Source organism: Vibrio aestuarianus, from assembly GCF_028858425.1.
In the GTDB taxonomy this organism is placed as follows: domain Bacteria; phylum Pseudomonadota; class Gammaproteobacteria; order Enterobacterales; family Vibrionaceae; genus Vibrio; species Vibrio aestuarianus.
This window is the reverse complement of record NZ_JAKNYQ010000001.1, coordinates 1,322,932-1,438,274: the sequence shown is the minus strand read 5'-3', so window position 1 is coordinate 1,438,274 and position 115,343 is coordinate 1,322,932. Positions and strand designations below refer to the sequence as shown.

At 43.1% G+C, this 115,343-nt stretch carries 93 protein-coding genes and 8 pseudogenes (2 of these 101 only partly in view); 42 read left to right on the top strand and 59 right to left on the bottom strand.

Features of this window, described 5'->3' with window-relative positions; all coding sequences use genetic code 11:
- From MCT08_RS06835 to htpX, 7 genes are all read right to left on the bottom strand, one after another.
- Positions 1-78, bottom strand: the start of a protein-coding gene (locus tag MCT08_RS06835) for a DUF2878 domain-containing protein (RefSeq protein WP_274678096.1). It extends 468 nt beyond the left edge of the window; only the first 78 of its 546 coding nucleotides appear in the window; its start codon is at positions 76-78; the stop codon falls past the left edge of the window.
- Positions 75-1,322, bottom strand: coding sequence for an SAM-dependent methyltransferase (locus tag MCT08_RS06830; protein ID WP_274673188.1), 1,248 nt, complete (start codon positions 1,320-1,322; stop codon positions 75-77). The genes MCT08_RS06835 and MCT08_RS06830 overlap by 4 nt, the downstream gene beginning before the upstream one ends.
- 12 nt (positions 1,323-1,334) lie before the next feature.
- Entirely contained in the window at positions 1,335-2,117 is a 783-nt protein-coding gene (locus tag MCT08_RS06825; protein ID WP_274678660.1) for a DUF1365 domain-containing protein, read from the bottom strand.
- 23 nt (positions 2,118-2,140) lie between these two features.
- Positions 2,141-3,415 (bottom strand): NAD(P)/FAD-dependent oxidoreductase, encoded by a 1,275-nt coding sequence (locus MCT08_RS06820; protein WP_274678095.1) that lies wholly within the window; start codon positions 3,413-3,415, stop codon positions 2,141-2,143.
- Between the two features lie 25 nt (positions 3,416-3,440).
- The gene (locus MCT08_RS06815) at positions 3,441-4,172 is read right to left on the bottom strand and encodes an SDR family oxidoreductase (protein WP_171980989.1); all 732 of its coding nucleotides are present in this window, start codon (positions 4,170-4,172) and stop codon (positions 3,441-3,443) included.
- Positions 4,169-4,588 carry a nuclear transport factor 2 family protein gene (locus tag MCT08_RS06810; RefSeq protein ID WP_172533083.1) on the bottom strand — a complete coding sequence of 140 codons (420 nt, stop codon included), beginning with the start codon at positions 4,586-4,588 and terminating at the stop codon, positions 4,169-4,171. The genes MCT08_RS06815 and MCT08_RS06810 overlap by 4 nt, the downstream gene beginning before the upstream one ends.
- A 247-nt stretch (positions 4,589-4,835) precedes the next feature.
- On the bottom strand, positions 4,836-5,702 hold the full coding sequence (gene htpX, locus MCT08_RS06805; RefSeq protein WP_053309293.1) for a protease HtpX: 867 nt from the start codon (positions 5,700-5,702) through the stop codon (positions 4,836-4,838).
- Between the two features lie 316 nt (positions 5,703-6,018).
- Here htpX and MCT08_RS06800 point away from each other — a divergent pair, with 316 nt between their 5' ends.
- Positions 6,019-6,186, top strand: coding sequence for a hypothetical protein (locus tag MCT08_RS06800; protein WP_168521717.1), 168 nt, complete (start codon positions 6,019-6,021; stop codon positions 6,184-6,186).
- A gap of 54 nt (positions 6,187-6,240) precedes the next feature.
- Here MCT08_RS06800 and bioD read toward each other — a convergent pair whose 3' ends face one another.
- The 4 genes from bioD to bioB all read right to left on the bottom strand — a co-directional run bounded on the left by bioD (position 6,241) and on the right by bioB (position 9,968).
- A complete protein-coding gene (bioD, locus tag MCT08_RS06795) occupies positions 6,241-6,924 on the bottom strand; it encodes a dethiobiotin synthase (RefSeq protein ID WP_274678094.1) in 684 nt (227 codons plus the stop codon).
- Positions 6,921-7,679 carry a malonyl-ACP O-methyltransferase BioC gene (gene bioC / locus MCT08_RS06790; protein ID WP_255091658.1) on the bottom strand — a complete coding sequence of 253 codons (759 nt, stop codon included), beginning with the start codon at positions 7,677-7,679 and terminating at the stop codon, positions 6,921-6,923. The genes bioD and bioC overlap by 4 nt, the downstream gene beginning before the upstream one ends.
- A gap of 98 nt (positions 7,680-7,777) precedes the next feature.
- Entirely contained in the window at positions 7,778-8,929 is a 1,152-nt protein-coding gene (gene bioF, locus MCT08_RS06785; protein ID WP_274678659.1) for an 8-amino-7-oxononanoate synthase, read from the bottom strand.
- Positions 8,916-9,968, bottom strand: a complete 1,053-nt coding sequence (bioB, locus tag MCT08_RS06780) for a biotin synthase BioB (RefSeq protein WP_053309290.1) — start codon at positions 9,966-9,968, stop codon at positions 8,916-8,918. Before bioB ends, bioF begins: the two co-directional genes overlap by 14 nt.
- Before the next feature lie 133 nt (positions 9,969-10,101).
- Between bioB and bioA the strand changes: the two genes are divergently transcribed.
- Positions 10,102-11,391: an adenosylmethionine--8-amino-7-oxononanoate transaminase gene (bioA, locus tag MCT08_RS06775; RefSeq protein ID WP_176246498.1), complete on the top strand. Its 1,290-nt coding sequence runs from the start codon at positions 10,102-10,104 to the stop codon at positions 11,389-11,391.
- Between the two features lie 65 nt (positions 11,392-11,456).
- On the opposite strand, the gene serS is transcribed toward bioA, so the two are convergent.
- From serS to MCT08_RS06755, 4 genes are all read right to left on the bottom strand, one after another.
- The gene (serS, locus tag MCT08_RS06770; RefSeq protein WP_168786648.1) at positions 11,457-12,764 is read right to left on the bottom strand and encodes a serine--tRNA ligase; all 1,308 of its coding nucleotides are present in this window, start codon (positions 12,762-12,764) and stop codon (positions 11,457-11,459) included.
- Positions 12,765-12,867: 103 nt separating this feature from the next.
- A complete protein-coding gene (locus MCT08_RS06765; RefSeq protein ID WP_171980984.1) occupies positions 12,868-14,217 on the bottom strand; it encodes a replication-associated recombination protein A in 1,350 nt (449 codons plus the stop codon).
- A gap of 19 nt (positions 14,218-14,236) precedes the next feature.
- A complete protein-coding gene (gene lolA / locus MCT08_RS06760) occupies positions 14,237-14,839 on the bottom strand; it encodes an outer membrane lipoprotein periplasmic chaperone LolA (protein ID WP_053309286.1) in 603 nt (200 codons plus the stop codon).
- Between the two features lie 98 nt (positions 14,840-14,937).
- Complete coding sequence (locus MCT08_RS06755; RefSeq protein WP_274678093.1) at positions 14,938-15,543, bottom strand: YecA family protein; 606 nt, start codon at positions 15,541-15,543, stop codon at positions 14,938-14,940.
- Between the two features lie 115 nt (positions 15,544-15,658).
- On the opposite strand from MCT08_RS06755, the gene dusC reads away from it, so the two are divergent.
- Complete coding sequence (gene dusC, locus MCT08_RS06750; RefSeq protein ID WP_053309284.1) at positions 15,659-16,609, top strand: tRNA dihydrouridine(16) synthase DusC; 951 nt, start codon at positions 15,659-15,661, stop codon at positions 16,607-16,609.
- Positions 16,610-16,624: 15 nt separating this feature from the next.
- On the opposite strand, the gene MCT08_RS06745 is transcribed toward dusC, so the two are convergent.
- The 5 genes from MCT08_RS06745 to yfbV all read right to left on the bottom strand — a co-directional run bounded on the left by MCT08_RS06745 (position 16,625) and on the right by yfbV (position 21,726).
- Positions 16,625-18,082 (bottom strand): GGDEF domain-containing protein, encoded by a 1,458-nt coding sequence (locus tag MCT08_RS06745; RefSeq protein WP_274678092.1) that lies wholly within the window; start codon positions 18,080-18,082, stop codon positions 16,625-16,627.
- A 181-nt stretch (positions 18,083-18,263) separates the two neighbouring features.
- Entirely contained in the window at positions 18,264-19,058 is a 795-nt protein-coding gene (locus tag MCT08_RS06740; RefSeq protein WP_168521697.1) for an ABC transporter ATP-binding protein, read from the bottom strand.
- Positions 19,055-19,999, bottom strand: coding sequence for an ABC transporter permease (locus MCT08_RS06735; protein WP_168521695.1), 945 nt, complete (start codon positions 19,997-19,999; stop codon positions 19,055-19,057). The genes MCT08_RS06740 and MCT08_RS06735 overlap by 4 nt, the downstream gene beginning before the upstream one ends.
- A 59-nt stretch (positions 20,000-20,058) precedes the next feature.
- Entirely contained in the window at positions 20,059-21,024 is a 966-nt protein-coding gene (locus MCT08_RS06730; RefSeq protein ID WP_053309280.1) for an ABC transporter substrate-binding protein, read from the bottom strand.
- Between the two features lie 249 nt (positions 21,025-21,273).
- Positions 21,274-21,726, bottom strand: a complete 453-nt coding sequence (gene yfbV, locus MCT08_RS06725; RefSeq protein WP_053309279.1) for a terminus macrodomain insulation protein YfbV — start codon at positions 21,724-21,726, stop codon at positions 21,274-21,276.
- A gap of 349 nt (positions 21,727-22,075) precedes the next feature.
- Between yfbV and MCT08_RS06720 the strand changes: the two genes are divergently transcribed.
- Together MCT08_RS06720 and pta are read left to right on the top strand one after the other, a co-directional pair.
- Positions 22,076-23,272, top strand: coding sequence for an acetate kinase (locus MCT08_RS06720; protein WP_274675200.1), 1,197 nt, complete (start codon positions 22,076-22,078; stop codon positions 23,270-23,272).
- A 144-nt stretch (positions 23,273-23,416) separates the two neighbouring features.
- Positions 23,417-25,561: a phosphate acetyltransferase gene (gene pta, locus MCT08_RS06715; protein WP_192074721.1), complete on the top strand. Its 2,145-nt coding sequence runs from the start codon at positions 23,417-23,419 to the stop codon at positions 25,559-25,561.
- A gap of 104 nt (positions 25,562-25,665) precedes the next feature.
- Here the strand turns inward: pta and MCT08_RS06710 are convergent, their stop codons facing one another.
- The 8 genes from MCT08_RS06710 to MCT08_RS06675 form a co-directional block, all read right to left on the bottom strand.
- Positions 25,666-26,616, bottom strand: coding sequence for a glutathione S-transferase family protein (locus MCT08_RS06710; RefSeq protein WP_274678091.1), 951 nt, complete (start codon positions 26,614-26,616; stop codon positions 25,666-25,668).
- 176 nt (positions 26,617-26,792) lie between these two features.
- Positions 26,793-27,785 (bottom strand): murein tripeptide/oligopeptide ABC transporter ATP binding protein OppF, encoded by a 993-nt coding sequence (oppF, locus tag MCT08_RS06705; RefSeq protein ID WP_053309275.1) that lies wholly within the window; start codon positions 27,783-27,785, stop codon positions 26,793-26,795.
- Positions 27,782-28,753 (bottom strand): ABC transporter ATP-binding protein, encoded by a 972-nt coding sequence (gene oppD, locus MCT08_RS06700; RefSeq protein WP_053309274.1) that lies wholly within the window; start codon positions 28,751-28,753, stop codon positions 27,782-27,784. Before oppD ends, oppF begins: the two co-directional genes overlap by 4 nt.
- 23 nt (positions 28,754-28,776) lie before the next feature.
- On the bottom strand, positions 28,777-29,679 hold the full coding sequence (oppC, locus tag MCT08_RS06695; protein WP_053309273.1) for an oligopeptide ABC transporter permease OppC: 903 nt from the start codon (positions 29,677-29,679) through the stop codon (positions 28,777-28,779).
- A gap of 15 nt (positions 29,680-29,694) precedes the next feature.
- Entirely contained in the window at positions 29,695-30,615 is a 921-nt protein-coding gene (gene oppB / locus MCT08_RS06690; protein ID WP_053309272.1) for an oligopeptide ABC transporter permease OppB, read from the bottom strand.
- A 119-nt stretch (positions 30,616-30,734) separates the two neighbouring features.
- Positions 30,735-32,366 carry an ABC transporter substrate-binding protein gene (locus MCT08_RS06685; RefSeq protein ID WP_053309271.1) on the bottom strand — a complete coding sequence of 544 codons (1,632 nt, stop codon included), beginning with the start codon at positions 32,364-32,366 and terminating at the stop codon, positions 30,735-30,737.
- A 728-nt stretch (positions 32,367-33,094) separates the two neighbouring features.
- Positions 33,095-34,333: an NAD(P)/FAD-dependent oxidoreductase gene (locus tag MCT08_RS06680; RefSeq protein WP_274678090.1), complete on the bottom strand. Its 1,239-nt coding sequence runs from the start codon at positions 34,331-34,333 to the stop codon at positions 33,095-33,097.
- Positions 34,334-34,355: 22 nt separating this feature from the next.
- The gene (locus MCT08_RS06675; RefSeq protein WP_168521686.1) at positions 34,356-35,426 is read right to left on the bottom strand and encodes a methyltransferase; all 1,071 of its coding nucleotides are present in this window, start codon (positions 35,424-35,426) and stop codon (positions 34,356-34,358) included.
- A gap of 164 nt (positions 35,427-35,590) precedes the next feature.
- On the opposite strand from MCT08_RS06675, the gene MCT08_RS06670 reads away from it, so the two are divergent.
- From MCT08_RS06670 to MCT08_RS06580, 19 genes are all read left to right on the top strand, one after another.
- Positions 35,591-36,319: a beta-ketoacyl synthase chain length factor gene (locus tag MCT08_RS06670; RefSeq protein ID WP_168521684.1), complete on the top strand. Its 729-nt coding sequence runs from the start codon at positions 35,591-35,593 to the stop codon at positions 36,317-36,319.
- Positions 36,313-37,080 carry a lysophospholipid acyltransferase family protein gene (locus MCT08_RS06665; protein WP_053309268.1) on the top strand — a complete coding sequence of 256 codons (768 nt, stop codon included), beginning with the start codon at positions 36,313-36,315 and terminating at the stop codon, positions 37,078-37,080. Before MCT08_RS06670 ends, MCT08_RS06665 begins: the two co-directional genes overlap by 7 nt.
- A 60-nt stretch (positions 37,081-37,140) precedes the next feature.
- The gene (locus MCT08_RS06660; RefSeq protein ID WP_053309267.1) at positions 37,141-37,404 is read left to right on the top strand and encodes a phosphopantetheine-binding protein; all 264 of its coding nucleotides are present in this window, start codon (positions 37,141-37,143) and stop codon (positions 37,402-37,404) included.
- A 12-nt stretch (positions 37,405-37,416) separates the two neighbouring features.
- Positions 37,417-37,671 carry an acyl carrier protein gene (locus MCT08_RS06655; RefSeq protein WP_053309266.1) on the top strand — a complete coding sequence of 85 codons (255 nt, stop codon included), beginning with the start codon at positions 37,417-37,419 and terminating at the stop codon, positions 37,669-37,671.
- Positions 37,671-38,228, top strand: a complete 558-nt coding sequence (locus MCT08_RS06650) for a COG4648 family protein (RefSeq protein WP_172533098.1) — start codon at positions 37,671-37,673, stop codon at positions 38,226-38,228. Before MCT08_RS06655 ends, MCT08_RS06650 begins: the two co-directional genes overlap by 1 nt.
- A 7-nt stretch (positions 38,229-38,235) precedes the next feature.
- On the top strand, positions 38,236-39,612 hold the full coding sequence (locus MCT08_RS06645; RefSeq protein WP_274678089.1) for an AMP-binding protein: 1,377 nt from the start codon (positions 38,236-38,238) through the stop codon (positions 39,610-39,612).
- A gap of 17 nt (positions 39,613-39,629) precedes the next feature.
- Positions 39,630-39,998, top strand: coding sequence for an ApeI family dehydratase (locus MCT08_RS06640; RefSeq protein ID WP_274678088.1), 369 nt, complete (start codon positions 39,630-39,632; stop codon positions 39,996-39,998).
- Complete coding sequence (locus tag MCT08_RS06635; protein ID WP_171980826.1) at positions 39,991-41,697, top strand: glycosyltransferase family 2 protein; 1,707 nt, start codon at positions 39,991-39,993, stop codon at positions 41,695-41,697. Before MCT08_RS06640 ends, MCT08_RS06635 begins: the two co-directional genes overlap by 8 nt.
- Entirely contained in the window at positions 41,678-43,222 is a 1,545-nt protein-coding gene (locus MCT08_RS06630) for an HAL/PAL/TAL family ammonia-lyase (RefSeq protein WP_274678087.1), read from the top strand. The genes MCT08_RS06635 and MCT08_RS06630 overlap by 20 nt, the downstream gene beginning before the upstream one ends.
- Before the next feature lie 8 nt (positions 43,223-43,230).
- Positions 43,231-43,671 carry an acyl-CoA thioesterase gene (locus MCT08_RS06625; protein WP_053309261.1) on the top strand — a complete coding sequence of 147 codons (441 nt, stop codon included), beginning with the start codon at positions 43,231-43,233 and terminating at the stop codon, positions 43,669-43,671.
- Entirely contained in the window at positions 43,668-44,279 is a 612-nt protein-coding gene (locus tag MCT08_RS06620) for a LolA family protein (RefSeq protein ID WP_274678658.1), read from the top strand. The genes MCT08_RS06625 and MCT08_RS06620 overlap by 4 nt, the downstream gene beginning before the upstream one ends.
- Positions 44,251-46,599 carry an MMPL family transporter gene (locus MCT08_RS06615; protein WP_274678086.1) on the top strand — a complete coding sequence of 783 codons (2,349 nt, stop codon included), beginning with the start codon at positions 44,251-44,253 and terminating at the stop codon, positions 46,597-46,599. Before MCT08_RS06620 ends, MCT08_RS06615 begins: the two co-directional genes overlap by 29 nt.
- Entirely contained in the window at positions 46,599-47,219 is a 621-nt protein-coding gene (locus tag MCT08_RS06610; RefSeq protein ID WP_274678657.1) for a DUF3261 domain-containing protein, read from the top strand. The genes MCT08_RS06615 and MCT08_RS06610 overlap by 1 nt, the downstream gene beginning before the upstream one ends.
- Positions 47,220-47,228: 9 nt before the next feature.
- Positions 47,229-48,464 (top strand): beta-ketoacyl-[acyl-carrier-protein] synthase family protein, encoded by a 1,236-nt coding sequence (locus tag MCT08_RS06605; RefSeq protein ID WP_274673204.1) that lies wholly within the window; start codon positions 47,229-47,231, stop codon positions 48,462-48,464.
- On the top strand, positions 48,442-48,906 hold the full coding sequence (locus tag MCT08_RS06600) for a hotdog family protein (protein WP_172533106.1): 465 nt from the start codon (positions 48,442-48,444) through the stop codon (positions 48,904-48,906). The genes MCT08_RS06605 and MCT08_RS06600 overlap by 23 nt, the downstream gene beginning before the upstream one ends.
- On the top strand, positions 48,903-49,628 hold the full coding sequence (locus MCT08_RS06595; protein WP_274678085.1) for a 3-ketoacyl-ACP reductase FabG2: 726 nt from the start codon (positions 48,903-48,905) through the stop codon (positions 49,626-49,628). Before MCT08_RS06600 ends, MCT08_RS06595 begins: the two co-directional genes overlap by 4 nt.
- Positions 49,625-50,854 carry a beta-ketoacyl-ACP synthase gene (locus MCT08_RS06590; RefSeq protein ID WP_274678084.1) on the top strand — a complete coding sequence of 410 codons (1,230 nt, stop codon included), beginning with the start codon at positions 49,625-49,627 and terminating at the stop codon, positions 50,852-50,854. The genes MCT08_RS06595 and MCT08_RS06590 overlap by 4 nt, the downstream gene beginning before the upstream one ends.
- 298 nt (positions 50,855-51,152) lie before the next feature.
- Entirely contained in the window at positions 51,153-51,890 is a 738-nt protein-coding gene (locus MCT08_RS06585; protein WP_274678655.1) for a MipA/OmpV family protein, read from the top strand.
- A gap of 198 nt (positions 51,891-52,088) precedes the next feature.
- Positions 52,089-53,099, top strand: a complete 1,011-nt coding sequence (locus MCT08_RS06580; RefSeq protein ID WP_274678083.1) for an IS110 family RNA-guided transposase — start codon at positions 52,089-52,091, stop codon at positions 53,097-53,099.
- A 532-nt stretch (positions 53,100-53,631) separates the two neighbouring features.
- Here the strand turns inward: MCT08_RS06580 and MCT08_RS06575 are convergent.
- The 4 genes from MCT08_RS06575 to MCT08_RS06560 form a co-directional block, all read right to left on the bottom strand.
- Positions 53,632-54,621 (bottom strand): calcium/sodium antiporter, encoded by a 990-nt coding sequence (locus MCT08_RS06575; protein ID WP_071233017.1) that lies wholly within the window; start codon positions 54,619-54,621, stop codon positions 53,632-53,634.
- Positions 54,622-55,234: 613 nt separating this feature from the next.
- On the bottom strand, positions 55,235-56,098 hold the full coding sequence (locus tag MCT08_RS06570; RefSeq protein ID WP_274678082.1) for a DMT family transporter: 864 nt from the start codon (positions 56,096-56,098) through the stop codon (positions 55,235-55,237).
- Positions 56,099-56,359: 261 nt separating this feature from the next.
- The gene (locus MCT08_RS06565) at positions 56,360-56,968 is read right to left on the bottom strand and encodes a bifunctional 4-hydroxy-2-oxoglutarate aldolase/2-dehydro-3-deoxy-phosphogluconate aldolase (RefSeq protein WP_274675249.1); all 609 of its coding nucleotides are present in this window, start codon (positions 56,966-56,968) and stop codon (positions 56,360-56,362) included.
- Between the two features lie 26 nt (positions 56,969-56,994).
- The gene (locus tag MCT08_RS06560; protein ID WP_274678081.1) at positions 56,995-58,371 is read right to left on the bottom strand and encodes a GntP family permease; all 1,377 of its coding nucleotides are present in this window, start codon (positions 58,369-58,371) and stop codon (positions 56,995-56,997) included.
- A 160-nt stretch (positions 58,372-58,531) separates the two neighbouring features.
- Here MCT08_RS06560 and MCT08_RS06555 point away from each other — a divergent pair, with 160 nt between their 5' ends.
- Together MCT08_RS06555 and edd are read left to right on the top strand one after the other, a co-directional pair.
- Positions 58,532-59,068: a gluconokinase gene (locus tag MCT08_RS06555; RefSeq protein ID WP_172532667.1), complete on the top strand. Its 537-nt coding sequence runs from the start codon at positions 58,532-58,534 to the stop codon at positions 59,066-59,068.
- Positions 59,065-60,873, top strand: a complete 1,809-nt coding sequence (gene edd, locus MCT08_RS06550) for a phosphogluconate dehydratase (protein ID WP_274678080.1) — start codon at positions 59,065-59,067, stop codon at positions 60,871-60,873. Before MCT08_RS06555 ends, edd begins: the two co-directional genes overlap by 4 nt.
- 66 nt (positions 60,874-60,939) lie before the next feature.
- Here the strand turns inward: edd and MCT08_RS06545 are convergent, their stop codons facing one another.
- A complete protein-coding gene (locus MCT08_RS06545) occupies positions 60,940-61,947 on the bottom strand; it encodes a substrate-binding domain-containing protein (protein ID WP_053309249.1) in 1,008 nt (335 codons plus the stop codon).
- A 317-nt stretch (positions 61,948-62,264) separates the two neighbouring features.
- Between MCT08_RS06545 and MCT08_RS06540 the strand changes: the two genes are divergently transcribed.
- From MCT08_RS06540 to MCT08_RS06525, 4 genes are all read left to right on the top strand, one after another.
- Positions 62,265-62,753, top strand: a complete 489-nt coding sequence (locus MCT08_RS06540; RefSeq protein WP_053309248.1) for a hypothetical protein — start codon at positions 62,265-62,267, stop codon at positions 62,751-62,753.
- Between the two features lie 265 nt (positions 62,754-63,018).
- On the top strand, positions 63,019-66,852 hold the full coding sequence (locus MCT08_RS06535) for a PAS domain-containing hybrid sensor histidine kinase/response regulator (protein WP_274678079.1): 3,834 nt from the start codon (positions 63,019-63,021) through the stop codon (positions 66,850-66,852).
- Positions 66,842-67,786 carry a diguanylate cyclase domain-containing protein gene (locus tag MCT08_RS06530; RefSeq protein ID WP_274678078.1) on the top strand — a complete coding sequence of 315 codons (945 nt, stop codon included), beginning with the start codon at positions 66,842-66,844 and terminating at the stop codon, positions 67,784-67,786. The genes MCT08_RS06535 and MCT08_RS06530 overlap by 11 nt, the downstream gene beginning before the upstream one ends.
- Positions 67,787-68,144: 358 nt before the next feature.
- Positions 68,145-69,803, top strand: coding sequence for a putative transporter (locus MCT08_RS06525; RefSeq protein ID WP_053309245.1), 1,659 nt, complete (start codon positions 68,145-68,147; stop codon positions 69,801-69,803).
- Between the two features lie 114 nt (positions 69,804-69,917).
- Here the strand turns inward: MCT08_RS06525 and MCT08_RS06520 are convergent, their stop codons facing one another.
- A complete protein-coding gene (locus MCT08_RS06520) occupies positions 69,918-70,403 on the bottom strand; it encodes a VOC family protein (RefSeq protein WP_168521653.1) in 486 nt (161 codons plus the stop codon).
- 270 nt (positions 70,404-70,673) lie between these two features.
- Between MCT08_RS06520 and MCT08_RS06515 the strand changes: the two are divergent.
- A pseudogene (locus tag MCT08_RS06515) lies at positions 70,674-71,178 on the top strand (transposase family protein); the annotation flags it as partial.
- 19 nt (positions 71,179-71,197) lie between these two features.
- Here the strand turns inward: MCT08_RS06515 and MCT08_RS06510 are convergent.
- Positions 71,198-73,186, bottom strand: a complete 1,989-nt coding sequence (locus MCT08_RS06510) for an Ig-like domain-containing protein (RefSeq protein WP_274678077.1) — start codon at positions 73,184-73,186, stop codon at positions 71,198-71,200.
- Positions 73,187-73,347: 161 nt separating this feature from the next.
- Complete coding sequence (locus MCT08_RS06505) at positions 73,348-73,566, bottom strand: hypothetical protein (RefSeq protein WP_274678076.1); 219 nt, start codon at positions 73,564-73,566, stop codon at positions 73,348-73,350.
- Positions 73,567-73,633: 67 nt separating this feature from the next.
- On the opposite strand from MCT08_RS06505, the pseudogene tnpA (MCT08_RS06500) reads away from it, so the two are divergent.
- From tnpA (MCT08_RS06500) to MCT08_RS06490, 3 genes and pseudogenes are all read left to right on the top strand, one after another.
- Positions 73,634-73,949, top strand: a pseudogene (tnpA, locus tag MCT08_RS06500) (IS66 family insertion sequence element accessory protein TnpA).
- Entirely contained in the window at positions 73,946-74,272 is a 327-nt protein-coding gene (gene tnpB, locus MCT08_RS06495) for an IS66 family insertion sequence element accessory protein TnpB (RefSeq protein ID WP_168780387.1), read from the top strand. The pseudogene tnpA (MCT08_RS06500) and the gene tnpB overlap by 4 nt, the downstream one beginning before the upstream one ends.
- 134 nt (positions 74,273-74,406) lie before the next feature.
- Positions 74,407-74,787, top strand: a pseudogene (locus tag MCT08_RS06490) (transposase domain-containing protein); the annotation flags it as partial.
- Positions 74,788-74,914: 127 nt separating this feature from the next.
- Here MCT08_RS06490 and tnpA (MCT08_RS06485) read toward each other — a convergent pair.
- From tnpA (MCT08_RS06485) to MCT08_RS06440, 11 genes and pseudogenes are all read right to left on the bottom strand, one after another.
- Positions 74,915-75,208, bottom strand: a complete 294-nt coding sequence (tnpA, locus tag MCT08_RS06485; protein ID WP_274675688.1) for an IS66 family insertion sequence element accessory protein TnpA — start codon at positions 75,206-75,208, stop codon at positions 74,915-74,917.
- Between the two features lie 113 nt (positions 75,209-75,321).
- A pseudogene (locus MCT08_RS06480) lies at positions 75,322-75,752 on the bottom strand (ISAs1 family transposase); the annotation flags it as partial.
- A 116-nt stretch (positions 75,753-75,868) separates the two neighbouring features.
- Positions 75,869-77,374: a phospholipase D family protein gene (locus MCT08_RS06475; RefSeq protein ID WP_274678075.1), complete on the bottom strand. Its 1,506-nt coding sequence runs from the start codon at positions 77,372-77,374 to the stop codon at positions 75,869-75,871.
- A gap of 104 nt (positions 77,375-77,478) precedes the next feature.
- Positions 77,479-77,694, bottom strand: a pseudogene (locus tag MCT08_RS18665) (hypothetical protein); the annotation flags it as partial.
- Between the two features lie 191 nt (positions 77,695-77,885).
- Positions 77,886-79,568, bottom strand: a complete 1,683-nt coding sequence (locus MCT08_RS06470; protein ID WP_274675685.1) for a cation:proton antiporter domain-containing protein — start codon at positions 79,566-79,568, stop codon at positions 77,886-77,888.
- Positions 79,569-80,128: 560 nt separating this feature from the next.
- A complete protein-coding gene (locus MCT08_RS06465; RefSeq protein ID WP_274675659.1) occupies positions 80,129-81,706 on the bottom strand; it encodes an aspartate:alanine exchanger family transporter in 1,578 nt (525 codons plus the stop codon).
- Positions 81,707-82,001: 295 nt separating this feature from the next.
- The gene (locus tag MCT08_RS06460; RefSeq protein WP_168521016.1) at positions 82,002-82,889 is read right to left on the bottom strand and encodes an IS982 family transposase; all 888 of its coding nucleotides are present in this window, start codon (positions 82,887-82,889) and stop codon (positions 82,002-82,004) included.
- Positions 82,890-83,220: 331 nt separating this feature from the next.
- Positions 83,221-83,829 carry a hypothetical protein gene (locus tag MCT08_RS06455; protein WP_274678074.1) on the bottom strand — a complete coding sequence of 203 codons (609 nt, stop codon included), beginning with the start codon at positions 83,827-83,829 and terminating at the stop codon, positions 83,221-83,223.
- Between the two features lie 722 nt (positions 83,830-84,551).
- Complete coding sequence (locus MCT08_RS06450; protein ID WP_274678073.1) at positions 84,552-84,803, bottom strand: hypothetical protein; 252 nt, start codon at positions 84,801-84,803, stop codon at positions 84,552-84,554.
- Between the two features lie 186 nt (positions 84,804-84,989).
- Positions 84,990-85,421, bottom strand: coding sequence for a GNAT family N-acetyltransferase (locus MCT08_RS06445; protein ID WP_274678072.1), 432 nt, complete (start codon positions 85,419-85,421; stop codon positions 84,990-84,992).
- Positions 85,422-85,659: 238 nt separating this feature from the next.
- Positions 85,660-87,186: pseudogene (locus tag MCT08_RS06440) on the bottom strand (ATP-binding cassette domain-containing protein); the annotation flags it as partial.
- A gap of 436 nt (positions 87,187-87,622) precedes the next feature.
- Here MCT08_RS06440 and MCT08_RS06435 point away from each other — a divergent pair.
- Positions 87,623-87,862, top strand: a complete 240-nt coding sequence (locus MCT08_RS06435; protein ID WP_053309224.1) for a hypothetical protein — start codon at positions 87,623-87,625, stop codon at positions 87,860-87,862.
- Positions 87,863-87,948: 86 nt separating this feature from the next.
- Complete coding sequence (locus MCT08_RS06430; protein ID WP_274675657.1) at positions 87,949-88,554, top strand: hypothetical protein; 606 nt, start codon at positions 87,949-87,951, stop codon at positions 88,552-88,554.
- 158 nt (positions 88,555-88,712) lie between these two features.
- Here the strand turns inward: MCT08_RS06430 and MCT08_RS06425 are convergent, their stop codons facing one another.
- Positions 88,713-90,116 (bottom strand): Tle-like phospholipase domain-containing protein, encoded by a 1,404-nt coding sequence (locus MCT08_RS06425; protein ID WP_274678070.1) that lies wholly within the window; start codon positions 90,114-90,116, stop codon positions 88,713-88,715.
- Positions 90,117-90,333: 217 nt separating this feature from the next.
- Between MCT08_RS06425 and MCT08_RS06420 the strand changes: the two genes are divergently transcribed.
- Positions 90,334-90,702 carry a hypothetical protein gene (locus MCT08_RS06420; RefSeq protein ID WP_274678069.1) on the top strand — a complete coding sequence of 123 codons (369 nt, stop codon included), beginning with the start codon at positions 90,334-90,336 and terminating at the stop codon, positions 90,700-90,702.
- An 803-nt stretch (positions 90,703-91,505) separates the two neighbouring features.
- Here the strand turns inward: MCT08_RS06420 and MCT08_RS06415 are convergent.
- From MCT08_RS06415 to MCT08_RS18660, 4 genes are all read right to left on the bottom strand, one after another.
- Positions 91,506-93,377, bottom strand: a complete 1,872-nt coding sequence (locus MCT08_RS06415; RefSeq protein WP_274678068.1) for an Ig-like domain-containing protein — start codon at positions 93,375-93,377, stop codon at positions 91,506-91,508.
- Between the two features lie 11 nt (positions 93,378-93,388).
- Positions 93,389-94,384: an OmpA family protein gene (locus MCT08_RS06410; protein ID WP_274678067.1), complete on the bottom strand. Its 996-nt coding sequence runs from the start codon at positions 94,382-94,384 to the stop codon at positions 93,389-93,391.
- Positions 94,385-94,531: 147 nt separating this feature from the next.
- Positions 94,532-94,870 carry a hypothetical protein gene (locus tag MCT08_RS06405; protein WP_274678066.1) on the bottom strand — a complete coding sequence of 113 codons (339 nt, stop codon included), beginning with the start codon at positions 94,868-94,870 and terminating at the stop codon, positions 94,532-94,534.
- Positions 94,871-95,614: 744 nt separating this feature from the next.
- On the bottom strand, positions 95,615-95,737 hold the full coding sequence (locus MCT08_RS18660; protein ID WP_356649013.1) for a DUF6538 domain-containing protein: 123 nt from the start codon (positions 95,735-95,737) through the stop codon (positions 95,615-95,617).
- A 282-nt stretch (positions 95,738-96,019) separates the two neighbouring features.
- Between MCT08_RS18660 and MCT08_RS06400 the strand changes: the two genes are divergently transcribed.
- A complete protein-coding gene (locus MCT08_RS06400; RefSeq protein WP_274678065.1) occupies positions 96,020-103,048 on the top strand; it encodes a VCBS domain-containing protein in 7,029 nt (2,342 codons plus the stop codon).
- Between the two features lie 90 nt (positions 103,049-103,138).
- Here MCT08_RS06400 and MCT08_RS06395 read toward each other — a convergent pair whose 3' ends face one another.
- From MCT08_RS06395 to MCT08_RS18615, 4 genes and pseudogenes are all read right to left on the bottom strand, one after another.
- Complete coding sequence (locus MCT08_RS06395) at positions 103,139-104,452, bottom strand: HlyD family type I secretion periplasmic adaptor subunit (RefSeq protein WP_053312152.1); 1,314 nt, start codon at positions 104,450-104,452, stop codon at positions 103,139-103,141.
- Positions 104,445-106,571 carry an ABC transporter transmembrane domain-containing protein gene (locus tag MCT08_RS06390; RefSeq protein ID WP_274678064.1) on the bottom strand — a complete coding sequence of 709 codons (2,127 nt, stop codon included), beginning with the start codon at positions 106,569-106,571 and terminating at the stop codon, positions 104,445-104,447. Before MCT08_RS06390 ends, MCT08_RS06395 begins: the two co-directional genes overlap by 8 nt.
- The gene (locus tag MCT08_RS06385; RefSeq protein WP_053312154.1) at positions 106,568-108,214 is read right to left on the bottom strand and encodes an ABC transporter transmembrane domain-containing protein; all 1,647 of its coding nucleotides are present in this window, start codon (positions 108,212-108,214) and stop codon (positions 106,568-106,570) included. Before MCT08_RS06385 ends, MCT08_RS06390 begins: the two co-directional genes overlap by 4 nt.
- A 350-nt stretch (positions 108,215-108,564) precedes the next feature.
- Positions 108,565-108,746, bottom strand: a pseudogene (locus MCT08_RS18615) (TnsA endonuclease N-terminal domain-containing protein); the annotation flags it as partial.
- 531 nt (positions 108,747-109,277) lie between these two features.
- On the opposite strand from MCT08_RS18615, the gene MCT08_RS06380 reads away from it, so the two are divergent.
- Together MCT08_RS06380 and MCT08_RS06375 are read left to right on the top strand one after the other, a co-directional pair.
- Complete coding sequence (locus tag MCT08_RS06380; protein WP_274678063.1) at positions 109,278-110,084, top strand: hypothetical protein; 807 nt, start codon at positions 109,278-109,280, stop codon at positions 110,082-110,084.
- Positions 110,036-110,653, top strand: coding sequence for a hypothetical protein (locus MCT08_RS06375; protein WP_274678062.1), 618 nt, complete (start codon positions 110,036-110,038; stop codon positions 110,651-110,653). Before MCT08_RS06380 ends, MCT08_RS06375 begins: the two co-directional genes overlap by 49 nt.
- Positions 110,654-110,823: 170 nt before the next feature.
- Here MCT08_RS06375 and MCT08_RS06370 read toward each other — a convergent pair.
- Together MCT08_RS06370 and MCT08_RS06365 are read right to left on the bottom strand one after the other, a co-directional pair.
- Positions 110,824-111,070: pseudogene (locus MCT08_RS06370) on the bottom strand (transposase domain-containing protein); the annotation flags it as partial.
- Positions 111,058-111,807 carry a DUF6538 domain-containing protein gene (locus tag MCT08_RS06365; protein WP_141652929.1) on the bottom strand — a complete coding sequence of 250 codons (750 nt, stop codon included), beginning with the start codon at positions 111,805-111,807 and terminating at the stop codon, positions 111,058-111,060. The pseudogene MCT08_RS06370 and the gene MCT08_RS06365, both read right to left, overlap by 13 nt.
- Positions 111,808-112,622: 815 nt before the next feature.
- Here MCT08_RS06365 and MCT08_RS06360 point away from each other — a divergent pair.
- Positions 112,623-113,282, top strand: coding sequence for an NAD(P)H-dependent oxidoreductase (locus MCT08_RS06360; RefSeq protein ID WP_274678061.1), 660 nt, complete (start codon positions 112,623-112,625; stop codon positions 113,280-113,282).
- 36 nt (positions 113,283-113,318) lie between these two features.
- Here MCT08_RS06360 and MCT08_RS06355 read toward each other — a convergent pair whose 3' ends face one another.
- Positions 113,319-114,290 (bottom strand): LysR family transcriptional regulator, encoded by a 972-nt coding sequence (locus tag MCT08_RS06355; RefSeq protein WP_274678060.1) that lies wholly within the window; start codon positions 114,288-114,290, stop codon positions 113,319-113,321.
- A 300-nt stretch (positions 114,291-114,590) separates the two neighbouring features.
- Here MCT08_RS06355 and MCT08_RS06350 point away from each other — a divergent pair, with 300 nt between their 5' ends.
- Positions 114,591-115,343 carry the 5' portion of a hypothetical protein gene (locus tag MCT08_RS06350; RefSeq protein ID WP_274678059.1) on the top strand. The gene runs 66 nt beyond the window's last position, so only the first 753 of its 819 coding nucleotides appear in the window; the start codon lies at positions 114,591-114,593; the stop codon falls past the right edge of the window.

Below are 115,343 nucleotides of genomic sequence, written 5' to 3'. Positions count from 1 at the left end.
CCATGCGTCTGTTCCTAACACAGCGACCAGCCAAATAATTTGAAACCAAACCGATACTAACCACAGTTTTTTCATCATAGCGGCCTTTGTAATGTCATATGCACCGTACTAATACTCTTAGCCAGAAAACCACCTTCGCAGTAGCAAAAATAGTAGCGCCACATACGAATAAATTTTTCATCGTAACCCAGTTGTCGAACTTGTTGCTCCGCTGCGTCAAATCGCTTACGCCATTCTTCTAAGGTTCTTGCGTAATCTAAACCAATATCGAACAGATCACGCATCACCAAGTCACTGTGTTTGGTCGCCGCTTGAGCAAGCACGGTTACCGATGGCAAAAATCCTCCTGGGAAAATGTATTTTTGGATAAAGTCGACGTTATTGCTGTAATAGTCATAACGCTGATCAGTGATGGTTATCGCTTGAATTGCCATTAAACCTTGTGGTTTGAGTAACGACTGACATTTTTTAATATAAGACGGTAAATACTCTTTACCGACCGCTTCAATCATTTCGATAGAGACCAACTTATCGTATTGACCTTCTAGTAGGCGGTAGTCTTGTTTGAGTAAAGTAATTTGATTCTCTAAACCATTCAAAGCAACCTGCTGTGCAGCATATTGGTATTGTTCTTCGGAAATAGTCGTCGTTGTCACGCGGCAACCGTAGGTCTTAGCCATGTAAATAGCCATAGCACCCCATCCGGTGCCAATTTCAATTACATGATCACGGCTAGTGAGTTGCAATTGCTGGCAAAGTCGTTCCATTTTATTGACCTGAGCTTGCTCTAAGCTCTCATCCTTAGATAAAAATAACGCGCTTGAATAAAGCATCTTTTCATCAAGAAAGGTGTGATAAAGCGCATTTCCCAAGTCGTAGTGGGCGTGGATATTTTCCCTCGCTTTATCAATCGAGTTGCGGTTAAACCAATGGGTTATTTTATAAAGCAACTTTGTGAAGATGCTGCTTTTCGCTTCAATGCCATCTAACGCGGAAAGGTTTCGCGCCATTAATTCCATCAGCGTGGTCAAGTTTGGACTTTCCCACCAACCATCCATATACGCTTCACCAGCAGCAATGCTGCCCCCCTTTAGAAGACGGGCATAAAAATGAGGATCTCGAACTTCAATACTAGCATTAGGTTCACCCTCTCTTGGCGTACCGAATGTTTCTCTTGATGTCGCAGAACCATCAGTAAACGATTCAATGATGGTCAGTGTTCCAACTTCTAAACGTTGCAGACATTTTAAAGTGATACTGCGTGCACTCTTTTGCAAACTCGTTAGTTGCTTGGGCAACTCTAAAGATTCTGAATTCTGCATTGAGCGTTCTCCTTATTGTTCTTTCTGTTTTGACGACGATTCAGATGCTGATGATTGATTCGCTTCAACTGACGGTGGGTGAGAATAAAAAGGTGCACCTTTCAGCCAAAGTTTTAAAGCATGCCAATAAATACCTATAGTCACTTTTACTGCCATTACCGGTGTTTTGATCAATAACTTAAGTAAATTTTTTGAATTAAAACTTTGCTCTTTCATCGCCAGCGTTGCATCGAATTCTTTATCATTACGATGACACTCTAAATGCACCATTAGTGAAGAAGTTAACGGCTTCAGTTTCCATACATATTGTTGCTCAATCGGGTTAAATGGAGAGACATGGAAGGCTTTGTCATGCTGCCAATTACAACCTTGCTCACCGGCTTCTGCTTGAATTGCGTAGTAATGACGTTCATTCCATGGGGTATTACTCACTTCGGCCAATAAGTAGCGCCACTGGCCGTCATTATCATAAAGATAGTAGAAATTGACCGGGCTGAAATAAATGCCTAGATAACGAAGATGACAAACCGCCAGCACTTTACCGCAGACTCTTTCACCGGTGAGCTCAAAGACTTTATCTTGCACGCTTTGCTTTAACTCACCGCTTCCCAAATAGTCTTGACGATAAAATCGTGCCCAATGCCACCACTTATCACCAAAACCCCAGACGTTTTTAGTCAGTTGTGGCAACTCATCGAGATCAATACAAGGCATAAATAACGGGTAATTGAGCGCATGCTCCACAGGGGTAAAGCGTCGATGGCGAACCGTTCCTACCATTAAGCGACTTTGCATAGCTTCATCTTCCATCACCATCGTTATGCGGCACCCTTGATTTGAGCGATTTGCGATTCAAGCTTAGTTACAACATCTAACGCACTTTTCACGCCATCTTCATGGAATCCGTTATGCCAATAGGCCCCACAGTACCACGTGTTATTGACACCGCTTACTTCGGCTTTTCTCTGTTGTGCTGCTATCGACTCGGTAGTGAAAACGGGGTGATGATACGTAAATTGGCGCAGTATTTTGCTCGGCTCAATCCGATTAGTGCTATTCAATGAAACACAGAAAGTCTTTTTACTATCAATATGTTGTAAGATGTTCATGTTGTACGTTAGTGCCGGCAAACGAGATTCTTCACCTTCACTGCCATCCAACCAGTAATTCCAAGAAGCCCATGCGGCCTTGCGCTTCGGCAATAGGTTTGCATCGGTATGTAAAACAACCTCATTAGCTTGGTACTGCATTGCCCCTAGCACTGACAGTTCGGCTTCAGATGGCTGCGCCAACAGACGCAATGCTTGATCACTGTGACAAGCAAAAATAACGTGGTCGAACAGTTCAACGCTGCCATTAACCGTAATCTCAACACCTGATGGCGTGCGCTTTACCAAAGTGACTGGACTATCAAGGCGAATTTTATCTTTAAAACCTTGGGTAAGCGGATCAATATAAGCACGAGATCCGCCTGCAATCACATACCACTGTGGGCGATTGGTGATGTCCAATAAACCATGATTAAGGAAGAAACGTAAGAAGAAGCTCAATGGAAATGCACGCATATCCGCTAATGACGACGACCAAATTGCCGCGCCCATAGGCAGGATATAGTTCTCACAAAAATAGTCAGAAAACTGATATTGATTAAGAAAATCGCCCAAGGTCTGCATCGATTGGTGCGCATGTTCAGCTTGCTCTTTAGCCAGACCATTGAAGCGGATTATCTCAAAAATAAAGCGATAGAACTTAGGATTAACCCAATTACGCTTTTGCGCGAATAAGCTTGTTGCCGTATGCCCATTATATTCCAGACCATTATCATCATTGCGCACACTAAAACTCATTTGAGTCGGTAGGCCTTGCACTCCAATGTCGTTCATCATCTGAATAAAATTAGGATAGGTTCTGTCATTGTAAACAATAAAACCAGTGTCTATCGCGTAATGCTGACCTTCTACCTCAACGTCAACCGTTGCGGTATGGCCACCAATATAGTGGTTTGCCTCAAACAAGGTGACATCGTGTTGTTGATATAAATGGTAGCCGCAGGTTAATCCTGAAATTCCTGTACCAATAATGGCTATTTTCATAACTAAACTCCTTTGTTACGGCCCATTACGAATGATTCAATAATGCCGAGACTAACTTACCTTGCCATGCATATGGCAATGAACCGATGACGCGCAAAATTGACGTAAAACGCGCCGGAAAATAGATGTTGGATTTGCCTTTCGCTAAACCTTGGCGAATCGCCTGAGACGCATATTCAGTGGAAACCATCATCGGCATAGAAAATGTGTTTTTATCGGTCAATGGGGTTGAAACGAAACCGGGAAATATTGTGCTGACAGCGATACCTTTAGCCTGCCAATCTAGTGCTAAAGTTCGAGCTAAATAACTCACAGCGGCTTTGGAAGCACCATACGCCTCTGCTCTCGGTAGCGCGATTTCACTCGCGATAGAACCGACAATGGCAAGGCGGTGACCTTGGACTAAGTGATGCTGAAGACCTTCAATACAGTTAGCTAAACCAATAACATTGATGTTAATGACTCTAGCAAACAATGCTGCATCCATCTTGCCATCGTCTATATACTCACAGTCTCCGGCGTTTAACACCCATAGCGAAGGTACAAAGGGTAAGTCATCCAATACTGTTTTGGTCTGAGCTGCATCGGTAATATCAAACGCTAATGGGAAAATTTGTTGCGGATGAGCATGTTGTAGCGCTTGTAATGTTTGGTGATTGCGTCCACAAGCAATGACCTGCCACCCATCTTTGGCATAATCAACGGCAAGTTGATAACCAATTCCTGACGTCGCCCCTGTAATCAATACCGCGTTCATTGCCCTAGCCTCTGTTTTACCGCACGAATAACACTTCCGAGTAGTGGTAAGTTTTCGTAAAGCATTTCTCCAAGATCAAAATAGTCTCGATGGTAAATCACTTTGCCATCTTGAAATTTTAGATGACTCATTCCTTGAACATGAATAAGAGAGCCTTTTCCTAACTTGGGGTGCTGCAAGGCCATAGTCCATGTGAGAAAACCAGAATTTCCCATTTGTTGCTGCTCATGGATGATAAAATCACAACGAGTCACATTTTGGTAAAGGTTATTGAAATATTCGGAAAGCGAAACCTTACCTTCAAGGCGATGAGCAGCATCTTCAAACACAACATCATTGTGATAGACCTCATCAAGTAAATGAAGATTCGCTTTATTGAGTTTCTGATAAACCTCACTGACCGACTGAACATCCATTTGTCTTACACCTCAAAAGTTATACAAAAAGATAACATGTACAAAATAGTACAACCTGCAAAGTTATACAAAAAATACTTTGTATAACTGAGCTTCTGTTCGGTAAATACGTAAACAGTTGCGAATTAGATCAAAAATATCATTTAAAAACCAAACTGTTACTTATCGGTAATGCTTTGGGATAGGCATAAAAAAGGCCAATGTCGAAACATTGGCCTTGGTCATTATTCATTGATTACATTAACTATTAAGAGTTTCGTAGCGCTGCAATACGCTTATCAAGCGGTGGGTGGCTCATCAACAACTCGGTCATTGAACGCTTACCGTTAATTCCAAATGCCATCATTGAGCCTTCTAACTGCGACTCCTGACCCATTTTCAAACGCTCCAACGCCGCGATCATTTTGTGCTTACCCACGAGGCTTGCAGCACCAGCATCAGCATGAAACTCACGATGACGGCTGTACCACATGGTAATAAAGCTTGCTAGGAAACCAAAGACTAGCTCTAAAACCATCGATACCCCGAAATAAATCATCATATTGCTGCCACCTTCGCCTTCCTCTGAATCACGAGAAGCAACAATATTAGCAATAAAACGTGACAAGAAAATCACAAAGGTATTCACGACACCTTGCATTAGCGTCATGGTTACCATGTCACCATTAGCAATGTGGCTAACTTCATGGGCCAGTACCGCTTCAGCTTCATCTCGCGTCATGCTATGCAATAAACCTGTTGAAACCGCCACCAGCGAGTCATCACGCTTTGCCCCCGTTGCAAAAGCGTTAATATCTGGTGAGTCATAAATCGCAACCGTCGGCATACCAATACCCGCTTGTGAGGCTTGGCGACTTACGGTTGCAAGCAACCAATGTTCTGTTTCATTACGTGGGCTCTCAATCACCATTCCGCCAACAGAACGTAATGCCATGCTCTTTGACATCAATAATGAAATGAATGAACCACCGAAACCAAACACGGCCGCCATGATGAGTAAGCCAGATAGGCTTCCAGGCTGCATACCTGTGACAGCATAAACAATATTTAACACAACGCTAAGAACCAGCACCACCGCAAGGTTGGTCGCTAGAAATAACATGACTCGCTTCATTACTTTTCTCCGAATGGAACGCTTATTATGTGGCTCAGACAGTCAGCGACGCTAACATTCACCTCAGCCGTTTTTCATACATATATAGTCTAGGATTTGGAAAACAAGGTTAAGTGATAAATTGAAACATTTAATGTCTAACTCATTCGCCCGATAAATACTACCAACTTTATTGATATCAAGTATAGAAATAAGAGTGGGCAAGTTACGACAAAGATTTTGTTTTCATTAAGACTTTGGTCGTATTGAGCGCAGAGATTAAAACGACTACATTGCTGGCAGAATCTTGATTTCCCCCATGCATAAGGAATTCATCATGGCTGAAACTAACAACTATCAAATGGCGATTGATTTACTGTGCTGCCACCTAGGTATTTCAGAAGAAGAAGCTAAGCAACAATTGGGACTTGGCAGTGCTTCAACTGTGCAGCAACACATTACCGACACTTACCAGGCTTTGATGGGATTGTCGCAAGAAAAATAATAAGAAGATTAAAAACAAAGGGCTGCGAATCTGCAGCCCTTTTGTATTACCTGCTTATTTAGATAGCAACGGCTCAACATTAATGTACTTACCAAGATCTTGACGTTTAGCACTTGGTACATAAGGAATTTCACCCAGCTTAGGAGCGTCGATACGCCCTTGCAACATCTCAATAATATCAGCGTAATGCTCTGTCCCTGGGTTGACTCGGTTTGCTATCCATCCGACTAAATTCAAACCGTCAGCTTTGATACTTTCAACCGTGAGCAATGCGTGACTCAAGCAACCAAGTTTAATACCAACCACCAATACGACGGGTAGTTGTTCTTGCTTAACCCATGTCGAGAGGCAGTCAGTGTCTGACACTGGCACTCGCCAGCCACCCGCACCTTCAACCAAAACGATATCCGCATGTGCTTTGTGCTTGGCTAGTTTTTCACTCAGAAGCGCATAGTCAATCTCGACGTTTTCATGCTTTGCCGCGATATGCGGTGATGCAGGTAACTCAAGAGCATATGGGTTCACATCCCCATATGCCATTTCTTTAGTCGCCGCTTTCATCAAATGCAATGCATCTGAATTACGAAAACCAAATTCTGTTTTATCGCTGCCTGCGGCAACCGGTTTGTAACCAATAGTCGCTAAGTCCTTGGCGGCTAATGCTTGTAATACCGCTTTTGAAGCGACTGTTTTTCCAACGTCGGTGTCCGTACCCGCAATAAAAAATGCATCAATCATCGATGTATAACCCCTAAACAAACCTGATAAGTTGCAGGTAGAAGACCTTGATGGTTTTGAAATGCTTGGTATGCCTGTTCCACTTGGAGCAAAATGTATCGACTCTTTAGGCCTGGTGAGCGTCCACTTACGTGATTCGCACCAATACCTTTGAGATCTTTCATTAAAGAAAATGCTTTGTCATACCAAACTGTGATCGAGGGCAAGTCTAATTGATACTGATGACAGTGAGATTGCGCTAACGCAATTTTTACCTGATTGAAGGTAATGAAATCATTGACGTGTTGATATGTATCAATTTTCATCCAAGCTTGTTTAAGCTCAAACAGCGAGCCATCAAGCAACGTAGAAAAATACGCCACTCCTGACGTCTTAAGCACACGGCGTATTTCATCTAACGGCTTTGATAAGTCATCACACCACTGCAAGGCTAAACTTGAGAAAACATAATCAATACTATGGGCTTTAAAAGGCAAGCATTCAGCGTCAGCTTGAAAATATACCACCCCGTCATCACCACATCGTTTTTTGGCTTGAGCCAACATCTCTACCGAAAGATCAGCGCAAATAAGGTTTGCCCCTCTTTGGCGTAATAGCTCAGAAAAATAGCCAGTACCACAGCCCAAGTCTAAGACCGTTTTGCCCATTAAGTCTTGAGGCATTTTATCCAATAAGCGCTGCCCAACATCACGTTGAAACGCGGCATGCACATCGTAGCGTTTAGCGGCTTTACCAAACGCCTGAGCGACTGCCATTTTGTCTGTTGTCTGATGGTTTTCTGGTTTTGAACCGGCTTCCAATTGTAGATAGCTTTCCAGTTGCACATCGTTTGCTAGGTAATTGACTTGTGACATTACCGATGTTCCTCTAACGAGCGCTGAAGCTGAGTTGTTAATTGTTCAACCTGTTGTATTGAGTGGTTAGCGGTTAATGTAATCCGTAGCCTTGCACTTCCTTGCGGCACTGTCGGTGGGCGAATGGCAGTTAACCAACACCCTGCATGGCGCAATTGTTCTGCGACATTAACCGCTTTAAGCGCATCACCAATCACAAACGGCTTAATCGGTGTTGGTGTATCAACATAACCACTAAAACTCTTCATACGGCTCGCATAATGCGCTTGCAGCTCTGATAATTTTTCTCGGCGCCACTGCTGTTGCCTAACCATCGAAATAGCATAGGAAAGAGCATAAGCTTGCGCAGGTGGCATCGCGGTAGAATAAACATGATGACGAGCAAACTGGGTAAGAAAATCTCCCACCGCATGGCTACACAAAACAGCCGCCCCCGACAAACCAAATGCTTTACCAAAAGTGATCACTAATAACTGTGGCTTAATGCCAGCCGCATTACAACTGCCCGACCCGCCATCACCAAGTACCCCGATTCCATGCGCATCATCGACTGCCAACCAAGCTTTGCCTTTTAAAGCGCTATCAATGTCACCAAGCGGTGCACGATCACCATCCATACTAAACACCCCCTCAGTAACAACTAAAGTGTTGCTATCGTTATCAAGTAATTGGCATAGATGATTAGCATCATTGTGTTTAAAGCGCTTCATCGTGGCATCACAAAGCCTACCCGCTTCCATTAAGGACGCATGGTTAAGCTTATCTTGCAACAGCAAGTCGCCTTTTTCGAGTAAGCTGAATAACATGGCTTGGTTGGCACTAAAACCAGAACCAAGCAAAATGGCGCGTTCATAACCGAGCCATTCACACAGTTTGGCTTCAAGATTTTGATGGGCAGGGCTAAACCCCGTCACCAGCGGAGAAGCTGCACTTCCGCAACCATATAAAGTCAGCCCATGCTGCCAGGCTTGAATCAGCTCAGCATCGCTCGCAAGACCAAGATAATCATTACTGGAAAAATTGAGGAAATTCACTCCATCTTTGATTAATTGCGCTTGGTTACCCGCCTCAACAGTAACGAGACTTCGAGAAAGTCCCATTTCACGACGCTGACTAAGAGCGGCTGAAACGCGAGAGTTAAACGCTAGCATCGTAAAAAAGGTCATCTTTGCTTGGACGAGAGGCAACACGCTCTACCACGCGATCAAGTAATTCACTTGCTTCGATTTCATCCGGTTTTTGACTGACTTGTTGGCTATTGATACCGAGCTTGTTGAACAACTGCATATCACTGTCTTCATCCGGATTTGGCGTAGTTAGCAGCTTACAACCATAGAAAATAGAGTTAGCGCCGGCCATAAAACACAGAGCTTGCATCTGTTCATTCATATTTTCTCGACCCGCAGAAAGGCGCACTGCCGATTGAGGCATCATAATACGAGCCACAGCGATCAAACGGATAAAATCAAACGCTTCCACATCTTCGGCTTGTTCAAGCGGTGTGCCTTTAACTTTCACCAACATATTGATCGGCACACTTTCAGGTTGAGTCGGTAAGTTCGCTAATTCCACCAATAATCCAGCGCGATCATTAGCACTTTCACCCATGCCAATAATGCCACCAGAGCAAATTTTCATGCCTGCATCACGAACGTGTGACAAGGTATCTAAACGGTCTTGGTAAGTACGCGTGGTAATAATGTTGCCGTAATATTCTGGCGAGGTATCAAGATTGTGGTTGTAGTAGTCAAGCCCTGCACTTGCCAATTCTTGTGCTTGATCTGGCGTTAACATTCCCAAAGTCATACACGTCTCTAAACCCATCTCTTTTACGCCACCAATCATCTCTTTTAGCAAAGGCATGTCACGTGCTTTCGGGTTTTTCCACGCCGCTCCCATGCAAAAACGGGTAGAGCCAGAATTCTTTGCTTTTTGTGCGGCATCTAACACGCGCTCAACTTCCATCAAACGTTCTTTGTCGACATCCGTACGGTAGTGGGCACTTTGCGGACAATACTTACAGTCTTCAGGGCATGCGCCAGTTTTAATCGAAAGCAGCGTACTGACTTGAACATAATTATGCGGGTGGTATTGACGATGAACGAGCTGCGCTTCAAACAGCAAATCCATAAAAGGTTTTTTGAGCAGTTCGTTGACTTCAGCAACTGTCCAGTTATGACGAGCTTCCACGTGTATTCCTTAATCAGTTTTATTATTTTGATGCTTGGCTAGTTTAGCTACAAGCGATAGACTGTCAACAATAAGAAAACACGATGATTTACATCTGGTTATTTTATAACCATCAATATCATATGGATTTGCAATGGATTTAGCCTTCGACCGCCAGCATATCTGGCATCCGTATACTTCGACCCTAACACCTCTGACCTGCTACCCGGTGACCCATGCCCAAGGTGTAAACCTCTATTTGGAAGATGGCAGATGCTTAATTGATGGCATGTCGTCTTGGTGGTCAACGATTCATGGTTACAACCACCCATACCTTAATCAAGCCGCACATCAACAAATAGATAAGATGTCGCATGTGATGTTTGGCGGTATTACTCATCAACCCGCCATTGATGTGTGTAAAAAATTGCTCGCATTGGCACCCAGTAACCTAGCGCAAGTTTTTTTGGCTGATTCTGGTTCTGTGGCAGTAGAAGTGAGTTTAAAAATGGCACTGCAATATTGGCATGCTAAGGGAGAGCAGCGACCAAAATTTCTCACACTACGTCATGGCTATCACGGTGACACTTTTGCGGCAATGTCAGTCACCGACCCTGATAATTCAATGCATAGCCTTTATAAAGGATTTTTGCCAGAACATATTTTCGCTCAGTCACCCACTTCAGGTTATTGGCAAGAGTGGGATGAGAATGACATTGCCGACTTTAAACATAAGCTTTTGGATAATCATCAGCAAATTGCCGCTGTGATCCTAGAACCAATAGTCCAAGGCGCCGGAGGAATGCGAATTTATCATCCTGAATTTCTACGCCAAGTTCGCCAATTGTGCGATGAAACGGGCGTGCTTTTAATTCTCGATGAAATTGCTACTGGTTTTGGCCGTACGGGGAAATTGTTTGCTTGTGAACACGCCGCCATTAAGCCCGATATCTTATGTGTCGGTAAAGCCTTAACGGGTGGATATATGACGCTTTCCGCAACGCTGACCACACAAGTAGTTGCAGACACGGTATGCGGCGGTGAGGCAGGCTGCTTTATGCATGGCCCTACTTTTATGGGCAACCCACTTGCTTGTGCTGTCGCAACCGCCAGTTTAGAGCTGATTGAACGAGGAGATTGGCAACAGCAAACCCGACGCATTGAAGCGCAATTTGCTAATTTGCTACCAAAGCTGAACGATTTTGACCTAGTAAAAGAAACTCGCTGGCTGGGCGCTATTGGTGTGGTTGAAACTCACCACCCTGTCAATATGGAAGCGATTCAAAAACTATTTGTTGAACACGGGGTCTGGATTCGACCCTTTGGTCGCTTAATTTACATGATGCCGCCATTTATATCTCAGCCTGATGAGATTGAAAAATTAGTTAAAGCTGTTGAAGCCGCGCTAAAAAATTGGCAATGCTTTCAATTTGATAACCTTTAAACGTTACGATTATGCATAAAAAAACCGACTCGAAAGTCGGTTTTTGCATTGAATCAACAGCATCATTAACCGATGTGTGTTGCGCCACCCATGTAAGATTGCAGCGCAGTAGGGATAGCAATACGACCATCCGCTTGTTGGTTGTTTTCCAAGATAGCAACCATAGTACGACCAACCGCAAGACCAGAACCGTTAAGGGTGTGCACCAACTCAGGTTTGCTCGCGCCTTTACGACGAAAACGAGCTTGCATACGACGTGCTTGGAAATCCCACATATTTGAACAAGATGAGATCTCACGGTAAGTCCCCTGTGCTGGAACCCACACTTCCAAGTCATAGGTTTTACGTGCACCAAAGCCCATATCGCCAGTACAAAGTACGACTTTACGGTATGGAAGCTCAAGCAATTGCAGTACTTTTTCAGCGTGACCGGTTAACTCTTCTAGTGCAGCCATTGAATCTTCTGGGCGCGTGATTTGTACCAACTCAACTTTATCAAATTGGTGCATACGAATAAGACCACGAGTATCACGACCATAAGAACCCGCTTCAGAACGGAAACATGGTGTGTGCGCCGTCATTTTAAGTGGCAGATCCGCTTCATCTGAAATGGTGTCACGCACTAAGTTCGTTACTGGTACTTCAGCTGTTGGGATAAGAGACAGTTTACGTGGCTCTTCATCATTCACTTTTTCAGTTAGTGGCTCAGTGTGGAATAGGTCTTGACCAAATTTAGGTAGCTGACCAGTACCGAATAGGCTGTCTGAGTTCACAAGGTAAGGCACGTACATTTCTGTGTAGCCATGTTCTTGAGTGTGAAGATCCAACATAAATTGTGCAATAGCGCGGTGTAGACGAGCAAATTGCCCCTTCATCACGATAAAACGTGCACCAGTGATTTTAGTAGCACTTGCGAAATCTAGGCCATCAGCCATCTCGCCTAAATCAACGTGATCTTTCAATTCGAAATCGTAACTTTTTGGCTCACCCCAACGAGAAATTTCTACGTTGTCATTTTCGTCTTTACCATCTGGTACAGAGTCATCTGGTAGGTTTGGTACCGACAGAGTCACCATATCTAATTTTGCTTGGACATCAGCCAACTCAATTTTTTTCGCGTCAAGATCACTCCCTAGAGAACCAATTTGTTTTTTGATCTCTTCTGCGCCAGCTTTATCACCAGCTGCCATTTTTTGGCCAATTTCTTTGGAGATGGAGTTGCGCGTGGATTGTAAATTTTCAACTTCTACTTGAATGGATTTACGTTGTTCTTCAAGTTGACGAATTGTCTCAACGTCGAGTTTGAAACCGCGACGCGCTAATTTTGCAGCTGTTTCATCCAGCTCAGTGCGAAGTAATTTAGAATCCAGCATTGCTAATCCTATGCTTTTAGTTATGAAAAAACGCGCCTGCATCCCTTTTTAGTAAGAGCAGCACGTATAGAAAATTGAACCAGACAAAGATAACGAAAAGACACTATTTTTCATAGCGCTTTTGTGGGCTTTTTGCGTCTAAACTAGCCAAGTAATCTAACTTTTCGCCAATTTTGGTTTCTAAACCTCGATTTGTTGGCAAATAGTAGCGAGTTTCGATCATCTCAGGAGGCAGATAACGCTCCCCCGCCGCATAAGCACCGAGTTCATCATGGGCATAACGATATTCAGCACCATAACCAAGATCTTTCATCAAACTGGTCGGGGCATTACGCAAATGAGGCGGCACCTCGTATTCTGGTAAATTATGAGCGTCAGCTAAAGCTTGCTTCCATGCGGTATAAACTGCATTACTTTTTGGTGCGCAAGCTAGATAGACTATTGCTTGTGCAATAGCGCGCTCGCCTTCAGCAGGACCAACACGGGTAAAGCAATCCCAAGCCGCTAATGCCACTTGCATCGCGCGCGGGTCAGCATTACCAACATCTTCTGAAGCGATAGCTAGCAAACGGCGAGCAATGTAAAGCGGGTCACACCCGGCGGCAATCATTCTCGCGGACCAATACAGCGCTGCGTCAGGGTTTGAACCACGAATCGATTTATGCACGGCAGAAATCAAGTCGTACCAAATGTCCCCTTTATTATCAAAACGAGAAACTTTTTCACCAGCTACTTCCGCTAGCAGCTTCAACGTAATTAACTTTTCTCCTTGCGCATTTTCATCCGCCATATCGAACAAAAGTTCAAGATAATTCAGTGACATACGTGCATCACCATTGACTAATTCAGCCAAGCGTTCGAGCACGTTATCCATAAACTGCGCGGCAATCTTGCCCAAACCTCGATCTTGATCTGCAATGGCTTGATTGAGTGCAAGTAAGATTTCGTCTCTATTAAGTGAAGTAAGCTTATAAACACGAGCACGAGAAAGCAGTGCGTTATTGAGTTCAAATGAAGGGTTTTCGGTCGTGGCACCGATAAAAGTAACCGTGCCATCCTCGATATGCGGTAAAAAAGCATCTTGCTGAGATTTATTAAAACGGTGCACTTCGTCCACAAATAAAATAGTGCGACGCCCAGCCATTTTGTTTTCACGTGCTTTCTCTATCGCGGCGCGAATTTCTTTGACACCGGATGTGACCGCTGAAACCCGCTCAACCTCAGCATTGGCATAATTCGCCGCAACTTCAGCTAGTGTGGTTTTTCCTGTGCCAGGAGGCCCCCACAGAATCATCGAGTGAATATGGCCCGCTTCTAATGCTCGGCGCAATGGTTTCCCCACCCCGAGAATGTGTTGCTGACCAATATATTGTTCGACAGTTTGTGGGCGCATTCGCGCTGCCAGTGGACGAAAATCTTCATCCCCTGAGAAATCTAAGCTGTAGTTACTCACTCTAACCCTTCTTGCTCAATTAATTACGCTGGTCGTCGACCTCAACCCCTTGTGGGATCTTAAAGGTGAATGAAGCTGCATTGGGTTTATCTAATTTAACATTGCTAAACGTAAACATACTTTTTTGGCCATCTTGCTCAATGACGTTAAACCCTTTGACGATACCTTTACTGCCAATATCAATTTGAAATTGGCCTTGATTGGAATCGGCAGCTGTCGGCGTTAATGTGAAACGATCATCCGCTTGGTCAACCTGGTAGTTATCCCAATCGCTTGCGCGGTTACGTGTGAGTAATACAAAAGGAGTTTGTTCGGTAGCTTGATCTTGATTGTAAATACTGACCTGTTCAATAAACGGACTGTAATACCAAAGGCTTTTGCCATCTGACACCAAAAGGTTTTCATCAGGCGCGGTGGTTTCCCAACGGAAAAGGCTTGGACGAGCAATATCAACTTTACCCTGGCCTTCCATTACAATATCACCATCAGGGCTAACAACTTGTTGTGTAAAAGTCGCACTAAATCCTTCGTTAAGTGCAAGGCGATGGCTAAGCTCATCTTTTGGGGCAGCCAAAACAGATACAGAAAAGCCGCATAGCAATAAGGCCAATACTTTATTCATGGATATCACTCCGATTAGACAATAATTACGTTCTTTATAGGTGTTTATTCACCTTGATTTGTCAGCGTTTTGTGGAGATTTTAACGCTACATTGACCACTATTTCCCACAGCATTGCTTAAATTTTTTGCCGCTATCACATGGACAAGTATCATTGCGGCCCACATTTTTGAATGGGTTAACACTTTGTGTTTTGGCACCAAGCATTAATTCATCAGCCATCAAAGCCACTTCAGTGATCATCAAATCCAGTTGCTCGGCAAAATCACTTAAACTGGGTGGTATCTCAAATCCAGATTCTTTCATCTGTTGTTGGGTTTGCTCTTCATCAATAGCAAGCATAAAAGTGGTAAGCAACGCTTGAAGCATGCGTAAACTACCATCCCCAATTTGGTGTTCGACCCAATGCTCTTCAACTACAGGCCAAACATTCATGAAGCCTTGTGCGTAATCTGCCCATTGCTCACGAGTATCTAACAAAGCAAGGGCAGAATATTCACTGCGCTTGAGTAAATGATATTGCTGATTTATCTGCTCAACAACCAAAGGCTCAATAGTATTGACCTTTTCACCAACCAAAGGTTCTAACCATGTACTCGGTTCAAGCGGTTGAGTAGCGAAGTTGGAAGCAAGTATCGCACCTTCTAGAAACAGGGGGGAATGTTGGCATTCAGCCTCAGAAATATTAATAAGATGGTAGGTCATTGAATTCAGTCTTTACGTGCATTTGGCCGCTAATTATATACTAACTCTTGCGGTTAGTGACTTTTGATTCCTCAACCACTACAATCTCGCCTCAAATTTCTAAGGCGATATGATAATGCGAGTAATTTTGGGCCCAATGGAGGGTGTGTTAGATCATTTAATGCGTGAACTACTCACTCAGATCAATGATTACGATCTGTGTGTTACCGAATTCGTGCGTGTTATCGACCAACTGCTGCCTGATCATGTTTTTTATCGCCTTTGTCCTGAGTTAGAAAATGATTCTTGTACCCAGTCCGGTGTACCTGTTCATGTGCAATTACTCGGTCAAGAAGCAAATTGGATGGCAGAAAATGCCGTCCGAGCCGCAAGCTTAGGCGCTCGAGGAATTGACCTCAACTTTGGCTGCCCAGCAAGGCTTGTAAACCGCAGTAAAGGCGGCGCAGCATTATTACAACACCCCGAGTTAATCTACCAAGTGGTCAAGGCGTGTCGAGATGCCGTGCCCGACCATATTCCTGTTTCAGCTAAAATTCGTCTGGGGTGGGAAGACCCTAATGATTGCTTTGAAATTGTAGATGCGATTGAACAAGCCGGTGCTAATGAGTTAACGGTGCACGCCAGAACTAAAGCCGGTGGCTACAAAGCCAGTGAAATCAAGTGGGATTACATTAATCAAATTCGTCAAAAAACGTCGATTCCTTTAATCGCCAATGGTGAAATATGGAATTACGCAGACGGACAAGCTTGTATTGAAACTACGGGCGTTGATTCATTGATGGTATGTCGCGGTGCATTTAATGTCCCCAATTTAGGCAATGTGGTCAAACATAACCATAAAGTGATGCCTTGGTATGATGTCGTTGATCTGATGCTGCGCTATTCTCAGTATGAAATAAAAGGTGACAAAGGGCTTTATTACCCGAATCGCGTCAAACAGTGGTTCGCTTACCTGCGTCAACAATATCCTCAAGCTAACGAGCTATTCAGAGAAATACGTACTTTCAATACCGCAGCTCCTATCGTTGAACACATAGAACGATACCGCGCTAGCTTACATGCCTAAGCTTTGAGCTCAAGGCTAAAATACGAGTTTATTCTTGCCTGTTTTTTTAGCTTGATACAGTTTCTCATCGGCGGCTTTAAACCAAGTTTCGAAGTCGCCAGAGCTTTTTTTAACCACTTCTACGCCACCTGAAATAGTAAATCCAGAGTCAATAACTCGACTTGAATCAGTCACTATTGCATCTTTTACCCGTTGCATGATCTGTTTCATTCTTTCCACATTATGCCCCGTCAGGTACACCACAAACTCTTCGCCACCAAACCTTGCAACTGCATCACTATCACGTGTATTCGTTTCTAGCTGATCAGCAACGTAACAAATTACGTTATCCCCCACGTCATGCCCATAAGTATCATTAATTACTTTAAAGTCATCTATATCCAACACCGCAATTACGGCATATTCACCGTACTTTATTTTACTCAAGAAAGTCTCTAAACCTCGGCGATTAAGTAGACCTGTCATTGGGTCTCGAGCCGCTAAGTCTTTTAAATGGGCTTGTTCAACACGCGAATTAAAATAAAACAATGTGACAACAGAAAATAGATAAACAATGAATACGACGGTTAAGTTGAATTTTTTCACCTCGAGGAAATTTTTAAATTCATCATGCCAATTTAATTCATAGTAAAGTAAGTGATGGAAGTCGAGCCCATCAATATTAAGCAATTTTTCCCGGTAAGCATTATCGGGAACAGGGGTGGTTTTATTGTCAATCAAATGTATTAAATTGGTCAGTTTACTCTGCTTATTGAGCAGTTTATCGACCTCGATATTTAAAGCGATAGCTCCTTGGAATTTGTCTTTGTACATTACCGGTAATGTCATGGATAAAACCGGTTCGCTTAAGGAGAACTCCCCCAAAATTGCGGGGCCTGACACTGTAACTTGGTTATGATTTGCAGCTGTTTTTTGCCAATAAGGACGTGATTTTACAATAGCAAGTGTATCTTTATTAATATTTTTGGAAACCGTATCTGGCGATGACATCACATAACCAAAATTATCGACATAATGAATACCGTAAATAAAATCATCTAAATCATGTAAAAATGACAATATTGGTGCTAATGCAATTTTTCTTGCTGCGCGTTTAAATAATGCACTACTCTCATCACACAGCGACTCCTTTCCCACCAGCATATAACTGATCTCAACAGTTGGAATGTCATGGCTTTTATTGTCAGCTAAAATTGATGATTCAAAAGGCCACATGCGACACAGCTCACCCGATACCTCTCGGTTAAGATCAACTAACTGCACATCCCTATTTTTGAAATAACTAGTAAAGCTATAATCTAGCGAGGTTATAACTTTTGCTGAGCGTATAAGCGATGCATCAATATACGCGTACTGGTTATCAATATCCTCATTTACGATATTCATATAATTGTGTACAACAAGCATCACCATAATCAGAGCAAAAACAATAGGCCCCAAAATAATCGATTTTAGACTTACGTTGTTGTTCATTCAGCATCCTAGTTCAGATAGAGATATTAAAGCCCATCAAAAGTTTAATACAATTGATGGGCTTTCGACATAAATTCAGTAAAACAAAACCAAACTAATCAGCAGACGGTCCGTAGCAGCTTATATTATAAAATCATAGCGTTATATACCCAAACCACTTGAAGGGCATGCAACACCTAGACTAATTGAGCAATAGGCTATCGTCAGCCAATTCCTCACCACGGACCTTGGAAAACATTTCTAGTAGATCAGGCACTTTCATATTGGCACGCTGCTCACCAGACACATCAAGAACAATTTCACCTTGGTGAAGCATGACAGTTCGATCACCACATGCTAGGGCATCTTTCATTGAATGCGTTACCATCATTACCGTCAAATTGAATTCTTTGACGATAGTTTTGGTTAAATCGATAATGAAAGCCGCCATACGAGGATCAAGAGCTGCAGTGTGCTCATCAAGCAGCAGAAGTTTGCTATCTGACAAAGTCGCCATCACTAAACTCACGGCTTGACGCTGTCCACCAGACAGCAAACCGATATTATCACCGAGGCGATCTTCTAAACCTAACCCTAGAATCGAAATACGCTCTTGGAATAGCTTTCGGCGAGACGCAGAAAGTGATAAACCCCACCCTCTTCGCTTACCACGCATAAACGCTAGCGCCATATTTTCTTCAATCGTTAAATCACCACATGTACCTGCTAATGGGTCCTGAAAAACGCGCGCACAGACTTTGGCTCGCTGATCAACTGTCTGACGAGTGACATCAATCTCATCAACCAATACTTTTCCACCTACCATCGGTGTCTCACCAGTTACGGCCCCTAATAAGGTCGATTTACCAGCTCCATTTGACCCAATCACAGTCAAAAATTGATGTTCTGGCACTTCCAAATTGATACTTCTTAACGCTCGATTTTCTAAAATAGTGCCAGGATTAAAAGTAACTTGAATATCTTCTAAACGGATCATAATGTTTCTCCTGACGCTTTATCCTGCTTAGCAACAACGGACTTCTGAGCAGGATTACTCCCCTTTTTTGCCTTGAAATTCCTTTTAAGTTTTGGAGCAATGAGTGCAATCGCGACCAGTACAGCCGTTACTAAGTTGAGATCCGACGCTTGCAAGCCAAACATTCCAGAACTCAGCGCAAAAGCTACCGCTAAGCGATAAAGCACAGATCCTACAATAACCGCTACCACGGCTACCCATATTTTGCGTCCTGGAATTAATGTCTGGCCTAAAATCACAGCAGCAAGGCCAACAACGATAGTTCCTACACCAGAAGTTACATCGGCAAAACTGTTCGTTTGTGCAAACAAGGCACCAGCAAAACCGACAAAGCCATTAGATAAGGCCAGCCCAAAATAGGTATAGAATGCGGTGCTACCACCCTGTGCTGAAACCATACGCGCGTTAACACCAGTGGCACGTAAACCAAGGCCAAAATCACTATTAAGCAAGCGTACTACTGCCCATGCAGATATAAGCACCAGTACACCGACCACAATTGGGCGGATGTAAACAGGATCACCTAAAGCTTCAAATGGGGTCAGGATCGTGTCTTCACCCAACAACGCAATGTTAGGACGTCCCATGATACGGATATTAATAGAGAAGGCGGCAATCATTGTTAAAATTGAGGCGAGCAAGTGTAAGATGCCGCAACGGACAGCTAGAAAGGCAGTAACCCAACCAGTGAAGGCCCCCGCTAAGATAGCCATGCCAGTCGCAACCCAAGGATTTATACCAGCAACAATAGCTGTAGCAGCTACAGCTGCTCCCATTGGGAAGCTACCATCAACACTCAGATCGGGAAAATCAAGGACACGGAAAGTCAGGTAAACACCCAGTGCCACCAGCCCGTAAAGCAACCCTATTTCTAGAGCGCCAAAAAAAGCAAAAGCAGACATAACAACTCCTTTCTCTGCTTAAACAGAGTTGGGGTACTGACCCCAACTCTGAATTTTCTTTATTTTACGCTCGTCGCACGATCTAGAACGGATTGAGGAATGGCCAAACCGAGTTTGTCTGCAGCGGTTTTATTGACAAAAAGGTCTGATCCTTTCGCCACTTTAACATCCAGTTTCCCAGGCTCTTGCCCTTCTAAAATAGCGGCAACATAATCGGCCGTTTGAACACCAATTTGATAATAATCAAAACCAAGGCTTGCTATTGCGCCACGTTCAACATATGAAGTCGCCGCACCAAATACTGGCGTTTTAGCTTGGTTGGCTGACACAATCATGCCTTCAATAGCACTAGCAACCGTGTTATCAATCAAGGCATAAATAATGTCAGATTTGGCCGCGATAGCTTGAGTTGCGGTTTGAACATCCGCGCTTTTTAACGCCGTCGCTTCTACTAATTCGATGCCATGCTTTTTGGTGCTTGATTTTAATAGTTCCATCAAACTAACGGCATTAGCCTCTCCAGGGTTGAAAACCACACCGATCGTTTTCACATTCGGCATAATTTCTTTAATCAATTCAACATGCTGTTCTACCGGTGATAGGTCAGAAAGACCGGTGACATTTTTACCTGGCTGCTCTAGCTTCTTAACAAGTTTTGCCCCTACTGGGTCAGTAACTGCGGTAAACACAATAGGAATATTCTTAGTAGCAGACACTAGCGCTTGCGCTGTTGGTGTTGCAATACCAACTAATACATCTGGATTTTCACCGACAAATTGACGAGCGATCTGTACAGCAATGGCAGGGTTACCTTGAGCAGTTTTAAAATCAAACTCTAAGTTTTTGCCCTCTTCATAGCCCTTTGCTTTGAGGCCATCAAGAAGACCTTGACGAGTGGCGTCTAAGGCCGGGTGTTCAACAATTTGTGATACTGCAACTTTGGCAGTTTTTGCCATGATACTCGTTGAAGATAGTAATGCGGCTCCAGCGAGAACGGCGGTAGCAATGACTTTGCCTGCTTTCATCTTAACTCCTTGATTTAAGCACTTGGTATTGGATGTTGTGTTTTATATTTTTATAAGTGTGCACTTCATGCGCAACTAACAACATTATTACCAGTAACTTAGAATAAAGGGAAGTGAGATTTAACAGTAAAATAACAAAAAGAGAGGTGAGAATACGGTCTTACGGTATTAAAGAGGAAATCCAAGAGGACTCCACCTGGAAGTCCTACAACGGTTAATTTCAGAGTACAACTAACTGGCTAGCACGATTTAAAACCAACGCTCTAATGCTGCTTTGTCTAAATGACGAAACGCACGATTGAGAATCACGGCTAACTCTTTGTAGCGCGGCTTTGCTTTCATCGGATCTAAAGCAAATCCATTTTCAACAATTTTTTGGTGCAGTTCACGATACCACCCCGCTAATGACGGAGGAAGTTGTGTGTTGGCACGATTACCTAACCACCACATACCTTGTAGCGGTAGACTGATCGCAAAAAGTGCAATCACGATGGCCTGTGGCATCGCTTGTGCATTATGAAACACCATTTGAGTCAGCACGCTGATCGCTGCGATAGCCGGCATAACTTTAACGCCGAATCGCGTTGCTTTAATAATACGCTGCTCTGGGAAAATAAATCCCAACTCTTTACGGATAGGCCAAGTATCCATGTACTTCTGGCCATCTTTCAAGCTGTGAACGATTCCAACTTTATTATTCATAGCGCTCTCTCACTCTAGATGCCGCTCATTTAACTAAAAAATAGTTTAATGATTCAACTAATCGCGTAAAAATTTGATGAAAGTTAATATTCTTTCAAAATTTTTTTGTTATATTGGCCCAATATCGCTATCCTTTGCAGACCCTCAATCTCATTGTTGCTGTTATTTAGCATTTAGGCAACTCCGAGATGAATTCTGCAAGGAATGCACCGACTGATTTTACTCAAAAAGTCACGTCTCATTATACGGAAATTCAAGTTTTATTGACCAAGATTAGTAGCACTCCGTAAAGGTTGGACTATTCTTGAGAATGATTTTTATCTTAACCGATTATTACAGGTAGTCACACATGTCTAAGCTAGTTTTAGTTTTAAACTGCGGTAGTTCTTCTCTTAAATTTGCTGTTGTTGATGCAGAATCAGGTGCAGAGCACCTATCAGGCCTTGCTGAATGTCTTCACCTTCCTGAAGCACGCATCAAGTGGAAACTTGATGGTAAACATGAAGCTCAATTGGGCGAAGGTGCAGCACACGAAGAAGCACTAGCGTTCATGGTTGAAACTATTCTTGCTTCTAAGCCTGAACTTGCAGCCAATATTGCAGCCGTTGGTCACCGTGTTGTTCACGGTGGTGAACAATTTACTGCTTCAGCACTGATCTCTGATGAAGTACTGCAAGGTATTGAAGATGCAGCGAACTTCGCACCACTTCATAACCCAGCGCACATCATCGGCATTAAAGCGGCTCAAAAATCATTTCCAAATCTAAAAAATGTTGCCGTTTTTGACACAGCATTCCACACAACAATGCCTGAAGAAGCATACCTATACGCGTTACCGTACAACCTATACAAAGATCACGGTATTCGTCGCTATGGCGCACACGGTACTTCTCACCTATTCATTGCTCGTGAAGCGGCTGAGCGTTTAGGTAAACCAGCTAATGAAGTAAACATCATTAACTGCCACCTAGGTAACGGTGCGTCTGTTTGTGCTATTAAAAATGGTCAATCAGTTGATACGTCTATGGGCCTAACTCCACTAGAAGGTCTTGTAATGGGTACTCGTTGTGGCGATCTTGACCCTGCGGTAATGTTCCATTTACATGACAAATTAGGTATGAGTGTTGCTGAAATCAACACAATGTTCACTAAAGAGTCTGGCCTTTTAGGTCTTACTGGTGTGACTTCTGATTGCCGTTTCGTTGAAGATAACTACGGTACTAAAGAAGAAGCTACACGTGCGATGGACGTATTCTGTCACCGCCTAGCTAAGTACGTAGCTGGCTACACGGCTTCTATGGAAGGTCGTCTAGATGCTATCGTCTTCACTGGTGGTATCGGTGAAAACTCTGCACCAATTCGCGAAATGGTTCTAAACCGTTTAGCTATCTTCGGTATCGAAGTGGATGGTGAAGCTAACCTTAAAGCTCGTTTCGGCGGCGAAGGTGTTATCACAACAGAGAACAGCCGCATCCCTGCAATGGTTATCTCTACTAATGAAGAGCTAGTCATCGCTGAAGATACAGCTCGTCTAACAGGTCTTTAATTGACTTTCTGGCTAACTCCTCGAGTTAGCCAGTTTTTTACCGAGGCTCAACAAATAATTCCTACTACTGGTAATGTTGAGCTTTGTTCCTTTTGTAATCTAATCTCGATTAGATTGATTTCAATAGTTTGAGGTACTCTACTCATGTCCCGTACTATTATGCTTATCCCTATTAGCGCTGGTGTTGGTCTTACTAGCGTAAGCATGGGTGTCCTTCGCGCAATGGAGCGTAAAGGCGTTAGCGTTTCTTTTTATAAACCAATTGCACAACCACGTTCTGGTGGCGATCAACCTGATCTTACCTCTACCATTATCGGCCGTAACAGCGATATCAAAATTGCTGAACCAATGATGATGTCAGCCGCTGAAGCCTTAATCGGTAGCGAGAAGATGGATGTGTTGCTTGAAACGGTCGTTGAACGTTACAACCACATTAATAAAGTTTCAGAAGTAACGCTGATTGAAGGTCTAGTACCAACTCGTAAACACCCATTTGCTAACCAAGTAAACGCTGAAATTGCGAAAACTCTGGGTGCTGAAATTGTGTTTGTGGCCACCCCAGGTACGAATAATCCAACTCAGTTGAAAGAACGCATTGAAGTGGCGTGCTCAAACTTTGGTGGAACAAAGAATAAGAATATTTCTGGCGTTATCATTAACAAGCTCAATGCACCTGTTGATGATGCAGGTCGTACTCGTCCTGATCTATCAGAAATCTTTGATGATGCAGACAGCGCCAAGCAAGCTAACCTTGAAGTGATGCAAATCTTCAACTCTAGCCCAATTCGTGTGCTAGGTTGCGTGCCTTGGAGCATCGACTTAATCGCGACTCGCGCTATCGATATGGCCAAGCACCTTAATGCAGAAATCATTAATGAAGGTGAAATCAAAACACGTCGTATTAAGAGCATCACATTCTGTGCGCGCTCTCTACCGCACATGATTGAGCACTTCAAACCAGGCTCTCTGCTAGTCACTTCAGCTGACCGTCCTGATGTTATCGTTGCGGCCTCTCTAGCGGCTATGAACGGCGTAGAAATCGGTGCGGTATTGCTAACCGGTGGCTATGATATTCCAAAAGAAATCGCTGACCTGTGCAAACCTGCATTTGAAAGTGGCTTGCCAATTTTCAAAGCACAAGGCAACACATGGCAAACTTCACTAAACCTACAAAGCTTTAGTCTAGAAGTTCCAGCTGATGATAAAGAGCGTATTGAGTTCATCAACGATCACGTTGCAAGCCACATTGATGGTCCTTGGATTAACTCTTTATCAGAAGGTACGCAAGGCATTCGTCGCCTAAGCCCACCCGCATTCCGTTACCAATTAACAGAATACGCTCGTCGTGCAGGCAAGCGCATTGTTCTTCCTGAAGGTGATGAGCCACGTACAGTGAAAGCTGCAGCTATCTGTGCTGAGCGCGGTATTGCTACTTGTGTACTTCTTGGTAACCCAGACGAAATCCGCCGCGTTGCGGCTCAGCAAGGTGTTGAGCTAGGCGCTGGTGTTGAGATTATCGATGCCGATTCAGTACGCGAAAATTACGTAGCACGCTTAGTTGAACTTCGCGGCGCGAAAGGCATGACTGAAGTCGTTGCTCGTGAAAAACTGCAAGATTCAGTATTCCTTGGCACAATGATGCTTGAAGCGAATGAAGTTGATGGCCTAGTTTCTGGTGCAGTACATACCACTGCAAATACCATTGTACCGCCATTCCAAATCATCAAGACGGCACCGAATGCATCGATCGTATCTTCGATCTTCTTCATGCTACTGCCTGATCAAGTATTGGTTTACGGCGACTGTGCAATCAACCCAGATCCAAATGCTGAGCAATTGGCTGAAATCGCGATTCAATCTGCAGATTCAGCAGCAGCATTCGGTATCGACCCACGTGTTGCGATGATTTCATACTCAACTGGTGAGTCTGGTAAAGGCGCAGATGTTGATAAAGTACGTGAAGCTACTCGCATTGCTCAAGAGAAACGTCCTGATCTTATCATTGACGGTCCTCTACAATACGACGCCGCAATCATGGAAAACGTGGCAGCTTCTAAAGCACCAAATTCTCCAGTAGCAGGTAAAGCAACGGTATTCGTATTCCCAGACCTAAACACGGGTAATACAACCTACAAAGCGGTACAACGTTCAGCAGACCTTGTTTCTATTGGTCCAATGCTGCAAGGTATGCGCAAACCTGTCAATGACTTGTCTCGTGGCGCATTGGTTGACGATATTGTTTACACTATCGCCCTAACTGCTATTCAGGCTGGCCAAGAAACTAAATAATTTTTAGATTTTGGTTTAACCAATGACAAAAGCCCTCAAGGTTAACCTTGAGGGCTTTTTTTCAAGCTGATCACTTAATTACTGTGAGTGGTATAACATGATATTTATATCGCGATACTCTCGCGACCATGCGGACTTTCTAAATCCAATTCAGGGCCTGCGGGCACCACTTGAGTTGGGTTGATCCCGCTGTGACTGAAATAATAGTGACGTTTAATATGGTAAAAATCGGTACTTTCTTTCACTCCAGAAACTTGGTACAGCTCTTTTAAGTAACCATTGAGGTACTTATAATCAGCAATGCGCTTTTTATTGCATTTAAAGTGACCAACATAAACTGCATCAAAGCGTATCAATGTAGTGAATAAACGCCAATCCGCTTCTGTGATCTGCCCTCCCACCAAATAACGATGAGTCGCTAGGTGGCTATCCACCTTATCAAGAGCAGCAAAAAGCGATTGATACGCTTCTTCATAAGCCTCTTGTGTGGTTGCGAAGCCACAACGATATACCCCATTATTGATATTAGGATAAATATAATCATTCCATTCATCGATAGCCGCACGCAAAGCGTCAGGGTAATAGTCCTGTTGATTCCCCGTCAGTTGATCAAATGCACTGTTAAACATACGAATAATTTCAGACGATTCGTTACTCACAATCGTGTTGGTTTTTTTATCCCATAAAACGGGAACGGTTACCCTACCTGTATAATCCACTTTTGCTTGGGTATAAATTTGGTGTAAACGAGTATAGCCATATAACGGCTCTGGAATACCAAAGCACCAGCCCTCGCTAAGCATGTCTGGGCATACAATGGTGACATCGATATGTTGTGTTAATCCTTTTAGCTTACGAAGAATCAGCGTGCGGTGTGCCCATGGACAGGCAAGAGAAACATAGAGATGATAGCGACCTGATTCTGGCTGATATAGCGCATCCGGTTTATTTTCTATCCAGCTACGAAAACCTGCATCTTCACGGATAAATTTACCGTTGCTCGCCTTGGTATCGTACCAAACATCATGCCACACACCTTGCACTAACTTTCCCATGATTCACCCTCTTAATATCGCTGCTTTATCATCCCATTATAGAGACCACAGTACAGGGCAAAACCCGACTCGATTGATCTTGTCATTCAAAAAATTCGAACAGATCTTTGGTCGACTAGAATAAAAAAAGCGCGACCCAAACAAGGAGCCGCGCTTATGCCCGTCACAGGCTGAATTTACATGTCAACATGCAAGCATGAAACAGCATGGACATCACTGCCTTTAATCTGAGGCTTTTGTTGCGCACAAAGGTCCGTTGCTTGAGGACAGCGAGTTCTGAATACACAACCAGATGGTGGGTTAATTGGCGACGGTAAATCGCCTTCCAACATTTGGATTTTCTTCGAACGCTCTAGTTTTGGATCAGGAATCGGTACCGCCGACATCAACGCCTTGGTGTAAGGGTGTGATGGGTTAGCAAACAACGCCTCTGAAGTACCGAGTTCAACTGCATTACCTAAGTACATCACCAATACACGGTCTGAAATATGTTTCACTACCGATAAATCATGAGCGATGAAAACTAAACTCAGGCCGAGCTCTTTTTGTAGCTCTTTAAGCAAGTTAACCACCTGCGCCTGAATCGATACATCAAGCGCCGAGACTGGTTCATCACAAATGATCATTTTCGGGTTCAGGATAAGTGCACGCGCGATACCAATGCGCTGGCATTGACCACCTGAAAATTCATGCGGATAACGGTTAATCACATTAGGTAACAGACCAACTTTAGCCATCATCTCTTTAACGCGATCTTTCACCTCTTGCTTAGAAAGCTCTGGGTAAAACGTTTGTAGCGGTTCAGCGATAATATCACCAACCGTCATTCGCGGGTTTAATGAGGCAAGTGGATCTTGGAAAATCATCTGAATTTGCTTACGTGTCTGACGACGTTCAACTTCTTTCATTTTAGTCAGGTCATCACCCAACCAAACGACTTCGCCTTCTGTCGCTTCAACTAAACCGATAATGGCACGAGCAAACGTGGATTTACCACAGCCTGACTCACCAACTACGCCTAATGTTTCGCCTTCGTATAGTCGGACATTAACACCATCCACCGCTTTTAAGTTTGACGGTTTAGACCAAGGCCAAGCTGATTTTGAGGCAATATTAAAGTGAACTTTGAGATTCTTTACATCGAGTAATAATGGTTTTTGTACGCTCATTTTGTCCAAGCCTCCCAATCAGAAAAACAAGCACGCTGGCGGCCATCTGCAAATGGCAGCAACACGGGTGCTTCACGCTTACAACGGTCCGTTACACGGTGGCAACGTTCTTGGTAAGGGCAACCTGGTGGTAAGCGCAGTAGGTTTGGTGGGTTACCTGGAATAGTTGGTAAGATTTCACCTTCCGTATCTAAACGAGGAATGGCTTTTAATAGGCCTTCAGCGTAAGGGTGACTTGGGTTATAGAATATTTCATCAACAGAACCGTACTCCATCGTACGTCCTGCATACATCACCAACACTTTGTCACAAGAGCCAGCAACAACGCCTAAATCATGAGTGATCATAATAATGGCAGTATTGAATTCACTCTTAAGTTCGTTCAACAGATCCATGATCTGTGCTTGAACTGTTACGTCCAGTGCCGTTGTAGGCTCATCAGCAATCAGTAGTTTTGGACGACATAACAGCGCCATTGCAATCATCACACGTTGGCGCATACCACCTGAAAATTCATGTGGATACATAGTAATACGCTTGCGAGCTTCGGGGATCTTCACCGCTTCTAGCATGCGAACCGATTCTTCAAACGCTTCAGCTTTACCCATGCCTTTATGCAGCATGAGTACTTCCATCAATTGGTCACTTACCTTCATATAAGGGTTCAGTGACGTCATTGGGTCTTGGAAAATCATCGCAATTTGCTGAGCACGAACTTTGTTCAGTTCTTTTTCTGGCAAATTAAGAATCTCATTTCCTTCAAATTTTGCACTACCGCTAATAATACCGTTCTTCGCCAACAGCCCCATAATAGCAAATACTGTTTGCGATTTACCGGAACCTGACTCACCTACGATACCTAAGGTTTCACCTTGATTCAGCGAGAAGTTTAAGTCGTTTACTGCGGTAACAATACCATCTTGAGTGGTAAATTCGACACGCAGATCTTTGACATCTAATAAGCTCATATTGCTTTCCTTAATACTTTTAATTATCTGTCTTTAGGATCCAGCGCATCGCGCAGACCATCACCAACATAGTTAAAGCAGAACAGGGTGACCACCATGAATGCTGCTGGAAACGACAGTTGCCAAATTGCAACCTCCATCGTATTTGCGCCTTCTTGTAGCAACGCCCCCCAGCTTGTCATTGGCTCTTGCACACCAAGACCAAGGAAAGATAAGAATGATTCAGTCAAAATCATACTTGGAACCAGTAGTGTTGAATAAACCGCAACAATACCCAAAACGTTTGGCACTATATGACGAGTAATAATTTTCCATTTACTCACACCACAGACATGTGCCGCTTCAATGAACTCTTTACTACGTAAGCTCAACGTTTGACCACGCACAATACGCGCCATATCGAGCCAAGCGATGGCACCAATAGCGACGAAGATCAGAACAATATTGCGCCCGAAGAAAGTCACTAAGACAATCACCAAGAACATGAACGGGATCGCGTACAGAATTTCAAGAATACGCATCATGATACGGTCAACACGGCCACCAATAAAACCGGAAGCGGCGCCATATAAAGTACCAATCAGTACCGCAACCAATGCACCCATTACCCCAACTAGTAACGAAATACGTCCACCAACCAAAGTACGCACATACAAGTCGCGCCCGAGCGCATCTGTACCAAATAAGTGCTCCATAGAAGGCGCTGCGTGCATTGAATACCAGTCGGTATCTTCATAGGTATAAGCTGAGAACATTGGCAGGAAGAATACCGCCAAGGTAATTAATAATAAGATGAACAAACTCACCATCGCCGCTTTATTACGCATAAAACGGATACGAGCATCTTGCCATAAACTGCGACCCTCAATTTCCAGGCTTGCTGAAAATTTCTCAATCGCTTCTAAATTTTCTTTTTTCGTTAACATAACCATACGTCCCTGTTAGTAGCGAATTTTAGGATCGATATAAGCGAGCAAAATATCCACAATCGCATTGAATATGATAAATAAGAAACCAATGAGAATAGTGACACCCATGACCAACGAATAGTCACGGTTAAATGCAGCATTAACGAATAACTTACCGATACCAGGCAAGCCAAAAATCGTTTCGATAACAACAGAACCGGTAATGATGCCGACAAATGCAGGTCCCATATAAGAAACCACAGGTAACATGGCTGGCTTTAAGGCGTGTTTGATGATGATATAGCCGTAACTCAGACCTTTAGCGCGCGCGGTACGGATAAAGTTACTGTTGAGCGTTTCAATCATCGAGCCACGAGTAATACGCGCAAAAGTCGCAACGTATAACATCGACATACCAATGACGGGCAGTGCCATATAGGCAAAGGAGCCATCCTTCCATCCCCCTGCAGGGAACCAACCTAGATTGATCGAAAATATGTAGATAAGGACTGGCGCCAGCACAAAGGAAGGCATCACCACCCCGAGCATAGCGGTCGCCATGATCGAATAGTCAAGCCAGGTATTTTGCTTCAACGCAGCAATCGTACCGACCGACACCCCCATAATGACGGTAAAAATAAACGCAGCAAAACCGACCTTGGCTGACACAGGAAGTGCATCAGCAACCAGTTCATTTACTGTAAAATCTTTATATTTAAAAGAAGGTCCAAAATCGCCTTGCAATATATTGGTCAAGTACGTGAGGTACTGTTCTGACACTGGCTTATCTAAGCCATATTTTGCGTTGATGTTAGCGACAACTTCAGGTGGCAATGTACGTTCGCTTGAAAACGGGCTACCCGGAGCAAAACGCATGAGAAAGAAAGATACCGTGATCAATACCAACAGGGTTGGGATCGCTTCAAATATCCTTTTTGCGATGAATTTAAGCATAAACTCACTCTTTCAGTCTGTGACAATTAAAATTAAAAAGACGCTGCATGTACATTCTTATCAGTTGATAAATACATGCAGTGTCTGTAGTCATTATATTTTTATAAGCTTAAGTTGAATTACTTAGCTTTAATGTAAAGATCTTTTGAGTAGATCTTATCTTCCGCGTTGTTTGATGGATAGCCACCAACTTGTGGAGAGACTAGACGAGATTTAACGTATTGATAAATCGGTGCTATAGGCATATCGCGCGCTAGCAATTTCTCAGCTTCAACATACAATGCCGATGTTTCTGCATCTGACGTTGCGGCCATGGCTTTATCCATCACCGCATCGTATTCAGCGCTATGATACTTAGGATCGTTCGAGCTGTTGTTCGATTGCATTAAAGAAAGGAATGCCGATGCTTCATTGTAGTCACCACACCAACCAGCGCGAGTCACATCAAAGTTACCTTGGCGACGCGTATCTAAGTACGTTTTCCACTCTTGGTTTTCTAGTGCAACTTGCACACCCAGTGATGATTTCCACATAGATTGAATTGCTGTAGCAATTTTCTTGTGGTTTTCAGATGTGTTGTATAGAAGCGTAAAAGAGAGTGGATTCGACTTATCGTAACCCGCTTCTGCTAGTAGCTTTTTAGCTTCAGCAATGCGCTCTTTTTGGTTCAATTTACCGTAAGCCGGCATTTCAGGGTTGAATCCAGCTGTAATTTCAGGCGTCAAGAAATAAGCAGGTTTTTGGCCTTGGCCAAGAATAGCATCAGAGATGATGTCACGGTCAATCGCGTACGATAGTGCTTTACGGATACGAACGTCATCAAACGGCGCTTTTTGGTTGTTGAAACCATAGTAGTATGAACACAAGTTACCTTGAACTTGAACAGACTCTGGGTATTCTTTTTTCAAGCGTTTGAAGTGCTCAATAGGCAGTTCGTTGGTGATGTCAATTTCACCAGAAAGGAAGCGGTTCATTTCCGCCACTTGGTTTTCGATTGGTAGGTAAGTAACCTTATCAATAACCGTGTGTTCGTTATCCCAGTAATTAGGGTTACGCTTTAGCTCTAAACGCTCGTTCACTACCCAGTTTTCAAGAACGTATGCACCGTTACCAACAAAATGTTCTGGCTTAGTCCATTTATCACCATATTGTTCAACCGTCGCACGATGAACAGGCTTCACTGTTGTGTGCCCCATCATTTTTACGAAATATGGCAGTGCTGACTCTAGTTTAATTTCAAGCGTGTTAGCATCCAGTGCTTTCACACCTAGAGTTTCTTTGTCTTTTTTCCCTGCGATAATATCTGCCGCATTTTCCATGGTAGTCATTTCTAAGTACCAAGAGTATGGAGATGCGGTCACTGGATCTACTGAACGCTTGAAGCTATAAACAAAGTCTTCAGCCGTTACAGGATCGCCATTTGACCATTTTGCATTTTTGCGCAGATGGAAAATGAACGTTTTGTTGTCTGTCGTTTCCCAACTTTCCGCGGCACCTGGGATAGTGTTGCCGTCGGCATCTTGGTTGACCAAACCTTCCAGCAGGTCACGAATTACGTTTGACTCTGGCACACCTTCAGTTTTGTGTGGGTCAAGAGAAGCAACCTCAGTACCGTTACCACGAACGAGTTCCTGAACTTTTGCCAATTGAGTACCAGCTGGAACGTCAGCTGCAAGAGTAATTGTAGAAGTGGCAGCCACTGCCAAACCAGCACCTAGAAGAAGGGCTTGGGTGATTTTATTTTTATACATGCATAAACTCCAAGTTTTTATTTTGCATCCATGACTTCCTCACAAGGTATCTAGAACGGCTAGATATTTAGATTTATTTAGCGCAAAAACTAAGCAGAAAAATCTAAAACCTTACAAGGAGTGCGGCACACATTATCAATCATTGAAATAATTTGCCATAAAAACGTCGTAAAAAATCGCATAATCCTCCGACCAGACACTTAAATCAGTGGAAAAAAATGTCTAATAACCAAAAGTCAGTTCATTAAAGCAAATAATACATTTTGATTGTGATCACGGTACCAAATCATCTACCACAACACGATTTTACAACATCTTATGCTAGAGATTTGCTGAAAAATCTAGCACTAGCGGTATCGTAGATCTAGCGTTAACTAACGATTAACTTTCCTAATTACATGTTCTGTGAAGAAAGTTACCCTTTCAGAAAAATAACACCACGACAACCTGTAAAGTAATATTTACAAATTAATGAGTAATAAATGATATACCCAAACAACTTGAAGTTGCAGGTAGGCGGCAAGTGAGTTCATCCCCATGAGCATAGATAAACTATATGATTGGAGTGAGCGAATGTAGCCAACACCGCTGCAACTTCAAGTAGGAAGGGTATAGAGCTAGCTGTAAACGGCCCGGTTGTCGCATTAAAACGACAATGAGGATTGAATAACGCCATTCTCACTACTTTATAAAATAGCGAGAATGACACTCAGAGATGAAAGACGCGACTAAGAAGAGTGGATAAATTCAGCAAGGTTGATTAAACGGCGTTGATGCTCTGATACATAAGGGTTACTCACATCCCAAGCATATCCCGCAAGGATTGAACAAATCATTTGTTTAATGCGTGAATTCGGATTTTCATAAAAGATCACATCTTGCAATGTGCCGTTATACCACCCTTCCACATAGGTTCTAAACACATCAACGCCGACCATTAATGGTTGTGAATAATCTTGATGCCAGTCAACCCGTTGACCTTTTAACTGATTAACGACACACGATGTAGCCAATTGCGCGGACTTCATCGCGATGGTGACACCAGAAGAGAATACGGGATCTAAAAATTCACCAGCATTACCTAACAAAGCATAATGACGAGTCGCTAATTGCTTTACGTTCGCCGAATACCCGCCCAACTCTCCTGCAGGATTAGGGAATTGTGCGTTATTTAGAATTGCAGCAAGCTCTGGAACTTCACTCACTAATTGTTGAATGGTATCAATTTTTTCACTCGGATATTGAGCGAAAAAATCAGGCTCTCCGACAACACCTAACGAGCAGACACCATTTGAAAATGGGATAAGCCAATACCACACATCTGGGTTAACCGGGTGAACCGAAATTAATATTTTATTCCTATCATATTGCTCTTGAGGTGAATCGATATTATCAACAATATGAGTAAAAATAGCCTTACGCGGTGGTAAACAAGAAGGTTCTTCCAGTTCAAGTAGCCTTGGCAACACACGACCAAATCCACTCGCATCAAGTACATATTCTGCTTCAATCTGATATTCGACACCCTCTGAATCCTTAACAAGCAACAGTGATTGATCATCTTGGAACTGGATATCAAGTAATTCATGCTGATAGCGAATTTCAACCCCCTGTTCAGCCGCAGAATCGGCAAGGACTTTATCAAAGTGACTTCGCTGCACTTGAAAGGTCGTTCCTGGGCCCGATGAAAATTTATCGGTGAAGTCAAATTGGGTATAGACGCCATTTTTGCGAAAAGCTGCACCATCTTTATATTGAAAGCCAGCGTCGACAACCGATTGCAGCATCCCTGCTTCTTCAATCACTTCCATACAAGCCGGAAGTAAGCTTTCGCCAATAGAGAAACGAGGAAACTGAGCTTTTTCTAGAACAATAACGTCAATCTGCTGAGCATGGAGCAACGCAGCTGCCGTCGAACCTGAAGGACCCGCACCAATAATGACGACTTGTGTATTCTCTTTATTCATAATAGGACTCATATTTCTGGAGTTAATCTTGGGCTTTTAGTTGTAATAAAGTATGGCCAAGACCAATGTTATCCGTTCTTTTTACAATTCCCAGCCCCGCTTCAGCCACAATTTCTAAGAAATCCTCACTACGGTAAAAACGACTGTTCCCGTTAGCTAAGCAAGTGAAATAAAGAGAGGTAGCATTGAGACTAAAAGACGCAGCATCATATTTCTGTGCGTCCCAAAACAGTTCAAGAATATACACGGTGGAATCAGGTGTAAGGTTAGCGCGTACTCGCTTTAAAATGCTCAATATTTCCATCGGTGAGAAACAATCTAAAAATTGACTCATCCACCACACATCTGCCTTTTCAGGAAGTGGTTGTGATTTATCAAGCATATTGGCTGGAAACGGATGAATGCGATCCGCAAAACCTTGTTGATCTGCATTGCGCATTGCCATCTCAAGTTGCTGAGGTAAATCAACAATGGTCACTTCAACATCAGCATCATAGCCACAGCATTGCAACGCCCATTTACCCGTATTGCCACCAATATCCACCAAGCGCTTAGGTTTGTTAGCAAAAACCTCGGCTAACAATACGGGAAATGAGCGATCAGAATAAAAATGGTCAAACTTAAACCAGCTCTCTTTGGCTTTCTGTGGTAATCGCGATAAACCTTGGTAAATAGTTTCCCAATCCCCCAACTCTTTTAAACCCGCAGGTTTGCCCTCAGTAATGGATTCCGTTAGATGCATCATCGCCGCGTAGCAAACGTCAGCAGTAAAATCCATATTCGCTTGCGTCATCCCATCATGAAGCAAAAAGATACCAAGGTTAGCGAGTGAATAATTAGGCTTATCCCATAAAACGATATGAGCGCTAATGGCCATATCTAGTAGCACTTTCACACCGTATTCAGACACACCAGTACACAGCGCTATTTTTTCTGCATCTAATCCTTCCGCTCCTGCCTCATCTAAAACCGCTAAAATACCGAGATCACGCAGTGTGCGAGCTGTATGAAAAACAATGGGAGCAAAAGAAAGCTTTTGTGCTTCCGTTTTCGCTTCTAAAGCGTTGTAAGGATCTATTTTTTGATTTAACACGTAAAAACCTAATTTAAAATTTTCGAACAATATCCCAACACTTAATCCAACTTCCGCTCAATTCATTAAAAACATTATTTAAGTCAATGATACAAACAGTTATAGTTGTAAGGATTCATCATGTGCCATAGTATTTAACCCCAGCGAAAACAATTCAATATCTTATGTCAAATCAACAGCAATTAATCACACTAAATATTGACACTTGGAAAGCAAATTCGGCTGGCCTAAGTAACCATCAAGATTGGCAAGAATGGGCAAGTACTCAAATATGGCCAGAAGATGCGACATTAAATGTTGCCAATATTCCTGCCATGATGCGTCGTCGTATGAGTACTTTAAGTAAGATCGCCGTTCAAACCGCACTGGAAATAATTCAAGATCAAAAAATTGACTACATGGTTTTTTCTTGCCGCCATGGCGAATTACACCGCAGCGTCGATATCGTCAAAGCTATATTGCAAGGTGAAGAAGCATCACCAATGGCATTTTCACAATCGGTTCATAATACATCTGCAGGGTTAGCGACCATAGCGACTAAACAACCAATACCATTAACCTCTATCGCTGCTTCACAAAATACCTTCCAAAGTGCTCTACTAGAAGCTTGGCTGTATCTCGCAGAACATCCAAACAACAAAGTACTGTTAGTTGATTTCGACGAACCTTTGCCAGATGAATATCAACAATTTGAAACTCATCATTACCAGGGTTACGCCTTAGGTCTCGTTATTTCTCAAGGTTCAAATTTAACGATATCATCTTGCCCTTCAACTAACGAAAAACTCACAATGCCTCAAGCGTTAACTTTTCTTAAGCACTATTTATCCAATCAATCTAGCTGGATAATTGAAGGCTCAACGCATGCTTGGCAATGGCAACGTACATGTTAAAGATCAATCAATATTGGCGAGTTTTCGCCACTGGTTTTTGTTTCGCTATATTCGGCCTTGGTGGCCTGTTTCTCAGTTTTATTGCCATCCCACTTATTTCATTGTTTTCTCGCCAAAGCATCAAGCGTGAATATCGAGTACAAAAAAACATCCAATTCACATTCAATTTATTTTGCAAATTAATGAAACTCACCGGAGCAATTGATTATAAAATTGATGGTGCAGATATTTTAAAACAAGATAAAAACTGTCTTATTGTCGCTAATCACCCAAGCTTAATTGACTATGTTTTAATTGCTTCGCAGTTAAAACAATGCGATTGCTTAGTCAAATCTGCAATTTGGGCGAACCCATTTATGAAACATATTGTTAAAGCGGCGGGCTACATACCTAATGAAACTCCAGATGATTTATTGAATTTGTGTGAAAAGCGCTTTGATCAAGGCAATGTACTGTTAATTTTCCCTGAAGGGACTCGCACCACCCCGGGGATTAAGTCAAAACTACAACGTGGCGCAGCACAAATTGCGATAAGAACCCAACGTGATTTGCGAGTCATCCATATTACTGTTTCTCCTCACTTTCTTACTAAAGAAAGCAAATGGTATCAGGTACCCAAAACTAAACCCTTTTTCCATGTGGAAATTAAAGGTAAAATCGAGACGCAGCCCTTTATCGATCAAGCTGTGAATGCAACCACTGCAGCTAGGCATTTAAACCGCCATCTTGCAGATAAGCTTTTCCCATCAAAACAACATTAGTATTCACTAAAAAACGATAATATTTTTAGCAACTATTTGCATACAAACAAGCAGGTTTACGTGGAAACACTACATAAAGAAATCAAACAACTGATCATTGAAGCTCTTAACCTCGAAGATATCACTGTTGAAGAGATTGACTCCGATGCACCATTATTTGGTGATGGCTTAGGCTTAGATTCTATTGACGCTTTAGAGCTCGGTTTGGCGATTAAAAAGAAGTACAATATCGTTATTGACGCTGATGATTCCCATACTCGCCAACACTTTGCATCAGTGGCAAATTTAGCACGTTATATTTCATCTCAAACTAACCACAAATAAACAGATAGCGTTATGACAGAAGTAAACCAACAAGTATTTGATCAAGTTAAAGAAGCTCTCGTTGAATTATTTGAAATTGATGAATCTGAAATTCAACCTGACGCACATCTGTATCAAGATTTAGATCTCGACAGTATCGATGCTGTCGATCTTGTCGTCCATCTACAAAAAGTAACAGGAAAGAAAATTAAACCTGAAGAGTTTAAAGCCGTTCGCACTGTTAATGACGTTGTAGAAGCGGTAATTGAACTCGTGAAGGAAAACTAATGCGCCAATTGCTGACAGTTTTGTCTGCAATTGTCCTGCTTGCCTATCCTTTCGCGGTCTATTTAGGGATCAATGAATTTGGTCTACAGACTGTTGGAATTCTACTAGCCTGTATTTTCGGCTTAAGAATAGTAGCAGGGCAGCAGGCCAAAATTCAGGAATTGAAGCAATTAGCGTGGATAAGTGGGCTGATTGGCCTGACTTTAGCCCTTTTAGGCATAGTCTTTAAACAGCATGGTTGGTTACTATTTTATCCCGTTGTCGTCAATGTATGCATGCTGAGTGTTTTTGCGTTAAGCCTTAAACAAAAGCAGACCATCATTGAACGACTCGCTCGCTTACAAGAACCAGACCTCCCGCAAAGTGGCATTGCCTACACGCGCACAGTAACCAAAGTGTGGTGTGTTTATTTTATATTCAATGGCGTTATTGCCCTATTTACTTGTTTTCAATCTATCGAAATCTGGACCTTATACAACGGCCTCATCAGCTACCTCCTTGCAGGTGCTATCTTTGCTGGGGAATGGCTTGTAAGACAAAAAATTCGTCAAAGCTAGGCAAACTATGAATATCGACAACAACGATTTTTATTCACTTTCCACTTTATTGTCATCGCCCAAAGACCGTGATCATGTCGTTGCTTTTGATCGTGGAAAGTACATCCGTTGGTCACAATTTCTGTTTGACATAGCTCAACTGCGAGATCGACTGCGTCAGCATAATGCTCACCATATTGCATTATGCTCTAATAATAGTTATCTCTTTGCTGTTGGATTTTTTGCGGTATGTCATGCCAATAAATCTTTGGTTTTACCGGGAAACTATCAACCAGCGGCTTTAGCCGAACTCAGCCCTTATTTCGAACTTCTGCTGTGTGATGAAACTATTCATCACACCCATTTAACCGACAGTTTGCTTCTAGAGCATTCACAACATACCAGCTCATTGATTGAATTCCCAACACTCGATCTAACCCAACATAGCGTCACGCTGTTTACGTCTGGAAGCAGTGGCATACCGAAAGCTATCATTAAAACACTGCATCAACTTGACGTTGAAATTGCTATTTTAGAAAAGCTATGGGGGGCTGTGCTGCAAGATTCAAAGATAGAAAGTACCGTTTCGCATCAACACATCTACGGCTTACTATTTCGCCTATTATGGCCCCTATGCTCTGGTCGAGCATTCGCAATTTACAACTTAGAATTCCCGGAACAAGTGATCGCTCACGCGCAACCAAATACGACCTTGATTAGTAGTCCAGCATTATTGAAACGACTAACTCAAGAAGAACATGCCAAGCCAATGTGCGCTGTTTTTTCTTCTGGGGGGCCACTCAGCTATAGCGCATCCTGTCATGCGGACACCCTATTTCATCAACGCCCGATAGAAGTCTATGGCAGTACAGAAACTGGCGGGATAGCCTACAGACAGCAGCACAATGAAATGCAACCTTGGCAATTATTTCCGTCTATTGATGCACAGCTCAATCATGAAAACTGCTTAGCTTTGCGTTCAGCTCATATTGATCCTAACGGTTGGTACCAAACGGCTGATGAATGTGAATTCACGGACACACGACACTTTATTCTTAAGGGGCGTACCGATCGCATCATAAAAATCGAAGAAAAGCGGGTATCTCTTGTCGAAGTCGAAAAACGACTTGAGCAATTAGCTTGGATAGTTGAAAGCGCCGTTCTTCCACTACAAGATGGCGAGCGCTTAATCCTAGTCGCTGCACTTGTGTTATCGCCAGAGGGAGAGACCAAACTAGCTGAGCTCGGAAAAGGAAAACTCTGGTTATTATTACGTTCTGAATTACGTCAATGGCTTGAACCAATCGCTTTGCCTCGCCGCTTTAGAGTGGTAAAAGAGATCCCACTCAACAGTCAAGGCAAACGCCTAATGACAGAACTCGTCACACTATTTCAACCATCATGATGATTAAGCCCAACACTATGGTCAAACGAAAACCGACATTATTAGCTACAGAGACCCAATCCGATAGCGTGGTCTTAACATTCAAGGTTGACTCCGATATTTTGGATTTTACTGGGCATTTCCCTCATTTTCCTCTGCTACCAGGAGTGACTCAGATTGATTGGGCTTTACACTACGCACGACAATATTTACTAGTACCATCCGCATTTAAAGGGATGGAAGTGGTTAAATTTCAAGAGCCAATTCTGCCCAATGCAACCATACAGCTGACCCTAGTATGGGATGCTGAGAAAAATAAACTCTCGTTCAGCTATAACTCTCAACGAGGTGACAACACAGTCACTCACTCTTCAGGCAAAATGAAACTTGGTGAACCTAGTGTCTGACTATCGAGCCTGCTTTTTGATCCCATGCTATAACCACGGCAGTACTGTCGCAAATGTCGTTTCATCACTCGAGTCTTTCACACTTCCTGTGTTATTGGTCGATGATGGTAGCAATCTAGAGACAAAACATGCATTAAATGCACTCACTTCACGCGACAACCTCCACCTGCTCACCCTGACGGAAAACCAAGGCAAAGGTGGAGCGGTAATGGCTGGTATTCGTTATGCCCATCAACTCGGTTTTAGCCATGTCATCCAAATTGATGCTGATGGCCAACATGATGTACAAGCACTCCCTAAACTGCTGGCCGCATCACAAGCACAGCCTACGCATTTGATTTCGGGTCAGCCAATTTACGACGAAAGTGTTCCTAAGGCTCGCCTTTACGGCCGATACGCTACCCATATCTGGGTATGGATTGAAACACTGTCACTATCGATTAAAGACAGTATGTGCGGCTTTCGTGCGTATCCAGTTGAAAAATCAATTGAAGTAATCGATAGCTATCGAATTGGCAAGCGGATGGATTTTGATATCGAGATTTTGGTGCGCATGTATTGGCAAGGTGTCGACATCGACTTTATCGAAACTCGCGTGATCTATCCTGAAGGTGGTATTTCACACTTTGATGCCTTATGGGATAACGTCAACATCAGTTGGATGCACACCAAGTTGTTTTTTGGCATGCTTCCGCGCATTCCTCGGTTAGTAAAACGCAATTTCAACCGTACGCAAGCTAATGTCCACTGGTCGAAGCAGCAAGAACGCGGTACGGTACTGGGTATTAAAACTCTGTTGTTTATTTATAGCTTACTGGGGCGCTCTGTTTTTAACCTCATTTTGAGAGTTGTCATTGGTTACTACCACTTAACGGGTAAACAGGTAAAACAAGCTTCGGAGCATTATCTACAACAACTAAGAGAGCACGCCAGCCAACACTCGCTTGCGTTACCAACGCATTTATCTAGCTACAATCATTTGCTCTCTTTTGGTCACACCATGCTTGATAAGCTTGCGGCTTGGAAAGGTGATTTTACGGTTGATAATTTAACCATTCACGGACAAGACCTTTTTCAACAACTCGTCGAGCGCAAACAAGGCGTGCTACTGTTGGGGTCTCATCTTGGCAATATTGAACTGTGCCGAGCCTTGGGACGTCGGCATACATCGATTAAGATCAATGCATTAGTCTTTACTGAACATGCAGAACGTTTTAACACCGTAATGAAAGCCATCAACCCAAATTCAGAGCTCAATCTCATTCAAGTAAGTAGCCTTGGGCCTAGCACTGCCATTTTATTACAACAGAAAATTGAACAAGGTGAATGGGTCGTTATCGTCGGTGATCGAACGTCAACCAGTAAAGAAACCCGAGCCGTTTGGGCAGATTTCTTAAGTAAGCCAGCCCCATTTCCACAAGGGCCATTTATGCTAGCATCTATTTTAAAAGCCCCAGTATACCTTCTGTTTGGTTTAAGAGATGATACGGCACAAAAACCTCATTTTAACGTCTATTTCGAGCACTTTAGCGACAGCATAGATCTACCGAGGAAAGAACGACAAGCGGCGTTAGCGCAGGTAGTACAACGCTACGCTGATCGGCTGGAACATTACACACTGCAAGCTCCACTGCAGTGGTATAACTTTTTCAACTTTTGGACTCTAAGTAAACAACAGCATGACGATTCAGACAGATAACCGCATAACTTTTGGCGTCGATCACCTCACCATTGAAGATGTTGTCGCGATTTCGCAAGGCGCGCAGGCCAGCCTCAATTCTTCAGCGGAATTCACCGCTAAAATTGATCGCGGCGTCGCTTTTTTAGAACGACTTTTAAAAGAAGAAGGCGTAATTTACGGCGTAACCACCGGCTATGGTGATTCATGCACCGTTGCCATTCCGCCGAATCTAGTGGATCAATTACCACTGCATTTAACTCGCTTTCACGGCTGTGGCTTAGGCGAAGTATTAAGCCACCAGCAATCACGCGCAGTATTAGCAACACGCTTGTGTTCACTAGCGCAAGGTGTCTCTGGTGTGAGCCATGAACTGCTTAACCAAATCGTCACCTTGATCAACCACGATATCGCCCCTCGTATTCCACAAGAAGGTTCGGTCGGGGCAAGCGGCGATTTAACGCCACTCTCCTACCTCGCGGCCACACTGATTGGTGAACGCGACGTGCTTTATAAAGGTGAGATGCGCCCGACTCAAGATGTGTTTGACGAACTGGGTATTCGCCCGATTAAGCTAAAACCAAAAGAGGGATTGGCGCTGATGAACGGTACATCAGTCATGACCGCTTTGGCCTGCTTAGCCTATAAACGCGCCGAGTATTTAACTCAACTCTGCACCAAAATTACCGCTATGGTGTCTGTCGGCATTCAGGGTAACGACTTTCATTTTGATGCCGCGCTATTTGCCGTCAAGCCGCATCCTGGTCAGCAACAAATCGCAGCATGGCTACGTGATGACTTACAAGCAGAGCGCCCACCTCGCAACAGTGACCGCCTGCAAGATCGCTATTCATTGCGCTGCGCACCCCATGTGATTGGCACCGTGCAAGATGCACTGCCGTGGCTACGTCAACTGATTGAAAATGAGCTCAACAGTGCCAACGACAACCCCATCATCGATGGCGATAATGAACGCGTACTGCACGGCGGCCATTTTTACGGCGGCCACATTGCCATGGCAATGGATACCTTAAAAACGCAGGTTGCTAACCTAGCCGATTTGCTCGATCGCCAAATGGCGCAATTGATGGATTACAAATTCAACAACGGTTTGCCGTTTAACTTAACTGGTGCAGAAGGCGAAAGAAAACCGATCAACCACGGTTTTAAAGCCGTGCAGATTGGCATTTCAGCGTGGACGGCCGAAGCCTTGAAACATACCATGCCTGCTAGTGTTTTTTCACGTTCGACTGAGTGTCACAACCAAGATAAAGTTAGCATGGGAACCATTGCCGCACGTGATTGCCTACGTGTGCTTGAACTGACAGAACAAGTGGCGGCCGCCTCACTGTTAGCGGCTGCCCAAGCAATAGAATTGCGCAAACGTCATAATGAGCTGGATGAGCAACACATGAGTCACAATATCAAGCAAATGCGTTCCGCTGTGTTGCAAGAGTTTGACTTTGTAGTGGAAGATCGTCCACTAGAACATGATTTGCGCCACTTTATTAACCGCATTCAACAACGCCACTGGGCACTTTACTAGGAAGCGCGATGAGCGATGTACTTCATCCATTGGAAAGTGAGGTGACCTTAGTCACCTCGTTTCAAGATGCCGACCCAATGGGCGTTATCTACCACGGCAATTATTTTCGTTTTTTTGAAGAAGCACGCCGCGTGCTGATGGAAAAAATTGATTACAGCTATCATGCGATGACTCAATCGGGCTACCTATGGCCAGTGATTGATACCCACGTGAAGTACGTGAAAGCGATCCCGTTCAACCATACGATTCGTGTCAAAGCGACCTTGACCGAATGGGAAAATCGCTTGCGTGTTAACTACATGATTTTTGATAGCCAGACCGGGCAACGAATGTGTAAAGCGCACACCACTCAAGTAGCGGTTCGCATCGACACGCAAGAGATGTGTTTCGCTTCCCCAACGCTATTTACCGACAAAGTGCAGCACTGGCATACCTACGGGAAATTATAATGCGCCGTTTTCTATGGCTAACTTTAGCTCTATTCTCGCCCCTACTCTGGGCACAGGTGACCGACCTTGCCTCACTGCAAGCGCAGTTGGCGAAACACCAGATCGTGCGCGGAGAGTTTACTCAACTCCGCCATATTGAGATGTTCGAACAACCACTGTCGTCAGCTGGGAAATTCTTGCTTGATAAACAAAATGGCCTACTTTGGCAACAAAACTCACCATTTCCGGTTAATTTGGTGCTAACACAAGACAAGCTTCGCCAAACTTTTGCTAACCAACCACCACAGGTGATTACCGAAAAAGAGAACCCAATGGCGTTTTATTTCAGCCATCTCTTTTTGTCGGTATTTCATGGTGACACGCAGCAATTAAATAAACAATTTACGATGACGCTGCACACCGAAGATGGCCAGTGGCAGTTGAATTTAACGCCGAGAAATGAGCCACTGAACTCTGTGTTTACCTCGATAACGTTAACGGGACGAGATGACATTGATGGTTTGATCCTGCAAGAAGTGCGAGGCGACAAAACCGAGATTCAGTTTACTAACCAAAACCACCAGCCAGAGCGTTTAACCCATGCTGAGCAAACGCAGTTTAACTTCTAAATCGAATCGGCTGGCATTGTTCTGGTTGACTTTTGTTATCCTCAGTCTTGGCTTACTGTTCAAGCAGTGGGCCTTTTCAGCAGCCTCACCAATCGAAACGGATATCCTTAAGCTACTGCCAGCCAACCAGCAAAGTGTGCTCGCCGAGCAAGCATTTGAAAAAGTCACCGCTAGTATGAGCGATAAGGTAGTATTTATTGTCACTGCGCCCAATGAGGCTGACCGACTCAAATCCGTGACAACGCTAGAAAACCATCTCAAGCAGAGTGGCTATTTCAAGGATGTGGTTGGGGAAATCGATGCCACTCAACAGAGCGCTTGGGCTAGTTACTACTTTCAACATCGAGCACAACTGCTCACCAGCGAACAACGTAATCAGCTCAGTCAACATCCCGAACAACAAGTGCAAACAGTAGTGCAAGCCCTATATAACCCTTTTTCTGGGGTGACAGGGAAAGAGCTAAGTCACGACCCTTTTTTGCTATTTCGCGACTACTTAGCGCAAATTAGCCAGCTATCGTCTCATTTTCGCTTGCAAGACGGATACTTAACCCGCGAGTATCAAGGCCAAAAATACGTGCTGATCACCGCTCAGCTCAACGATTCACCATACAGTTTCAAAGCACAACAAGTGGTGCCCGATATTGCTCAATGGCAACAACGCATCAAACAACAATTTGGTGCGAACATTTATCACACTGGTGTTTTATTTTACGCCGATTTTGGTACTCAAAGTGCCAAGTCAGAAATCAGCACCATCGGCCTTTTCTCATTACTCGGCATTGTGCTGTTGGTGATGTTGGTTTTTCGCAGTGCCATGCCTTTACTGTTGGCACTGCTCTCGGTATCCGTTGGGTTAGTGGTTGCCATGGTGATCACCACCGCGTTTTTTGGTCAGATCCATCTGTTTAGCTTAGTGTTTGGTGCCAGCCTGATTGGCGTTTCAATCGACTACGCCTTTCACTACCTGACCGATCGCCTTGCCGCGAATGAACAATGGGACAGCGTGCAAGGACTAAAGCATATTCTGACCGCCATTACCTTAGGGTTAATCACCAGTTTAATTGGCTATCTCGGTCTACTGGTCGCCCCTTTCCCCGGCTTACAACAGTTAGCGCTATTTTCCGCCTTGGGGCTCGTTGCCGCTTACGCGACAGTCGTGGCTTGGTATCCGATTTTGGCTAAAAAGCCAAGTTTATCGAGAACTCTCCCCGGCCTCACTTATTGGTCTTTATGGTTTTCGCTTTGGCAAAAGCCATGGGTTAAATGGGGCCTACCCTCAGCGTTATTGATCACCAGCAGCCTTGCCCTGACACAAGTGCACTACAACGACGATATTCGACAATTACAAGCCATGCCGAGCGAATTAAAACAGCAAGAGCTGCAAATTAGCACCTTGACTGGTATTCAATCATCACAGCAAATGTTGGTCGTCAGTGCCGACGATGATGAAACATTAATGCAGCAGTTAGAAAAATTAGATACGCAATTGTCACAATGGCAACAACAAGGCGTACTTTCTGGCTATCAAAGTTTAAGCCAAAACATCAGCTCGCTTAAGCATCAACAAGAAAACTACGCACTGGTTGAAGCACTGTACGCGAACCAAGGCGCAGCACTGGCTCACACGCTGAAACTATCTTCGATTCCTAAACTGGAAGCGTCATTTTTGCCCATGACACTGGCGCATTATTTAGCCCATGATGTTTCCCAACCGCTGCGCTTTCTTTATTTAGGTGAAGTTGAGCAAAAAGTGGCGGCGGTAGTGCTGTTGAAAGAGGTTTACCAAGCAGCAGTAATTAAGCAGTTTGCGGCGAAAAATAGCGACTACGCCTATTTGAATAAAACCGAAGAGATCTCAACCCTGTTTGGGCAGTATCGCCTTAAAGTGATGGAGTTAATTGCGCTGGCACTGACCTTGATCAGCGCTCTCACTACTTGGCGCTACGGCGTGAAACACAGCATTCGCATTATGTTACCTTCGCTTATTGCTTGTATGGCTGGGTTAGCTGTCACCGTCGCGACAGGCTCTACGCTCAATTTATTCAATCTATTAGCGCTAGTATTAGTGATAGGTATCGGTATTGATTACACGCTCTTTTTTGCCGAACAAGCCCGCAGTCACAGTACCTTGCTTGCCATAACCCTTTCAGCACTGACTACTTTTCTCTCGTTTGGTCTGCTTGCTCTTAGCCAAACTCACGCCATTCACAGTTTTGGTTTGACGGTACTTAGCGGTATTTTCGTTGCTTGGTTACTTTCACCAATGGCGATCAAATCACAACCTGCCGCCATGAAAGCGCATGAGGAAAAACCATGATGATGAGACAGATACGCCTTACACTGCCCATACTGTTACTGATGTTGTCTGGCTGTTCTTTAGTGCCAAACCAAGCTTCCACGCAAGTAGAAATTAGCCCCAACACATTCGTTACACTTCCCAAACCTGCGCAACTTGGGTACCAAGTCACAGCAAGCCAGTTGATCAGTGCCCATTGGCAAGATGATAGCGGCCAACATAACCAACAGCTTCCGGTCCAACTGCAGGTCACCGATGACAAGATTGTATTGGCAGGGTTTTCATCTTGGGGTACAAGAATTTTATCACTCAACTATCAGCAAGATACTATTGAGACCAGTGTACTCAATGGCTTGGAAAATACCTTGCCAAAGCCCGAACAGATACTCTTTAACCTGATGATCACGCTCTGGCCGCGAAATGCTTGGGAAGCCCCGTTAAATAAGGTAAAGTGGCAAATCATTGATGATAATAATAGACGAACACTCATCAATGAGCTGGGTGAAACAGTGATTGTTATTGATTATCAACATCCCTTCGCGATGAAGGGAGATATTCGCTTCCACAATCAATTATTGAATTACACCATTACGATTACAACGCTCAGTGCCCAGCACCCTTTGCCGCCAACACAACCGTAGATAGCTATCATGAACTCATCCACGACTTCTCTTATTGATTCTCGCTCTCCTATTTATGTCCAAGACTGCGGTTTTCACTGCGCGATGGGGAGTGACTCGTCGCACATTCACCAAAGTTTAGCGCAGGGCTATTGTGACAACATGGTGGCTGACTGCTCGTCACTCAATACTGGCACCACAACCATCGTAGGCCGAGTGAGTGAGCCACTACCAGAAATCCCTGCGCATCTAAGTGCGTTCAATACGCGCAACAACCAACTTGCTCTTTCTGCACTACAACAGATCGAACCGAGCGTCCGCCACGCGATTGCCACCTATGGCGCAGATCGCATTGCAGTGGTGGTTGGCACGAGCACGTCCGGCATTGCTGATGGCGAAATCGCACTCACCCACAAGTTAGAGCAGGGCAAATTCCCAAGCGGCTACCACTACTACAAACAGGAATTAGGCAATTGCAGTGATTTTATCGCGCGCTATTTTTCAATAAGCGGCCCCTGCTACGCCATTTCGACCGCCTGTTCGTCCAGTGGCCGCGTCTTTATCACCGCAAAAAGAATGCTTAATGCAGGGCTGGTTGATGCGGTGATTGTCGGTGGTGCCGATACTTTGTGCCGCTTAACACTCAATGGTTTTAACGGTTTAGAGGCGCTGTCTCAACATTTATGTAAACCGTTTGATGCACAGCGCGATGGCATCAACATTGGTGAATCTGCCGCTTTTATGCTGCTGGGTAAAATGCCGTCTCAACAACACACTCACGCCATTGCGCTATTGGGTGCAGGCGACAGCTCCGATGCTCACCATATTTCTGCACCCCACCCAGATGGAAACGGTGCAGAACAGGCAATGCGTAACGCGCTGCAAGATGCCAAATTAACCGCCAGTGATATCGGTTATATCAACGCTCACGGCACCGCAACGCCGCTCAATGACAGCATGGAAAGTAAAGCGATTTTTCGCGTTTTTGGCCAGCACGTTGCGGTGAGTTCAACCAAACCACTCACTGGACATACGCTCGGCGCGGCCAGTGCAACCGAAGCCGCCATTGCTTGGCATATACTGCAATACCAATTGCCTTTGCCCATTCAACGCTGTGCTAACAAAGCGCCAGACATCGATATTACGCTGGTGGAAACCACCCAATATTTAGAAAATAAGGCCATTTTGAGCAACTCCTTTGCTTTTGGTGGCAACAATATTAGCCTCATTTTTGGTTACGTTAATGACAAAGCTTCCTGCAATTGATCAACTGCTGCCTCATCAAGCGCCGATGATTTTGATCGACCGCGCGCTTGAGGTACAGAGCGAATCTATTCACTGCCAAGTGGATATTGAATCGCACCACCTGTTTTTTGACCCAACGACACAAAGCATACCGGCCTATGTCGGTATCGAGTTTATGGCACAAGCCATTGCCGCGTGGTCTGGGTATCACTCACTTATCCAAAGCATTCAACCACCGATTGGCTTTCTGCTCGGCAGTCGCCGTTATCGCGCGCTGTGCGATGCATTCCTGAAAGGGCAAACGCTCGATATCTATGCTGAACAGCTAATGCAAGACAATGGTATGGCTGTGTTTAGCGCAAGAATAGAGCACCAACACCAGCTTTTGGCCGAATGCCAATTAAATGTGTATGTGCCATCAGAACAAAAATTAGAAGAGATGAAAATAAGGAGTCAAGCATGACCCGACACGTATTAGTGACTGGTGCGAGTAAAGGTATTGGCAAAGCGATTGCGATTGCGCTCGCCAAAGATGGTTTTGCCATTGCTGTCCATTACATGGGCGACCAACAAGGTGCCCTGCAAACACTAGCGACCATCGAGCAAAACGGTGGTTCAGGCCGATTGATTCAATTTGACATCAGCAACCGAGCTCAGTGCCGCGAAGTATTAGAAGCCGATATTGCTCTGCATGGCGCTTATTACGGCGTGGTCAATAACGCGGGCATTACTCGTGACACGGCGTTTCCCGCCATGACAGAGCAAGAATGGGATGGTGTAATTCACACCAATTTAGACAGCTTTTATAACGTTCTCCACCCTTGTGTGATGCCAATGGTGCAAAAACGCAAAGGTGGGCGCATTGTGACTTTAGCGTCAGTGTCGGGCATCACGGGCAACCGTGGTCAAACCAATTACAGCGCCGCCAAAGCTGGCGTAATTGGCGCGACCAAATCGCTCGCGCTTGAACTGGCTAAGCGCAAAATCACCGTCAACTGCGTTGCTCCGGGTTTAATCGATACAGGCATGGTGGATGAGCACGTCAAAGAGCACGCACTGCCACAAGTTCCTTTACGCCGTATGGGTGAACCCGAAGAAGTCGCAGGCCTTGTGAGCTATTTAATGTCTGATATTGCCGCTTATGTTACTCGCCAAGTTATCTCGATTAATGGAGGCTTAGTATGATCCGTCGCGTTGTAGTTACAGGCATGTCCGGCGTGACTGCTTTTGGTAATGACTGGGCCAGTATTGAGCCAAAACTCAGAGCTTGTGAAAATGCCACTCAATATATGCCCTCCTATGAGCAGTATGAGGGTTTAAACACTAAACTCGCCGCGCCAATAATGGGCTTTACACTGCCTAGCCACTACAAACGTAAACAAGTCCGAGGTATGGGCCGCGTGTCACAACTAGCGACCGTTGCCACCGAAAATGCGCTGCTGCAAGCGGGCTTAATTGGTCATGAAGTGCTGACTAACGGCCAAACCGGTATTGCTTATGGTTCATCAACAGGCAGCACCGATGCCATCGGTGCGTTTGGTGTCATGCTCAACGAAAAAACCACTCGAGCCATTACCGCCACCACTTATGTGCAGATGATGCCTCACACTGCAGCGGTGAACGTAGGTCTATTTTTCGGGCTCAAAGGCCGCGTCATTCCAACCAGTAGCGCCTGCACGTCTGGTAGCCAAGCCATCGGTTACGCGTACGAAGCGATCAAGCATGGCTACCAAACCGTAATGGTGGCGGGCGGTGGTGAAGAGCTCTGCCCTACCGAATCGGCCGTATTTGATACCTTATTTGCCACTAGCCTCAAAAACGACCAGCCCAAAACCACCCCACGCCCGTATGATACTCAGCGTGATGGTTTAGTGATTGGTGAAGGCGCAGGAACTTTAGTGCTTGAAGAGTATGAACACGCCATCGCGCGCGGTGCCATCATTCACGCAGAAATCATCGGTTTTGCCAGCAACTGCGATGCCGCCCATGTCACTCAACCACAAATGGACACCATGCAAATCTGCATGGAGATGGCGCTGCGTGATGCCAATTTAAATGCAGATAAAATTGACTATGTTTCTGCCCACGGCACGGCGACCGACCGGGGTGACATAGCCGAAAGTCACGCCACCGCAAACGCGTTGGGTAAAGTGCCGATCAGCTCGTTGAAAAGTTATTTTGGTCACACATTGGGCGCATGTGGCGCGGTTGAAGCTTGGTTAGGTTTAGAAATGATGAAAAGCGGTTGGTTTAATCCTACCCTTAACCTAGATAACATCGACCCACAATGTGGTGATCTTGATTACATTACAGGCACCGGGCGTGAGCTGGATGTGCAATACCTAATGAGCAATAACTTTGCTTTTGGTGGCATCAACACTTCGATTATTTTTAAAAAATTCAGCGAATAATCCCATAAAAGCCGTTGCCCAAACAACGGCTTTTTATACTACTTTGAGTTACAGGCAGCTGGTAAGTAATTTCATCTCTATGAGCATAGACAGGCTATGTGATTCGGATAAACGAATGCAGTCAACCACTGCAACGAGTAGGGCAAGAATAAGCCGCTTTGACAAAAGTCAGACATAACCATACAAGCTATTGATATTACCCTCTCTATCGATTTTGTACAGTGTTCACACCCAAACATAAGCCCTTAAATGGAAGTACATAATGAAAAAGATCGCACTATTTATTACAGCATAGCTCATCGCGGGCAACACTTTGGCTGCCCAAACGTACATTCGTAACGGCAATATCTATACCCACGAAGGTCAATGGGTTGCGGAAGTGGGCGCTTTTGGCAGCACTGACCTACTCAAGGATCAAGACAAATCTTACGGTGCTTTGCTGAACTTTGGCTACCACGGTGAAGATTTGAATGCAGACCTCACCGGTATTAACTACCGCTTCTTTGGTAACACAGGGGATGTGGTTAATCTAGGTACCTACCTGACGGGCAACGGCGTTACTTATGACCAAGATTCGGCAAATAGCGTTAAAGGAATGGATAAGCGTAAAGCCACGATTGATCTGGGTTTAAATGCTGATATCGCGCTGGGTAACGGTAGCGTATCGACCTACTTCCAACACGATATTCTCAACGAAAAAAAAGGCTATAAAACTGGTATTAACTACTTCCATATCATTGAGTTAGGTGATGTTGATTTGGTAGCTTTTGCGGGCATTAGTTACCAGAGTTCGGATTACAACAACTACTATTTCGGTGTGAAAGACAAAGAAGCGACCGCACAGCGTAAAGCTTACCATGCAGGTGGCGACTTCTCTTATAACCTAGGTTACAAACTGGTTTACCCAATTAATGACCGTTGGGAAATCACCCAAACCAGTGCTTACACCTGTTTAGGCTCTGATGTCGCCAATTCACCAATCGTAGAAAGCGCAAACCAATGGCTCGTTGGCGCAACCGTCGCTTACCACTTCTAAGCTGTACCGCCCTCAGGCAGGAGCCGTATCCCCTGCCTGATTTTTCTGCTTGAACTGCCCTTCTCGATCCAAATAGCGTTGATATGAACCCACGCATTGATTCTTTATCAAATAGCAGGACAGGTCTAATGAAATGGTTCGCCTCATCGGCACCGACTAAGGTAAAGATGAGAATCAACCCGAAAGAGGCAAACCATTATGACTACTATAGCAACTCTAGGTATCGATATCGGCAAACGTTCATTTCATGTTATTGGCCGTGACGAAAATGAGAAGCAGGTAAAAAAAGCTAAGTACTCTCGCCAAAAACTATTGGAATTTATCGCTAACCTACCTCCATGTTTAATTGCCATGGAAGGTTGTGCTGGTGCTCATTGGCTAGGCCGAAAATGCAAGGAGTATGGGCATGAAGTTAAGTTGATTCCAGCTCAGTTCGTCAAACCGTATGTAAAATCGAATAAGAATGATTTCATCGATGCTGATGCGATATGTGAAGCCGTTTGTCGACCACAAATGCGCTTCATTACACTCAAAACAGAGCAACAACAGATTATTAGTGCGTGGTGTCGTGTCAGAGAAAGTTACGTCGTTGAGAAAACAGCGGTCTCTAACAAAATACATGCGTTTTTTCTGGAATTCGGTGTTTCTCGTTCAAAAGGAAAGAGGTCTCTTAGTGAAATTCCTTTATTACTTGAAGATAGTGAAGCCCCGATTCCTGATGGTTTAAGAGAGATCATTTCTCGACTTTATGATGAATACAAAGCCTTACAACAGCAAATAAAGCAAGTGGAAACTCGTTTAACTGAATTGCTTAAACCAGAGCCTTTGGCGGAAAAACTAATGGAAATACATGGCGTTGGTCTTATTACGACGGCATTACTTATAGCTAAAGTTGGAGATGGTAAGCAATTTAAAAATGGTCGAGAGCTCGCGGCCTGGATAGGGCTAGTGCCAAGACAATATAGCACGGGTGGAAAGGATACTTTGCTTGGCATAAGCAAGCGTGGTGATAGCCATTTACGACGTTGCCTTATACATGGAGCACGCTCCATAATTCAATGGCATAGCGAAAGCTCTCTAAGGTGGTCATCTTGGTTGAAAAAACTTCAATCAACAAAGGCAGCGAACGTTGTTTGTGTCGCGATGGCGAATAAACTAGCACGAATTGTTTGGGCAGTGATGGTCAAAGAACCTCGCTTCCAAGCATAACTTTAGTATTAGCTCGATTTTATGAAACAACAGCTTATGCGACATCGCTGAGAACCTGAAAAAGGCTTAAACGCAATGACGTTGTCGGTCTTGATAGGATGGCGATGTGCGCATTTTCATAGTGGTCTTGGTGAAAGAAGAAAGCCAAACTGAACCCGAATACATTGACGCAAGCTAGTTTCACGAATAGAGATTATTGAATAAAAAGGTTGACCGTAAGGGGCGAACCATACATTGCCTTTTGCCTGTCAAAGTTTTCCATGTCTGAGGTAATTCATGGAGTACAAATCTACGATTCCATGAAACTCAATTTTGTCCCATTCGGTGTTTCAGTTTGCTAATGACTAAATTCACCTTAGCCTTATTTGACTTACTTTTTCTAACGCCAGCGAAATGAGCAGCAAGATATAAGGACTTGACGTTAAAAACATATCGCTTTAACAGTTGTGCCAATTCCTCCCTCATGCGATGTTTTGTTTAAAAATACCAGCCACATGGAATCGATGAGTTTATTTTGTGTTTTAGCTCGTGTTTATAGAAAGTCATCTGAAACTTTAATCAAATAGACACAAAAGATGAGTAACAAAATACCACCACCGACACGATGAATATGATAGTCCGTAGTTTGCTCCTTAGATAAGCTCACCCTAAAATAGGATATGGCGAACATACCACCCAACACTAATGTGGACAGCGCCATGAAAGGGATATCTCGAGTTAGTACTTGCTCGGGAATTGAGACGTCATCACCCAGCAATGCAGGCAGTGCGATCACACCCAATAAATTAAAGATATTTGATCCGATCACAGTGGCAAAGACAATATCATACATGCCTCGACGCACCCCAGCTATTGCTGCCGCCAGTTCCGGTAAGCTAGTACCAAAGGCGATGATTGTTAGCCCAATAGTAAGTTCACTCAAACCCGCAGCTTGAGCCAGTTTCACTGCTCCCCACACCATCAACCGTGATGAGGCCAATAGCAACACCAGCATGCCCCAACTCTCCCAGCCAGCACGCCTTTTTGTTACCGGCAAAAACTCGAATTCATCATGTTCTGTCTGACCTTGTTGAACTGATTTTGCGAGATAAAAGCAGTATACCAATAATCCTAACGCTAATATTAGGCCATCAATAACACCGAGTTTACCTTTCGACATCAAAGTTATACACAGCACCATTGAAACGGCTAGTATCGGAAACTCTCTTTTTAAGAAACGTCGGTGTGCTCGAATTGGGGCAATCAGAACGCAAATTGAAAGCACAATACCAATATTAATGATGTTTGACCCAATACCATTACCAAGAGCTAATTCATCGGCATGATTAACAGCCGCGACGGCAGAGACAAGCAACTCTGGCGCAGATGTGCCAAATGCGACGACGGTCATCCCGATAAAGATCAGGGAAACATTACAATGTTTAGCATAGGTTGCAGACACAGAAATTAGTCGGTCTGCACTAAATGACAAGGCGAAAAAGCCTACGGATAGCGCCAGGAGTGGTAGAGGTAAAGCAGTCATATAAGAATCTTAAGAGGGCTATTACAACACGAATAACTCCACACCAGCCCTCGCAAAAGTGTGTAAGTTATTCGAGTCTCGCTTGGTAAGTACTAAAACGTACTACTGGTTACACCATGACGTGTTGTCAAATATGTTGATGCAACCTTCTACGTTTTCACAACGCAAAATAGCTACTCCCTCAAACGGCCAGACAGTATACCATATGTTGCGTCAAAATCAACATCAACGCTTTGTTCGACTATGATCCGCACCTTAAATTTTGGGCACTGAGTTAAACGAGTTTTCAATACATAAAGTTATTTGCATTTCACTAAATTAGGTAATGACTTTAAATGATTTCTGTCCAATTATGCTCTAGAGGAGAAGCTGACAACTGTTCTGTACCTCCCCCTTTCAGGGGGAGGTAATCAGTTTGGTGATCGTTTGAAGTATGCCATTTACGATAACAGATGCAGTTTGCTAAAACAGCTTGTCCAAAAACGATTAATAAAACGTGATGGCCCTACGTTATCAACGTGCGCAATGTCTGTTTTCTTCCTTAAAAGATAAAAGAACTCAATGCTTCTTAGAGCTCTCTAGCAACTTAATTTCGCTTCACGCTTTGGCTCTTTTAACGATGACGAAAATGGCCCATTCGATAGAAAAGAAGTGAACAGAGCAGCAAGCCGCAGCCGAAAATCTTATTCGCTGGCATCGATTCATCATAAATCAGCACGCTCAGAACCAGTGTCCAGATTGGCTCAAGCAGCATTAATATCGCCGCATTGGTGGGGTTGGCGTGCTTTTGACCTACGGTTTGCATCAAATACCGCAAACTGGTGGCCAGTAATACGCTCAAAGCAAGCCACTTCCATGTCATCAAACTTATTTGATCTGGCCATGACTCAAACAGTAAAGAGAGTAATACCCCAAGGCAGCCGCCAACAAACAGTTGTAATGTAGTGAGCAACATCGGCGGCAGATTAGCCGAAAAACGACTGTTAAAGTTAAAATGCAATGCCAAGCTAAAGGCCGCAGCCATAAACCACAACTGGCTGGTCGCAACAACCCACTCCCCGTTCCACGACAGTAAAAAAAGCCCAATCAGTGCAATGGGTAGTGACAACCAAAATGCGCGCGCCGGTTTAGTGCCAAACAGCGGCCATGCTAATAACGGAACAAACAGCATAGAGAGGCTCATGATGAATGCGCCCTCTCCTAGCGTGTCGCTAATCGAAATCGCGTGGATCCAGCAAAAAATCGAGCCACCTAATAACACACCCACACTCATCGATTTTAAACAATCGTGCAGTGAGGCTTGGCGCAGCGCTTTAATACAAAATGGCAGTAGGCACAGCGACGCTAAAAGAAAGCGCACCCCAATAAAGCCAAAAGGTGGCAACCCCTGGATTGCTTGTTTGGAAAAGACCCATCCAGCGGCGGCCAGCAATGTGGTCACAACTAGAATAAGTTCAGCTCGCCGATTGGAATACATAATTAAGCTTATTGAATGATGATGAAGGCGATTGTAACGGCAATTTTTATCGCACGTTAGGTCAGTTAAATTTTTATTATATCCAAACAACTTAAAGTTGCAGGTAGGCGGCCAGTGAGTTCATCCCGATGAGCCTAGAGAAACGATGTGCTTAGGGTGAGAGAACGTAGCCAACACAGCTGTAACTTCAAGTTGTTCGGTATATCAAATTTAGGCAAAAGAACGGCTTACCAAAGCAAGCCGTTTCGTTTTTGTACTGTCTTACAGTGCTTTTACCAGTTCAGCAATGCCCTGCCAATTACCTTGATCCATTAGATCGGTTGGAACCATCCACGTACCGCCACAAGCCACAACCGATTTAATCGACAAATAGTCTTGAACGTTACTTGGGCTAACGCCACCTGTGGGCATAAAGTTCACTGGATAAACGGCTGTCAACGCTTTGAGCATTGCCACGCCACCCGAAGGCTCTGCTGGGAAAAATTTTAATGTGCACAAACCCATTTCCATCGCTTGTTCAACCAAACTCGGGTTGTTCACTCCTGGAACTATCGCTATGTTGCGCTGTTGACAATATCTCACAGTGGTTGGGTTAAAACCGGGGCTCACCACAAAATCAACGCCCGCTTCAATCGCTTGGTCAACCTGCGCCGTAGTCAGCACTGTACCTGCGCCAATCAGCATTTCCGGGTAGGCTTCACGCATCAAACGAATCGATTCTACAGCCGCTTCTGTTCTAAAAGTGACTTCCGCACATGGCAACCCATTTTCAACCAACACCTTTGCTAAAGGTATCGCTTGGCTGGCATCATTAATCGCAATCACAGGGACGATTTTGATTTCTTTCAATCGTTGTTCAAGAGTTTTCATTTCATAACCTTATATTGAGAAGCTCTTTATAATAAGAAGCTTAGGACAGCGACAATCACAAACGCAATACTACCAAGCAGTGTTTCCATCACCGTCCAAGTTTTAAGTGTGGTTTTCTCATCCATTTCCATCAAGCGAGAAACAAGCCAGAAACCCGAATCATTGAAGTGTGATAGGACCGTTGCCCCACCAGCAATCGCAATCACGATAAAGCAAAGGTCAAGCTCACTCAAACCTGTAGTTTGTGCCACTATCGGCGCAATCAAGGCAGCGGTAGTTGTCAATGCAACGGTTGCTGAACCTTGTGCTACACGTAAACAAGTTGAAATAACAAAAGCCGCAACAATGATTGGCATACCAGTATCGGATAACACGTCAGCCAATGCTTGACCAATCCCACTAGCGCGCAATACCCCACCAAACATACCGCCCGCACCGGTCACTAAAATAACTGCACAAATAGGCGCTAACGAATCACTGCACAGCTTCTCAAGCTTACTCATTCCAAAATCTTTAGCAAACACAAACAAGCACGTTAATAGTGTAATCAGCAGGGCTACTGGTGTTTTACCAAGCATACGTAAAAACTCGACCAATGGTGTTTTACCATCAATAACACCTGCAACAGACAACGTATTTAAACCAGTATCCATAAAGATGAGCAGTACAGGCATAACCAAGATAGCTAATACTGTGGTGAATTTTGGCAGTTTGTTTTCATCTATAATTTGGTCAGTATTGAAAAAGGCTTTAGACAGGGGGATATCAAATTTCTTACCCGCATACAAACCAAATAAGTATGCACCAAAATACCAAGTAGGAATGGCAACCAAGATACCAACAAGCAGCAATAAACCAAGATCAGCACCAAGTAAGTCAGAAGCTGCGACAGGCCCTGGATGTGGTGGAACAAAGGCATGCATAACAGCAAACGCACCCGCCGAAGGTAATGCATATTTAAGCGGTGAACCACCAAAACGTTTGGCGATACTAAAGATGATCGGCATCATCACAATCAAACCAGCGTCAAAAAAGATCGGGAAACCAAATAGCAAGGAAGCAACACCAAGCGCAAGTGGTGCTTTATCTTCACCAAATCGGCCAATTAAAGTATCTGCCAATACTTTTGCCCCGCCAGTTACTTCTAAAATTTTGCCAATCATCGCACCTAAGCCAACCAATAACGCCACCGAGGCTAACGTTCCACCAAAGCCAGACATCATGGTCGGAACTACTTTTTCAGCAGAAACACCAGTCGCAATAGCCGTACCTAAGCTGACTAGTGTCAATGAAGCAAACGCATGTACTTTCAGCTTCATAATTAATATTAGTAGGGCAGCAATAGCACATAAAGCTATCGTTAATAAGTAAGTAGGATCGCTACTTTGGGTCATCAGTTCCATGTTATTTACCTTTCTATCTCGTAGGTTTTGTTTGTGTTTCAGTTCACAAATCTTCAAGTTACGGGTAACATGTTACCGATAACATCGATAAGATAAAGTCATATTTTCAAGTGATTTTAAAAAATGAGATCCAGCTCAGAATACCACTCAAGGAGTCAGAATGACTGGTAGTAGCATTATCGTAATGGGCGTATGCGCCTGCGGAAAAAGCACTGTAGGCGAGAAACTTGCGCAAAAATTAGGTGCCAAATTTATCGACGGTGACGACCTTCACCCGAAGGCCAACATTATCAAAATGGCAGGCGGAGAACCGTTAAATGATGACGATCGCAAACCTTGGTTAGAGCGTATTCGTGATGCGGCCTTCAGCTTAGAAAGTAAAAATGAACAAGGCATTATCGTATGCTCTGCTCTGAAAAAAACCTACCGCGACCAAATTCGTGAAGGCAACCAAAACGTAACGTTTCTTTTTCTGGATGGTAGCTTTGATTTGATCATGCAACGTATGCAAGCACGCCAAGGTCATTTCATGAAAGCCAATATGGTAGAAAGCCAGTTCAACACCTTAGAGCGACCAGATGATGAAGATCGCGTAGCGGTAATTGATATCGATACGAATATTGATCAGGTTGTCGAACGCGCCCTACAAGCATTAAGGCAGTTAAATACACGCAATGAAACCAAGGTGTCCGCATGAGCGACCAACTCCATACAACTATAGCCGCCGTCACTGAGCGAATTACCGAACGCAGCCGCACTATACGCCACCAATTTCTAGAAAGAGCTAAACAGCAGGCTGACAATGGTAAAGGTAAAGCCTCATTATCTTGCGGGAATTTAGCTCACGCTGTCGCAGCCTCTTGCTCACAAGAGAAAGCCAATATTCTTGATTTAACGCGCTCAAATTTAGCCATCATCAGCGCCTACAACGATATGCTCAGTGCACATCAAGTGTACAAAGATTATCCCGACCAAATTAAACAAGCTCTTGCACCGCTTGGTCATACAGCTCAAGTTGCAGGCGGCGTTCCGGCAATGTGCGACGGCGTAACGCAAGGTCAAGCAGGAATGGATATGTCTTTATTCTCTCGTGATTTGATTGCTCAATCGACTGCATTTTCACTGAGCCATAATATGTTCGATGGCACATTGTTACTTGGTATCTGCGATAAAATTGCTCCCGGCCAACTGATGGGAGCCCTTTCATTTGCTCATCTGCCGACTGCTTTTATTCCTGCCGGTCCAATGTCGACAGGTCTCACTAACGATGAAAAAGTCGATATTCGTCAAAAACACGCAGCGGGACTGGTTGACAATACAGCCCTACTCAATATGGAATGTGCTTCTTACCACTCTCCGGGAACCTGTACGTTCTACGGCACGGCCAATACAAATCAGTTGGTGTTCGAAGCGATGGGCTTAATGCTCGCAGGTTCTGCATTTGTTGCACCGAATTCCAAACTGCGCCACGCATTAACGAAACATGCTGCAATACGTCTTGCGGCAATGACTCCAGGCTCTGCCTACTTCCGGCCACTAATGGATGTGATCACAGAAAAGAGTATCGTCAATGGTCTCGTTGCACTGCTCTCCTCTGGCGGAAGTACAAACCATACCATTCACTTGCTCGCTGTAGCTCGTGCTGCTGGTATTATCCTGACTTGGCAAGATATTAGTGATTTATCGGAAGTGATACCACTGCTTGTCAATGTGTACCCAAATGGTTCAGCTGATATAAATGACTTTGAGCAAGCTGGCGGCGTACCAATGTTAATGACCCGCTTGCACCAAGAACAGTTATTGCACTGCGATGTCAAACCCGTATTTGGTGAATTCATCGACCAATTGAAATCACCAATATTAGTGGGTGAAAGCATTGAATGGCAGTTTAATAACGCGAGCAAAAAACCAGGCGTAATTGCCCTGCCAAACCAGGCATTCCAACGTACTGGAGGCATAAAAGTATTGTCTGGCAATATTGGTCAAGCGGTGATGAAAGTCTCAGCCGTGGCTGAGCAACATCGCATTGTTGAAGCGCCCGCCAAAGTGTTTGCTTGCCAACATCAGGTTGAGCAGGCGTATCAACACGGCGAGCTCAATCAAGATTGCGTGGTTGTGGTCCGCTTCAATGGGCCAGCGGCCAATGGCATGCCTGAGCTGCATAAGTTAATGCCAATTTTGGGCAACTTACAAAAAGCAGGCTATCAGGTTGCGTTAGTGACCGATGGGCGTTTGTCCGGCGCTTCTGGTAAAATTCCTGCGGCTATTCACGTCTCACCTGAAGCATTAAGAGGCGGTGCAATTGCGCTTATTGAAGAGGGAGATAGGATCCGCGTCGATGCGGTGACAGGCCGATTAGAAAACTTAACACCAACCGAAGGCCGCGATAGCGCCACCTGTGATACTGAGTTTACACAACAAACTTGGGGGCGCGATCTGTTTAAAGTGTGTCGAGACAATGTTTCTGCCGCCGACCAAGGCGCTTCTTTCTTATTCCCATAGTCACGTAAAGCATTAAAGTGGCATGGTTAGCCACTTTAATGCTCAATGATACGAAAATATGATTCGCTATAGGCTCTCACCATTAGTCACACTAAACCCTAAGTCAAACACGCGTTGTTCTAGGGTCTCACCCGCTAACACTGCCAGTAACAGCTCTGCACTTTTTTTGCCAATCTCAAAGCGTGGGGTTTCCACACTGGTTAACTTCGGTGATATCGCTTGACCAATATCCAAAGCGTTGTACCCCACTATCGAAATATCTTGAGGCACTTTCAGCCCTTTATATGCACACTTCATCATGGCACCAATCGCAATATCATCATTGGTACAAAACACACCATTGAGATCTGGTATTTCTTGAAGCGCCTGGTCCAAAAGCTCTCCCCCCAATGTAAAACTCGAATGCTCTTCGGTCAGAATATGCTTCGGCTTTAATCCGGCGTTGATCATGGCTCGGTCATAACCGGTCATACGAAGCTGTGTACGGGTATCTAGCCGCGCACCAAAATAAGCAATGTTGCGTTTGCCACTTTGCACCATGTTGCTCACTACATGAAATGCCGCTTGCTCATGATCAAGCCCTACCGCCATATCGATTGGCTCCGTTGGCAGCTCCATTGTTTCCACCACAGGTACTCCCGCAGCCTTAAGCATTTGTAATGTTCTTTCGCTATGATGAGTCTCGGTTAAAATCAGTCCATCAACTTGATACGACAACAACGAGGCAATTTTTTCCTCTTCTTCTTGCACGCTATAACCGAAGTGAGCAATCAAAGTATCATAGCCTCGAGCTTTGGTTACATACTCGATACCTTGAACCAAATTGGCGAATACTTGGTTTGAAAGGGAAGGTAAAAGAATGCCAATCGCCTTACTGGATGACTTGGACAACATCGCTGGCGCTCGGTTTTGTATATAACCTAACTCTTCGATCACTGCCGCAATTTTCGCTTGGGTAGCAAAAGCGACAGAATTTGGATCACGCAGAAAACGCGAGACGGTCATTTTGGTGACACCAACACGGTCAGCAATATCTTGCAGCGTGGGTCTAGTTTTACGTTGTTTACTATTCATTGTTATTATTTATTCCAACCGAATGTTACTGTAACATTAAACCTCATGACAAACATGCATTTCAATCTTTATATTGCCTCTTTAGCTCGTGCTTGCTGGAACAACAGCGCTATTTGCGTGACCCAATATCACAATTATCAATAAACGCCTTAATTATCCCTAAAATAACCTTGCTTTATTGACCCTACGCCCCAAGAAAGAAAAAGTAAGGCAGAACTCCACTTTTAACGGTTCTTTGATTCACCGCAATGCGGGTTTTCTTCTGCCAGATTAAATATACGCTTTCACTTTGAAGCTGCATTCTAAGGATAAAAAAGATGTCTGATGTACCAACCACCGTTGAATATACGGTTGAAACCCTGCAACCTGTCGTTGAATCTTCTGGCTCTATTTGGGGTTACGTCGCTGGCGGTGTCGTATTAGCGATTCTACTTGGCTATTTCGGTTTCAAAAGACTGAATAAACCGGCTTTTGTCATCAAGCAGATGCGTAAACGCAACCGCAAAGAGATGAAAAAACAAGGTGTTGAAAGTGCTGAATCGATGGCCGATCTAGACCTTCTGTTAGATGCAGTACAAGAATATGCAACGCAGCAGTCAATGAGCGGAACTGCAATGGTTCAGTTACTTGCTCCACTTAATGATGCAAGCAAAATGAAATCTGCGGGGGATTTCTACCATTCAATGGCCTACATTGCCAAAAGCATTAATAACCTGACGCTGGCCAAAACGTTACAGAATAAATCAAAGCAAGTTCGTTCAAGCTCGCCCCTGATGGCTGGTTTGTTAAAACGTGCTGGTGTTTAGTACGACTTAGCTTCCATCTCCAAAACTCGCCATAGCGCCAATAGCGTTATGGCCCATTGCTTTAATTGGCCATTTCCGCATTACTATACCCCTTATCAAACATCCACAGTACATTGACTGATGAATGCCACATATCGATACTCCATCAAAATGAAATATCTATCCAATTGAAAATATTCAGCTAAAGTTGTTATAGATATTTTTAAAAATATCACGACAAGCTGTCATGTGATAAACGCTGTGTGTACCTAGCAGGAAAAAGATAATGGATCTATCGCAAAAAGCACGCCCGAAAGCTGCTTTAAAGTTAAATAAGACAATCTTAAATGCACTTTGGCTGCCTTTGATTATTCTTATCTTTGGTTTATTTACCGCAAGTCATTTTAATCAACTGCATCAGACAGAGCGAATTGAGCATATACAACATGATTTATCTGCTCGATTGCAGCAGATTAGCGATGGGGTAGCGGAAAAAGTTACTCTATATCAATATGGAATACGTGGCTTTAGAGGTGCGGTAATGACTGCCGGTGTCGATGCATTTGATTATGAGCAAATGTTTCGCTATACCCAGACTCGTGACTATCCCAAAGAATTTCCAGGTGCTCGTGGCTTTGGATTTATCCGCTTTGTTGAACCGCAGCAAAAAGAAATGTTCCTTAAGCAAGCTCGCCTAGACAGGCCGGACAAAACCTTCAACATTCGCTCACTTTCAGAACACAATAGCAGCTTGTTTGTCATCCAATACATTGAGCCCGAAGAGCGTAATAAACAAGCGGTCGGCTTAGACATTGGTTCAGAGGCTATGCGTCGTGCCGCAGCTTTAGATGCAGCCAAAAATAACTCGGTACGTCTCACTGCTCCTATAACTCTTGTGCAAGCCAACAAAAAAGCACTGCAAGGGTTTCTAATACTAATGCCAGTGTACAACACCGATAAAATAGCGGATTCCTCTTCTGTGGAAGAACGATTAAGTAAGCTGGTAGGCTGGAGTTATGCACCTATTTTGATAGATGAAGTGTTAAGTGCAGTGGCCGGCCTCAATGACGATGTTATTCTGACCATAGGTGATATCAATGACGGTACTTCAAATCATTTTTTCACTCGCGGCTCAATTCAAAATAGGACCCCTTATCAAGTAACTCAAACCATTGATTTGTTTGGACGTCAATGGGAGCTCAATCTTATCGCTACCAATAAGTTTATCGAATCCCTGCCATTAAATGCTTACAACCAGACTTATCACGAAATCTTGACGGCCACATTACTGCTCATGTTGACTGTCTTTATTATTCAAATGATACGTTCACGTCGTGCTCAGTTAGCCAACCACAAAATTGAACTCGCTCAAGCTAGGGAAGCAACACTGACGGAAACTAATCTTCAATTAGAAAAATTAGTAAACCAAAGAACAGAAGAAATTTCACAGGTAAATGCTCTGCAACGTAGTATTTTAAGCAGTGCGGGTTACGCTATTATCGCGACTGATTTCGATGGAGTAATCACTGTATTTAACCCTTCAGCAGAAAAACTAGTCGGCTACAGCGCCAGTGAAGTGGTAGGAAAAAAAACACCGGCCATATTTCACTTACCTGAAGAGGTCGTTCGACGAGCAAAAGAGCTGTCGTTAGAATTAGGCAAAACTGTAGAAGCCGGATTTGATGCCTTTGTCGCTAAAGCAAAATTAGGCAAATCCGATATTAATCGCTGGACTTACGTCAGTAAAAACGGCCAACACATTCCGGTTAAACTGTATGTCAGTGGATTAAGAGATGATCACGGTCAGCTAGTCGGCTTCTTAGGTATAGCTTATGACTTAACCGAACAGCTACAAAAAGAGAAAGAACTAGCGGAAGCCAAAGAACAAGCTGAGTACGCAAACCAAGCTAAGTCTGATTTTTTAGCGAACATGAGTCATGAAATTCGCACCCCAATGAATGCAATTTTGGGGTTACTGCAGATGACCCTCAATACTGAGTTAAGTAGCCAACAAACCGATTACTTAAATAAGACTAAAAGTGCGGCTCAGTCGCTACTCATTCTTTTGAACGATATTTTAGATTTCTCTAAAGTAGAAGCCGGAAAACTCGAATTAGAGCAATCTCCATTCTCACTGCCGGAACTGCTACAAGAGACAGGTATACTCCTATCCTCAAGCCTTCAAAACAAAGCCATTGAAATCATTTATCAAGTTGCGCCAGATGTTCCAACCATCTTGATCGGCGACAGCTTACGCCTGCGGCAAATATTGTTAAATTTAGCCGGCAACGCCATTAAATTCACTAATAGCGGTGAAATTAAAATATCTATAGAAACACAACAAGTTTCAGGCAATAGCTGCACCTTGCTATTTAAAGTGTCTGACACGGGTATTGGGATGACTCAAGAACAGCAAGCGATTATTTTTAATGGCTTTAGTCAAGCAGAGTCGTCTATTAGCCGAAAATATGGTGGTACAGGCCTAGGTTTATCAATCGTTAAACGGTTAGTCAATCTGATGCAAGGTGACATTAGCGTGACAAGTCAACTTGATGAAGGGAGCGAATTTGCTTTCACCATTACCTTAGATTTCTCACCTGTGTGCACTGACATCTACTCACATATTACACATGGTTTAAAAATATTATTGGTTGAAGATAATGAAACCGCACGTCTAATCCTTCAAGACACACTGCAACGACTCGGCTGTCAAGTATTTGCCGCGCCTAATGCAGATAAGGCTTTAGCACAGCTAAATCACTTAGCTCAACAAGATGAGGTGATTGATCTCGCATTTGTTGACTGGAAACTGCCGGATATGGATGGATTGGCCCTTACTCGCGCAATCAAAAACCAAAAAAATATCAAAAAAACACCGTTGGTCATCATGATCACCGCTTTTGGCCGAGAAATTCTCGATAAACATTTAGAAGCCACCCATGAGCTTTTAGAAACCGTTTTAATAAAACCGGTAACGCCAGAGCTAATCAAACAAACCATTATCAATGTGCTTCAAAGTAAGAGCACGACACTTGAAGAAACACGGATTACCAAAAATTCAAACGATACCTTAGCGGGGATCAATATATTGCTTGTTGAAGATAATCCGACTAACCGTTTGGTCGCAACTGAATTGCTCAGTCAACGCGGTGCAACCATTATTGAAGCAGAAAGTGGCTTTAAGGCACTAGAAATACTACAAAATCAGCAATTCTCACTAGTATTGATGGATATTCAAATGCCCGGCATGGACGGTTATGAAACCACTCGTCAGATCCGACAAAATATGAAGCTTAACCAACTACCAATACTAGCAATGACTGCTAATGCGCGGCCAGAAGACAAAGCCGCCTGTTTAGCTGCTGGTATGAATGAGCACATCGCCAAACCTTTTGAAATCAATGAGGTGATTCAAAAAATTCAACACTTCGTTACTCAAAGCTCTGCTCCAACAGACCTGCCAGTAGAACGAAAAACTGTAGCTCCCCGCAATCAAAAAATATCAGTACAAGCCCAAGAGTATGCAGATAAACATGGTATTGAACTTCATCAAGCGATAACTCGCATCGGTGATTTCTCTGTTTACCTAAAAGTAGTTAATCAATTTGTTATTGATATGCAGGAAGCTATATCACAATTGCAAGCGACTGAACTTGTCACTGATGTGGCATTGCGTGTCTACCACAGTTTAAAAAGCGGCTCAGCAAGCTGTGGACTCATACCATTATCGAAAAAGTTAGAGAAAGCGGAATACGAATGTTCAATAGCAACCACGGAAACGATGAAAAGAAATAGTAGCTTATTAGCCGACGTTCTATTTGCCCAATCACAACTGAAATCATTGATCAATTTACTCAGCGACGAGCAACCAACAACTGCAACACCACCCGCTATGGATAAAGCAATATTTAGAGAAAAACTGCTGGTGCTCGAGCGATGTTTCAACACTTCAAATATGGAGGCGACGACAGTATTTGAAGAAATCTCAGCACAATTAAAAACGGTTGATGAAGAATTAACAAAACAACTTGCAGAACAAGTGCAAAATTTGGCGTTTGAACAAGCAGCTGCAATACTAAAAGAAATCATGAAATGCCAGGAGTTTTCTGATGCTATCTAATTATGATTTATCAAGCTTTAATAAGAAAACTGACTTCACAGTACTCATTGTTGATGATCAGCCAACCAATATTCAGCTTATCTATCAGTTATTGAAAGATGAGTATCAGATATTGATGGCGACATCAGGAAAGCAAGCAATCAGCGTTTGTAAAGAAAGCCAACCCGACCTGGTATTACTCGATGTCATCATGCCTGAAATAGATGGTTTACAAACCTGCCGCTTGCTCAAAAGTGACCCAACGATTGCTAATATACCTATTATTTTTATTACTGGACTAACCGCACAAGAAGATCAAGATGCATGCTGGGAAGCTGGCGGCGTGGATTTTCTTAAAAAACCCTTTAATGTCAATACGTTAAAAAATCGCATCAAAGCTCACTTAACACTAAAACACCAAGCTGATCTGCTGCGATCTTTAGCGTATTTAGACGGTCTTACCGGCCTTAACAATCGCCGCTATTTCGATCAACACTTAAAGTCTCACTTAGCGCAAGCTTACCGAAAAAAACAGCCGCTTTCGTTATTACTGATCGATATTGATTATTTTAAACAATATAACGACACATTTGGTCACCTAGAAGGTGATGACTGTTTAAAGAAAGTTGCCACCGCTTTACACCAATGCTGCCGAAGACCGACCGATATCGCTGCGCGGTATGGGGGTGAAGAGTTTGCCATTATTCTTCCTGAAACAGACCAAGAAGGTATTTGGCACGTGGCCAGCCTTGTTCAAGATCAGATCAAAGCGCTAAGTATCGACCACCCAGCGGCGGAAAACGGTTTTTTGACCGTTAGTATTGGGGGCGCAGTTGACCTAGAAGGTACTCATTCATCAGAGCAATTAATCGCATTAGCCGACAAAATGCTTTATCAAGCAAAAGATACTGGACGAAACCAAACGTGTATCACCTGTGAAAAGAGATTAGAGTAAGACAAACCAATCCTTTCTTAAGGTAATCAAAAGATAGAAGACAAGGATATCTCATCGCCGTAAAACTTCATTAACCCTTATTTAACAAATATTTATTGCCTGAATTTATTATTCGTTTAGGTGCACATTTTTGCATAGCTATCGTTAACAACCCACGTCAATTGCAGTATTACTGGTAATAAGTTTAGGGCAACCACAAAGCTACATCGAGAGCTCATTTTATCGGGTGGACTCCCAATGCAGTATTTGAACCCTCCAGCTGTAGACATAACCACCACCAAGTTCTTACGCCTACCCCTGCCTGCCGTTCATTAAAGCTTGCCCATCAGCAATTTTTTAATTGATTAGGAGACTCACTATGAGTGATATTGCACTTTCTATCAGCATTCTTTCGCTGGTGGCTGTGCTTGGGTTGTGGATTGGCAATTGGCGAGTATATGGGGTTGGTTTAGGTATCGGTGGAGTGCTGTTTGGTGGCATTCTCGTCGGACACTTTACTGGATCTTGGGGAATCGTCCTTGACTACAATACCTTGCACTTTATTCAAGAATTCGGACTTATCTTATTCGTTTACACCATAGGCATTCAGGTTGGTCCTGGTTTTTTCTCTTCGTTACGAAGCTCTGGGCTTAAGCTCAATGCTTTTGCAGCCCTTGTCGTATTATTAGGTTGTATCGTTACTGTCGCCCTTTATTACCTGTTTGACGTTCCACTGCCTGTCATTCTTGGCGTGTTTTCCGGTGCGGTCACTAACACTCCTTCTCTCGGCGCAGGGCAACAGATCTTAACCGAACTAGGCGGCCAACAGAACTTACTCGATTTAACTGGGATGGGCTACGCAATAGCTTACCCATTTGGCATCTGTGGTATTTTGCTAACCATGTGGCTACTGAGAGTCATATTTCGCGTGAGTGTTGACGCAGAAGCCGACGAATTTGAAATCAAAAATGGCCATAAAAAAGAAAGCTTACATACCATCAACGTCGCCATCAAAAACCCGAATCTCAATGGGTTACTTTTAAAGGATATTCCCGCTTTAAGTGAAGGGGATATTGTCTGCTCTCGCTTAAAACGAGGCGAGCAACTTTCTGTGCCAAAACCCGATTCACGAGTAGAAGTGAACGACCTACTGCATCTCGTCGGCGATAAGCAAGCGCTTGATAAAGCTCGCTTGGTGATTGGTGAAGAAGTTGACGCATCACTCTCAACACGAGGCACGGAACTGCGTGTACAACGCTTGGTCGTTACCAATGAAATCGTGTTGGGCAAAAAACTGCGCGATTTAGATCTTAAAGAGAAATACGATGTCGTCGTCTCACGCTTAAACCGCGCAGGGGTCGAGCTAATCCCAACCAGCCAATCTACCCTACAATTTGGTGACATTCTTAATTTAGTCGGTCGCCAAGAAGCCATTGAAGCGGTAAGTGGTATGGTTGGTAACGCGCACCAGAAACTCCAACATGTGCAAATGCTCCCCGTATTTGTTGGGATTGGACTTGGCGTTTTATTGGGATCAATTCCTTTCTACCTACCTGGTTTTCCCGCGGCGATCAAACTTGGCTTAGCAGGTGGACCACTGATTGTCGCTCTAATTTTGGCCCGTATCGGTAGCATAGGTAAAATGTATTGGTTCATGCCACCGAGTGCTAACTTAGCACTGCGTGAAATTGGCATTGTACTGTTTTTGGCTGTCGTAGGACTAAAATCTGGTGGTAACTTTGTCGAGACTCTCGTACAAGGCGATGGAGTCAGTTGGATGGGATATGGCGCGCTCATCACAGCAATTCCATTAATCACTGTAGGAATTTTGGCTCGCGTGCTGGGGCATATTAACTATCTCACGATTTGCGGGATGTTAGCCGGTTCGATGACCGATCCACCCGCCCTTGCCTTTGCTAATGCACTACATGAAACCAGTGGTGCATCGGCTTTAGCTTATGCCACCGTTTATCCACTAGTCATGTGTTTGCGTATCTTATCGCCGCAAATATTGGCGTTGATACTATGGACACTGTAGCGTGTTGAAATAAATAGAGATTCTTCTATGTTTGTTTAAGCTCATTTGAGAAAAAGGTGACCAGTAAGGTCACCTCTTCATTATATTAAATGATTGATTATACCATATATGGTATTACTCATACTCAGAAGCATAAGTCTCTTCATAGGTGTGTGAGTAAAGTTCAAATAGGTTACCAAACGGGTCTTCTAAGTAAACCATTTGGGCTTGCTTGCTATCATCTTCAGGGTGATAACGCATAATATCCATGCGGACTTTACCGCCAAATTTTTCAGTACGCTCAATAACACCATGGAAGTCATCGGTTTGAAGACAAAAATGGAAAATACCGATGCGAGAGAAATCCACTTCGTGCTTCTCAGCACGTTCTTTCATTTCAAACAACTCAAAACCAATACCGTCATTGGTAACTAAGTGTGCAATGTTAAAACCTTTAAAACCTTCGCCAAATACCGCAATACACATTCTGCCAATAGCTGTTTCACGCTCTTCTTCAACTTTAGTATTGCCCATTACCACTTTTAGGCCGAGTGCCTTGGTATAAAACTCAACCGCTTTATCCATATCGCCGACCATAATACCCACATGATTCATTTTCATAACTTAAACCTCAAATTCAGATGATTAATTGATAACTTGTTTCGATGAAGTGAGTATAGGGAGAACGATTGATTTTTAAAAATTATCAATAATTATTATTTTTATAATTTAAAATTATCATGAGAGAGTGAACATCGATCTCATCGGTCATCCCTATAGGCACGCCCACTCCTTTGGCCAGTTGCCTTGAATAGAAGTGGTCCCCAATTTTCGGACATGACTTTAAGTGATTTATCTGTTTTGATAGTACCCACAGTACTGGAACAGATTATGACTAGAAAACGTAGAAACCACTCTCCCGAGTTTAAAGCTAAAGTGGCATTAGCTGCTGCTAAAGGTGATAAAACTGTCGCTGAGCTAGCACATAAATACAACCTACACGCCAACCAAATATCAACCTGAAAAAAGAACTGCTTGAGAACGCAGCCATGATCTTTGCCTCTGAAAACCAGTTAGGCAAAGACAATTCCGAAGAGGTAGACAAACTTCACGCCAAAATCGGTCAATTGACTATGGAAAATGATTTTTTGGCCAAAGTGCTCGGTCATTAGACCGAGCCCAGCGAAAGAGTTCGCTGGTTAAATCCACCCAACTACCGATAAAGCGTCAGTGTGAGTTTCTCAATATTGCTCGCTCTACGGCTTACTATCAGCCTATCGGACTCTCTGCTGAGGAGATTGAGTTGCGCCGTATGATTGACGAAATTCACCGTCAGTATCCATTCATGGGCAGTAGACGTATTCGAACTGAACTGATGAAAAAGGGTCATAACGTTAAACTCTAAACGCTCAACTTTAAGGATTTGAGACGCAGGACGCGTAGGTCGTGAGGCTCGGATTACGGCTGTAGACGCCACCATTGAAGAGGTTCACGCCGTAATAGTAAGAACCATCAGGTGTCACCGACCAATAGTTGCTGGTGGTCGGCCAACCGCGCGCGGTAAACATATTGCCGGATGCGGCGTATAGATCCGTTAGTAACTCGTATCTTGTCGCTAAACGCCAGTTAGTTCGTCCGCCGAGACTATGGGTGTTGTAGGTAGTACACAGTGCATCTGCGTTATTCCAGTCGAATAGGTAAAAATCACCAGTTGGGCCGAAACTTCCGCTTTCAGTATAAGTACCGTTTGTAGCACTACCGCCAATGCTGTTTAGATAGGCCACTGATGGTGAGTTGGTAAATACTTTACCACTACCTGTATCGAAGATGTCAATACATGCACCAGCTAAGTCGTTACACACAATCACAGTCACATTCACCGTATTACTGGTCACGCCATCTTTGATGGCCGTGAGTGTCGTATTACCCACCTCAACCGCAGTCAATAAACCAGTTGATGACACGGTAGCCGTTGCGGTATCAACCGGCGCCCACGTCACTGAGCTAGAGATGTCAGAGGACGTCCCATCACTGAATATCGCTGTTGCGGTTAACTGTTGAGTCTGACCTTTTGCTACATTGACCGATGAAGGCGTCACTTGAATTGCAGTGATGACCGCTGCCGAGACATTCACGTTAACCGTATAACTGGTCACACCATCTTTGGTGGCCGTGAGTGTCGTATTACCCACCTCAACCGCAGTCAATAAACCAGTTGATGACACGGTAGCCGTTGCGGTATCAACCGGCGCCCACGTCACTGAGCTAGAGATTTCAGAGGACGTCCCATCACTGAATATCGCTGTTGCGGTTAACTGCTGAGTCTGACCTTTTGCTACGTTGACCGGTGAAGGCGTCACTTGAATCGATGTGATGACCGCTGCCGAGACATTCACGTTCACCGTATTACTGGTCACACCATCTTTGGTGGCCGTGAGTGTCGTATTACCCACCTCAACCGCAGTCAATAAACCAGTTGATGACACGGTAGCCGTTGCGGTATCAACCGGCGCCCACGTCACTGAGCTAGAGATGTCAGAGGACGTCCCATCACTGAATATCGCTGTTGCGGTTAACTGTTGAGTCTGACCTTTCGCAATATTCACTGGTGAAGGCGTCACTAGAATTACAGTGATGACCGCTGCCGAGACATTCACGTTCACCGTATTACTGGTCACACCATCTTTGGTGGCCGTGAGTGTCGTATTACCCACCTCAACCGCAGTCAATAAACCAGTTGATGACACGGTAGCCGTTGCGGTATCAACCGGCGCCCACGTCACTGAGCTAGAGATGTCAGAGGACGTCCCATCACTGAATATCGCTGTTGCGGTTAACTGCTGAGTCTGACCTTTTGCTACGTTGACCGGTGAAGGCGTCACTTGAATCGATGTGATGACCGCTGCCGAGACATTCACGTTCACCGTATTACTGGTCACACCATCTTTGGTGGCCGTGAGTGTCGTATTACCCACCTCAACCGCAGTCAATAAACCAGTTGATGACACGGTAGCCGTTGCGGTATCAACCGGCGCCCAAGATACACTGCTGCTCACATCCGATGATGAGCTATCACTGTAAGTTGCGGTCGCTACTAACTGCCGAGTCTGACCTTTTGCTACGTTGACCGGTGAAGGCGTCACTTGAATCGATGTGATGACCGCTGCCGAGACATTCACGTTCACCGTATTACTGGTCACGCCATCTTTGGTGGCCGTAAGTGTCGTATTACCCATCTCAACCGCAGTCAATACGCCTGGCTCATCAAAGCGTCCTACTTCAGAGTCACTTGTGTGCCAATCACTCACGGTTAAATCCGTCAATGGATGAGATGAGCCATCAGAGTAGTGGCCAACTGCTTCAAAGGGCTGCTTGTTACCTACTGCAAGCGTCAGCTGACTCATGCCTTGTGTTGTTATTGGCGATGCGATGATATCTATACGTTCTAATTTTATGGCTGATTCAAAAAAGGCGCCTTCTGAATTAAAACCGGTTAATAGTATTAATAGTGAGGTAGTCCATATTAAAAATAGGGATTTAAAGCATTTATTCATCATAATACAATCTACTCTTGAAACTGGAAGTGAGGGATGGTGACTTCATCTCGGCGATTTTTAACTCGTCCTTCTGCAGTATTGTTATCTGCAACAAGCCCACCTTGAGGTAGGTGGCAAAAAGGTAGTTTATTACATGTAAGTTGTCGCGGAGCGTGAAGTAACAAAACAAGCTCCGTTTCAGCCGACAACGAATAGTAAGCAACCATGCGCATATTTGCAAGTCTCATCAACCCCGCATTCTAATCGTCTAGCCCAAATAATAAGATCAAACCTCCAACCCAAAGGAGATTTGAAATGGCCAAACGACGCACTAACCAAGAGTGGCGCACCCTGTTCGAACAATATGAATCCAGCCAGCTATCACAACGATTATTCTGTGAACGTAACGGCCTGAGCCTTTCCACTTTTTATGCTAAGCGCCAACAATTAAAGCACTTCGAAAAACCGAACGCAGTTGGCTTTGTTAAAGCAGAAGTCGTTGAAAAGACCACAAAGTATCAAAGCAGTTGCACTGGCCAACATGACACTACTTGTCAACGATGTTGAACTGAGCATCCCACAAGGCACGCCAGCAGCCTATCTTGCAGAACTTATCGGTGCGCTGTCATGAAATGTATGCTCAGCGCCCCAGAGATTTATTTATATCGTGAAAGTGTCGATTTTAGAAAGTTCATCAACGGCCTTGCCGCGATTATCGAAAGTGACACGAACTTGCCTCTTGGCAGCGGAGCATTGTTCCTGTTTACCAATAAACAGCGCGATAAAATCAAAGTGTTGTACTGGGATAAAACGGGCTTTGCCCTGTGGTATAAACGGCTCGAAAAAGCCAAATTCAAATGGCCCACGCAAGAGAAAAAACAGATGTACACCCTGACTCAATTTGACTTAGATAGGCTGTTATCTGGCTTCACGACAATCGGCCATAAATTGTAAAAATAGACAATTTTACAATGAGTTAACTTCGATAAAAGTCAGTTATACCACAGTGTAGATTAGATAAGGATCGGCTGACCTATCCTTCTGATGAGAGATAATCGGAAGCCTGTCTTTAAGTTTCCGATTTTTTTATGTCTATTCAAAACTGTTTTGCCGATTTCCTCGAAGAAAGTCCTGTTGATGTAGCCCAACTCACCACTTTCTCTGAACATATCCCAGACGAGTGGGTCGCTAAGGCGGCAGCTCTTTCTGATAAAGCTACTATCCGCCGACGCCGATTACCAAGTGATATGGTTTTGTGGTTAATTGACGGTATGGCATTCTTCCGCAATGAACCTATTGCCGAAGTCGCACGAAGAATGAATGTCTGTGCGGATGGCTTAGCTGATGAAGAGTTGTTAGCCAAAAGTGCGTTAACCAAGACAAGGCAACGTTTAGGTAAAGCTGCGCCAGAGTGGCTGTTTAAACAGTGTGGACGAACGTGGGGGCTTGAACGATACCCTGATGATACGTGAAAGATGGGAAATCGAATCAGGTTATCGCGATATTAAAAGTTCGAAGCTGCCAGTCCGTTGATGGACTTTCTGAAGTCAACGAATTCACGATACAGGTAGATAGCTGAAGGGTTAACTAATCCCTTCATGATGACAGCTCACGGATAAGCTGTGCCAGGTAACCTGCGGGGGTGTTTAGCGGAATACTAAGTTCGACGTTATTAAAAGTGAGCGTCATGTCCGCACTGATAGGAGCGGTCACTTGATAACGAGTGGTTTGCTCAACTACTTCCGCTCGAACAAATCCGCTCTTTGGATTACCTTGAGTAAGCTCCAGCGAACGTCGTTTTGAAAAGAAGGTTGAAGGGCTGAGTTGGTTCTGTCGGCAGAACTCTCTTTGATTCAGGGAACTACTTTCGTACTGCTGGAATATCTCCAGCCATTTCTGGTCGCTTTAGCGTCGGTGAACCATGATCTTATCTCCATGTTGGTTGAGATAAGATCATAAAACTGGTGTCAGCTTAATTGAATGCGTGGTTTATGACGCGGTTACGTTTTAACCTGTCCCAGACCAACGCATTCTAAGCACAAAAAGCACTCACCATGTGTATAGTTGAACACCTTGAATTGCGGTCATATGAACTTCGAAGAGCCTTGCCATCAATGGCAATGAAGCGATTTTACGTTACTTCACATAAGCTGTTAACCCAACGGGTAAAGCATTGTTGAAACTGCTCTGCATCCAAACGAGAAATGACTCGATCTATCGTGTTATGAACTGGTAGACCTTGCTCAAAAATCCCTTTTTCTTGCAACCATCCAAGATGAGCTCGGTCAAAATCTTCAATATCCTCCCAACCTTCAGCACAAGTGAGAACGGCGCGAACAGTCAGAAATAATACATCAAAGAGCGGGTAACTGACCTTTGCAGACTGTCTTGGATCAACTAACGAACTAAAGTGCTTAGTAAAGATATCGGACATCTTGCTCTCCCAAAAGAGAGCATAAGATCACACCTAAAGTTAATCTTCAAATCAATCGTTTTAAGTGCTAAAAAAAACGCTCACGATCTTACCTCGCGGCTTAATGTTGTCACCGCTTATAATTGTGATTCCATTGGTAATATTTTTGCCATGTTATTTTTGGTGCGATCCCACCAACTGCTGTAGGGATCTTTAGTGTATCGAATCGCCTTACCTTCTTTCATTTTAGTCCAGACAATATCGCCATCTTCAAGAGTCAGTTTAAACGCAACCGTATCAATATAATCATCAAACTTCTGGGCAAGATAACGACCCAACGCCTCAGATTTAGTCAAAATACCGATTTCGGTATTTTCATTACGAGAGCGTGGATCTAAATTAAATGAACCAATAAAAGCCAAATGTCGGTCCATTACATAGTACTTCGCATGTAAGCTCAATTTTGATGCATTAGAAGGGCGTTTTTTATTAGACAGCTCATATAATTCATCCAGTTCTTGACTGTCTATCTCATGCAGTTCGACACCCATTTCCAGTAGTGCTTTTCGGTATTTAGAGTAACCAGTGTGTACCAGTGATACATCATTAGACATCATTGAGTTAGTGAGGATTTTAACTTTTACCCCACGATCAACGATCTCTTGAAATAGCTCTAGTCCGTCTTTTCCAGGTACAAAATAAGGAGAGATGATGATTAATTCTTCCTTGGTTGCTGTCACATAAGGGTGCAATTTAGGTGCTAGGTTATATTCTTGCTTATCACGAGATGAGACTATTTTCCTAGGATCATCGTACAACACTACGGTTTTTCCTACATATGGGACCTTTTCATTCTCTTTAATGAGTTCAATAAAGTGGTCGTCATTGACCGCCTCAACATATTGTGACTTTTTGTTGTCTTTTATAAACGTATCAAAACTCGCAGAAAGCGCAGTTAAATCACTGGTCTGGGGTCGATAGTCAGTGAGTAGCTCAATGTTGTAGCTAAGGCTATTATTCCAAAAAAGATCAAAGGCTTGTTGAACCTCTTTAACCGATTCTCCTGCAAAAACAACGTCCATATCACCAAAAGAGACCTCTTCAGAAGCCGTAAAATACTCATCAGCTAAATTGCGGCCACCTAAAATGGCAACACTACCATCGACAGTAAAGGATTTGTTGTGCATACGTCGAGTCACCTTCCCCAGCTTGGTGACATATTGGATTGTCCGACTTTCACCACGGACAAATGGGTTAAAAACTCGCACTTCAAAATTAGGGTGTGCATTGAGGCGTTCAATACTATTGTCTTTACCACCCAAATCTATGTCATCAACCAATAATCTCACGCGAACCCCGCGCTCGGCCGCTTGCCATAACGCCGCAACGATTAAGCCGCCACTTAAATCGGAGTGAAACAGGTAATATTGAAGATCAATACTCTCTTGTGCATCTTCGATTAACGCGATACGTGTAACAAAAGAGTCTACTCCTGTCTCGAGTAAAAACATGAATGTCTCATCGGATGCTAAGCCGAGTTTCTGACGCTGTTCTTCAACGCTGACACTTAATTGGCTGCTATCTGACTGATACAATGCGGTGCTCGGTGGCGTGGTATTGTCAGGTAAACTGGAACATGCCACCAGAAGAGTACATAGAAAAAGGCAGAGAAAGTTTTTAATCAAAATAATTTCCTCAATGAATGACTTAGTGTTGATTTAAGCTGGTATCGTATAAATATTCAAGGCTAAATTCCAAGGTGAGAGCACGTGTGGTTATTTATTGTCCCCCCCATAGCTGAAGCTAATATTTGCTCTAAATAGCTAATTTCCATCGTTACCATCTTAGTTTTTCAGCGTATGCTCGCTTTTCTAGTTGTGTCATTTCTAAGCATATTTATTGCAATGTGGCGCACGGCAGCTAAAATCTGTTCGGCATTCTCTCGATAGATCTGACAAGCGTCTTACCAATGAGTGTAGTGGTTACAGGTATAGGTATAAGTGCGGATATCGTACTTAACATATAAAGTGTCTCCCTTTTCGATGCCAAATTTAGCAAAAATCAAACCCGTGCTGTCATCTTAGATAAAAGAAGGAAAGATATGCATATATGTTTATTATTATCAATGTAAGATAAAAATCATTTCCCCCTATACTATTGTTTTATACGCTCGCAGCCATTTTTGTTCATTTCATCTTTTATTGCATCAATTAGTGTTGTGGAATCCTGTTCTGAAAAGCCAAAATTACTTAAAAGTTCCCGTCCTCTTTGTAAAGTGCTTTCTACATATATAGAGCCAGCATATTTGACCCCATTATTCTTTAAGAATACTTCATCTTCTCTGGTGTTCGTTCTAGCGTAAATATCTAAATTCTGGTACTTCGTTAATCTTAATGCCATATTTTTCAATACAGTCGGGCTAGTAACAGTAATAAATGCTGCTTTCGCCTCTGATAATTGTGCTTTATCTTGAATGCTACGTTTAAGTATATCTCCATAATGTGCGTTTAGCCCTAATGCTTTACCTCTTTTAACACTTTCATAATCGTTATCAAACGCAATGTAGCTAATGTTAGCTCGTTCAGCTAATAACGAGATTAAGAAACCGACCTCATCTAAACCAACAATAACCAGTTCATAAGCTGATGTATTATTGATTTTACTCCCATCTTCTCTCAATAAATACTTACTAACAATCCTATCTCCGAGGCCATTCATAGTAGGTGTGATGATCATACTAATACTGATAATAATAAAACCAATTGCAGCACTATTGCTATCAAGCAAACCCGAAGTTGTAGCTATACCAAATAATACGAAGGCAAACTCACCAACTTGATTTAACGCAAAACCACTCTTGATGCTAACAGATAGTTCCTTTCCATCAATTAAAGCAAGTAAGATTAAAACTGCCGTTTTAACAATTAAGACCGCAGATAACCACAGCAATACGTAGCCTAAGTCATTAAAAAACACATCTAATTGTATAGACATACCTACAGCAAAAAAGAAAAGACTCATCAATACACTTTTTAATGGCGATACGACGTCTTCTAGCATTAATTTAAAGTCAGATGTTGATAATAGCATTCCGAATAAAAATGCCCCTAAAGTTTCTGACATTCCCGCATAGTTTGACAACCATACGGTTAACAATATCATTAAAAATAGACTTAAGGCAAAACCGTATTTGTTGTCATTAGCTGCACAAATTTTAAGAAAAAACGGTAGTATGTAGCGAGCAAGGACAATAATAGCAACCAAAAAACCAGCGACTATCAATGTGTTAGTTGTTAATGAGTAACCACTTACATTATGTTGATGAGCGAGGATTGGGATCAATGCCATTACTGGCACAACACTCATGTCTTGAGCCATCAAGTTAGAAAAAATATTTTTGCCATACGCTGTGTTGAGTTGATTTTTTTCTTGTAGAAGCGTCATAACGACCGCAGTAGACGATTGGGAAAATATTGCACCAATGACAAAACCTACTTCCCAAGTTAGTCCTAATAATGTCCCAAAAAATGAGAACATAGCTGATGTGATAAAAACTTGACCTATTCCTTGTATAGCTATCGTTTTTTTCATATCCCAAAGCTGTCGAGGTTTCATACCTAAACCAAGAGTAAATAGAAATAATACTATGCCAAAATCGGCAATGCTTTGAATTAATTCAATATTGTTTGCCGCGATAGGACCTGGAGTATTCGGACCTAAGAAGATACCTGCAACGATAAAACCTACAATGGTTCCAACACCTAATCGGGAAAATACGATAATACTTAGAGTAATAATTGACAGTGCGGTTATTGCGGGAAGTAAGTAGCTATCCATTCATATCTCATTTCGATTGTCTAACGATCAAATTTTATACCTTATTGTTGGCCTTTATTTTAAAGCTATGACACTCTCGTCGACAATCTAATTTGATGGATCAAATCCATCAAAAAATAATGCATTTCACCTATCAAAGTTAATATTAACAAATAAAATAACAAGAATAACGGATATTTTGGTATATTTTTTGAGTCTTTCTGATAGTAAACAGTACGTAAGCGACGTTACTAAAATATTATTTTGACCAAAAATTATGATATGTACTTTCTATTATTGAAAATAAATCAGATATACCATTGCTAAACGAGTTAAAGAATATTGGACAATAATAAAGGCAACCAGCGTTGGCTCGACAATATACTAGCTCATAATCCAAATTACCGTGTAATTCCTAGTTCTTTGGCGAATTTTTGATCTGTAATAGTATAGTCTAGATAACGGTTTTAACCATCGTGACCAATATTCCATCTATCGGAGCCCTGTGTGGAATGTCAGTTTAAGCAAGTATCCCCCACCAAAGTGACGTGAGTATGTTGGTGGGGACACATCAACCTTTACTAAATAACAATAAAAAACTGCACTAATATAATTTTCAGTATGGTACCCACGCCAGGAAAAATCATCGCATAGCAGATTTCTGGCCGCCCTGTCGGCGCAAGTTGATTACCATACGCAAGGATAGCAGGGTTGCCAGTTGCACCGGATGCGATTCCTAACAACTCATCAAATTTAATTTTGAAGATGAAATGTCCTATCAAGATAACAACCAACACGACGACTGCGAGCTCAACGATCCCCGCGATAAAAATGCTCAGCCCTGCACCTGCGATGTTGTTCACAAATGGCGCACCTGAAGAGATGCCAACGCTAGCCAAGAACAGTGTTAGACCAAAATTGCGCAGTAGGGTATTCGCAACTATCGGCATACTCCAATTTAACGGACCAAGGCGCCCGACATAGCCAAGCACCAATGACATAATCAATACGCCACCAGCTATTCCGAATTTAACCTCTCCCACACCCGGTATAGGGAACGGGATTAAGCCAATCATTGCTCCAACAGCAATGCCTAACCCCATGGCCACAAAACTGTATTGAAATTCAGCATTGATGGAATCACCAAACAGCTTTCTTATCTGCTCCTTTTTACTTGATTCAACTAAAATGCCTAGCTGGTCACCATACTCAAGCTCCAAGTCAGGTTTGGCAAGTAGATCGGTATCGCCTCGTCGAACTTGAATAATTTCTACCGAGATATGTTTGGGTAATGCAATATCGCGCAATTTTCTGCCAATTAATTGCTCTTTTGAGACAAATACCCGCTCATAGTCGAGGTTGTGTCTATCTTCGGAGACGTTGCCAGTGTCGGCTGCTTGTAGCATAGCAATATGCTCAGGGTAACCTGTGACCAAGAGCGTGTCGTTGACATCAATCTGTAGATCATTCTCTGGAATCAGGTTAACGTTGTTGCGCCTGATCGCGAGCAGGTTCACTTCATCGGGCAATTTATGCATCACATTACCAACCGTTAGCCCAGTGAAGTTCCGCGTTTTTGCATCCAGTTCACCGATGGCCAGCCTCTTAGCAGCAGGAACGTCGATATCAGGTTTAAACATGCGTAATGCTAAGTAAAAAAATATCATCGGGCCGAACACACCAAAGGGATAGGCAATCGCGTAGGCAACAGCAGGATCGTTATTACCCGAAGCATCAATCGCTGCCTGTAAGCTGGCAGTACTGGTCAACGAACCAGCAAACATACCTGCAGCAAAATCTGTTGAAAAATGCATGGTTTGGCTAAGCAAAACGGCAGTTCCAAAACCGGCCAACACAGCGATAGCCGCTAACAGATTGACTTTGATACCGAATGAGCTTGCTAACCCAGAAAAAAAGTGCCGACCGTATTGAATACCGATACCGTAGAGAAACAGCACCAGCCCCATCAAACCCAACAAACCAGGCGGGGTCGCATTCGGTGCAATAGCGCCGAAAGCTAAGCCCACAAAAAGTACGGCGCCAATACCAAGAGAAAAGCCACCAACATTAATTTTCCCAACGGCGTAGCCGATGCCAATGACCAAAAAGAGCGTGATAAATGGCTGAGAGTCTAAAAAATACGCAATATTTTCAATCATTTTAATTAATGACCCTTATTCCGTTAAATTTGTTGACACTATAATAGTGTAATAACTCAGCTTTTTGTAAGAGTTTTTAAGCCACTTTTGCTTTTAACGCAACAGGCCTTGGAATTGGGACTAAATGTTTTGGCTAGTAGTTTTACTTTGATGAGATAAGACGTCCCATCTTTCTTATGTACTGATAGATGGGGTATTGTAACTTTGCAAATTTAGCAAAAGGCAAAACATGACCCCGTTAGTTTTTCAAATGTAACTCTCTATCGTGAGTTAGACTATTTAACCTCAGATCGGTTTAAGCCATCGCCATCAGTCCTGTTTTTTCAGTGTTCGTAATATTAAGCGATGGCTTTTCTGGCTTCAGACAGTACGCGATTAACCCGCCAAGTAGGTTCAGCATGAATCCATGTAGGCTCCGATGACGAGAGTGCTCTATCTGAGAGATGTTTTTCAGTTGGTCATTGATGGTTTCGATAATAAACCTTTTTGACAGCATCGCTCTATCCCAAGCAGCAAGTACCTTCGGCTTCATGTTCTTGCGGTGGGTGGTAATTAGGGTGATTCCGTCTTCTTTTAAATCTTCGGTAAGTACTTTACTGATATAGCCTTTGTCTGCATAGAGCTTGTCAAGAAGGCCTTTTGATAGTTCCCGGACTGGCTTTCTATCATCGGTATTGGCGGGGGTAAGTTTGGCTGCAACGATATCGCCAAGATGATTGGTTATGATGTGAAGTTTAAATCCATAAAACCAGCCCATTGTACCTTTACCCCTTGCCGCCGTTCCTTTGAAAACCTTATGTCTCGGAATGCGTAAGTTGTGGCAGACTTTTATACTCGTAGAGTCAATAAATTCAATGCCTGTCGGTTCACCTTTGACATGGCTAAAGAAAGAGCTGAGTGGCACAAGAACTGAAGGCATTACTTCAAGAAACCGTGTGTAACTGAGCAGAGTTGGGAAATAACTCTTGTAGTGGCGACGCACGATCCCAAGGTAAAAGTTTTTGAAATCACGCTGATGAGACATATGGAAAGCGATAATGATTGTCATGATTTCGCTTTCGGACATCCTGCCTTTGCGGTTGCGCTTTCGTTCGCCGCTTTCAAGCTGAAGTTTTTGCCACTGTGGCAGAAAAACTTTACAAAAGTCATCGACATGGCAAAACAAGTCCACTAATTTATCCATAGCTGGTTCCTTTGCGACGGTTCTCTCTTAATTGAAAGATCTGATCGCAGAACCAGCTTTTAGTTCCCTTCTATTTTTATCCCGAGTTCAGGTTATTTACTTGAAATCCAATTGTTCAGATTAGGGTTAAGAAAGGGAATTACGAAAGTGCTCCGAAATGAGCTATCAGGGCATTCTATGTAACGGCCTAGTTGTTTGGCAACTTTGGCGGCACTAATCCCTTACTTTCAGAGATTGAAATCATATATCTTTCAATCTCAGTGAGGTGAGGTGAGGTGAGTATATGGAATAGGTGAAATTATCACCAAAGAGTAAACATCAACATCATCGGTCATTCCATAGGTTTGGATTGATTGGCTTTAATCTCTTTCGCCAACTGCAAGGTATTGGCTGGCATTTGAAAGCGTCGATCATGCTTTAATTTCTCACGACTTCCATTATACCCTGCAATTAAAACATCGGCTGCAAATCTAGAACAATTATTCGTTATAGGATTAAACCTGAAGGCAAATATATTCGATAAAATATGTTTAGCTATTTTTTCTATATCTAGAGCTGATTCTGAAAATAATACAAGGTTGTTCTCATCAACTCCATCCTTCCACTTGTGCATATCCCAATTAATAACTTCACGTACCCGCTCTCGAGTAACCTTGTTTCTATATAGAGGGTGATTTCCATACATTGATACATAAATAAATTGGCCATCAGGATAACGAATTACCACTGCACTATGTTTAGACTTACCAAAGCTAATAAGTGCTACACGATGATTTCCTTCACATAGTCGATTTACTATACGATCTGCGGAAGTCGAATTGACAATAGAAGAATGTCTATTCTTGATTTGGGCCGAAAACCAGCATCTTATTCCACGAAAACACTTCTGCTTCTTTATGTTAACGCTGGTATTAGCAATCTTTCTAACTTTTATAGTCATAAAATTCGGATTCGGACATGATGTACCAGTACTGAATATTTTCTGAGCTATATCAAATTTCGACCTCGACCTCGACGCTAACGACATACATGACTTCCTATCTGTTGTTCTCACTTAATGAACTACATAGTTAAACGATTTCAATATTCAAATGGCAAAACAGCCACTCATACCTCTGGCCACATTCCTTTTCATTGGGAAGCACTGGCCACCCGCCTGCCCGTTCTGCGTTATCGTTTCTCACTCGCTCGACTGGAAAAACCGCTGTTATTTCTGGGGAAGAATTAGTAGATTCGGTAAATGTAGCTGTTGTAAGTGTAGATATAGTCGTTAGCATATTTAGCACCACCTTTTCGATATTCAATTCATCGTAAGTCAGACCTGTACTACAACCCTAGGCAAGGTAATCGCGCCATTATCGACATAAAATCAATAAATGGCACAGGATATGGTGGAATAAACTCTGATTTTGAGACACAGTAAGACACAATAAATAAACTATAATTAAATAATGGCTTACATAATTAACATTTCCCCTTAATACTACCAAGGCAAAATAATAAAAACCGATATACAACAGAATGGGAAAGTGCAAGCCACCACATTTAGCAGTGTCAGATTTTTCAAATTCAATAAAAAGCCTGTATTTGTTCTTCGCTGTGAACATCTTCTGAAAGTTACAAAAGCGGCCACAATTGTTTTTGTGGCCGCTTTTGGACACGCTAGTGAGTGGTGCGACTCGGTCCATTACGCACTAAATCTTGACCAGTTTGGAACACCTCTTCTGTCACCCAACGTGATAGTAATAATTGATGTTTATCATCCAATACTGCAACAAAACGACGACCATCTTTATTACTGGTTGCCAAAGCCAACCCAGCGACATTGGTTAAACCCAAACCACCACTTTCTACAGCAATGATAAAGGCTTCTAGATCTGCTAGGTTGGTGATGATGTCTGTTTCATTGTTCATGTTGCTATTCTCTGTAGAGCTAAATTGATAATGCGGGAATGTTGCGATATTTACTTAGCTAATGCAACTTTCTATTGTGAATCACTACTACCAATAAACTCCTAAATAACATCCGCGAACTCGCTTACAGATATCGTCTACGTTTATTAACATAAAGTATTTCGAACACAAGAATAAAAACAGTACCTAACTATTAGACAAAAACTTTCTTAGGCCAATTCTACTGTAACCCCTAGGAAAATCATCGAAACGAGTAAATTCCTCAAATCCTAGACGCTGATAAAACACAGGAGCCTGCCAACTCTGAGTCCATAACCATAAGCCTGATAATTCTTTCAGCTTTGCGTACTCTTCCGCTTTCCCCATAAGCTGCTTCCCTATACCTGTACCACGATAATTTTCGTCAACCCAAAGCTCATCAATGTACAGCCAGTCCCATAACAAATCGACGGTTAGCGCCGCTATGAGCTTTCCATTATCGTCTTGAATAGTCCAATTTAAACGTTCCTTGTTATAAGAAGGCGCTGCATTTATTTGACTATGGGACTCAAACCCAGCCTTCAATTCGCCTTGTTTTTGTGCTTCAAGAGCACCAGTAATGAAATCAATTTTCAGCATTTCCTATCCCAACTATTAATCTATTTCTAATAGTAAACAGTGTGTAAGCGGCGTTACTAAAACATACTCTTTTAGCCAAGAATTATGGCATGTAATTGCTATTATAAAAAATAGTTCAGAGATGCCGTCACTAAACAAGTTCAAGAAGACTGGCCAATAATAAGTAAAGGCGAGTTAAGCAATCGGCTCTAGCTCGCCAATTCACATTCACTAGCTCATAATCCAATTTGCCGTGTAACTCCTGATCATGACTGACAAGGATAAAACCACCACGATAGCCATTCAGAGCTTGAGCAAGCATTATCTTCGAGTCGAGATCAAGGTGGTTATCTGGTTCATCGAGTAATAACAACGGTTGAGTCCGCTGGTGGCTAACGATCAACATCGCCAGTTTCATCTTCTCTCCACCACTGAGCATACTGCCTATCTTAAAGACACTATCACGACGAAAACCGATACCTGCCAGTAGTGTCCTCGCATCGCTCTCTTTCATTCCCTCACTTTGCTGTATCAAGTTGTCCAATATGGATAGGTTGGAACAAATTACACCAAAATGCTGGTCAAGATAGTACAGAGGTGTATTGAGCTGTAATTCCCCCTGTTGGAGCAACCGTTTTCCAAGTATAGTTTTCAACAAGGTTGATTTGCCGCTACCATTTTTACCCACTAGATGCACTTTGTCGGTCGCATAAACTTGTAAGGTAATTGGTAACGCCCTACCAAAAGGTAATACCCCTTCGAATATGGAAATTACTTTACGAGAGCGGCTTTGGCTATCTGCCAGATACAACTTCTGACTCTTCAGTTGATCTTTTCTCGACTTAAGAGCCTGCTCTTTTTCTTCTAAATGCACTTGTCGAAGTTGCTCATTCTTATTACGACTCGAAGCACGTGCCGTCGCTTTATCTTTCTTGCCATCAAGTAGAAGCTTGGACTGACTGCCCTCTTTACGTAACTTGTTACCTTGAGCTGCTCTTTGCTCAGCTTTTTCTCGATTGCGCTGCGCTTGTTCTTCCAGCTGCTTTTTCTGCTTATCTACATTAGCTAGCTGACGCTCAACCGCTTGTAACTCGGTTCGTTTAGTCTCAGCATAAGAAGCATAGTTACCACCGAAAACTTGTAAACCAAGGCCGGATAATTCCCAAACTTCTTCGACTTCACACAGCAATTCACGGTCATGGCTGATGACTAAAATCGCCCCTTCAAAAGCACGCATAGATTGAATCAACCACTGCTTAGCATCGGTATCGAGGTGGTTGGAAGGCTCATCCAGAATAAGCAGCTCAACATCACTTTCAAACAGTTGCCAAAGCTGTAATCGAGCCAATTGCCCGCCACTGAGTTGCGCACAAGGAAAATCTAGATCTAATGGTAACCCCATATCACAGAGTTGCTGAGTTAGTCGCATGGCGAGATCCCACTCTTCCTCAACCAATTCGAACCAATGTTCTGAACAATCCCCCGATTCAATACGCTTTAGCGCTTCAATTACATCGTCTTTACCTAGGAACTGCACAATAGAAAGTTCAGCGGAAAGTAAATGCGAAGGTTGTTGACGGTAGACAGCCACTGATCGTGACAAAGTAACGGTGCCACCAGATGGCGTTTGCTCGCCACTTAAAATCGAAACGAACACCGATTTACCCACACCGTTGCGTCCGACCACACCAACACGGCGCTTGGTCATTGAGCATGACAGTTGCTGAAATAGTATATCGCCATTATCAAATTGATGGCTGATATTATAAGCCTGTAAGACTGGCATAATTTGCCTCCTGTTTGACAGGGACAACAACCGTAGCTAGAGATAATTCAAAGATGAGTTCAAAGCTAGCACTCACACTAAACGTGCAATTCCCAAAAAAAAGAATGAGTGATAACCAAGAAATATCGGAAAGTGAGCTACGCCTACTAACCCTGTATATCCAAAAAAATAAAATGAGAAATGGATGACAGGTTTAGTTATTCATATTGGCGTAATCTCCCAGATAAATGATGGCGTAATATTAACCAGTCAACTGAGCTAGAGTCAAGTAACAGAATCCTATACGTTGCGAAGACTGCTACGCTACTTTGATTATCGGCCTATAAAATAAGGTATTTTCTTACAGGATTTATCGATAAATTTTATCTATGCTCAGCGCGATCGAACTTTCTCTTATTTTGATATGGTCAACTTTAAGTGTCCAAAGGAGTGCAAAATGAACAGTGACCAAAGAATAGAAAGCCACATAGCTTGGTATTACCGCAGTGGCTTCGTGATGACACTGATTTTTGTTATCGGACCTCTAGCATTGCCTCTCGTCTGGCTCTCTCCGATAGTCCCTCGATTGACCAAAGGCATAGTAACACTGGCGATGGTAACGCTGAGTATTTTATCATACCAAGCATGGCTTGATGTTGAACCCATGGTCACAGAGCTAATGAAGTCGATAAGATGATATCTTTCATTAAGCAGTAGAAGGGCCACCTAGCCACACACATTTCTAAAACAGCAGTTATAACGATGAAGGTAACTAGGGTATTTATGTCTAATTTATCATTAATCAGAACTCACTCTTTACCATCTTTACCCCTTGACCACACTATGAATCATAAGCATTCTCTCGCCGTAAAAGGCATAACTAACACTGGCATGAGGAAACTACCACTTCACCGACAAAGTTCAGTCCATAAGCAGCGCGGAAATGAGAAGCTTTTTGAAAATAAAAGACCTGAAAATCTTACAGGCGGCAAGAATGAGTTGGGCAATTTAGAAAAGGCTCTTAAAACCGCACGAGCACTCATCGTTTCTAAACCTTCGGATTTAAGCGTAATACACAATAAATCGATTAATAAATTTGTATTTCATTCAATCTTTGGATTTGGAATAAGCCATTCAGATTCACCTGCAGATTCACCTGGATTAAAACAAAAAATAACGCATGCTGCATTAGCCAAACACTTATTCGGAACAGCCAAGTTTGTAACTAGTGCTGGGATAATAAAAAAGGATGATAAAGATAACTGTTATGTCATAGATAATAATTCAGGCCATTACGCTCCAGATGATACATCTTTAATCAAGGTTAAATTTTATCTTGAAAGTTTAGGCTGCTCTGTAAAGCTGTCCTGTAAAATTGGTGAAAGGTAGGTAAAGACGGATATACATCAACAGCGGATGATAAAATTTAGTTCAATTAAATTGTGAGTGAAGCGTGTTTACACTAAACAGATACCGCCTCACTTACTCATAATTTATACAGCCAGCTATCAAGATTACTAGTTGCTTTTCTGGGATGTGTTTGACACTCAGCTAGCGCTACGCGACCATTGCTGAATATGATCATAGAAATTGATATGATCACTAAAAGGAGTATCTTCACCTACAAGAATTCTAGGTAATATCATCAACCTACCTACGAGACTCAGCTTTCGATTAACTTTATGCATCATAGGAACTACATCTCCTTTCATTGTATAGTGCTTAATACCAGAAAGTACTTTTTTTGCTTGTTCTGAAGTATAGAACTCAAACTTCGAATTTACTTCAGCCAATATCGAACGACCAAACTCTGCACTACAAAAGCACTCTGCATTGAGAGGGGTGTCCGGAGTAGATACCATTACAGCAGCATAAGCCGCCTCCCCACCTCCCTTTGAGTGACCGGAAAATGATAAGCTATAATCCTTATACTTTTCTCCTTCCATCACCGTTACCATTTCTGTAGCTAAATGTTTCGCCTGCTTATAACTCTCAGGTACTTTGCCAAAGACTCCATTCTGTATATTTGCTTTCCATTGTTGGGTCATAATACTTACATTACCTGTGCTTCTTGAGCTGAACCTACCTATTTTTTCTCCACTGGTCGTGCCACCAAACACAACACGCAATTCCTTAGATGTATGGTTAAAGAAAATAAATCCAACTAAACCACTGTTCGAGTCGCTGAACATACCAGTTGATGGCGAAATTTGTAGATTTAAACCTTCAACTACCTTTTTAAAATCAGAATCCTTACCTAATAAATCCAATTCCCATAGCCTATCCGTATCACGACGCAATACAGCAAGATCTTGCTGATATGGATAATTTGCCAATGCTGCACTTCGTTGAATATCTTTCCTGTTATGCCGATTCGGCGGCTCTGAAACCGTTTCCATCAAACAAAGACCCTGCTTTCCCGAACCAGATGAACAAGATTTTTTTCCTAAGCAACTTTCAATCCGCATATTCACCGCTCCTAGTTGCTCCGAGGATTGTAGCTCTGTAAGATCCGAAGTTGAGCTCCGAACACCATCGCTATGGGACCTTAAAAAAGGATATTGACTAGCTTGGCTTACTGTTTTTTCGTCGCGCTTCGAGGATTGTAGTTCTGCAAGATCCGAAGTTGAGCTCCGAGCTCCATCTCTACAGTCCCTTAAAAAAGGATGAGGTTGACCTGTTGTTTTTTCATCGCGCTTCAATTCTTTCTCAGGTTCCCTCTTGACTGCATGTACCCATGCAACTTGATGAGCTGTGGACGATGACAGTGGATGCCTTATATACACGCTCGTCTTATCACTCTGATCACGAAATTCCCTCATTCTCCTTGGAAAAGACGGTGAAACTTTTGAAGACGACTGCTCCACCCTACTTACGTGAAAAAGCTCAGGGGCTTCTTCTACCTTTTCTTTATGTTTGTGTTTTTTTTCAACGGACGAGACAGAAAGCATTTATTACTCCGATAAATTAAAGTGGTGACTATACATTATGTATTTTGTTGATCTTTATTATTTCTTGAACCTATTTTATTGCGAGAAATATCATTGTTGTTTGGCGCCACTACCTTCGAAAATACGAGGACCAGTATACTCACAATCCATATAAGATGTATTGAAGCGCAAATATATTATTTATATTATTTATTGATAGTTAAACTACCTTCCATACATGATGAATTTTGGCGTAATATATCTCAAGCTTATAATTTTTAATCTATTACTTAACAAATATAAATTTAGGAACCTATCTAACGTCCTGATTGTTGGTAGAAACCAGACTAACGCTAACCAACTGGCTCCATCGCTGTTTGAGAACGTCACCCTCTACTGTGATTATTTACCTCAGTCAAAAACGATTGGTGAGTTCCAGCATGCACCAGATAGAGAGATCTATCAGCTCAGTGACAAGCTTCAATTAAAAGAAAGGAACAAAAACGACATTACTATTTTTGATAGCTCAGGAATTGCCTACCTAACGCCCAATGAATCAGAACGATTATATTGGGAAAACTCTAAGAGCGTGGCCAATATCAGTTGACCACTTGAGCGAAGTTCAGAATTTGTACGGTGACTCAGAGTGAAAACTCTCTGAGTACCAGCAGTTCGGATATAGATGTATAAATAAACATGACGGACACTGAATTGGTCATTGTGTATAAATAGTAAACGTTGCGACAAACCCTGAGTCGAAGACTTTGGGCATGTGCCATTCCTACTTTATACATAATTAGTGGAATGACACAGATTCTAAACACCACCACAAATTTTATTCATTTATAGTTATAGATGTAAGTTTAAAATATTCACAAGCACTATGTTCAGTTGTAAAAACGTTCATTTCTTTATCTACGTCACTTTGGTGAATTGTCTTCCTCGGCGAATGTATGGCTTGAAAATACAACCAAAAGGGGTAAAACGAATTTAATAAATTTACTAGGTAACATATTTTAATTACTCACTATTGATTTATCAGTTATTAAAAAACCTCCTTAGTGTTAATAAGAAGTAAAGTGAATAAATAAGAAATAAAAAAGTGGCTCACATTATAGAAAAAGCCGATATTATCAAAGAAAGATAGATTCTTTCGCAAAGCTTGGAAACCGAGAGTAGAATAGGTGTCTTTCCAATCAGCCCAAACATAACTGTCGATGTTTAATTAAGTCATTCTTCAAGCTATCTATTACTATCTTGCTCGCTTACACACTGTTGTTTTTGATAGAGAGCTGCAATATCAAATATCTCAACAATGTCGTGGATCAAAGTCATCGTTGGGTGATACAAAACAAAAAAAATGCCAGATGCAACTCTGGCACTTCAAAACTAAAATTAAACATTAAAACGTTAAGGCTCTGAGACGCAGGACGCATAGTGCGGACTGTTCAGATCGGGGCTAGTGGGGCTGCTGATGATACCATGGTAGAGGCTCACGGCGTAATAGCGAGGACCATCAGGTGTCGCCGACCGGTAGTAGTAGTAAGTCGGCCAACCGCGCGCGATAAACATATTGCCGGATACATCGTACAGCTCCGTTTTTAACTCGTCTTTTGTTGCTAAGCGCCAGTTCGTTCGCCCGCCGATACTATTGGTGTTGTAGGTAGTGCACAGTGTGTTTGCGTTATTCCAGTTGAATAGGTAAAAATCACCAACTGGGCCGTAGTATCCCATTTCAGTATAAGTACCATCATTTCCTACGCTGCCGACAATGCTATCTAAGTAAGCCACGGATGGTGAGTTGGTAAATAATGTCCCGTCACCTGTATCGAAGATATCAAGACATGGTCCTGCTAAGTCACACACATTCACATCCACCGTATTACTGGTGATATTATCCTTGGTGGCGGTAACCGTGGTACTGCCCACTTCAACACCGGACAACAAACCCCCTGATGTCACCGTTGCGGTATTGGGATCGTCTGGCATCCATGTCACTGAGCTGGTGACCTCAGAGGAAGTACCATCACTGTACGTCGCGTCAGCGGTTAACTGCTGAGTCTGACCTTTCATCACATTGACTGTCGCAGGCGTCACTTGAATCGCAGTAATGAACGCCGCCGAGACAGTGACATTCACCGTATTACTGGTGATACCATCCTTGATGGCGGTTAGCGTGGTACTGCCCACTTCGGCACCTGACAACAAACCCTCTGACGTCACCATTGCAGTATTGGTATAGTCTGACGTCCATGTCACTGAGTTGGTGACCTCAGAGAAAGTGCCATCACTGTACGTCGTCGTGGCGGTTAACTGCTGAGTCTGACCTTTCGCTACATTGACTGTCGCAGGCTTCACTTTAATCGCGGTAATGGCCGCCGCCGAGACAGTGACATTCACCGTATTACTGGTGATGCCATCCTTGATGGCGGTTAGCATGGTACTGCCCACTTCGGCACCGGACAACAAACCCTCTGACGTCACCGTTGCAGTATTGGTATAGTCTGACGTCCATGTCACTGAGCTAGTGACCTCAGAGAAAGTGCCATCACTGTACGTCGTCGTGGCGGTTAACTGCTGAGTCTGACCTTTCGCTACATTGACTGTCGCAGGCTTCACTTTAATCGCGGTAATGACCGCCGCCGATACAGTGACATTCACCGTATTACTGGTGATACCATCCTTGGTGGCGGTAACCGTGGTACTGCCCACTTCGGCACCGGACAACAAACCCTCTGACGTCACCGTTGCAGTATCGTCTGACGTCCATGTCACAGAGCTGGTGACCTCAGAGGAAGTACCATCACTGTACGTCGCGTCGGCCGTTAACTGTTGAGTCTGACCTTTCGCTACATTGACTGTCGCAGGCGTCACTTGAATCGCGGTAATCACCGCTGCCGTCACTTCGACATTCACCGTATTACTGGTGATATCATCCTTGGTGGCGGTAACCGTGGTAGAGCCCACTTCGGCACCAATAAAAACGCCTGGCTCGTCAAAGTGTCCGACATTTCGATCACTTGTATGCCAATCACCCACGCTTAAATCCGATAATGCGCGAGATGAACCGTCTGAGTAGAAACCAACAGCCTCAAAAGGTTGTTTATTGCCTTTCGCAAGCGTCAGTTCACTCACTCCCCGCGTTGTTATTGGCGATGCGACGATATCTATGCGCTCCAATTTTACCATGGACTCAAACACATCTTCTGAATTACAACTGGTTAATAGCATTAATAGCGGTAAAACCACTAATGTAAGTAAAGCGTTAAAAGAATGATTCATAATCATACAACCTACTCTTGAAACTGAAAGCTAGGTATGGTGATTTCAACTCTGCGATTTTTAGCTCTACCCTCTGCGGTTGTGTTATCCGCAATTGGATTAGATTCACCCTCACCCCACGACTCAAGTCTCTCTGGGTTTACGCCTAAATCAATAAGCAGGTCCACCACAGCTTGCGCACGGCGTTCAGATAGTGTTTGGTTATAAGCCTCAGATCCTGTCGAATCTGTGTGTCCTACAATAACCGCCTGAGCTTGAGGCTTAGTGCCGAGCACAGAAGCCACCTCGGTTAACAATTGGACAAAATTATCACTGGGCTTGATAGCATCAAAACCCAAACTGCCCCCGATAGTTTTTGCAGAAAATGTCCATGTTTGAGGTTGAGTCTTACTATCGACAGTTTCCTCTTCATATACTGAAATGCTTTCAACAGGAACCGTTTCGACTGGAGCTAATTGCGCCGTAATTCCAAAGGTATAGGCTAGGCTTATCAAAGCCGTATGGCTATCGTATTTGCCTGTGTTTGATTTTCCTATGCTATCAATGTACTGATAGCCTGCTGACAAACTGAGACTAGGAGTAAAGTTATAACTCGCCCCTATTTCACCAAGAGGAGAAAAGCCAGTAGCATCGCTCTTATCTGAAGAACGCTGCGTTTTTTCCATGTTCCAATAGGCTGCACCAAATCGACCGTACAAACTCAGATTGTCTTGTAAATACCAATCATAACGTAGGGTACTTTCAATCAACCACGTTTTAACATTAACCGCGGTGGCATTCGCCTTTAATTCATCGTGATATTGATAGCCTACATCCCAACTCCAAGATGGAGTAAACTGTAATCCGCTATATATACCGAGAATTATGCCTTCTGGATTTGAGTGACTATAATTACCGTCTAGAGCCCATTGATACCCACCTTTCGCTCCAATGAACAATTGAGGAGATTCCGCCGCGGCTAGTACAGACACACTAAATAAACTCGTAAGTAATATTATATTTCTCATAATTTCCTGATAGATATTGTCATTGTCGAACAAGCATCGCTCGCTTATGGGCCTAAATCGACTGGTCAGATTTATTGATTCTGTCACCAATATTTGCGACAAAAACCTATTCTCTGATATGGCTTATCCTGCTTCACTGAATGCGAGTCATGTGAAAAGTCCCTTACTTCTTTTTTGGTGATCAACAGCACTAGAAAGCAAAGCGCCACCAACATTCATTTCTGCTCCTACCATAGCTTCTTGTCTGCCTGCTGGATTTGTGAATCCTTCACGAACCCAACCATAAACTGATGCAGCAAAAGCATACGAGTTTGATGCTTCGCCAGATGAAACTGCGTTTACTAAGTTTTTGTATTGTTTTGCTTTTTCCTTAGACAATCCATGATTATCATGCGAGATTAAATTTTGATTAATAAAATGAACAGCATTAGGGAATGGGTCCAACCTTTTATATTTATTACTAATATTAACAATAATCGAATTCAAATCAGATCTCTCTGCTTGCGTTGATTCAGGGGGGTATTACTTGATATTAATGCAGATGTAATAGCTTTATACATATTTAATCCCTAAGTTAAGATCATACGTGCCAATATATTACACTCCAATAACACAATTAAATTTACACGGACATATTGCAAAAAAGTTTTTTAATAAGTTTGGATGGGTGTTAATGTGGTTTTTATCTCAAAATTTAAAAATTTAATTTATTATTAATTCAATATAACTTTTCCCCTCTGAATCTTAACATTTAAATGCTGCCACTTTCCTTCGACGTTGTTGAAGAGCCCAACGGAGCCGGAAGGTACATTATCCTCATCCACAAAGCTTTTCAATGGAGCAGTAAAAATATGACTGACAGGTTCACAAATATAAAATATTCAACGCCATCACTGACTAACACCTTCATTATATATATTAGACTGACCACCAATACAGAAATAAAGACATTTTCTTTGTCTTATTTACACGAACATCAAAAAAAACACCAAATTCACATTGAGAAACGGCCCCAACAATAAACAAAATTAATAATACAGCCAGCATCAACAATACAACCATTGCATTATTGATAACCGAAAACTCATCTTATTTTCAAAAAATAAGAGAAGAGTTACGTTGCAACGCCTTAATTCACTAAGAACCCAACTAACACTACAATAACGTAAATACAATCAATAGCAATAATAACGCTATTCAATATTAACACATCCGGTGACAATCTTTTTTTTATTGAAAAGCAAGTAAAACAGCATGCTGGTAATCCCTTGTATGCAAGGATCTTTTGAATTCAGTTCGATTAGAGAATTGAGCTTGAAATACTTTGGGGATTTGATAACGAAAGTACCAAATTCCGGATCAGAAGCCCCGTTTCACTCTGCTACTAAATATTGAGAACAACAACTGCTACCCACTCCTTAAATCCAATCTATATGCAAACAAGCTGGCCAGTTAAACGCTGATTATAGTGTTCAAATACATAGTTGTTTGCATCCATTTAGGTGCATTGATGCCTAAAATGGAGAACCATCTCAATTTCCGGTTTTTTCTTTAAAAATTATTTAATTAGCTAGAAAAATCTCTATCTGTGTATTTTACTTAAAATAGTGCAACCACGATTCACGGATGAGAAAAATGGCTAACAAAAAAAACATCGAAACAAACAAGAAAAGTAACGAGCTAGAACAAAAGAAAGCAACACAAAAAAAGAAGCTCAGACTGCATTCGCATCTAAAGGTTAATATCCCTCTTTTTCAATCACTCATTATGATATTGCCGTCATTGGCTAAACACGCATCTGCCGAGGGGGTAGACAATTACAGCAATGAGGCAAATCGAGCAACGGAAAATAGCGTGGCAGAAAAAGACGTCACCGATGACCATGGTAAAGCAAACTCATCGGCGGTTACTCATCAAGAGTCTCCAACGAGTGAAAACCACGTAGGATCAACCTTAAGTGTAAGTCATGCTCCCCATGGTTCGAATTCTCACTTGGTCCCTTCTCATCATTTGTCGACGTTTTCTCACCCGCAAGTCCATTACATTCCTTCGATATCGATGCCAACCATATCCTTAGAAAGTAACGGCCAGCCCACTCATTCAAATAATACGCCTCCGACAACTCCCGCTTCGCCAGTCACCTTTGTGTCAGAGGTAATAAAAGGTGCGTACGGAGAACTCCATGTTGATGCAAATGGTCAATACACATTTGTCCTGAACCCTAACTCTCCTCAATATATTCTGTTAAATCAGAACAAACATGGCACAGACCATTTTGTTTTAAACCTATCTGACGGTTCTAAGATTGTTGTTCAGATCCCAGTGACAGGTAAGCAAGACACGCCGACCATTTCTGGTGATTTAGCAGGTGTGGTAACGGAAGATCACAAAGTTGATTCACACGGTTTGCTACATGCGAACGGCAAAATTGATGTCATTGACCCTGACCAAAATGAAAGTTCGATGAAACCCGAAGTGCTCGCAGGTAAATATGGTTCACTATCCATAGACGCTGATGGACACTGGCAATATCACGTAGATAATTCTCTCTCTAATATTCAAGCGTTAACTTCTGCCACTTCGCTGCACGAAAGTTTCGTCATTCACACTCAAGATGGCACACCGCAAACACTCGATATGACCATTGGTGGCAACGATGATAATGCCGTTGTAACGGGTATCGATACAGGCGTGGTAACGGAAGATGTAACGACACAAATCCAAGGTCAACTTACCGTCAATGACTCAGATCTTGGAGAGAATCATTTTCAAGCCTCACAAATTAATGGTCATTTGGGTACGTTAACTATCACCAAAGATGGTGCGTGGGCGTACGCTCTCGACAACAGTAACCCTGCAGTTCAAAGACTTGCCCAAGGCTCTACTGCGACAGATATCATTACTGTTCATTCTGCCGATGGGACAGCACATCAAGTCACAGTCACGATTACTGGTACTGGAGATGCGGCCACCATTGGTGGAGTGGATACTGGTTCAATAACCGAAAACAGCGCGGGTGTCGACATGTCACCCGACTATGCTCACTCAGGCATCGCCACACTTGGCAATACAACACTCTATGCTGATGGCAAGCTGACCATCACAGACCCTGATGTTGGTGAATCAGGTTTTGAACGCCAAGGCAGCAATGGTTATGACTATCACGGCACCTATGGCGATCTAATCTTACTCACCGATGGCACCTGGCATTACCATGCCGATGCTGGGCATCTATCAGGTATAGGTGCTAGACCCACAACGCGTGGCACTGCAATTGACCAGCTTGGTGAAGGACAAAGCTTAACCGATACGATTACAGTCCATTCAAAAGATGGTACAACACACGATATTGTCATCACCATTCACGGCAGTAACGACAGACCTTACTGTTCATCGGAGGTCGTACTACAAAGTGGCTGTGAAGATACACGCCAAACCTTAACTACTGCGCAACTATTAGCGAATACCGTCGATGTCGATGCCAATGACGCCGGTAAACTAACCATTGAAAACCTCCATGTCGACCATGGTTCCATTCTAAACAATGCCGATGGCACCTTCACCTTTACCCCAGAAAAAGACTATAACGGCGATGTACACTTCAGTTATGACGTTAAGGATGCCCACGGTGGTATGACACACACTGGCGCCAGTACCACTTTAGCGGCGGTACAAGATAATGCTGTTATTGCAGGCATTGATATTGGCAGTGTTACTGAAGACCTAAACCCTCATGCCAGCGTGCAAGGAAACTACGCCTATAAATTGGAGGCTCAAGGCTCATTATCTGCTATTGACCCCGACAAGGATGAATCAGGCTTTGATTTTAAAACCCTTATCTCTGCAGCAATGCACCCAGAGTGGCGGCCATATTCTTCATCGCTGGGTGGCCAATTGGCAATTGACCCAAAAGGAAACTGGAATTACTACATAGATAACCGCAAACCTGAAATCCAACACTTAGGTAAAGGCGAAACCTTAACGGATACCGTGACGGTGCATTCTAAAGATGGCACCACCCACGATATCGTCATTACCATCCACGGCACTAATGACGCCCCCACAGTATCAAGTGAGGTACAGTTAAACTCAGGCAAGGAAGACTCTGTTCAAACCATTACTGCGGCTGATTTGCTGGCGCATGCAACCGATATTGATAATAACGACCAAGGTCAGCTTACCGTCGCCAACCTTATTGCTAACCATGGCTCCATTCGAGACAACCAAGACGGAACCTATACGTTTACGCCAGAAAAAGACTACAACGGAGTTGTACAATTTAATTATGATGTCATAGATCGCCACGGGGGAATTACACACACAGGCGCAACGATTAATTTAGTTGCTGTCAATGATGCTTCAGTACTTGCAAGTGAGTTATCTAGCAACGAAGTGATTGAAGATCATCTTAGCGGTTCCTCTACTCATACGTTAACTTCTTATTGGAAAAACCTTGATATTACTGATACCGATGGTCAAACAGATGCACAAATTGTCAAAATTGAAGTTAATGGTGTTGAGCATAACGTCCCCGCTAATTTTGCAATAACCTTACAGGGTGCTCACGGTTCATTTGTCACCACTCATGGCGTTGATGGACATAATAAATGGCGTTATGTTGCAGATAATAATCACACTGAAATTCAACAATTAAAAGATGGTCAAAGTCTCACCGATCACATGACATTGATCACCGCAGATGGCACTCGTATTCCTATTACAGCGACGATTATAGGCACAGAGGATCACGTCATTATCGATACTCCTGATTCGTTAACAGCATCAATAGGCACTGCTATTGAAGATAAAAAAAACTCCCTATCGGGCACATTACAGGCACACGATGTTGATAAAGATGATAGCGTGCATTTTCAGACGCAGAATTTAACCGGTAATTTTGGCAGTTTCAGTGTCGCTAAAGATGGTACTTGGCATTACCAATTAGATGCTACCAAAGCACAGCACTTAACTGCGGGACAAAATCAAGCAGAAGGATTTGATATTGTTGCTATTTCAAGTGATGGGTCTAAAGCAACACACCATATTCAAATTAATGTACAAGGTAGCAACGACTCTGCGATTATCGCAGGTGTCGATACTGGCAGTGTCATCGAAAACAGCGCGGGTGTCGACATGTCACCTGACTATGCGCAACCAGGCATAGCCACACTTGGCAATACAACACTCTATGCTGATGGTAAGCTGACCATCACAGACCCTGATGTTGGTGAATCAGGTTTTGAACGCCAAGGCAGCAATGGTTATGACTATCACGGCACCTATGGAGATCTGATTTTACTCACCGATGGCACCTGGCATTACCATGCCGATGCTGGGCATCTATCAGGTATAGGTGCTAGACCCACAACGCGTGGCACTGCAATTGACCAGCTTGGTGAAGGACAAAGCTTAACCGATACGATTACAGTCCATTCAAAAGATGGTACAACACACGATATTGTCATCACCATTCACGGCAGTAACGACAGACCTTACTGTTCATCTGAAGTTGTGCTTGCAAATGGCAGTGAAGATACACGCCAAACCTTAACCACTGCGCAACTATTAGCGAATACCGTCGATGTGGATGCCAATGACGCCGGTAAGCTAACCATTGAAAACCTCCATGTCGACCATGGCTCTATTCTAAACAATGCCGATGGTACGTTTACGTTTACCCCAGAAAAAGACTATAACGGCGATGTGCATTTTAGCTATGACGTTAAAGATGCACACGGTGGTGTGACCCACACCGGTGCAACCACCAACTTGGCTGCGGTTAACGATAATCCTGATGTAATGCCTTTAACAGACAGTGTCAGTGAGGGGGCCGATAATCATCACACCCTCAATCTGCTAGTAGGTGCCACAGACAAAGACGGCGACGCTTTAACTATCAGTCACCTTGAATATGCCATCGATGGTCAACCTCAGTCGGGCCAACTTCCAACGGGCATTACCTTAGATGCTGATGGGCATACGTTAATTGTTGATGCCACTGATCCCGCATTTAATCATTTGGCAAATGGTCAGTCGCAACAAATCGCTATCACTTATCAAGTAGAAGATGGCCATGGTGGAAGTACGCAACAAACCGCCACGCTTACGATTGCCGGGACAGATGATAAAGCCAAACTGGTTTCTAATGTCATTCAGCTCACTGAAACACAAGCGCTGGATAGTGAATTTAAATCCTATAGAGGCCAGCTTCAGCTAATTGACCCTGATAGTGGTGATAACACTCAGTTTGTTTTTAGCGGGAAGTATTTAGGTCAAGGGTTTGAGCCTGGTCACCTTGATGTTTGGCCTAATGGCACTTATCAATTCAGATTAGATGCTGGTACCAATCGTCATGCGGATGAGCTCATTGGTAGCCTACATGCTGGCGAGTCGATGGAACTTCCCTACGAAGTCGAAACCAGTGATGGTCAAAAGCTCACCATTATGGTGAAAGTGACCGGTGAAGATAACCAAGCAAAAATTGCAGTGACGCCCTACTCCAGCCTAAATAATCATGTTTACGAAGATCATACTTCCTTTGGCAATACCACCAATCAGCTCAGCAGTGGTGGCACGTTACAGGTCATTGACCCGGATCACGACCAAGCCGGTTTTATTGCACAAACCATCACCACCGCCGAAGGTGGTCGGTTCAATATCAACGCACAGGGCCATTGGTCATACAACATTGATAATGATAAAGTCCAACATTTAGGCGCTGGGGAAAGCTTCCAGCAAACCTTTACCGTTGAATCTATTGATGGCAGTGCTAAAAAAGATATCACAGTGACCGTTCATGGCACCAATGATGTGCCAGTTGCGTCAGCTGAAGTACGTTTAGCGAATGGCTTGGAAGATAGCAAAATAGTCCTCACCCCAGCACAGCTACTGGCCAATTCTAGCGATGTTGACGACAACGATATTGGCAAATTATCCATTGAAAACCTACAGGCTGACCACGGTGCTATTGCCTTAAATACCGATGGCACGTTCACTTTTACCCCAGAGAAAGACTACAACGGCGATGTACACTTCAGCTATGACGTTAAGGATGCTCACGGTGGTGTGACCCACACCGGTGCATCAACAACACTCTCAGCAGTAGGCGATGCAGCGATCTTCGCCGGAGATAAAAGCGGTCAAATAACAGAAGATCGCCATGTACAAGGTGATGCCCAACATACGATATTTGTCACTGGCGTGTTGAATGTTATCGATCCTGATGCCGGTGAAGATCATTTTTACGACACTCGTAATGCCCATGCGCTCAGTGATCCCTATGGCGGTCACCTGACCATTGGAAAAGCCGGTGATTGGGCTTATTCGGTTCCCAATGCCAATATTCAACACTTAGCGGCAGGGCAAGTCGAGCAGGTTCAATATGAAGTAACGACTGCTGGCGGTGATAAGCAGGTTATTACCCTCTATGTCCATGGTACTAATGATAAACCAATAATTTCTGAAGTTATCGCAGGTGCACATAACATTGATGAAGATGCTGCAAATGCGACCTCTGGGCAAATTATTATCAGTGATGTTGATCATAGCGATCAACATGCTGTAAGCATTGACTCACAGCATCCACCACAATATGGCTCTGTCAGTTATAACAACAATAGCCAAACTTGGGTTTACACCCTCAATAATAATAATGCCAAAGTAAATGCATTAAATGATGGTGATAAGTTAACGGATAAATTTTCAATATTAGTGGATGATGGCCATGGAGGTGTCACCCAACAAGAGATCGAAATGAGTATTAATGGTCACAGCGATATTCCCCCTATGCCGACTTTGGTTGCACCAGCACAAATATCGGGTAGTGCTGGACATCAAGATTTACATGCCTCAATCGGTTTCCCTCCGATTATTCACCAAGGAACGCCTACGCCGATGACAGGCTGGGGAATATCAGATCACCACGGACATTCTCTCACTGCATTACACGGTCAATTTGGTACTTTGCATGTCAATCCTGCAACGGGAGAGTTGAGTTACGATTACCAACAACCTTCATCAGGCGTCGTTAAGACACATACAGGAGGCTCTTACGGTAATGGTACAGACGAAACCGACTCCTTTGTTTTGACGTTAGGGGGTAATCAAAATTCACAAGTCGCGGTGCACCTACATCTACATTCACAATCAGTGCATGGAAACAGTGGTCATCATATCGACCAAACAACCTTAACGGGTATGGATATAGCACCGATTAATTCTCCTGCCCCCGCTGCTACTGTGCAACATGATGAACCAGATGTACAAGAAGCAACCACAGATGAATTTAGCGTTGATATTATCATCGATGATGATAGCGTTAGCAGTTACCTAAGCGAAGATACGAATGAGGAAATACAAGGCGAACATGCAGATTCATCGTCAGTCACAGGTGCAGTGGCGTACCTTGATGCACTGGGTATTAACCCTACTCAACAACTGACAGGGAACGATGAACAGCACTCACCTGCTGACATGGATCTTGTTTGGGCGCAAAGCGAGCAAGCAACACTCGTTGATGAACATGGTATACATATTGATGTTTCTGATGCTCTTTCTGATCAAGATCACCAACAAAGTGACCATCATAGCCGTGACCATGACGAAAACTATGGTGATCAGCAGCATCAAATTGATAATTTGCCTGAGATTGATCCAAATAGTTAAAATGACAGCTTGTAAAAACGAAAAAAGGAACGCACAGTTGCGTTCCTTTTTTTCACTCATTTATCCAGTAAAGGTTATCTCCCCCCTTTTTTAACGCTCACCAAATGCAACACTCACATTGGTATAAATTGGTTTCCACAAATATTGGAATACTGATTTTTCACCCGTTGTGATATCTACCTCACCGGTCATCCCTGGTAAAATAGCAAATTGTTCTGGGTTATCATGAAAATAACCTTTATCAACCGCAATCACGACATCATAAAAAATATTGCCCTTTTGATCTTGGGAAGTGGTTGGAGAGATACTCTCTACAAGCCCTTTTAACGCACCAAAACGGCTATAATCAAAGGCATCAATTTTAACCCTAGCAGGTTGCCCCACTCTAACAAAGCCGATATCACGCGGTGAGAGTTGCGCTTTAAAGTCGGCTTTTCCACCAATAGGGACAATTTCAACAACGGTCCCTCCCGGTTGAATCACGCCACCATCTTGTGTATTGGGCAGGCTTTGAACCAGCCCCTGCAGCGGTGACACCAACATGGTGTTTGTTAATTTCGCCTGACTTGAACGTACTCTCGCATTCAGTGCTGACAAATCAGAAACAGCTTTAGAACGGTCATCACTGACTTTAGCTTTCGCTTCAGCAAGAAGCTGTACAATTTTTTGATCATTACTGTCGGCTTGTCTAATCAATACCGATTTCTTACCGCGAGCTTCCTCAATTTTCTGCTCGATACTGGCCAACTTCTGGCGCATTTCAAGTACTCGTAAGCGTGAAATGTTGCCCGCTTCATACCCCTTTTCAAGTATGTTCAACTCTTGCTCAGTGGCATTCAACTCTCTTTCATAACTCGGTAAGGACTTTTCTACGCTACGAAGCTGCTCTGCAATTTGCTCGCTCTCTTTTTCAAGCACCACGCGTTTTTGGAAATAAAGTGCTTTTTGTGCGTTCAACTGCGCTTTTTGCTGGCTGACGATCTCTGGGTAATCCACCTCAAATTCAGCTAGATTTGGCTCACGTTCCTCGAGAAGCGCATTCATACGCTCCACACTGGCTAGAAGCGTCACTTGTTGAGATTTAAGCTCTTCAAGCGCAGTACGTTGGAAGGTGGCATCAAACTCAACAAGTGGCTGGCCTTTCTCAACAAGTTGTCCTTCTTTAACTAGAATTTGCTTTAACTTACCACCGATTTCGCTTTGTAATACTTGTTTCTCACCTTCTGGAATTACAGCACCTTTAGCTTTAGCAATTTCATCAACTTGTGTCACCACAGACCAAATGACAAATGCTATGACACATAAGGCAACCGACCATGTCGCCAGCGCCAATGTACGAGCCGTATTTTGTGATTCAACAAGTTCACCATAGCGCTTGCCTGTCTCAATAGGTTGTTTAGCCATTAGTGACTCCTTGCATAAACTCTTGTTGGCCTGTCTGTTGATCAGCTTGGGGCTGTGCAGGTTCTATTGGCCCGGCATAAACCACTGCTCCTTCATTTAACACCACAACTTTATCAGCAAGCTTGATTAAATCCGGATCGTGGGATGTGTAAATCACGGTTGCTTTTCCTTTTTTCGACTGCACAAACTCACCAAATATACGTTTAGCATTTGGATAAGCATCAGGCACAGGATTATCCATTAAGAACATTGGGTAGTCATAAACCAGCGCTTTCGCGTCAATGAGGATCTGCGCGACGCTGCCAGACAGCATGTCAAAAAGGCTATCCGGTTGAATGCTACTGATCGACGTATCGAGCCCACCTGACAATGTCTCGAACCAACGCTTTCCGCCCACCATTTCAATCGCAGAGATCATTTTCTGGTCTTCAATTTTGTGCCCATCGTTTAACCACTCTCGTATACTTAATGTCAGTAAGTCTGGATAAGCAGCTCGAATGAAACACCAATGGCGATATAGCTGCGGGTCATATTGAGCAAGGTTAACCCGATTAAGCTCAACGATACCATTTTGAATAGGTTGTAATCCGGAGAAAACTTCTATCAGCGTTGACTTACCACTACCAGAAGGTCCTGTGATCGCTACAATTTCGCCGGCTTCAATGTCAAAACTCACACCACTCAATGCGGGGCGACTCTGCTTGGGATAACGCAGTGTCACTTGGTCTAATTTCAAGTTAGGGGCTGTCGACGGCAACGGGTGATGCTGATAACTGAATTCACGCTCAGATGGCTGAGACAAAATGCGGTTCACCTGCAACTTGGATTGATTAAAGCTATTGAAACGCATCGCGCTGTTCGTCAATACCTGAGCTGGCCCCGTCACTTTAGATATCAACATCATGGATGCGATAAGCCCCCCTGGCGTCATAACCTCTTCAAAAATAAGGCCTATTCCTAACCCCATCACAGCTAGTGTCGAACCCACACCAATGAAATAATACATGGAGGTGTATCGGCTTTGTAAAACCGACTGATTAAACGTCACGGTTGACGCAAGAAGGTTGGCCTTTTTAAAACGTTGTATCCAATGTTGTGATAACCCGGCGCTGCGAATAAAAACGAGTTTTGATGAAAGCTCATTGACCATGTTTTGACGATTGGTACCAGCAACCGTTGATTGCATTGAGCGCTTACTACTTGAACGTATCGAGCGTTTCGCTAACAGGTAATACAGAACTAAAGAGACGACAGGAACCAGCACCAACCACCCACCTAAAACACCTATCGCAAGTACAAAAATAACAATGAATGGCAGATCAAACAGCGCATTTCCTAATGGCCCTGATAACACACCTGAAATACGTTCCGACAGCATCATTTGGTTTTGCTGACTAGAAGAGGCTGTTTGCTGATTTTGAACATAGCTATTTCGAAGCAGACGCAGCACAAGGGATTGAGATATCTCTCGGCTTACTCGGTTCGAAACCGAAGCAAACACTCGGCTGCGTAATGTTCTTAACCAGCCCATCATCACAAACAAAAGACCTGCACCAATCGCGATACCTTGAAGCTCATGACCTGCATCTCCACCAATCACGTGGTCATAGATCGACATCGTGATGAACGGCACGGCAAGTGCGAACAAGTTGGTGATAAAACTGACCAGCAACAATTTAGGAATAATGGGCCGAAACGCATGTAACCGTTCACCAACCCAGTCCGGAGAAGCCTTCTCCAATGGTACGCCTTCTATAACGATACAAAATTGGGGAGTCCCCGTAAGGTCGTCGTTGTCATCAAAAGCAATAAACCGCTTCGATTCTAAATAACCTGAAACCAACTCATTTTCACCAAGTACCAGTAAGACTAATTTATGGTCACCCACCTCATTGAGATTGGCAACCAATCGATATGGTAAAGCAAGCCTGTCAAACAGAGCAAACATATCATCGATTGATTCCATGCCATTCTCATCGACCCATTGATGTGCGAACAATTGGATATTAGCGTTAACTTCCAACTGCTTAAGAGCTGAAAGGCTCTCGGTCTCTAAATGGTTCCTCACCACTTCTCTGCCATTCGTATCAGTGCGGCTACTAGTATCTAAACGATTCATACGACGGCCTCCTGATTGCTTTCACTTTCGACCGTCCTGGCTCGACTTTTCACTGTAATGATTCGATTAGCAAGCTCGCGAAGTTTCAAATGATAGCTCACCATCATTATCGTGCGTCCTGCCGACACTTCTTCTTCCAACACCTTGGCTAGGTTTCCAAGAGCGACTAAATCAAGTGAAGCGTCCGGCCTTTCTAACATGATAATGGGCTTGTCACTTGCCAGTTGAGTCGCGATAGTGAGCATTTTTACATTACCCATGCTCAATAAGGACGCACTCGTATGACCAATTTGTGTCTCTAGCCCATCTGGTAATCGAGTAATTGCTTTGTTTAAACCCAAACGCTTAGCATAGTCACTGGCGCTTTGTGTTCTTTCAGGATCAAAGCCACACAAGTTGTCGAGAATAGTACCTGACACTAATTGCCCCTTAACGCCACAGTAAGCTGCAACTCTAGTGACGGACTCTATTGTAACTTTCGCTCCGTTAATAAAGCACTCACCTTCTTGCAAATCATCAACACCTGCTATCGAAGACAACAAATGACTGTTGGTGTGTCGGTCTTCACTTTCTAACAATACCAGCTCACCTTTATTCAGTGTGATATCTGCATGAAAGAGTTCACCGTATCTTTCAATGGTCGCTTGCTTGATTTCCAACGTATCAAAGCCAGATAAATGGACCTCAGATTGCTCAAAATCTGAAGACTCAGCTATAGACAAGTCACTCAACTTTTCTATTGCCTGATTGGCACTGTGTATTGAATTGAGCTTGATTCGAACCCCAACCAGAGCACTTAACGGTGCAACCGCTCTGCCCGATAAGATAGAACATGCTGCCAACCCACCTGTGGTTAACTGACCATCTAACACCCACAAGCTGCCCGTAATCACAAGTAAAACTGACGTCGCTAATGCGGCAAGTTGAATACACTCTTGAGCGAAGGCGTTCTGTTCTTCTTCTCTCGCTTTAGACTGAGAGCGAACATTATTGAGGGATTTAAACTGATTGAAGATTCGAGATTCAACGGCCTGGCGTTTGATTCCCTGAATGGTTTGGCTCAGTAAAATCAAGAACGCTTTGCGCTCCTGCTCATCTTGAGAAGCTTCTTCACTTAAGCTTTTTACGCGAATAGAAGATAACCAGACAATTCCGAGAGTAATAAGCCAAACTGCCAAAGGTATCGCCACTAACTCACCACCGATGTAAGCCACCAACCCCAAGAAGATCAATGCAAAAGGCAAATCAATAAAGCCGGCGATCACCCCACCGGAATACCAATCTTTAACTTTGGATACGGAGCCCAGCCCCTCTTCCACTCCGCCAACACCAATATGGCGAAGATGGCCAGAAGACGCGGTCGTCACCCTTTCAACCAAGGTTTGATAGGTCGCTTTCTCGGTGTTACTGGCCGCAGCAGACAAAAGCCAAGTTCGCACAAACCGGATTAATGCTTCCATAGCGACAGCCAACGTCGCACCCGCTAATAACAGAGTGGCAGTCCCGTAACTCTGGTTAGGTAAGATACGATCGTAAATTTGTAAAACCGTTAGCGGAACAGCGAGAGAAAGAAGATTTATGAGCAAAGAAGGCAGTAGGACTTTCCCCACCACCCCTTTGTTTTTCATTGAACTTACGGGCATACACAATCCTTATCCATGCTTATGAAATAAGATTGGTACAGACTATTAGGTTATGCAAGGTAAAGGGCTGATTTAATTTGATTTTAAGACACTGGTAAAAACAATAATTTCTATCAAACCATATAACCTAAACTGCACGCTATCAGTGAGTAAGTTACAACAAGAAACATTTAACTTTAGGTCGTTCTGTTCAAATCAAGGTTTTTAATATTAGAACTTCGTTTAGATTAGAAAATGTATGTAAGACTCATATTAACAGATTGCGAATGAGCTTTGATCCTAAATGATATTGGGACTGGGCTAGCCACGGAAGCTAGCTCAATGGAGGCTTAGGATTGAAACCCTAAACCATTAAAGTAGTAATAAAAACCATGTGGCTGATATATGTACCCTTTTACATCAGGGTTGTATTCATGATGAAAACAAAAATCGGACTCTAAAATAGAGAGGGGGCGAACAACAGCATCATTTTTCAAGCTCATAAACTTGCAGATGTTGTGAACGTGAGAGGATTTTTTGTTTGGTCATACATAGTATGTGTGTCATTCCGTTGTAAACCCACAACAAAATATAGACTATGCTGACTTATAGTTAGTGCGAATTTGCTAAATACTTTGCAATTTATGCTAAGTTATTTTGCAAACATCAGCATTCCGCCAAAGACATAAAACTCCCGTCTTTAGCAAAGTATTCCGACACATCGAGCCGATTAAAGACATTGTAGAGCATGTTGTAAATCGAGCAACATCTTATCGTTATGAATGTAAATAAAAAATTCCTTCCGAACCAAACTTTAAAGATCGTTAATTTTTTGCGACAAGCCCCTGAAAATGAAGCCTTAAAAAAATCAGTTTTAGTGAAAATACCACAAGAAGAGTAATGTTATTTGAAAACTCCGGCAATTTAGTGTGGAATCTAATAAAAGCGTTTTTCTAGTACTTAAGTCTTTAGTCAAAGGCTCTCAATTTATTTCCTTTTAATTCTGATGACAAAACAATTAATAACTAATTAGTATCGGTTGAAAATTTTCGTAAATGTTAAATCAAAAATTAAAGGCGTATAAATGTTTGTATCACCTCGATCTAGACAACATCTACATACTGTTTATAAATCAGTTGATGAGCCAAAACGAAATAGTGGAGAAGTGGCAAGTAACCACGAAGCGTATGAAAACAATATGCAAGTAATACTGAATACTTTAAAACGACATGGGGTTTCGTTTAGCAAAAATTATTTAAAAAAGGAGCGATTCACAGTTAGTGAGTCTGAATTAAAAGGGCTAGAAAAGATAATAATTCCCCATGAAGATTCTTTTTTTACTGACTTACGCAGTGGAGAGCAATTTCTTATGGATAAAGGAAGGTTGTTAGCGCTTGCTAAAGATATAACGACTGCTAGAGGTGTAAAGACTACCGACTTTGAGTTGAAAGAGGTCACAGCAGGTAAACTCCATACAAAACCTCTTGAGGGACAAGATTATGAGAAAGGTGCCCCTTTTTTCCTAAGCTATAAAACGAAACATTGTGATTTCCCTGGTGCTGTGGGAGGAAATTATCCTATTGCGGAATATCTATCCAATCAAGGTACTTCTGTAGAGATATTCAATAGCTCTGGTGATTATGTTGGTCACTACAATATTTGGCAACAAGATAATGGTGATTTTTGTATCGGTACCATTGCCATGATTGATAATCATGGTTATAGCCAATTTAGCCATAAGGAACTCAGGCAGTTAATTCTGACTCAAGGCATTCGCTGCTACAAAATAATGAGCGAGCACAAAGGGTTTCGATTGGTATGGGTGGGCACAACCTTAGAAACATGTTTCCCTCAAAGTTTGCAAAGAATACTGACGGTTTTTTCACATTAGGTGAATTGAGACATGCTGACCTGAGTTCAGTATGCCAGGATAAGATTAATCATCTAGAAAGAATTACTGATTATGAAGTGCGTAAAAAGAGCCCTGTCATTACTGGACAGTATGAAATTGGCATGATGCCAGATCAACGAAAAGACTTTAAAAATGCCTTAGTCGTTGTCGATAGAAATAAATTAGAAGGACGAACGAAAATATTGGAGAACATCGAACAAACGAAGAATCAGCCTTCATCAAACGCAACAATTGAGGAGCAAAGCGTATCCAGAAAATCTCAACGGAAGAAGGCATATAAAAACAAAATGAATCAACGAGCACTTATTGAAGAATTACTAAAAAAGCAATCCATACAAGAATGTGAGTGTAGCTTAGTTGAGGTAAATGGGATGCATGCATTACTTCGAGTTGATAATCCCTCTAATCGGAAACAAATAAAACAAAGGCTTCAAAAAGCTCAAGGACTACAAGTTGAAAATGGGTTAAGATATGATGAGTTAAGAGTCCAGTTACCATATGTTACTGAGCTTTCAGTAAGAGACCCAAATAGGTCATCAGGTACATAAATGAACCGCACCAAAGCTTAGTCGCGAAGGCCACCCGTAAGTTCAAATGTACGACAGACAGCAAGCATAGGCTCGTCTTTAAATCGACTCATTGACTTTCAAGCGTCAACACAGATACCGCCAACTAAGGCGGTATCTGTTATTCGAGTAGGATTTTGCTACGAGGAGGGTTATTCGGTTTGTGGCATGTTCCAAGGAAGCAGATGACGATGAGCATCACTGCATTTCAACTTAGGGATTTCTCGTAGTACGTATTCCAGATACTCATAGGGTTCGCAGTCGTTCGCTTTTGCCGTTTCGACGAGACTGTACAAGACGGCACTGGCACTAGCACCATTGTGAGTATTCTAAAGAGCCAGTTGTTCCGCCCTACCGTGAACGTTCCGCGCGATTGTTATCCAGACTTAATCGACCATCCAAGTTAACCGTACCATTACAAGTTTTTCAGTTATGGAATGTGTGCATTCCCAATAATCTTCGGTCTTGAAATCATCGGACAAGGGCAGAAAAGTACCTGACTCGTACTCCTGTATCGCCTGAAGGACAGCCTTCGCCCCTTTAAGATTGAGTGAGTCAAGGCAACATTGATAATCTCGGTAAAATTGCCCCATGGCCATGTGGATGTTCTTCTTGTCTTCACGATAGTGCAACGTGTCCAAGTCAAGATCATGGTCATCCAACGAAACCATCTCCTCTGCGATGTCTATTGGATTCGCATCACGTGGATAGATTGACTCAATTATCTCGATAGATGGGGTGTCGCTGTCTTTTTTGCGCAGTTCAATGCGCTGTCTTTGCGCTCTCAGTAGGTTGGGCTTTCGCTCAAGCAATTGGATATAAGTCGTCAACTTAGTGAGAGTTTGCCGTTTGATGGTATTTAGGTACTTCGAAATGTAAGCATCATCCAAAGATGAGTGATTAGGCATTGCGCTTCTCATCTTACGTCCACCACTGCTGTGTTTTTCTAACAACTCCATTCTCTCCCAAAGTACCTGCTGCATTTTAGATGCTTTTAATCTAGCAGTAGAGAGTGAACGAGTGGATAGCGATTTCTTTATTTCACGTCCATTTGGGGAAAAAGATCGAAATCGGGCGGGAATTTGATAACGGAAGTACCAAATACTTGAAGAAGAATGTTGAGTAAGATAGCGCATGTTTAGTACCACTATTTAGTACCAATTGGCTTTCCGAGCTATATTTAATGGGTAATTGCTTGATAAGTAAGGATAAAGCAGTAGAAGTGTCGCTAAAACCATAAGATGTCCTAACGCTCCATTACAAATCAATTCATTACCAACATAGTAAAACCATATAGTGTCCTAATATGAAAACATAAGGTGTCCTATTTTTTGCTTCGGCTTAATCCTGATAAATGCCGTGAAAGAAAACCACTTACAGATTCAGGCTGAAGTGTAGTAGAAAAAACACACCTCTCGGTGATTACACGACCAACCAGACAACAAGACTAACCACGCCACAGCCAAAAGCCCAGAATCGTAAGAAGGTTCTGGACAGAAATGTTTCAGCTCGACCAGACTGAAACGAAGATGGACAAAAACCATTTACGTAAAATCGAACATTAGCAATCAATTAATAAGTTTAGGTATGGCAAGCCGCTTAACTTGGCGTCCAATTTTGTCCGAGTAGACCACATCATTATTAGCTTTGATTGTTACCAACGGGGAGTCCACATAAGCTGTCTTGCTGCCTCAACTACTCCCACTTTCTCTGCTAGCTTCAAACTAAATTCAAGTGAATAGATAATACGTTTCTTATTGCTTGTCATGATTCACCTCGTTAGTGATTGTATTCACTTACCTTAGTGTCCAAAACTAGTGGTGCAGACCATAGATTACTCAAAAGAAATTATGGACAATTTTATCCATAATGATTGGTCAAAATAGCTCTGTTTCTGTTTCCGCGTGATAGGTAATATGCACCGCATCGGTAACGCAATGAGGAATTATCCATGTCACATCCAATCATCCAAGATTTAAATCGTCGCTACACAGCGAAAAAATATGATGCAAGTAAGCGCATTTCACCACAAGATATGGATGTAATCAAAGAAGCAATCCGTTTGTCAGCGTCTTCGATCAACTCACAACCATGGAAGTTCATCGTGATTGAGAGCGATGAAGCGAAGCAACGTTTTCACGATACTTTCGCGAATATGCACCAGTTTAATCAACCGCACGCGAAAGAAGCGTCACACATTATTTTGTTTGCGCACAACCCGAAGTTTACCAAAGATGATTACCGCAAAGTCGTCGATGTGGAAGTCTCTTCAGGTCACTTACCAGCAGACATGTATGACAACATGCTCAATGGAGCATTCGGATTTGCTGAGTCACAAACCGATGAAGTTGGCTTTAATGGCCACTGGACTAAAGCGCAAACCTACATTGCTCTAGGTAATACTCTGCATGTATTGGCACGCCTTGGCATTGCTTCAACACCAATGGAAGGCGTCGATCCTGAAATGATCGGCAAAATCTTCGAGAAAGAGCTTGGTGGCTACGTATGTGAGTTTGCACTGGCGATGGGGTACCACCTTGAAGGTCAAGACTATAACTACGGTTTGCCTAAGTCTCGCCTTGCAGCAGAAGATGTTCTGGTTACCTTGTAATTAAGAGCACAAGATAGAATCACTAAGCCACCCGAGTCATTCAGCGAGGGTGGTTTTTTTATCTTCATTCAACGGAGTTTTGTTTTCGAGATACGCAAACCAGCGTGGTGGGTTACCTATGTACGCCTCTACTGCGCTTATAAACGTTTGAACCAGCCGAGTTTGTTTACGGTGCGGATAGAGGGCGTAAATAGCGATATCCTGAGTGACAATGTTATGCTTCGGAAAAAGCTGTACCAATCCAAGCTCAGAGAGCGATTGCGACAGGTTTGAGGCATCAATACAAGCATAACCCACGCCATCTCTGACTGCTTCAATCAGGGTGCGCACATCATTAACCCGATAGCGTCCTTGCATCTTGTACTCTTGATAATCCTCGTCATTGGCAATTTCATTGATAGTAAAAGTATCCAAAGTGACATCATTATTGCTGTAGATCACCGCTGGCAAAGCATTGAGTGCCTTCGGCGAGGTCGGCAAACCATACTCTTTAACAAAGCAGTTTGCAGCCACCAAGATAAAGTGAGATTTGGCGATAGTTTTGGCGATCAGGCTTGAGTCTGACAATTTACTCAAGCGAAAAGCGAGATCGTAATGATCAGAGATAATGTCTGATTTTCTGTCGTCTAACGAATGGTGGATCTGCACATCGGGGTGGGCGCGCATAAACTCGGTGATCACTGGCAGTAAATATTGATGACCAAAGTAACTGGGCGACGTGATACGCAAGACCCCTTTGGGTTTTGCCTGATAGGCATCTGCGGAGAGTTGGATCTCTTGCAAGGTATTGCGCAGAGTTTGTCCGTAGCGGAAGATTTCCTCACCAGCTGAGGTCATTGAAAATGAGCGCGTAGAACGATTCAGTAGCTGAACGCCCAGATCGCTCTCAAGGCGCTTGAGCTTTTTAGAGAGCGAGGAGCTATCCATTTCATTGAGCGCTGCCGCTTTGGAAAACGAGCCTTGCTGAACGACATCGACAAACAGCAAAATTTGGTTGGAGTTGACCATGATATTCCTATCAAATAAGGGGGGATAGCCAGAACACAAGAGTTCATTAGATGTACTGATCCATACGCGATCTGACAGTTTTGATGGTGCGACCTTACCTAATCGTACAATACTTTAATACACCACCTGAAACAGTTTTGAACATTTCTGAGTTAGCGGCTTTACTAATTTAGCAATATACGAATAACTACAAGTATGGAAAATAGATTAACTTAGTGCCTAGTATTGATTGTGGAGTTCACTTTGGTAATGAGCGAGTTTCTAGTATTATGAACTATTATTTAATGTGGAGATTTGCCCTTGTTCGTTTACGCTCTCGCTTGTCTTAGTCTAGTAGCTATTGGCTATATTTTGGGGGCCAATGAGTTGTTATCGGGCTTTACTGCTAGCTTGTTGCCCTCCATTGTTACTGGTGTTATTAGCTCTGTAATAGTGTCACTGTTCTTCATTTACAAAGAAGAAAGAAATAAAGCGAAAATAGCGGCACCAAAACTCAACAGACTTTTAACAGTTTTCCGTATTTATTACACCGAATACATGCTTACCCCACATATAAAGCCTGACATTGTAGGCTTCAAAGGATACTGTGAGGATGCATTTGAATACTTACCAAATAAGAACGACATTAGCTTTAGACAGCTTTATGAAAGAAGTCGTTACACTAGTTTGCATCATATCCTTAGTTTAGGCTCAAAACATGAACAAGTAGGGTATCTTTCTGGTTTAGAGGAGCACCCACATTTAGATACTTTCTTATATATCACTAATGTAAAGATCAAAGAACTAATTATAGAGCTAGAGAAATACGCACATTGTTTAGACAAAGACGTTCTTGCAATTTTATTTGATTTACAGAACTCGTTGTACATATCTCTTTATGAAAGTTATTCAACTCCTAGCAGTGGAACATGGAATCAAATGTTGGAACTGTATAAAGATATTGATACCTACGGTGAGGGTGCTATTTTAGATTCAAAAGTTATAGCAAATGTTAAATATTCTCCAAATAAAATAAGAGCTGGCATTTTTTACCATATAGATGATAGTTTTGCA

Bases quoted from the DNA above. Each gene is read 5' to 3' on its own strand.
- MCT08_RS06510 (WP_274678077.1), bottom strand. From the start codon at position 73,186: ATGAGTCAGCTGACGCTTGCAGTAGGTAACAAGCAGCCCTTTGAAGCA.
- lolA (WP_053309286.1), bottom strand. From the start codon at position 14,839: ATGAATAAAGTATTGGCCTTATTGCTATGCGGCTTTTCTGTATCTGTT.
- tnpB (WP_168780387.1), top strand. From the start codon at position 73,946: ATGAAATGTATGCTCAGCGCCCCAGAGATTTATTTATATCGTGAAAGT.
- MCT08_RS06420 (WP_274678069.1), top strand. From the start codon at position 90,334: ATGATGAATTTTGGCGTAATATATCTCAAGCTTATAATTTTTAATCTA.
- MCT08_RS06755 (WP_274678093.1), bottom strand. From the start codon at position 15,543: ATGACCTACCATCTTATTAATATTTCTGAGGCTGAATGCCAACATTCC.
- MCT08_RS06800 (WP_168521717.1), top strand. From the start codon at position 6,019: ATGGCTGAAACTAACAACTATCAAATGGCGATTGATTTACTGTGCTGC.
- MCT08_RS06650 (WP_172533098.1), top strand. From the start codon at position 37,671: ATGCGCCAATTGCTGACAGTTTTGTCTGCAATTGTCCTGCTTGCCTAT.
- MCT08_RS06525 (WP_053309245.1), top strand. From the start codon at position 68,145: ATGAGTGATATTGCACTTTCTATCAGCATTCTTTCGCTGGTGGCTGTG.
- MCT08_RS06415 (WP_274678068.1), bottom strand. From the start codon at position 93,377: ATGAATCATTCTTTTAACGCTTTACTTACATTAGTGGTTTTACCGCTA.
- MCT08_RS06830 (WP_274673188.1), bottom strand. From the start codon at position 1,322: ATGCAGAATTCAGAATCTTTAGAGTTGCCCAAGCAACTAACGAGTTTG.
- MCT08_RS06605 (WP_274673204.1), top strand. From the start codon at position 47,229: ATGAACTCATCCACGACTTCTCTTATTGATTCTCGCTCTCCTATTTAT.
- yfbV (WP_053309279.1), bottom strand. From the start codon at position 21,726: ATGAATAATAAAGTTGGAATCGTTCACAGCTTGAAAGATGGCCAGAAG.
- MCT08_RS06400 (WP_274678065.1), top strand. From the start codon at position 96,020: ATGGCTAACAAAAAAAACATCGAAACAAACAAGAAAAGTAACGAGCTA.
- MCT08_RS06600 (WP_172533106.1), top strand. From the start codon at position 48,442: ATGACAAAGCTTCCTGCAATTGATCAACTGCTGCCTCATCAAGCGCCG.
- MCT08_RS06645 (WP_274678089.1), top strand. From the start codon at position 38,236: ATGAATATCGACAACAACGATTTTTATTCACTTTCCACTTTATTGTCA.
- MCT08_RS06825 (WP_274678660.1), bottom strand. From the start codon at position 2,117: ATGCAAAGTCGCTTAATGGTAGGAACGGTTCGCCATCGACGCTTTACC.
- MCT08_RS06470 (WP_274675685.1), bottom strand. From the start codon at position 79,568: ATGGATAGCTACTTACTTCCCGCAATAACCGCACTGTCAATTATTACT.
- edd (WP_274678080.1), top strand. From the start codon at position 59,065: ATGAGCGACCAACTCCATACAACTATAGCCGCCGTCACTGAGCGAATT.
- MCT08_RS06505 (WP_274678076.1), bottom strand. From the start codon at position 73,566: ATGAGACTTGCAAATATGCGCATGGTTGCTTACTATTCGTTGTCGGCT.
- MCT08_RS06745 (WP_274678092.1), bottom strand. From the start codon at position 18,082: ATGAACAACAACGTAAGTCTAAAATCGATTATTTTGGGGCCTATTGTT.
- MCT08_RS06610 (WP_274678657.1), top strand. From the start codon at position 46,599: ATGATGAGACAGATACGCCTTACACTGCCCATACTGTTACTGATGTTG.
- MCT08_RS06625 (WP_053309261.1), top strand. From the start codon at position 43,231: ATGAGCGATGTACTTCATCCATTGGAAAGTGAGGTGACCTTAGTCACC.
- MCT08_RS06615 (WP_274678086.1), top strand. From the start codon at position 44,251: ATGCTGAGCAAACGCAGTTTAACTTCTAAATCGAATCGGCTGGCATTG.
- MCT08_RS06360 (WP_274678061.1), top strand. From the start codon at position 112,623: ATGTCACATCCAATCATCCAAGATTTAAATCGTCGCTACACAGCGAAA.
- MCT08_RS06730 (WP_053309280.1), bottom strand. From the start codon at position 21,024: ATGAAAGCAGGCAAAGTCATTGCTACCGCCGTTCTCGCTGGAGCCGCA.
- MCT08_RS06680 (WP_274678090.1), bottom strand. From the start codon at position 34,333: ATGAATAAAGAGAATACACAAGTCGTCATTATTGGTGCGGGTCCTTCA.
- MCT08_RS06545 (WP_053309249.1), bottom strand. From the start codon at position 61,947: ATGAATAGTAAACAACGTAAAACTAGACCCACGCTGCAAGATATTGCT.
- bioA (WP_176246498.1), top strand. From the start codon at position 10,102: ATGGATTTAGCCTTCGACCGCCAGCATATCTGGCATCCGTATACTTCG.
- MCT08_RS06820 (WP_274678095.1), bottom strand. From the start codon at position 3,415: ATGAAAATAGCCATTATTGGTACAGGAATTTCAGGATTAACCTGCGGC.
- MCT08_RS06375 (WP_274678062.1), top strand. From the start codon at position 110,036: ATGTTTCCCTCAAAGTTTGCAAAGAATACTGACGGTTTTTTCACATTA.
- MCT08_RS06450 (WP_274678073.1), bottom strand. From the start codon at position 84,803: ATGAACAATGAAACAGACATCATCACCAACCTAGCAGATCTAGAAGCC.
- MCT08_RS06640 (WP_274678088.1), top strand. From the start codon at position 39,630: ATGGTCAAACGAAAACCGACATTATTAGCTACAGAGACCCAATCCGAT.
- MCT08_RS06570 (WP_274678082.1), bottom strand. From the start codon at position 56,098: ATGTATTCCAATCGGCGAGCTGAACTTATTCTAGTTGTGACCACATTG.
- MCT08_RS06710 (WP_274678091.1), bottom strand. From the start codon at position 26,616: ATGGGAAAGTTAGTGCAAGGTGTGTGGCATGATGTTTGGTACGATACC.
- MCT08_RS06630 (WP_274678087.1), top strand. From the start codon at position 41,678: ATGACGATTCAGACAGATAACCGCATAACTTTTGGCGTCGATCACCTC.
- MCT08_RS06435 (WP_053309224.1), top strand. From the start codon at position 87,623: ATGAACAGTGACCAAAGAATAGAAAGCCACATAGCTTGGTATTACCGC.
- htpX (WP_053309293.1), bottom strand. From the start codon at position 5,702: ATGAAGCGAGTCATGTTATTTCTAGCGACCAACCTTGCGGTGGTGCTG.
- MCT08_RS06535 (WP_274678079.1), top strand. From the start codon at position 63,019: ATGGATCTATCGCAAAAAGCACGCCCGAAAGCTGCTTTAAAGTTAAAT.
- MCT08_RS06580 (WP_274678083.1), top strand. From the start codon at position 52,089: ATGACTACTATAGCAACTCTAGGTATCGATATCGGCAAACGTTCATTT.
- MCT08_RS06385 (WP_053312154.1), bottom strand. From the start codon at position 108,214: ATGCCCGTAAGTTCAATGAAAAACAAAGGGGTGGTGGGGAAAGTCCTA.
- MCT08_RS06720 (WP_274675200.1), top strand. From the start codon at position 22,076: ATGTCTAAGCTAGTTTTAGTTTTAAACTGCGGTAGTTCTTCTCTTAAA.
- oppB (WP_053309272.1), bottom strand. From the start codon at position 30,615: ATGCTTAAATTCATCGCAAAAAGGATATTTGAAGCGATCCCAACCCTG.
- MCT08_RS06380 (WP_274678063.1), top strand. From the start codon at position 109,278: ATGTTTGTATCACCTCGATCTAGACAACATCTACATACTGTTTATAAA.
- MCT08_RS06530 (WP_274678078.1), top strand. From the start codon at position 66,842: ATGCTATCTAATTATGATTTATCAAGCTTTAATAAGAAAACTGACTTC.
- MCT08_RS06810 (WP_172533083.1), bottom strand. From the start codon at position 4,588: ATGGATGTTCAGTCGGTCAGTGAGGTTTATCAGAAACTCAATAAAGCG.
- MCT08_RS06390 (WP_274678064.1), bottom strand. From the start codon at position 106,571: ATGAATCGTTTAGATACTAGTAGCCGCACTGATACGAATGGCAGAGAA.
- serS (WP_168786648.1), bottom strand. From the start codon at position 12,764: ATGCTGGATTCTAAATTACTTCGCACTGAGCTGGATGAAACAGCTGCA.
- MCT08_RS06685 (WP_053309271.1), bottom strand. From the start codon at position 32,366: ATGTATAAAAATAAAATCACCCAAGCCCTTCTTCTAGGTGCTGGTTTG.
- MCT08_RS06735 (WP_168521695.1), bottom strand. From the start codon at position 19,999: ATGTCTGCTTTTGCTTTTTTTGGCGCTCTAGAAATAGGGTTGCTTTAC.
- MCT08_RS06425 (WP_274678070.1), bottom strand. From the start codon at position 90,116: ATGCTTTCTGTCTCGTCCGTTGAAAAAAAACACAAACATAAAGAAAAG.
- MCT08_RS06455 (WP_274678074.1), bottom strand. From the start codon at position 83,829: ATGACTATAAAAGTTAGAAAGATTGCTAATACCAGCGTTAACATAAAG.
- MCT08_RS06595 (WP_274678085.1), top strand. From the start codon at position 48,903: ATGACCCGACACGTATTAGTGACTGGTGCGAGTAAAGGTATTGGCAAA.
- MCT08_RS06740 (WP_168521697.1), bottom strand. From the start codon at position 19,058: ATGATCCGTTTAGAAGATATTCAAGTTACTTTTAATCCTGGCACTATT.
- pta (WP_192074721.1), top strand. From the start codon at position 23,417: ATGTCCCGTACTATTATGCTTATCCCTATTAGCGCTGGTGTTGGTCTT.
- MCT08_RS06670 (WP_168521684.1), top strand. From the start codon at position 35,591: ATGTCAAATCAACAGCAATTAATCACACTAAATATTGACACTTGGAAA.
- MCT08_RS06815 (WP_171980989.1), bottom strand. From the start codon at position 4,172: ATGAACGCGGTATTGATTACAGGGGCGACGTCAGGAATTGGTTATCAA.
- MCT08_RS06460 (WP_168521016.1), bottom strand. From the start codon at position 82,889: ATGGATAAATTAGTGGACTTGTTTTGCCATGTCGATGACTTTTGTAAA.
- MCT08_RS06555 (WP_172532667.1), top strand. From the start codon at position 58,532: ATGACTGGTAGTAGCATTATCGTAATGGGCGTATGCGCCTGCGGAAAA.
- MCT08_RS06365 (WP_141652929.1), bottom strand. From the start codon at position 111,807: ATGCGCTATCTTACTCAACATTCTTCTTCAAGTATTTGGTACTTCCGT.
- bioC (WP_255091658.1), bottom strand. From the start codon at position 7,679: ATGGCAGTCGCTCAGGCGTTTGGTAAAGCCGCTAAACGCTACGATGTG.
- bioD (WP_274678094.1), bottom strand. From the start codon at position 6,924: ATGATTGATGCATTTTTTATTGCGGGTACGGACACCGACGTTGGAAAA.
- MCT08_RS06665 (WP_053309268.1), top strand. From the start codon at position 36,313: ATGTTAAAGATCAATCAATATTGGCGAGTTTTCGCCACTGGTTTTTGT.
- bioF (WP_274678659.1), bottom strand. From the start codon at position 8,929: ATGCTAGCGTTTAACTCTCGCGTTTCAGCCGCTCTTAGTCAGCGTCGT.
- MCT08_RS06465 (WP_274675659.1), bottom strand. From the start codon at position 81,706: ATGATTGAAAATATTGCGTATTTTTTAGACTCTCAGCCATTTATCACG.
- MCT08_RS06540 (WP_053309248.1), top strand. From the start codon at position 62,265: ATGTCTGATGTACCAACCACCGTTGAATATACGGTTGAAACCCTGCAA.
- MCT08_RS06355 (WP_274678060.1), bottom strand. From the start codon at position 114,290: ATGGTCAACTCCAACCAAATTTTGCTGTTTGTCGATGTCGTTCAGCAA.
- MCT08_RS06575 (WP_071233017.1), bottom strand. From the start codon at position 54,621: ATGACTGCTTTACCTCTACCACTCCTGGCGCTATCCGTAGGCTTTTTC.
- MCT08_RS06560 (WP_274678081.1), bottom strand. From the start codon at position 58,371: ATGGAACTGATGACCCAAAGTAGCGATCCTACTTACTTATTAACGATA.
- MCT08_RS06565 (WP_274675249.1), bottom strand. From the start codon at position 56,968: ATGAAAACTCTTGAACAACGATTGAAAGAAATCAAAATCGTCCCTGTG.
- oppF (WP_053309275.1), bottom strand. From the start codon at position 27,785: ATGAGCGTACAAAAACCATTATTACTCGATGTAAAGAATCTCAAAGTT.
- MCT08_RS06395 (WP_053312152.1), bottom strand. From the start codon at position 104,452: ATGGCTAAACAACCTATTGAGACAGGCAAGCGCTATGGTGAACTTGTT.
- MCT08_RS06590 (WP_274678084.1), top strand. From the start codon at position 49,625: ATGATCCGTCGCGTTGTAGTTACAGGCATGTCCGGCGTGACTGCTTTT.
- MCT08_RS06410 (WP_274678067.1), bottom strand. From the start codon at position 94,384: ATGAGAAATATAATATTACTTACGAGTTTATTTAGTGTGTCTGTACTA.
- MCT08_RS06445 (WP_274678072.1), bottom strand. From the start codon at position 85,421: ATGCTGAAAATTGATTTCATTACTGGTGCTCTTGAAGCACAAAAACAA.
- MCT08_RS06430 (WP_274675657.1), top strand. From the start codon at position 87,949: ATGTCTAATTTATCATTAATCAGAACTCACTCTTTACCATCTTTACCC.
- MCT08_RS06655 (WP_053309266.1), top strand. From the start codon at position 37,417: ATGACAGAAGTAAACCAACAAGTATTTGATCAAGTTAAAGAAGCTCTC.
- dusC (WP_053309284.1), top strand. From the start codon at position 15,659: ATGCGAGTAATTTTGGGCCCAATGGAGGGTGTGTTAGATCATTTAATG.
- MCT08_RS06520 (WP_168521653.1), bottom strand. From the start codon at position 70,403: ATGAAAATGAATCATGTGGGTATTATGGTCGGCGATATGGATAAAGCG.
- oppD (WP_053309274.1), bottom strand. From the start codon at position 28,753: ATGAGCTTATTAGATGTCAAAGATCTGCGTGTCGAATTTACCACTCAA.
- oppC (WP_053309273.1), bottom strand. From the start codon at position 29,679: ATGTTAACGAAAAAAGAAAATTTAGAAGCGATTGAGAAATTTTCAGCA.